The following is a 114498-nucleotide window of genomic DNA, read 5'->3' as shown; positions in this document are numbered from 1 at the left end:
CCTCCGCACTGCCGACGACGCGACTGAGGCCGGTGCCATCGTGCTCGGCACGGTGCCTCACGGCAGCCGGTCGTTGATGGATGCCGGGCTCCAGGATGACGCGGTCACGATCGCCTACCAGTCGCTGAGGACCACTGTGCTCTCGCTGCTGCCAGAATCCGGCGGCAGCGTCATGCTCGCGCCGCTCACGGGCGGTCGCCATGACGGCGGCGTCGTGGCGAGCCTTGCCGTGTCGCTGGCGCGCGGCGGGAAGCGCACGCTCCTGATCGATCTGGACGTTGACGCCGACCTGGCGGGACGCCTCTGGGGCATGCACCCGCAGGCAGGCGCGCTCGAGGTGCTCGCAGGTGCGATCAAGGGCCCTCGCGCAGTCGCCGAGACTCCGGTCGCGGCGCTGTGGGTGATGGCGGCCGGCCACAGCGACGAGAGCGCCGGCGACCTGCTCGCGCGGCCCGCGCTCGGTGCGTTGCTGCGCTGGGCGGTGGGACGCTACGACGCCGTCGTGGTGAACGCGCCCGCACTCGCCACCCGGCCCGACGCCGTCACCGTGTCGTCGTCCATGGACTGCGTCCTCGTGACCGCGACGCTCGGACACGACACCTCGCCCGACCTCGCAGCACGTCTGCGCGGGCTGGCGGCCGTCAACGCGAAGGTGGACGGGGTGCTGGCGGTGCACGCCCGCCCAGGCATGCTGGCGCGCACCGTCGCCGCGACCAGGCGACGACGGGTCGAGCCACCGCCTCTCGTCGTCGACGACCCGGTGGACACGACGCCCCTCTTCGAGCACGAGCCCGCCGACGAGCTGCCTGCCTCGACAAGCCAGGAGGTCGGCGAACGCGCCTGACCTCCGCATCGGCACCGCCGCGGCTCTTGCCACGCGCAAGCCCCGTCTGTACGTTGGTGACCAATCATCCAGACGGGGCGCAGGTGCCTCTCCGGTAGTACGGACGCGCCTGCGTCCGTCGAGCTCGAGCCACCTGCACCCGCTTGCGAGGGGTGGGTGACATGCGTGGCGTACTGGTGCATGAATGGCTGGCTCGCGCAGGGGGCAGCGAGAACGTCTTCGAGGCGATGTCCAGGATCTACCCGGACGAGGACATGCTGTGCCTCTGGGACGACTCCGACGGGCGCTTCGAGGCGTCCCGCCTCCGAGAGACCTGGCTGGCCCGCACCCCGCTCCGCAGGAGCAAGGCGCTCGCACTGCCGCTGATGCCGCTCGCGTGGCGCACGCAGCGGGGACCGGACTACGACTGGGCGCTCATCAGCTCCCACGCCTTCGCGCACCACGTCGACTTCGGCCGGCCCGACATGCCCCGATTCGTCTACGTCCACACCCCCGCGCGGTACGTCTGGACCCCCGAGCTCGACGGCCGTGGATCGAACCTCGCCGTGCGCGCCGTCGCGGCCACGCTCAAGGGCACCGACCGGCGCAGGGCGCTCGCGGGAGCGCGGCTCGCCGCGAACAGCGCGTTCGTCCAGGAGCGGATCGCGCGCACATGGGGCGTTCCCGCACGCGTGATCCATCCACCCGTCGACGTCGAGCGCATCCAATCGCGCGACTGGGCGCCGACGCTCGATGACGACGAGGCCAGGATCCTCGACGGCCTCCCCGACCAGTTCATGCTCGGCGCGTCGCGCTTCATCCCGTACAAGGAGCTCGACACCGTCATCCGCGCGGGAGAGGCGTGCGACATGCCGGTCGTGCTCGCCGGGCGCGGGCCTGAGCTGCCACGCCTGCAGGCGCTCGCCGACCAGGCGACGGTCCCTGTGACGTTCGTGATCTCACCTTCGAACGCCCTGCTCTGGGCCCTGTTCCGACGAGCAGCCGTGTACGTCTTCCCCGCGGTCGAGGACTTCGGCATCATGCCTGTCGAGGCGATGGCCGCCGGAGCGCCCGTCGTGGCGCGCGATGTCGGAGGCACCACCGAGTCCGTCGTGGACGGCGTCACGGGAGCCCTGTGCGGGTTCGAGTCCCCCGCCTCCGTCAAGGCCGCGGTCGAGCGCGCGACGGCGACCTCGCTCGAGGACAGGCTGGCGCATGCGCAGCGGTTCTCCCAGGCGCGCTTCGCGACCGAGATCCGAGAGTGGGTGGGAGCATGACGCCGAGGACCATCGTGGTCAACGGAGCGTTCCGACCGCAGCGCATCACAGGTCAGCAGAGGTACGCCACCGAGATCGCCGACCGGCTGGGCACGCTCGACGGGTTCGGGGAGCACGCGCCTGCAGGGCGCTGGGCCGGGTCCGCCGCACGCGAGTGGGCGTGGACGCTGCTCCGACTCCCCCGCTCTGCCCGGGGAAGCGTGCTGCTGTCGCTCACCGCGCGCGCGCCGTTCGCACGTCGGCAGGTGCTGGTGGTGCACGACCTCTTCGTGCTCACGAACCCCGAGTGGTACTCGCGTCGCTACATCCTGACGCACGCCCCTGCGCTCCGGGCCCAGCTGCGCGCCGCGCGCGCCGTCATCGCCGTCAGCGAGCCCACCGCGCAGGCCGTCCGTGAGAGGTTCAGCGGCACGATCGTCATCGCGCCGAACGCTCCCAGCACCGTCTTCGCGGACCGCACGCACGGGTCTGCGGCGCCCGCCTCGCACGGGCTCGCCCACGGCGAGTACCTGCTCGCCGTGGGCAGCATGGACCCGCGCAAGAACCTGCCCACTCTCGCCGACGCCTACAGTTCCCTGCCCGAGGCCGCCCGCCGCCGATGCCCGCTCGTCGTCGTCGGGGGCAGCGCGTCGATCTACAGGGATCAGCAGATCGACTGGCCGCAGGAGACGGTGTTCACCGGCTACGTCTCCGACGACGATCTCCGTGCGCTGTACGCCGGGGCGAGGGCCGTGGTCTTCCCGTCGCTCGCGGAGGGCTTCGGCCTTCCGCTCGTGGAGGCGGCCGCTGCTGGCGCACCCGCGCTCGTGGTCTCCGACATCCCTGTCTTCCGATGGATCTGCGGCGACGGCGCCGTGTACGTCGATCCCACCGTGCCGGAGTCCGTGGCCGACGGGCTGCGCGCCGCAATCAGGGGTGACATCCCGCCGTTGACCATCGACCTCACGCGCTTCGACTGGGACGCCTCCGCGCGCACGGTCGCCGAGGTGTGCAGCGAAGTGGCGGGCCGATGAACGCCACGACGTCGACGCGGCTCCATGCCGGCATCGTGCTCGCGTCCGCGGGTCGGCCCGCGCTGCTCTCGGACCTCACCTCGCGTCTCGCGCACCAGACCGTGAGCCCGGTCGCACGGGTCGTGTCGGTGCCGGACGAGGCGAGCCTGCCGCCCGACCTCGACAGCGGGTGGACGGTCGTGACCGGGACCCGTGGCCTGGCCGCCCAACGCAATGCCGGCCTCGCGGCGCTCGGGCCCGACGCGGACGTCGTCTTCTTCTTCGACGACGACGCGATCGTGCGGCGCGACTATCTGGAGCAGGGGCTCGCTTTCTTCGCTGCGCATCCGGAGCATGTAGGCCTCACAGGGCGCGTCCTGCTGGACGGCGCCGCCAGCCGCACCTACGGCGAGGTGGACCTCGCCGAGGCCGATCGCCTGGTCGCCGAGTCCGAGCACGAGCCGCTGACCGGCGCCTTCCGCGCAGGACGCACCCTCTTCGGCGCGAACTTCGCCTTCCGTCGCTCCGCTGTGCCGGACATCGAGTTCGATCCGCGCCTGCCGCTGTACTCGTGGCTCGAGGACCACGACTTCGCACGGCGCCTCATGCGCCACGGCCCGCTCGCCCACGTCGACGACTGCGTGATCGTTCACAGAGGTGCGGCCTCAGGAGGGCGCACCAACCACGTCCGCCTGGGCTACTCGCAGCTCATGAACCCCGTCTACCTGCAGCGCGCGGGGAGCTTCCCCCGGTGGCTCGCGACGTGGGAGTTGTTCCGCCCCATCGCGAAGAACGTGGCCGCCTCCGTGGGGGGACCGCAGGCGGACTGGCGCCGCGAGCGCCTGCGGGGCAACGGCCTCGCGCTCGGCGACGTGCTGCGCGGGCGGATCACCCCTGAGAGGATCACCTCCCTATGAGCCTGGCAGCGCGCTCGCGCGACCCGCGTCCAGTGGAAGGCGGTCGCCGATGCGCCGAGTGACCCGCCTGCCCGCCGTGATCGTCGCGGTCGTGGTCGCCGCGATCGTCGGCGTCTGGCTCGCCACGCACGTCCAGGTGGATCCGCCCGCCACCGTCACGGCCTCGTCGTCCACGCCGGGCACGTCCGCTGCCGAGCTGCTCAGCGTGGCGGACTCGGTCGCGGAGCCGCCTGCGACCGATGTCTCCCCGATCGAGGCGGGTGCGTCGCCCGACGCGTCGGCCTGGCATGTGGGCGATGAGACGTGGCGTTCCGACGGCCCCGCGAAGGGCTCCTGGGTGACCGTCGCCTGGAGCAAAGCGCGCCAGATCGACCACATCCGCATCGACGGGGCCGGCGGACCTGCGCACGCCTACACCGCCGCGGTCGTGTACTTCGACACGGGAGGGTCGTACTGGGTGACCCCTGACGCGCAGGGCAACGTGTCCGTCGACATCCCCGCCGTGACCGCGACCACCGCCACGGTCAGGTTCGTCGACAGCGCCACTCCCGATGCCTCCGTGTCGCTGCGCGCGATCGCGTTCGACGACGCCGGGAGCACGCTCGCGGCAGGCCACGCCGCTCCGATCGCGTCCAGCACCGCGGCGGGCTCGTCGGCCACGGCGCTCACCGACGGCGACGTCGCCTCAGGAGCGGTCGGCGACTCATGGACGCCCGCTGCGGACGACGCGACACCCTGGGCAGGGATCACATGGACCTCGGCGACGTCGATCGCGGCCGTGCAGATCGTCGGTGCCGACGGAGCCGAGGGTTCGGTGCATGGAACGCTGGTCTTCAGCGACGGCAGCACGCTCGCGGTCAGCGGCGTCACCTCGGGCGCAGACCCGCTCACGACCATCGCGTTCCCACCGCGCACCGTCACCTGGATGCGACTCGAGCTCGACGGAGGCGGATCGCTGGGCGAGCTCGCCGCGGTCGACTCGGCCACGACACCGCCGCAGTGGCCGACGCAGAGCGGTCTCGAGTCGCATCCGACCTCCCCGAGCGAGTGCGACCCGTCCACCCCGCCGGTGGGCACGTCCACCGGCTCCGAGCTCGCGCTCGTGTGCCCCGCGACCGGCACCACGATCAGCGGCCAGGCGACGGTCGTCGTCACGGCGCAGGCCGCCTCGACGGTCACCGCCACCGCGTACGTGCCCGGATCGGGCGACGTCGAGATCATCGCATCGCAGGCTGCCGACGCCGACGGCGTCGCGGTGCTCACCTTCGACGCGTCGCCCCTGCTGCACGGACCGATGGCTGTCAAGCTCACGACCGCCTCGGCACGCAACCCTCTCTACGTCCAGCTGTACAACGAGTCGGGCGCGGACGGGACGGCGGCGAGCGCTGTGCCCCCGGGCATGACCTTGCGCTACGAGGACGATTTCTCAGAGCCGCTCTCGATCACCGAGGACGGCGTGGACGCCCGCTATGCGGCCACGAAGCCGGCGGGAGACTCCGGCTCTGAGTTCTCCGACGCGGTGCTCGCAGATCCCGCTTGGGGCACCGACTCCCTGACGAGCCTCGACGGCGGATACCTGCGCATCATCCTGCAGGACCTGGGCGCGCGCACCGACCCGTACGGATGGGACCGGACGTACCTGGGAGGCCTGATGTCGTCCGCGCGCATCGGCTCGTCGGGGTTCTCCGCCCAGTACGGGTACTTCGAGGCGCGGATCCTCGCGCCTGCAGGCGCCGGCACGTGGCCCGCGTTCTGGATGCTCGATACGGAGAGCGCGCGCCTGCCCGGACAAGGCTCCGGCGAGGTCGACGCCGTCGAGCTGTACGGCCACGACCCGACCGGCACGTGCCACACGATCCACAACTGGGACTCGCAGATCCCGTCGCCTGACACCGTCTGCCGCGACGGCGGGGACACGCAGGACTGGGCGCTCACGTGGCACACCTACGGCGTGCTGATCCGACCGAACGGCGCCGACATGTACATCGACGGGCAGCTGGTGGCGTCGCATGACGGCCTCGATCGAGACTCGCTGCCGTACTTCTTCCTGATCAACCTCGCAGCGGGCGGCGGCTGGCCGGTCAACCTGCAGGCGACGGGCGACGACGTCGAGATGTACGTCGACTGGGTACGGGCCTACACGTGACCGGTCAGCCCGCGACCGGCTGACGGAAGCGGCGGTCGATCAACCGGCGGGCGACGGGCCCGGGCGCGGTCAGCGTCGCGAGCGACCATGTCGACACGAGCACGCGGTGCGCCACCCCGTCGGGGCCGGGGGCGAAGGGCGACGTGAGCGCATCCCTGAGCATCCGCGCCGCCGAGTCGCCCGGCAGCGGGCGATCATCGGGACGCAGGCGTCGACCGGCCACGCGCAGCTGCAGCAGATGACGTCCTCGGAACAGCGGCGCCAGCCCGTCTGCCTCGTTGCCGGAGACCTCGAGCGCGAACTGGTGGCGCTGCACGGCCCGTTCCACCCGCAGCGAGAAGCGGGCGGGATCGGTCAGCACGTAGCTTCTGTTGTCGCCGTGAAGGCGATACCTGGCCTGCGGCTCGGTCAGCGTGATCACGTCGCCAAGGTAGGGCGCCGCCGCGAGGCACGACGAGTCGCTCGAGCCTCCGCACCGATCGCCCAGCGGGAAGAGCCGCTCCAGGAAGGACCTGGCGTAGACGTTCCCTGAACCCGGCGGCGTCGGGTACTCCCCCGTCGCACGCATCCATCCGCGGATCTGGTCGGGCGTGGGCGCCGTGCCGAAGCGAGGGAAGCTGGTGCCGACGGGCACGCCTTCGCCGTCGATCCGCAGCATCGGGAACTGCACCTTGCTCACGGCGTGACCCCACACGCGAGCGCTCTCCCGCGCGATGGTCGGCTCAAGGAGATCGTCAGAGTCGAGGAAGACGACCGCGTCGCCTGTGGACGACGCGAAGCCCGTGTTGCATGCGACGCGCGGTCCGGCGTTGTCCTGGTGGATCACGGTGATGTGGTCGGCATATGCGGCGATCTGCTCACGCGAGTCGTCCGTCGATCCGTCGTCGACCACGATCACCTCGACGTCGGGCCAGTCGACGGCGAGCGCGCTCTCGATCGCCTGCGCCACGAACCTGCCGTAGTTGTAGTTCGGGATGATGATGCTCAGCCGCCGCATGCCGCCTCCTCAACGTTCCTGGAAGAACGCCCCGGCCGACCGGAGGCCGTACCCGAGCTGGATCGTGGCGAGCAGCGGCAGACGCAGGGCTCCCGTGGCCTCGGCCACCTCGCCCTCGCGCCACAGCCCGGGCCGCAGCAGCGCGGAGAGCGGCGTGGGTGCGCGCCATTGCGCGATCTGGTCGTTCTTGCCGAAGTCCTCGTACCGCACGCCGATGTCGAGCATCCGCGCCGCCGCCCTGTCCGGCCACACGATGGCACGCTCGAGTGCGCGCCACGCGTCCGGGATGTCGTCGAGGACCCGGCGTGCGGTGGACCCGACGAGGCCGTCCAGGTAGGCCAGCACGCCCGCGAACATCTCGTCGTCGCGCGGGAGCGCACGCTCCTGCCAGCCTTCCACCTGCTCGAGGTTGGACACGATCACGCCATCCCGCTCGTCGAACCGGGAGACGCTGGGCAGGTCGGGTTCGAAGAGCCACTCGAAGAACTGCCAGTAGCGCAGCACCGCCGCCCGGCGGCGCCACGGCGCATAACCGCGAGAGTGCTCGATCAGGCCATGCGCGGGGATGTCCCCTGACGACGCCGTGGTCCAGACATGCCGCGCGAACTGCGCTTGAGAGACGCGCAGCTGCGGGAAGCCCTCGGGCACGATCCTGACGATCGTGCCGTTGAGCCCCGTGTCCACGAACATCGCATGCTCGGCGCCCGCGAGCACGCCGTCAAGATGCCTGGCGAAACGGTCGGACTGGAACAGCAGCTCGGCCCGCGCCGCCGCGCCGCCGCGCGCCGCGAGCGCCGCGAGGATGCCGTCAGGGGTGGCCGGCGCGTCGGCGCCGGGCGTGCGAGGGTCGAGCGGGACGCCCGCGAGCGCCCCGACCGCCCGATCGGTGGTGAATCCGCCGAACTCCCGCGCCAGGGTCCCGGCCGTCTCGGGACCGAGCGGCCGCTCGCCGCGCACCGCCGGCGCGATCGCGGGCCGGATCGTCGCGAGCCTGGTGGCCATCACGGGAACCGCCCTGACCGGCGCCTCGAGCCCCAGGGCGGAGGTCAGCCGCTCGTACGCGGTCAGCATGCGTAGGCCGCCCCTCGCGCAGAACAGCATGGCGGTGGACCCTGGGCGGTCGATCAGGCTGGCGAGGTTCCACAGCCTCAGCGAGAACTCGGCGACGACGGGACCGACGATCGATCGTCCGAACTGCTCGGGTGTCAGCTCGGCCACCGGCGTCGTCCCCTCGCGTAGGTGGGCGCCGCGAGCGCCTTGCCGACGAGCCGCGTGAGCGCGTGCCGTCGCGATCGCGGCAGGTGGACGGCCTGCCACGCCGCAGCCACCGCGTTGTCGTGGTCCGCGTCCCGGGAGTCCCCCACGTGCAGCATCTCGCCCGGTGGGCAGCCCTCGACGCTGGCGACCGCGACGAAGGCCGACCCTGACCTCTTCGTGGCCTGGAGGTCGGCGCTGGTGTACACGTGGTCGAACGGCTGCGCGCCTGCGACGCGTGTGAGCAGCTCGGCCACGTGCTCCGCCGAGTACCAGGTGTCGGTGACCGCGATCACCCGTCTGCCTGCGGCTCGCGCGTCCGCGACCATCGCGAGGATGCCGGGCCGGGGGCTCAGGTGCTCCGCGTCCACGTCCAGCTCGGTGGAGAGCAGCACCTCCGCGGCCTCGGGCCCCAGTCCGAGCGGGGCGGTGGCCGCGCGGCAGATCGCCGCGATCCTGGCCTCGCCGTCGGGCCGTTCCATGTCGACCGCGCGATACGCGTTCGCCTGGGACCACCGCCGGAGCGTGAGCAGGCTTCGCGGCTCGACGCCGAGCGTGGCCGCCGCGCGCACCGCCGCCTGTGCGAGCCGCGCCGTCTGGCTGGATCCGTCCCGGAGCAGCACCGTGTCGAAGATGTCGTACGACACCACCTTCACGGACGCCGCATGCGACGACCCCCTCAGCACCTCGACGCTCACGGCCACCTCCGTGGGATGTGTCGAACCCCTCTTGCGGGTCATGCTAGCCGCGAACAGGGCGAAAACACTATGACGAATCAACGAGGCCCCCTACTGTGGAGGCGTGACAGCCGTCTCGCAGCGGGAACCGAGCTTTCGCCGCGCCGCAGTCCTCATGACCGCGACGAGCTTCCTGGTGCCGGCCGCGGGCCTGGTCACCGCCCCGATCCTCGCGCACGGCCTGGGCGCCGAGGGCCGCGGAATCCTCGCGGCGGCCCTCGCGCCGTCCGCGCTGATGCTCAACCTCGCCACCATCGGCCTGCCGCAGTCGCTGACGTTCCACCTGGCACGTCGCCCGAGCATCACCCGACCCACGGTCGCGTGGGCCGCGGCGGCGACCGTCTTGCTCGGGATCGTCGTGACCGTGGCGACAGGCGCGCTGCTGCCCTTCCTCTCCGGGGGCGACTCCGAGCTCGCACGGCTCATCATGATCGCGAGCGTGTCGACGATCCCCGCGCTCGTCATCGGGGTGCTGCGCGGAGCGGCGACGGGTCGCCAGATGTGGCGCTACATCGCGCTCGAGCGGCTCATCATCACGGCGGGCCGCGTGATCGCCTTCGGCGCGCTCTTCGCCACAGGCACGCTGACGGTGTTCACCGCCGTCGTCGTCAACGTCGGCCTGCCGGTGCTCGCGGGGGTCGTGTACATCGTGGTCGCCGCACCACCGCCCACCGACATGGACAAGGACGTCGAGGAGACGGGCACCGTCGGCCCTCTGTTCGGGTACGGGGTCCGCGCCTGGTGGGGCTCGGTCGCATCGATGACCCTGTCGCGGCTCGCGCCGTTGCTCATGGTGCCGCTGTCCACCGCCCACGACCTGGGCCTGTACTCGGTCGCGTCGACCATCTCCGACCTTCCGCTCGTCGTGGTCGTCGCGATCCAGGGAGCGCTGTTCTCCGTGGGCAGCCGGGATCGGGTCGCGAGCAGGATCACCGACACCGCGCGACTGACGACGCTTCTGGCGATCGTCGGATCCGCCGCGTTCGCGGTCACGCTGCCGTGGTGGATCGCCCCGATGTTCGGCGACGAGTTCACCGATGCGCTCGGTCCGACGATCGTGCTGCTGCTCGCCGCCTGCATCCTCGTCCCCGGCCTGATGTCGTCGACGGGGCTCAGCTCATGGGGGCGGCCCGCGCTGAAGAGCCTCGGTCTCGTGGTGACGCTCGTCGCCAACCTCACCGCCTTCGTGCTGCTCGTGCCGCACTTCGGCGCATGGGGCGCCGCGTGGACCAGCGTCATCAGCAACACCGTGCAGACGATCTACATGACGAATGTCTCAGGACGCGTCATCGGCGTCTCACCGTGGAGGTTCGTCCTGATCGGGCGTTCCGACGTCGCGCGAGCATGGGACCTGGCGGCCACCTCCGCGCGCCGCGGCGTCGCGATCGTGCGCCGCTGACCCGCGCGGAGGTCAGCCGCCCGAGACGGAGAGCTCGGCCTCCCTGAGCCTGAGCTCCATGTCGGGCGTGATGTCCTGGGTGTCGAGCCATCCCTCGGGGCAGGCGGGCTGGCGTGCGCTCCCCTGGCGTCCTCGCGCGCCCTCGGCGTCCGGACCGGGGTAGGCGGTGTCGAGGTCCATGGAGTCGAGGTGCGCGCGCAGCTCGGCGAGCGTGTCGACGAGGCCGAGCGCACGTCGCACCTCTCCCCCGACCGGATATCCCTTGAGATACCAGGCCATGTGCTTGCGGATCTCACGCATCGCCTTGCGCTCGTCGCCGCCGAAGGTGTCGACCATCAGCTCGCCATGACGGTAGATCGTGTCCGCCACATGACGCAGGCCGGGCCGCACCCGCTCCTCGCGACCCTCGAAGGCGGCCTGCAGGTCTGCGAACAGCCACGGCCTCCCCATGCAGCCGCGCCCCACGACGACGCCGTCGCACCCGGTCTCCTCGACCATCCGCACCGCGTCCTCCGCGGCCCAGATGTCCCCGTTGCCGAGCACGGGGATCGTCGTGATCGCGTCCTTGAGCCGGGAGATCGCGGACCAGTCGGCGGTGCCCGAGTAGTAGTCGGCGGCGGTGCGCGCGTGCAGGCCGACCGCCGCGACCCCCTCCTTCTCCGCGGTGCGCGCCGCATCGAGGTACGTGAGGTGGTCGTCGTCGATCCCCTTGCGCATCTTCACCGTCACCGGGATGTTCTTGCGCGACGCCTCCTGCACCGCCGCCCGGACGATGTCGCGGAACAGGTCGCGCTTCCACGGCAGCACCGCACCGCCGCCCTTACGCGTCACCTTGGGCACCGGGCAGCCGAAGTTCATGTCGATGTGGTCGGCGCGGTCCTCGTCGACGATCATCTTCACCGCGGCACGGATCGTCGCGGGGTCGACGCCGTAGACCTGCACCGAGCGCGGCTTCTCGTCGGGCTCGTGGTGGATGATCCGCAGGCTCTCGGGGGTCCGTTCCACGAGGGCTCGCGATGTCACCATCTCAGCGACGTAGAGACCGCCGCCGTTCTCCCTGCACAGGCGCCGGAACGCGGCGTTGGTCACCCCCGCCATCGGCGCCAGCACGACGGGCGTGTCCACCTCGAGAGGTCCCAGGCGCAGCGGCGGCAGCAGGCGCTGCCCTGTGGTGGTGCTCGTGCTCATGCACCCATTGTCGCCGATCGGGGAGCGGACCCGGCCCGCCCGGGCAGCTGAGGGATTGCCCAGGCGAGCCGGCGTGCGGCGGCGATGCGCCGCAGGCCGGGGCCTTCACGACCTCGCGCCCTCGCGCGACCGTTCAGTCGTCGCCGACCGGGCTGCCGGCTCGATCTGCGTGGTCGACATCCGCGTCCTCACCCGAAGCCTCCCGCAACGCGTGCGTACCGACCACCGCCGCCCCGATGGCCGTGGTGAGCGGCACGGCGAGCACCAGCCCGATCGACCCCACGAGCGTGCGGACGACCTCCTCGGCGATGTCAGCGCTGGTGAGGGTGGTGCCGATGCTCTGGTCGTAGAGCGACACGAACAGGATGGTGGGCAGCGCCGCACCCACATACGCGAAGGCGATGGTGTAGACGGTCGACGCGATGTGGTCGCGGCCGATCCGCATGGCCCGCCGGAACAGCTCCCGGCGCCCCATGTCCGGACGCGCCGCGCGCAGCTCCCACACTGCGGACGCCTGCGTGATCGTCACGTCGTTCAGCACACCGAGCCCCGCGATGATGATCCCGCAGAGCACCAACCCTTGGAGGGAGACCCCTCGGTACCAGAACTCGAGGTGCACCCCTTCCTCGCTCCAGATCCCGTTGAGCTTGGAGGCGCTCACCGCCCACCACGCGAGGAGCGTGGTCACCGACAGCCCCGCCAGGGTGCCGAGGTAGGCGGTGGTGGTGCGCGCGTTGACGCCGTGGGCGAGGTACAGCAGCACGAACAGCGCACCGGACCCTGTCACCAGCCCCACGACCAGGGGGTTCCCACCGCCGAGCAGCGCGGGCGCCGTGAAGAAGATGATGATGCCGAAGGCGACCACGAGCCCCAGCAGCGCCCCGAGGCCCCTCCACCGCGCGATGATCAGCACCAGCGCCACATAGACGATCAGCATGAGCAGCATGGGTGTGCCGCGTTCGTAGTCGGAGAAGACCAGGTCGCCATCGGGAAGCTCGAGCGCGCGGATCGAGTCGCCGACGTGGACCTCGATCGTCGGATCTCCAGGGTCCAGGACGGTGGCCTCGCCAGCACTCTCGTCCCCCTTGACGACCGCGCCGAACGTGCCGTCGCCGTGGTCGGTCGTCACCTCCGCCTGGACCCAGCGAGAGCCCTCGTCGGCCGTCTGGGTGGAGCCCAGCATGGCCCAGCTCGCGGGCCACACGACCATGGCGCCCACGATCGTCAGGAAGACGACAGCGGCGACACACGATCCCAGAACGATGGACGCGCGGTCGCTCGCGCGAGGCGGAGCGCTCTCGATCGACCCGTGCGAGTGGCCGCCACCCATCTGATCAGGCGCCGAGAAGCCTGGGGGCCAGGTACTCGGAGACCTTGCTGAGCGCGACACGCTCCTGCTGCATGGTGTCGCGGTCGCGGATGGTCACCGCCTGGTCGTCCTTCGTGTCGAAGTCGATCGTGATGCAGAACGGCGTGCCGACCTCGTCCTGGCGGCGGTAGCGCTTGCCGATCGACTGCGTGACGTCGAGCTCGATGTTCCAGTGCTGGCGCAGCTCCGTCGCGAGCGCGTTGGCGGTAGGCACGAGCTCCTCGGACTTGGACAGCGGCAGCACGGCCGCCTTGACCGGAGCGAGGCGCCGGTCGAGGCGCAGCACGGTACGGGTCTCGGTGCCGCCCTTCGCGGTCGGCACCTGCTCCTCCTCGTAGGCCTCGACAAGGAACGCCATGAGCGAGCGGCTCAGGCCGGCCGCGGGCTCGATGACGTACGGGATGAAGCGCTCGTTGGTGGCAGGGTCCAGGTAGCTGAGGTCCTTGCCGGAGTGCTCCGAGTGCGTCTTGAGGTCGAAGTCGGTGCGGTTCGCGATGCCCTCGAGCTCGCCCCACTCGGAGCCCTGGAAGCCGAAGCGGTACTCGATGTCCACCGTGCGCTTGGAGTAGTGCGACAGCTTCTCCTGCGGGTGCTCGAACAGTCGCAGGTTGTCGGCGGCGATGCCCAGGTCGGTGTACCAGGCGTGACGCGTGTCGATCCAGGTCTGGTGCCATTCCTCGTCGGTGCCGGGGACGACGAAGAACTCCATCTCCATCTGCTCGAACTCGCGGGTGCGGAAGATGAAGTTGCCGGGTGTGATCTCGTTGCGGAAGGACTTGCCGACCTGCGCGATGCCGAACGGCGGCTTCTGGCGGGACGCGCGCATCACGTTCTCGAAGTTCACGAAGATGCCCTGCGCGGTCTCGGGACGCAGATAGTGCAGCCCGGACTCGTCGGAGGCGGCTCCGAGGTAGGTGCGCAGCAGGCCGTTGAACATCTTGGGCTCGGTGAACTGGCCGCGCGTGCCGCAGTTGGCGCAGGCGATCTCGGCCAGGCCGCCCTCGGGGGCGCGCCCCTTCCTCTCCTCGAACTCCTCGAGCAGGTGGTCCTCGCGGTAGCGCTTGTGGCAGCTGAGGCACTCGACGAGCGGGTCGACGAAGGCCTTGATGTGCCCGGAGGCCTCCCACACCTGGGGCGCCAGGATCACGGACGAGTCGAGGCCGACGATGTCGTCGCGGCTGGTCACCATGGAGCGCCACCACTGGCGCTTGATGTTCTCCTTGAGCTCGACGCCCAGGGGCCCGTAGTCCCACGCCGACCTGGTACCGCCGTAGATCTCGCTGCACGGGAAGACGAACCCGCGACGCTTCGCGAGCGAGATGACGTTGTCGAGACGGCTGGGTGCGGCCACGGTGAGGCTCCTTAGGGCAAGGCGTCGAATGCTCGGCACAGTCTATCGGGCACGGGAGGTCGCCATGCGTCCGCTCCCGATGCTTATTGACAATGATTCTCATTCTGACTACGGTACTGGTCATGCGAACAAGAACCCTGACGCTCGCCGCGCTCACCGCCGCGGGAACCCTCGGCCTCGCGGCATGCGCGGCCGACGCCGGCACCGGGACGGACCCCTCGACGGATCCAGCCTCGCTCACCGTCGCCGCCGCCTTCTACCCGCTCGAGTTCGTCGCCTCCCAGGTGGGCGGCGACCTCGTCTCGCTCATCTCGCTCACCCCCAAGGGCGTCGAGGCGCATGACGTGGAGCTGTCCCCTGCAACCGTCCGCCAGCTCGGCAATGCGGACCTGGCCCTGTACCTCGCAGGCTTCCAGCCGGCCGTGGACGACGCGATCAGCACCACGGGCGTCGCCGCGCTCGACGCGGCAGGAGTCGTCGCGCTGCGGCCCGCGGATGCCAATGCGGACGGCGAGGCGACCAGCGACGCCGCCGCCGGCAGCACCACGCTCGACCCGCACTTCTGGCTCGACCCCGAGCTGCTCGCCGAGTACGGGGACGCCGTAGGTCAGGCGTTCGCGCAGGCCGACCCTGCGAACGCGGACACGTACACCGCGAACGCCGCCACGCTGCACGCCGCGCTCGACGACCTGAACTCGCAGTTCGCGACCGGGCTGTCCCAGTGCCAGCGCGACACCATCGTCACGAGCCACGAGGCATTCGGCTACCTCGCGGCCGCGTACAGCCTGGACCAGCAGAGCATCGCCGGGATCGACCCCGAGACCGAGCCCTCCCCCGCACGCATCCTCGAGATCCAGCAGATCATCGCGGACACGGGCGCCACGACCATCTTCACGGAGTCCCAGGTGAGCACCACCGTCGCCGACGCGATCGCGGGCGACACCGGCGTCACCACCGCCGTGCTGGACCCGGTCGAGAACGTGGTGGACGGCGACGACTACATTTCTGTCATGACCCGAAACCTGACCGCGCTTCAGGCAGCGCTCGGCTGTGCCTGACGTGACGACCCCTACGGACGTCCCGCCCTCGCTCGTCGAGGCGCGGGACGTCCGCGTGTCGCTGCAGGGCACCGAGATCCTCCACGGAGTGTCCCTCACCGCCGCGCACGGCGAGGTGGTCGCGCTGATGGGCGGCAACGGCTCCGGCAAGTCGACGTTCGTGAGGACCATGGTGGGAGCCATCCCCGCCGCGAGCGGCACAGTGCGACTGTTCGGAGCCGCGGCCACGCCGCAGTCGCGAGCGCGGCTCGGCTACGTGCCCCAGCGCATCACGGCCTCCGGCGGCGTCGCCGCCACCGCCCTCGAGGTCGTGATGTCCGGCCTGCTCGGCAGCAGGGACGAGCGCACCGGCCTCGGCGCGAGGCTCCGGGGCCTGGTTCCTCCCCGCGATGCGAGGGAGCGCGCTCACGCGGCGCTCAGGTCCGTCGGCATCGAGGACCTCGCCGCGCGCGACTGCGCGAGGCTCTCCGGGGGCCAGCAGCAGCGGGTGCTGATCGCGCGCGCGCTCGTGCGCGACCCCGATCTGCTGTTCCTCGACGAGCCCATGGCAGGCGTCGACCTGGAGTCGCAGGTGCAGTTCGCCCACACGATCGGACACCTGAAGGAGCATGGCGTCGGCGTCGTGATCGTGCTGCACGAGATCGGCCCGCTCGCGCGGCTGATCGACCGCGCCGTGATCCTCGAGCAGGGATGCGTCACGTTCGACGGACCGCCGCCCAAGGATCTCGGCGTCCATGCGCTCCCCGGTCACGATCACGAGCACCCGCACGAGGATCCGCCGGCGCCTGACGGCGGCACGCTCGGATTGGAGCTGCCATGATCAACATCCTGTCGGAGCCGCTCGTCCAGCGCATGCTGCTGGTCGGCCTCCTCGTCGGCCTGGCGGCACCTGTCATGGGCACCTACCTCGTGCAGCGTCGCATGGCGCTGCTCGGGGACGGCATCGGCCACGTCGCCCTGGCCGGAGTCGCGGCAGGCTGGCTCGCCGGTTCGGCCGCGGGGCTAGCGAAGCAGGACGCGCTCGCGATCCCCGGCGCCGTCGTCTTCGCGATCGCCGGCGCGGTCGTGATCGAGAGGATGCGCTCCCGCGGCACCGCCGCCGACGTGGTGATGGCGATCCTCTTCTACGGCGGCATCGCGTCCGGCGTGCTGCTCATCGGGCTCGCGGGCGGATCCAACGCGAACCTGCTCGGCTACCTCTTCGGCTCCATCTCGACCGTGACCTGGGCGGACGTGTGGCTCAGCGTGGCGCTGGCGGCGCTGATCCTCATCGTCGGGCTCGGACTGCGGTCGGCGCTGTTCGCCGTGACGCACGACCAGGAGTTCGCGCGCTCCACCGGGCTCCCGGTCGAGGTGCTGAACATGGTGGTCGCAGTCCTCGCCGCCATCACGATCACCGTCGCCATGCGGGTGGTGGGGGTGCTGCTGGTGAGCGCGCTCATGATCGTGCCGGTGGCGATCGCCCAGCTGCTCACCAGGAGCTTCTCGCGCACGATGCATCTGGCGATGGGGATCGGCGCGGTGCTGACGCTCACGGGGATCTGGATCACGATCTTCCAGAACCTTCAGCCCGGCGCGCTCATCGTCGTGCTGGGCGTGGTGCTGTACGTCATCGTCGCCGCCGCGACCGCCGTCACGAGGAGGGCCCGCGCATGAGCGACTCCACCGCTCCTCGACCTCGGATGACCCGCCAGCGCACCGCCGTGCTCGAGGCGCTCGGACACGGCGACTTCCGCTCGGCTCAGTCGTGGCACGACCTCCTGCGGCACGACGGCTCGAACATCGGCCTGGCGACCGTCTACCGGACCCTGCAGTCTCTGGCCGAGGCAGGCGACGTCGACACGGTCGTGACCGACGCGGGCGAGACCCTCTACCGCCGGTGCGAGACCCCGGAGGTCCACCACCACCACCTGCGATGCCGCGTCTGCGGAGCCGCAGAGGACATCGACATCCCCGACCTCGAGGAGTTCGCCGCGCGGATCGGTGCCGAGCACGGCTTCTCCGACATCGCGCACATGCTCGAGCTGACCGGCGTCTGCTCCTCGTGCCAGAGAGCCGGGCGCTGATGGCAGGTGTGCCCTCGTTCGTCTCCGACGGACCCTGGCTCGGGCTGTTCGCGTTCCTGTTCTGCGTGGTGCTGGTGCGCGCACAGGCCACGTACTGGGCGGGACGTTGGGTGCGTCTGGGCGCCGAGGCGGCCGCGCGCGGCGAGGCGGACGGGCGTCGCGCCAGGTTCGCGCGTCGCCTCTCGGGGCCCACGTGGGACAACGCGCAGAGGTTCCTGGATCGGTGGGGCTTCGTGGGGGTTCCGCTGTCGTTCCTCACGATCGGCTTCCAGACGATGGTGAACGCCGCAGCCGGGTACACGCGGATGCGGTGGGACCTCTACACGGTCGCGATGCTTCCCGGCTGCATCGCGTGGGCGGCGCTGTACTCGTTCCTGGGACTCGGCCTCATCGGGGCGTTCTCACGCTCCCCGTGGCTCGGGTCGGCCGTGGTCGCCGCGATCGTGGTGGCGGCCTGGGCGCTGACTACGCTGCGCCGAAGCGCCGGTTCCGCCGTGCGTACTCCTCGATAGCCGCCCAGAGGTGCGTGCGGTCCACATCGGGCCACAGCACATCGGAGAACACGTACTCCGCATAGGCGGCCTGCCACGGCAGGAAGTTGCTGGAGCGCTGCTCGCCGCTGGAGCGCCAGAACAGGTCGACGTCGGGCATGTCGGGCTCATCGAGGTGCGCCGCGAGCGTAGCCTCGGTGATCTTGTCCGGGTTCAGCTCCCCGGCGGCGACCTTGCGCGCGATCGCCTTCGCCGCGTCGGCGATCTCCGCGCGGCCTCCGTAGTTGACGCACATGGTCAGCGTGAGGACCGTGTTGTCCTTCGTGAGCTCCTCGGCCTTCTGCAGCTCGCTGATGACGGACTTCCACAGCCTTGGCGTGCGGCCCGCCCAGCGGACCCTGACCCCCCACGAGTGCATCTCATCGCGCCTGCGACGGATCACGTCGCGGTTGAAGCCCATGAGGAAGCGCACCTCGTCGGGGCTGCGCTTCCAGTTCTCCGTGCTGAACGCGTAGGCGCTGATGTGCTCCACACCGATCTCGATGGCGCCTGCGACGACGTCGAGCAGCGATGCCTCTCCCCTGGTATGCCCCTCGGTGCGCGGCAGGCCGCGCTCCTTGGCCCAGCGACCGTTGCCATCCATGACCACTGCGACGTGCTTGGGCACCGCGTCCTTCGGCAGATCCGGCGGGGTTGCCCCCAAGGCGTGCGGGTACGGCTTCGTCGGGCTCACGAGGGTCAGCCTACTTCGCGACGCATCGCGGAGACGCTCACTCCCGAAGGCTGTCGGAGATGGCGGCGAGCATCGCGTCGCGCGCGTCGTGCGCGCGAGGTCCGCGATGTGCGGCCAGCGCCTCGACCAGCGCCTCGATGACGAGCGCCATGCCCGCGCGGGACGTCTGCAGCAGCTCGTTCTGGAAGGACTGCACGGGTGACGGCACCACCAAGGCGACGGTGGCGCGGCTCACCAGCGGGGACCGTGAGAACGCGGTGAGCGCGAGCGCTGTGGCGCCGCCCTGCAGCGCGGCCTCGACGGCCGCGATGGTCGCGCCGCTGGAACCTGAGCCCGAGATGGCGAGCAGCACGTCGCCGGCACGCAGCTGGCCGGCCGCGATGCGCTGCGCGAGCGCGTCCGGCATGTACTCCACGGGGCGACCGGCGCTCGCCAGGCGCAGCGCGACGTCGTATCCGAGCGGGGCGGAGAGCCCGTTCGCGGACACGATCACGCGGCGACCCTCGTCGAGCGCACGCACGAACGCATCGACGGACGCCTCGGTGAGCCCGGCTGACGCGTGCGGGAGCGCGCGCGAGAAGCGGTCGATCGCCGCCTGGACCACGCCGAGGCTTCCCTCCAGTCCCTCGGCGGGGGCCGCCGTCGCGACGCCTTCGCGGGCGAGCGCCACCCGCAGCTGCGGGTAGCCCTCGTAGCCGAGCGACTGCGCCGTGCGGACCACCGAGGCGCGGCCCACGCCGGCGACGGCTGCGAGCTCCTGCGCTGTCATGTCGATCGCGCGCGCGACGTCTGCGGCGATCGTCTCGGCGACCCGCTGCTCGCTGGGCTGCAGCGAGGGCGCGAGCGCGGCGATCCGCGCGGTCGGCAGCGCCTCAGGAGCTCCTGTCCACGTCACGGGCCCTGACCCCTTCCATGATGCGGCGGCGGATCCGCCCGGACACGGCGTCGATCGTCATCGTCACCACGATGACGACGATGATGAGCACGCCCACGGTATCCCACTTGCGATACTGCGTGTAGCCGGTGAGCATGTCGCCGATCCCACCCACGCCGATGAGGCCGAGGATGGCGGAGGTGCGCACGTTGATCTCGAAGCGGTACAGCGCGAGCGACATCAGCTCGGGTGACGCGGCGGGCCACAGTCCCCAGCGCGCCACCTCCATCACGTTGCCGCCGGCGGCTCGCACGGCCTCCGCAGTCCCGTGCGGCACGGACTCGATCGTCTCGTAGGTCCATTTCGCGTGTGTGCCGATGCCGCCGATCGCGAGCGCGAGCGCGCCGGTGAACGGGGTGAGGCCGGTGACGGTGAGGATGATGATCGCGATCACCACCTCGGGCACGGCACGGATCACGGCGAAGAACGCCCGGAGAGGCAGCCGCACCCACAGCGGTCCCACGCCCTGCGCTGCGGGGATGCCCAGCAGGGTGGACAGGACCACTCCGAGCAGCGCGCCCGTCCAGGCCATCGCGACGGACCGCCAGGTCTGGTAGAGCGCTTCGGGCAGCTTGGACCAGTCGGGATGGGCGAACATGAGGGAGAGGTAGTGGGCCATGTCCGACGGCATCGACGCGAGCTTGCTCCACTCGATGCCCAGGTCCCAGAACGCGACGACGATGACCACGGCGAGCGCGGTCCAGGCGAGCCGTACCGGGAGCGTTCGGGGGCGCGTCGGCACCGCGAGCGCGGTTCTGATCGTGAGGGCGGTGTCGGTCATCGCAGCCTCTTGCGCAGATGGTTGGACGCGACCTCGATGAGGATGATGACCACGAGCAGCAGCAGGATGATCGTGGACAGGGCGTCATAGCGGTAAAAGCCGCGGACCTCGTCGATGAGGCGGCCGATGCCCCCGGCGCCCACGAGGCCGAGGATCGCGGAGATGCGGACGTTGAGCTCGAGCGAGTACAGCACCTGGCTGGCGTACGAGGGCCACATCTGCGGGAGCGCCGTCACCCGGTTGATCTGGGTCTGGGTGCCGCCGGCGGCGCGCCCCGCCTCCATGTAGGACGAGTCGGAGGAGTCGATCGCCTCCGACACGAGCTTCACGACGATGCCGATGTCGAACAGGACGAGCGTGATGACACCAGGGAGCGCGCCGACGCCGACCATCGCCACCAGGATCGTGGCGTACACCAGGTCCGGCACGGCCCGCACGACGTTGAGGACGAATCGCACCGCGATCCGTGCGGGGGTACGGGGGTTCGTGGGGCGCGCGGCCCAGAGCGACAGCGGGATGGCGAGCGCCGCGGAGATCGCGGTGCCGACGAGCGCCATCTCAAGGGTCTCGAGCAGCGGCTGCCATGTGCGCGGCAGGATCGACCAGTCGGGCTGCATGAGCATCGCGATGCGCGAGGCCCCGTTGCCCCAGTTGCGTGCGATCGCGTTCAGGTCGATCTCGACGCCGCCGAGCGCGGGGGTCACGGTGAGGACGGTGACCATGGCGATGACCGCGAGCACTGCGACGCGGCGCGGCCAGGTGGGCGGTCGGGTCGGGATCTCGAGCCCGTCGAGGGTGGTCATCGTGAGAGCCGGTCCCTGTTCTGGATCGGGCGCCCGTAGATCTCCTCGAAGTCCTTGTCGGTCGCGTCGGCGGCGGAGCCGTCGTAGACCAGGCGACCCTCGCGCAGCCCGATCATGCGGGTGGTGTACTCGCGGGCGAGGTCCATGAGATGCAGGTTGACCAGCACCGTGAGGCCCCGCTGCTCGTTGATGCGACGCAGGTCGCCCATGACGGCGTGCGCCGTGGGAGGGTCGAGGCTGGCGACGGGCTCGTCCGCGAGCATCACGGCGGGTTCCTGGCTCAGCGCGCGGGCAATGGCGACGCGCTGCTTCTGACCGCCCGACAATGCACCGGCACGCTGCCAGACCTTGTCGAGCATCCCCACGGAGTCGAGCGCCCGCATCGCGATCTCCTTGTCGCGCGAGTCGGCGACGCCGAGCATGGTCCGCCAGGTGCGGCTATGGGAGAACCGTCCTACCAGGACGTTCTGGTAGACGCTGGCGCGGTCCGCCAGGTTGAAGTGCTGGAAGATCATGCCGACGCGACCACGGACCTGGCGCAGCGACCTCCCGGACAGCCCGGTCACGGTGTGCGGACCAACTCTGACCGCGCCTGAGGTGACGGGCACCAGTCCGTTGATCGTGCGGATCATCGTCGACTTGCCGGAGCCGGAGAGACCGACGACGGCGATCATCTGGCCCGGCTCGACGCGCAGCGAGACGTCCTTCAGCGCCACGACGCCGTTCGGGTACCGGACGGACACGTCGGCGAGCTCGATGGGCCACGGCACGGAGGCCGAGGGCATGCCGCCCCCGGCCTCCGGCTGCATCACAGGGAGATGCATGTGAGGAACGCCCGCCTACTCGCTGAAGCGGGCGTTGACCTGGCGGGCCAGGTCGATCGCGGCAGGGTCGGCAGGAACCCAGTCGGTCTGGTTGAAGATGTTGCTGAGCGTCTCGGGGTCGACGTCCGAGTAGTTGTCCATGAGATCCGTGATCTGGTCCCGGAGGTCCTGGGGAAGGTCGTCGGAGAGCACGACGCCGCCGTTGGGGTACATCTCGGACAGTCCGAAGACCACCACCTTGTCGCCGAGGTCGGGGACCTCGGAGGCGTCGATGGACGAGCGTGCGTCCCAGTAGGCGAAGCCGACCTCGGCGTCGCCGTTGTAGACGGCCATGATCAGGTTGTCGTTGCCGGTGACGGGCACCTGCTCCAGGTCGTCGATGTTGACGCCCTGCTCCTCGAGCGCGAGGACGGGCAGCTGGTAGCCGGCGGGTGATGTGGTGTTGCCGAACGCGACCTTCGTGCCGGGCGCGATCTTCGCGAGCTCGTCGACGGCCACGGGGCCGACGCCGGTGTTCGTGTCGCCCTCCGCGACGCCGTTGCAGTAGAGGAAGGTCTGGCCGGTGGCGGCGTACGTGGCCTCGACCGGGTCGTCCTCGCAGTACTTGGACGCGTTGTCGATGCTGGTGAAGAACTCGGAGGCGTAGGACGATGCGCCGTAGCGGACGTCCTGCAGCACGGCGTGAGCGCCGTACATGTCCTCGGCGGCCGCGAGCGAGCCTGCGTCCGCGATCGCGATCTGCGCCTGGCCGGAGCCGATGGCCTCGACCGCGGCCTGGTAGTCCTTGGTGACCACGCCGGTGACGGTGATGCCCAGCTGCTCCGACAGGTAGTCGGTGAGCGGAGCCGCGGACGTGACCAGGTCGTTGACCTGCTCGTTCGGGATCAGCGCGAGCGTGATCTCGGAGGGCCAGTCGGAGTGAGCGTCGGCCGCGCCGGCGCTGTCGGAGGACGCGGTGGCGTCGCTGGCGGTGGAGCTGCAGCCGACCAGGGCGAACAGCGCGACGCCGACGATGCCGGTCGTCATGAGGGTCTTGCGCATCATTGCTACTGGTGCCTTTCCTGAGGGGTTCCGGTGCCGGATGGCATCTGTGAGGCGGCCGCAGCGGTGGCCGCCCACGCTTCGAGGGAGGGGTAGAGCTCGGGCAGGGTGGCGGCTGCCAGGGTGACCCGGTCGGCCCACGCCTCCCACGTGGAGCCGACGAGAGCTGTCGCGGCGCCTCGCGCGCTCGCAGGTTCGAGGTCGTTCGCGTAGACATCGCCGACGCTCATGACCGGACCATGCGCGAGCGCGTCGTCGATCACCGCGACCAGACCGCCGGGCTTGCGCGCGGAGCACACCCTGCGCGCGATGGCTGAGGCTCCGAGCACCTCGAGCGCCTCGGCGATGCGGATGTCAGGCGAGTTGGTGACGAGCACCAGGTCGGCGTGCTCGGCAAGCGCGGTCAGGAAGTCGTGGAGCCCGTCGGGCGCCTGGATCGGGGCGCGCCGTGTGGCCAGGTGCTCGCGGCTGGCCATGTAGCCCGCGGACAGCGCGGCCTCATCGGCACCGAGCGCGAGCGCCGCCGTCCGGACCGCGTCGTAGCCGTCGATAGCCTCGCCCTCGCCCGCGCCGAAGGCCGCGAGCGCGTCCTGCGCGGCCTCCGCGATCGCGGGGATCCCGGCGAACTCTGCCACGCCGCGGGCGTACGCCTCGATGGGTCCGTCGCCGAGCGCGAGCGTGCCGTCGAAGTCGAAGATCACGGTGGGGCGCATCTGGTCCTTTCCCGCCGCCCCGTTCGGACGACGCGTCCAGACTATGCGCGCTTCATGGACGCATGGGCCACAAGCGTGTGAACATCATGTGAAATCTTGGGGTTCGGCGGCGATCAGCCGCGCCGCCTCGCGCGGCCTCGCGCAGCCCTCCGCGACGGTACGAACCAATTCCGCCGGCGACACCCGAGCGTGTCGGCCGCGCTCGCGGAGCGTCGCGGGCATGTCTCTGCCCGAATTGGTTCGCAGCGTCAGTCGGGCGAGTCTCGACACAGCCGAGGCCGGCCGGGCCAGGTCAGTCGGGCGAGTCTCGACACAGCCAAGGCCGGCCGGGCCAGATCAGCCGAGGCGAGTCGCGACTGGCGATCAGCCGCGGTCGACAAGCCCGAGCGAGCGGACCTTGCGCTCCAGGTGGTACTGCGCGTACGCAGCGATCAGCCCCGCAGCCTCGCGCCGCGCCCGCTCCTCCGACGCGTCGGCCACGTCCCACTCCCCTGACAGCAGGGACGACAGCAATGCGAACGCTTGCGGGGACGGGGCCGCCGCCCCGGACGGACGGCAGTCCTCGCACACCGCGCCGCCCTCGGCGATCGCGAAGGCGCGATGCGGCCCCGGAGCCCCGCACGACGCGCAGTCGTCGAAGCTGGGCGCGTAGCCGGCGATCGCGAGCGACCTCAGCAGGAACGAGTCGAGCATGAGCCCTGCGTCGTGCTCGCGGCGGCTCAACGCTCCAAGCGCGCCGTGCAGCAGCCGGTACTGCGGGTACGCGGGCTCCTTCTCATGGTCGACAAGCTTGTCCGTCGTCTCCACCATCGCCGTGGCGGCGGTGAACAGCGAGTAGTCCTCCGCGATCCTTCGTGCGTACGGCTCGCGGGTCTCCACCTGGCTGATGATGTCCAGGTTGCGGCCCTCGTAGAACTGGATGTCGGCGAGCATGAACGGCTCGACGCGGGCTCCCAGCCGGGACGAGGTTCGGCGCACGCCCTTCGCGACCGCCCTCACCTTGCCGTGGTGCTTCGTCAACAGCGTGACGATGCGGTCCGCCTCACCCAGCTTGTGGGTGCGGAGGACGATCGCGTCGTCACGGTAGAGGGGCACCTGACCATTGTCCCCCGTTGCCCCGACAGCCCCCGCAGGCACGGCTCACGCGCGCCGGACGCGACCGTCAGGAGCCCAGGATCACCAGCTCGCTCGTGCTGCGGGTCATCGCGACGTAACGGTCGACGGCTCCGGTCACGTCGTCACCGAACCGGCTCGGCTCCACCAGCACCACCAGGTCGAACTCCAGGCCCTTCGCCAGCACCGGGCTCAGCGAGCTCACCCGGTCGGTCGGCACGAAGGCCGGGTCCCCGATCACGCAGGCGACGCCGCTGGCGTGATCCGCCAGCCACCCGGCGAGAACCTGGTCCAGCTCTGCGCGGTCTCCGCGGCGCACCGGGATCCCGCTCGAGCGGATCGACGCGGGCACGTTGGCATCCGGCAGCGCCGCGCGGATCGTCGGCTCCGCCTCCTCCATCACCTCGGCGGGCGTGCGGTAGTTGATGCTGAGCCCGGCGGTGCGTGCGTCGACCAGGCCGACGCGGGCCAACCTCTCCTCCCACGTCCACTCGAAGCCGCCGCGCGCCTGAGCCCTGTCGCCTACCACAGTGAAGCTGCCCGACGGGCACCGACGCATGAGGCTGCGCCATTGCGCATCCGTGAGCTCCTGCGCCTCGTCGACGATCACGTGGGCGAAGGGCCCGGCCAATGCGTCGCCGTCCTGGTCGTCGTCCTCCGAGTCGAGCACGGTGCGCAGATCTTGACCGCGCAGCATGGACATGACCTTCATGTCGGAGTCGTCGTTCGCGATAAGGTCGCTCACCACCTCGGTCATACGCGCCCGCTCCGCCCGGAGCGCGGCCCGCCGGCGTTCGCGCCGTGCAGCGTCGTCCCGTTCCCCGATGCGCGCCCGCGCAGCGTCGAGCAGCGGCAGGTCGGCGTCGGTCCACGCGGTGGGGTCGGCTCGCTGAAGAGAGCGCGCCTGGTCCCTGGTGAGCCAAGGCGCGCACATCAGCAGGTAGGCCGGCACGCACCATAGGTCCCCGACGACGTCGCGTGGGTCGAGCAGCGGCCACGACCTTCCGACTGCATCGCGAAGACCCTGGTCGCGGGCCGCTGCACGACGGATCGCGTCGGCGCGGCTCTCGGACTCGATCCCGTAGGCGTCGAACTCGTCTGCGGTCTCGAAGCTCTCGAGGTCGTCCCCGAGCACGTGACGCGCGACGATGTCGAGCAGCGCCTGCCATACCTGCGCGCGGGCCAGGTTGTGCGGGGTGCCTGGAACGGGTGCCTCGAACGCCTCTGCCCAGTCCGAGGCCGTGATCCGCACCTCGGTCTCGCCCGCGTCGACTACCAGGGAGTTCTCCGGCGGCGACTCGTAGAGGCGGACCGCCGGCTCGATCGCCGCGTCGAGACCCGCCTTCAGGAGTGACAGCGCCGGATCCTCCTCTGCCGCAGCGGCACCCCCCCGCACCAGGTCCCGGAAGGTGCACGTCTGCACCGACTCCTCGCCCAGGCTGGGAAGCACATCAGCGATGTAGTCCAGGTAGGGACGATGCGGGCCGACGACCAGCACGTTGCCGCCCTGGGCCCGCAGCCGAGCGTCGGCATAGTTGAGGTAGGCGGCCCTGTGAAGCGCGACGACCGTCTTGCCGGTGCCAGGCCCGCCGTCCACCACGAGCACGCCGCGCGAGTCGGCGCGCACGATCGCGTCCTGCTCCGCCTGGATCGTCGCGAGGACGTCCCGCATGCGCGCGGATCGGCTCTCGGCGAGGGAGGTCAGCAGGGCAGTGTCCTCGTCGAGCGCCGCCGAGCCGGACGCCTCGGACGCACCCACCGGCTCGTCCCAGTAGTCGACGATGCGCCCGCCGCGCCAGCGGTAGCGCCGTCTGGAGGCGACGCCCATCGGGTGCGCGGCGGTGGCGCCGAAGAACGGCTCCGCGGCTCCTGAACGCCAGTCGCGGAGAAGGCGCTCCCCCTGGCTGTCGACCAGCCCTAGACGCCCGACGTAGACCACGTGGCCGACGCCCGTCCTGAAGTGCCCCAGGCAGATCTCGGACCCGTATCGCTCCAGGGCACGCAGACGTCCACGCAGGTAGACCACCTGCTGCTCGCGCTCGACCGCGTCCTGCCACGCACCGCCACCCTGCTCGAGCTCGGTCGCAAGCCGTGCACGCAGATCCGCGAGCTGCCATTCCAGTGCTTCGCCGACCCGCCGCAGGTGAGCCTCGTCGGCGGCGATCAGAGGCGCCCCGGACTTCGCACGCAGACGATCAGGAAGCGCGAAGATCGGTTCAGCCACAGGCCCTCCTTCGTCGGCATCACCCTCCCCGTCGCGCGACGGGCAGGCACGTGATTGTGCCTCGGCAGGGGGGCCTTGCGGCAAGGCCCCCTGCGCGGGTTAACCTGAAGATGCGGCGAGCGACGCGGTGAGGCCGTCGAGGATCATGTCGAGCCCCACGTCGAAGGACGCGCCGAAGGAATAGCCGGGCTGAGCCACGTGCTCCATGGCGAGTCTTGTCATCTGGGGGTATTCGCCCGACTCGAGGACATGGGCGATCTCCTCGGCGACCTCTGCCAGTCCTTCTTGCTGCCCCTGCCCCGGCAGGTTCGCCTCCTCGATCGCGAATCCGTAGACGAAGCTGTCCAGGATCGCGTAGCCGTGCGCCATGAGCTCCAGCGGAAGCCCGCCGCGCTCGAGGGTGGCGAGCATCGCCTCGTGGTGCCGGAGCAGCTCGGGCCCCGGCGACCTCCTCGACTCGAGCAGCGGCACGGACCAGGGGTGACGCACGAGCACCTCCCGGGCTGAGCGGCAGCGGGCGCGGAGGGCCTCGCGCCATTCGAGCTCCTCGGGCGGCAGCTCCATCTCGGAGAACACGCGGTCCACCATGAGGTCGAGCAGCGCCTCCTTGCCGTCGACGTGGTGGTAGAGCGTCATGGGCTTCGTGTCGAGCGCGGTGGCGAGCGCGCGCATCGTGAGCGACTCGACGCCGTCCCTGTCTGCGAGCTCCATGGCGGCGTCGATGATGCGCTCCCGGGAGAGCTTCGCGCGCGGCGCGGAGGCGGCGGTCATGGTTGCTCCTTCGGTAGGGCGCGAGAGCGCGGGGCGGGTCAAGTCTCACAGATGGATCGGGCTTCGAGCGCCGTCGTACTCGCGCGTGTCGGTGGGCCTTCCCTGACCATAGGCGTACTAAGTACGGCAGTCAAACCCACTGGAAGACAAGCCATTCGAGCAGATTCGCTTGACTGTCGTACTAAGTACACCTAGCGTTCTTCCCGGCATACGTACTAAGTACGAAACACGGATCCCGGGGAGGGAATCATGCACACCAGCCGCACCATCAGCGCCGGCGCCGATTCGACGCCGTCCACCGCCGCCGGCATCGACCGAGGGGTATGGCACCTCGCCACAGGTCGCCCGCTCGCGATGCGCGCTTCGGCTTCGGCCTGAGGCGTCCCAGGCAGCGGGTCATGGGGACAGACGTCGCGGGAGTCGTCGTCGCCTTGGGCGCCGGAGCGACCCGGTTCGCGGTCGGAGACGAGGTCTTCGGTACCGCCGACGGCTCCTTTGCGCAGCTGGCCATCGCCAAGGAGGAGCACCTCGACCGCCTGCGCCGACTGGCAGAGTCCGGTGCGCTGCGCGCCGCCGTGGGCAGCCGGTACCCGCTCGAGCGCGTCTCCGACGCGGTCTCCGACCTGGCAGCCGGACGCATCGCAGGCAAGGCCGTCGTCACCGTCCGCGGCGCCCGCTGAACTCCCCCCTTCACATCGTCAAGAACCCTCAGGAGAGCCCCTCATGTCCATCCGTTCCGACCTCGCCCCCGCCACCGCCGCGCGCGCAGCAGGACTCAGCTACCTGGCGATGTTCGCACTCGCCATGGTCGCCAACTTCACCGTCGTCGAGCGCCTCGTCGTCCCGGACGACGCGGCCCTCACCTTGGCGAACATCCAGTCCGACGAGTCGGCGTTCCGGCTCGGACTCGCAGGATTCGTGCTCATCGCGGCGCTCGACCTTGTCATCGCCTGGGCGCTGCACGTGCTGTTGCGCTCCACCGGCGAGGCGAGGTCCCTGCTCGCCGCCTGGCTCCGACTCGGCTACAGCGCGGTGCTCGTAGGAGCCACCGCCTTCATGGCCATCGCCGTCGAGGTCGCGACGGGGCCTGTGGCGGCAGGCGTGGACGATGCGACCCGAGCCTCGCTCACGAGCGTCGCGATGGTCGGATTCGACGCCGCCTGGATGATCGGCCTCGTCGTCTTCGGCCTGCATCTCATCGTGGTGGGGCGCATCCTCGTCGGCGCGAGCCTCTCCCGCGCGCTCGGCGTCGTCCTCAGTGCCGCCGGCGTCATGTATGTCGCCGACACGTTCGCCCACCTGGTCCTCACCGACTACGCGTCGATCGCCGACGTCATGCTTGTCGCGGTCGCGGTGCCGTCGATGGTCGGCGAGATGTGGCTCGCGATCTGGCTCCTGGCCCGCGCCCCGCGGGCACTGGCCGCCCTCCCCGCCAGGGAGCCGGAGCTCGTCCCGGCGTGAGCGCCTCGACGAGGGGTCCCCGTCGCTCCCAAGCCGGGCGACGGGGACCATCGGTCCGCGCGTAGCTGCTCGCTGCCGGGTCAGGCGCTCGCGCGCATGCCCGCCTCGACTCGAGCACGACGGCGGTCCTCGATCGCACGCCTGCGGAGCTCGATCTCGGCCTCCGGGAACGCGTCCGGGGATCCCGCGTCGAAGGGCGGTTCCGGGTCGTACTCGATCGCGAGCTGGATCTCTCGCGCGACCTGCTCCCCGAAAGCGTCGGCTGCGAGCGCGAGCGCCATGTCGATGCCTGAGGTGACGCCACCCCCTGTGACGACTCGACCGTCCCTCACCACTCGAGAAGGTGTCGGCGCCGCACCCACCAGAGGGAGCAGCCTCATCGATCCCCAGTGGGTCGTGGCGCGCACGCCGTCGAGCAGCCCCGCGACGCCTAGCAGGAACGCTCCGGTGCACACCGACCCGACCACCCGAGCGCCACGCGCCTGTACTCGCACGAAGTCCACCGTTCGGCGATCGCTCAAGACGTCGAAGATGCCCTCCCCACCGGGCACGATCAGGTAGTCCGCCTGCGGCGCAGTGTCGAATGTCGCGGTCGGCACGATCGCGAATCCGCAGTCCGTCATCACCGGCTCTGCGCGCGCGGCGGCGATCACGAGATGTGCCCCTGGCCATCGTGCGAACACCTGGGCGGGCCCCGTCAGGTCGAGCTGGGTGACCTGCGGCACCAGCACCATCACGATCGTCGTCGCGCCGTCGGACATCTTCCGCCCCCCTTTCGCGACCATCGTGCGCCGCGCTGCCCGGGGTGCATGTGACGACATGCCGCACGCCGCAGCCTGCGCATGTGAGGACGCGCCGGGGTCCGCCATGGTCGATGGCTTCCCCCGGCGCGTCCGGTCCCGGCCCCGCGTCCCCCGTGATCGACGGGCTGGCGTGGCTCGGCCGGGACGCCGCAGTGTCAGCGCGCCTGGCGGTTCACTGCGGAGATGATGGCCTTCAAGGTGGCCGTGGTGATCGAGGGGTCGATGCCGACCCCCCAGAAGATCTCGTCGCCGATGTGGCATTCGACGTAGGAGGCGGCGCTCGCATCGCCGCCGGCGGTGAGCGCGTGCTCGGCGTAGTCCAGCACCTCCACCTTGACGCCGCGCGTGCCTAGCGCGGCGACGAACGCGTCGAGCGGGCCGTTGCCGGAGCCTTCGATCGTCACCTGGGACCCACCGTCGACGATGTCCGCCGCGAGCGTGTCGGGCCCCGTCTCGGACGACGTCGCGCGGGTCCCGTGAAGCGCGAAACGACCCCACTGCTTGTCCGCGTCGGGCGACGGCAGGTACTCGTCCTCGAAGATCTGCCACAGCGCGTCGGCCGTCATCTCGACGCCGAGCTCGTCAGCATGCCGCTGGACCACGCGGGAGAACTCGATCTGCAGCCGACGCGGGAGGTCGAGATGACGCTCCGACTTGAGCAGGTACGCGACGCCACCCTTGCCGGACTGCGAGTTGACGCGGATCACGGCCTCGTAGGAGCGGCCCACGTCCTTGGGATCGATCGGCAGGTACGGCACGGCCCAGACCAGGTCGTCGACCGTGGCACCCATGCGCGCGGCCTTGTCCTCCATGGCCTCCAAGCCCTTCTTGATGGCGTCCTGGTGGGAGCCGGAGAAGGCCGTGAAGACCAGGTCGCCGCCCCAGGGGTGGCGCGGGTGCACGTCGATCTGGTTGCAGTACTCGACGGTGCGGCGCACCTCGTCGATGTCCGAGAAGTCGATCTCGGGGTCGATGCCCTGGCTGAACAGGTTCATGCCCAGCGTCACCAGGTCCACGTTCCCGGTGCGCTCGCCGTTGCCGAACAGGCAGCCCTCGATGCGGTCGGCGCCGGCCATGTAGCCCAGCTCAGCCGCCGCGATGGCGGTGCCGCGGTCGTTGTGGGGGTGCAGGCTCAGCACCACGGAGTCGCGGTAGTCCAGGTGGCGGTTCATCCACTCGATCGAGTCGGCATACACGTTCGGCGTCGCCATCTCGACCGTGGCGGGCAGGTTGATGATGACCTTGCGGTCGGGCGTGGGCTTCCACACGTCCAGCACGGCGTTGCTCACGCGGACCGCGTACTCGAGCTCGGTGCCGGTGTAGGACTCGGGGCTGTACTCATAGAAGACCCTGGTATCCGGGATGGTCTCCTCGTACTTCTGGCAGAGCATCGCTCCATGCGTCGCGATGTCGAGTATCTCGTCCTCGTTGGCACGGAAGACGACCTCGCGCTGCAGGATGGACGTGGAGTTGTACAGATGGACGATCGCCTGCTTGGCGCCCTTGATCGACTCGTACGTGCGCTCGATCAGGTGTTCGCGCGCCTGGGTCAGCACCTGGATGGTCACGTCGTCGGGGATGCGGTCCTCATCGATCAGCTTGCGCACGAAGTCGAAGTCGGTCTGGCTCGCCGACGGGAACCCGACCTCGATCTCCTTGTAGCCCATGCGTACCAGCAGCTCGAACATGCGCATCTTGCGCTCCGCGTTCATCGGCTCGATGAGCGCCTGGTTGCCGTCACGCAGGTCGACGGCGCACCAGCGGGGTGCCTTGGCGATCACCGTGGACGGCCAGGTGCGGTCCGGCAGGTCGACTTTGATCTGCTCGTGAAAAGGCCTGTACTTGTGGATCGGCATGTGCGACCTGGTCTGGACGCCGCCGGTGTAGTAGGTGGGCTCGGTGTGCGCGGTGGTGGTCTGCTCGCTCGTCATGATGCTTCCTTCAGGGGTTCGACTCGTCGGTCGGCCGGCACACGAACCACCGCGACGAGGAGCCAGCCTGTTCTAGGCCTCGTCGCGGCAGCTAAGGAGCAGCGAGCGTGCACGCATACGAGCCACCATAGCGCACCGCACGGGCGGCGCCACCATGCAGCCTCTTCCCGATGGTGCCACCGGCCACGGCTCCGACGCCGACTGCTGGCCTATCAAACGGGCCCCCAGCATTCATGCCGCCATACGTCTACGCCGTGAACTCATGGCCATCGTCGATCACGGCATCGCGCCGCCCCCTTCATTTGTAGAGGCGCGTTGGGATGACGTCCCGCGCATCCCTCACCTCAACCGCCGGATTCGCCCGCCGGATCGCCTCGATCAGCTCATCGCCATTGCGCTGCGAGACCAACAACATGGCCCACACGCCTCCGGCCCGTGCCTTGACCACCAAGACCGACCTTCGGTGCTTCACGCGTACGGGTCTGCCCCAACATCGATTGACCGGGACGGTCCGTGCCGGCCAGCGTGCCGCTGGCTGTCTGCGTGACACCACCGGGCATGGCCCACACGATCATGTTCCCCGCCGCGTCGCAGGCCGCGCTGAACGTGTAGGCCGGATACGTGCCCGACGCGGTGTCGAGCTTCTTCGCGGTCGAGGTCACAGTGCCGTCAGTGTCGGTGCACGTGACGGAGCGACCCCACCGGCCATCGCCGGTAGACACGCTCGACAAGGTCGCTCCGACCATCCGCCAGATATGCGGTCGTGGTGGTGGTGTTACATCACCGACACCACGACCTGTCACCGCTCACGCGTTGCACTGAAAAGCTCACCTGGAGCCAGCTCGCGGGCGCTGGGACAGTGGCGGCGAAGCAGCTCCAGCTTGGCCTCAGCTTGCCGCTCAGTCGTCATGAACAACGACCACTTCCCGCCCTGGCGCATGCGAACAACCACCGCATCACGCCTCGGCCACACCCGAACAAAGGCGCGACCGCCGCTCACAATTGACGTCGCCCTCGCGTCAGCACGCACAACGCTCGCGTAAGACCCCACGAGAACGCTCCAGTGTGGTCGCACAAGCCTGAAGACGTCGGCATCGGACGCATCTGGAACCACCCCGAAGGCCACCACATCCGCCGTGGCGGTACGCGGACTCGAACTCAAATAGGGCAGGCCCAGACGCCACCACAACCCAACCCGCAAGGACACCGAACTCTCAGTGATCGCGAGCACTGCGTGTCACCTCCAATGAGAACTGGCGACAGCGGCCGCTGACGCTCCAACCGTGTACCAACCGATGCGCTTTCCACTCCGAACGACCGCAGCTCCAGGTCACATCGTTAGTTGGTCGACCTTCACGTTCCACGCCCGCCTCACGAACCCCTTGGCGACGGCGCCGCTGATCCGAACCTCGCCGCTCTCCAGGAGTCTCGCGCCCGTGCGACGGTCTTCATGCCTGCGGCACCGGTGAGGAGAGTCGCCACGCCGACCGCACAGTCGGCCGTCTTCCCCTTGCCGCTCGCATAAGCGGTGCTGACGGCGCCGATCCTCATGGCAGCCGTACCACACATAGCACGTCCCAACATCCTCGCGATTGAAAGCCCGGCCGTCATTGCTGTCACGTGGTGGCGAACCATTGCACGACCATCGCCAGGTAGATCGCGATCAGCACCCACGCGTGGATCGGCAACCCCGACCACGACCTCGCCACCTCGAACGGTTCACTCGACACCACCCGACGCTCACCACCGAGCGCTTCGAGGATCTCGTCAGCGACCTTGTCCACCCTCGTGCGACGACGCAGCATCAACATCAGATTCGTCGCCTGGATCGCCCAACACCGCCGACTCGACCCGTCCGTGAAATCGACCCGAAGGAACGACAACCCGTCCGACGCCACCCCCGCAATCGCCGTCCGCGGATACCGAAACGTCACCCACGTATTCACCACCACCAACGACTCCCCGTCGACCACGACCCGCGCACGAAACGCCGCCGCAGACGCCCACGCCGTCATCAACACCGCCACAGTCCCAAACACCAGCACACCAGAGACATCGCGTGCCGCACGATCGACACTCACCGCCACCAGTGCAATAACGAGCGCACTGGGATAGTCAGCCATCAGAACGATCATGCGAAGGCCGACCGATGTACACCAGATACGTCGCACCCCAAGCACCTCTGTGTTCATCACAGTCCTAGCATCTCCTCGACGTCGAACAGATCAGGCCAGGCGCTCCCGTGTGGGCATTCACGGTGATCGTCGCGGCGCGCCCCACCGCTCCGCCAGCGGGTGCAGCGGCCTCAAGCCCCTTGCCGACACCGAACCCGAACCCGAACCCGACGAACAGAACACTGACCGCCGCACCCCGCGCGACCTTGGGTCTGCCCCGAGATCCATTGACCGGGACGGTCCGTGCCGGCCAGCGCGCCCCTGGCTGTCTGCGCGACACCACCGGGCATGGCCCACACGATCATGTTCCCCGCCGCGTCGCAGGCCGCACTGAACTTGTAGGCCGGATACGTGCCCGACGCGGTATCGAGTTTCTTCGCGGTCGAGATCACTGTGCCGTCAGTGTCGGTGTAGGTGACGGTGCGACCCCACCGGTCATACCCGATAGACACGCTCGAGATGGTAACTCCAGCCGCATCGACGGACTTTGTGGCGGTCTGCAGACCCGTCACCGGGTCATACACGTAGTCGGTGGTCGGCAGCGCCTGGGACGACGCCAGCCCGGCCGTCGCGGTCGACGACGACGCGGTCCGACCATCCGCCAGATACGCGGTCGTGGTGGTGCGCGTGACCGTCCCGAGGGACTCGACGGTGGTGGTGGGTGCCAGCAGCATCGAGTACCCGGTGGTGCGTACCGCAGGCACTGTGGGCGTCGCCTCTCCCGTCTTGGTCACACACGTCAGGCCCGCCCATTGAGGCTCTAGGCCGATCGGGTGCGCGTTCACCATGCGTCACTTGTGAAGGCGATATGGGAGCACTGATTGCACATCTCTGACTTGCACACGTGGGTTCGCGGCGCAGATCTCTTGCAGCAGCGCCGCACCCTGCGAGCTCGAGAACAAGAGCAAAGTCCACGAACCGCCGGACTGAGCTTTGACAACATACGCTGGCTTGCGGTAGCGAACTCGGACGTACGCTCTGCCACGGTCGTAGTTCGAGCGACCATGCAGGTCGATATAGCCCCACGTCGCGGACAGATTCACCGACCCCAACTGGCTGAAGCGAACGAACTGTGTCGCATCGTCGACATGTAGCCGTCCGACCGCGGCAACCCACTCAACATCAGTCATGTGAAGCGAGGGCGCGGAGCCGAAGAAGAATCCGCCGATGCGTTCGAGCAAGTTCATGCGAACCGAGACATCAGCGCCGACGCGCCTAACCGACATGGCTAGCCTCGCCTCGAATGCCACGCAGAACCCGCTGACATTGCGTTCGAGCTCCAGCCGAGAGCGTTGCCACCATGGCGCGCTGCACGACCGACCTGTACGGTCGCTCGACCCACAACCGAGTGATAGATGTGAGGTACGACGCTCCGACCCCCATTCGCGGCGATCCGCGCTCGACCGGCACTCATGAGCCCCCTCCCAATCTTTCCGAACAGCATCCCGGAGCCGCCCGCCACAGTAGACGCGACACCGAGGCCACAGTCAATGGACCGGAGGTTGCCCGCGCAAGTCCGAGCTGCCGAGTAGGCCCCCACGATGAGTCCAGCAAGAGCGATACCTGCACAAATGCTGCAAGTGAACATTCCTACGACTGATAGCACCAGTCCGATAGTCCCTGCGTTGCGATCGAGCCACGCCCCCGTAGCTCTTAGGCCCTTCTTGATCTTTGACCACCAGTTCTTGCCTGAGGTGTCGTATTTGTTGATGGGGTCTTGGGGGTAGGTGTAGGCGGTGGCGTTGCCTCCGGGGACGGGATCCACGCTGGTGAACGACCCTGTGACGGGGTTGTAGAGGCGGACTCCCATGAGTAGCAGCCCGGTGGTGTCGGTGGCGCGTTCCTTCGCTCCGAGCCACCCGTAGGCGATGACTCCGGTGTCAGGGTCGGTGGTGATGGTGACGGGGTTGCCGTATTCGTCGAAGTCGCTATACCCGCCGACATCGGTGACGGTGCCGTCGGCGCTCACGGTGACCGGCAGTGCGACATCACCATGGATATCGGACAACTGGACCTGCGCGACCCCATCAGTGAGGGTGATTCCCAAGTCACCACCCAGCGACGACCCATACCAAGACGTCGACACGTTGCCGGTGGTGTCGGTCGCGACCGCCCACGAAGGACTGTCCGACTGATCCGCGTAGTGACGCACGAGGGTGGTCGTGCCCGAGCTCGACGTCGTCGACGCGGTCGCACGCCGTTGCAGGGCATCCAGGCTGTAGGTCGTGGTGACACCGTGTTGGGTCACCGACGCGGCGAGGTCGTTGTCGTAGTAGCCGACCGTCACATCCCCCGCGGACACTCCTGCAGGGGTGTCTGCTGCGGGGATCAGGGTCTGCCGCCCCAGGCCGTCATACACGTATGCGGCTCCACCGTTCGCGGCGGTCTGAACCCGACCAGCGGTGTCATACGTCCACGACTGTGCCGTACCCGTCCCGGCCGCCACACACCCCCCGTCCGTGCCTGAGAGTCCGGCGGTGCGGGACAGACGGTTCCCACGCACGTCGAACCGGTAAGTGCGTGTCACACAGGTCGTGACATCTCCGGCAGCCGGATCCGTGTTGACCGTCTCACCTGTGACGGCGGTGCGGTCCGTGACGACTGTCAACCGTCCCGCCATGTCATACGCATACGACCGGTCATATGGGGAAACACTGTCAGAGTCGACCAGCCCGGCAGGCGTCGACTCCGCAACCACACGACCGAACAGGTCAGACACCTCACTCCAACCGACCAGGGCCCGCAGGCAAGCCGAGCTGCTCGCGCAAGTCCTTCACCCGACGCTTCGTCGTACCAAACCCTGCCACCGTCAGCCGACACGCCCGCGCACGCCCCCGGCCGTCCGTGAACGTGAGCGTCGCCCACATTCGAGACTCCCCCGCGTTATAGCTGACGAACCCGTCATATGGCACATAGCCGATGACAAGGTCGTGGTCGACACGATATGTCCTCGTACGAAGCCAGTCGCGCACCACCAGACACCCATGCCGGTCCACCCAGACGCCGCCCACGAAGACCCTGACGACCACGAGTACCGACATTCCCAGCCCGAATGCTCCGAACAGACCACCTTGACCGGTATCCACCGCACCCATGAACGTCGCGAGGCCAAGCACCACGAGCATCGCCGCGAATCCCCACGCAACCAGGCCCGAGCGAACGACGTGCCGTGATTCCATCAACTGGCGCACAGACGACCTACGACTTGACTCGCGCTGCGACGCCATGCCCGACCACATGCTCCGCGACGAAGCCGACCCTGCTCACTGTGAGGTCGTACCTCGTCATCTATCTCCTGCTTCCAAGTCCGTTCCTCACGATAGCCCGCGAGAACGAAGCCCTCGCGGCACAAGCCGCGCGTCCCACGGCAACCTCCGTGAGCCTGCCAGCGCCACCGCCACTGCCGACGACGGTTGCGGCTGTGGCATTTGCAGCCTCCTTCATCCGGCCTAGTCGCACGTACGCGGCCGCGTGGACGCCATTGCAGACTGCGCCGACTGCACCACGCGTGGCCGTCATTGCTGTCACGTGGTGGCGAACCATTGCACGACCATCGCCACGTAGATCGCGATCAGCACCCACGCGTGAATCGGCAACCCCGACCACGACCTCGCCACCTCGAACGGCTCACTCGACACCACCCGACCCTCACCACCCAACGCTTCGAGGATCTCGTCAGCAACCTTGTCCACCCTCGTGCGACGACGCAACATCAACATCAGATTCGTCGCCTGGATCGCCCAACACCGCCGACTCGACCCATCCGTGAAATCGACCCGCAAGAACGACAACCCGTCCGACGCCACCCCCGCAACCGCCGTCCGCGGATACCGAAACGTCACCCACGTATTCACCACCGTGAACGACTCCCCGTCGACCACCACACGCGCACGAAACGCCGCCGCAGACGCCCACGCCGTCATCAACACGGCGGCGATGCCGAAGACGACCACACCCGACGTGTCGCGACTCCCGTTGGAATCGGCCGACGCCACCAGCAGGATCATCAGGAACGAGGCCGGATACGAGAGGAGGTTTACGAGGATCCTCGCTTGCACCGAGCTGCGCCACACCATCCCGGCGCCAACTCTTGACCGACCCATCATCTTCCTAGCATCTCCTCGACGTCGAACAGATCAGGCCAGGCGCTCCCGTGTGGGCGTTGACGGTGATCGTGGCTCCGCGCCCCACGGCTCCGCCTGCGCGTGCAGCGGCCTCAAGCCCCTTGCCGACACCGAACCCGAACCCGACGAACAGAAGACTGACCGCCGCGCCCTTCGCGACCTTGCCCCACGACTGCTTCTTGATTCCACGATTCGTGGCAGCCTCTACCCCGACGAGGACCGTACCGGCGATCGCGCACGCACCTGCCGAAAGTACCAGGCAGGCGCTGAAGAGCGCGATGCCTGCGACAGCGAGGATCGCATCAGAGTGCTTCTTGTAGAAGTCCCAGCCCTTGCGCACCGCGGAGGCCGCCGCCGCCCTAGCCTTCTTCGCAAGCTTGGACCACCAGTTCTTGCCTGTGGTGTCGTATTTGTTGATGGGGTCTTGGGGGTAGGTGTAGGCGGTGGTGTCGCCTCCGGGGACGGGATCCACGCTCGTGAAGAATCCGGTGACGGGGCTGTAGAGGCGTGCTCAACATCGGCGCTCAGATCGCGCCGGGAAGTCGCCGGTTACGGACAGATCTCAGCAGGTCGGCGACGATCTCCGAGTCCTCTCTCGCGACGGCGAGTAGGTACTCGCTAGATCCAGTGTGGACTCGAACTCCGACGAAAAGCGGCTCGCCGTTTGGCGACTCGTCTTCGATTGCGACGCCGTCAAATGGCCCGGCGCCGAATAGCTCGACAAGCGGCGCCGCGAGCGCAGACGGGCGACGAAAGGCGACCTGCTCCCGACGCCACCGTCCTCCGTCAGTCGGCACGAACACCGTGACACGCAACTCGCAACCATCCGAGTATGCCTTCCGGTCTGGCGCCGTCGCCCTGTTGAGCCGCAGCCAGATTCTCAGAACATCGCCGAATGTTCGCGACCCGGCGCTCCGCCGCGCGCTCGCACTTCTTGCACTCATCAGGGCCTCCAATACGTGCGACTTGAGCAGGTCACTCCGGCGGGTACAGGCGCGAGGATCTGGGTGATGCGCCCCAAGGCGTCGTGGGTGAACGTGGTAGTGCCGGACGAGGCGGGCTCCACAGAGAGCAGATACGTGCCGTCGGTCTGCTCGCAATCGATCACCCCGTCGTCGCCCGTAGAGTCGTACACGGTCAAGCCGACTTGGCCCATGCCGAACCCTTCGAACGAGGCAGTCCACCCCGGCCCCAATACATGTCGGAGCGCCACTGACCGTCAGGAAGCGCGAACGTCTGCGACGTCTCCGTGCGCTGCGACAGATCCTCGACCGCCTCGTCGTTGAGGACCGCAAGCATCTCCGCCGACACCGCATCCGGAGCTGTCAACCCCTCCCAGGCACCCTGCTGCGTCCAATCCACCGCCGCGGCAGGCGTCGGCTCGGCAGCGACCGCACCACCCTCACCAACGATCACGATCGTGAACGCCGCAATCACCGCGATCGACACCCCACGCACACCACGGGACCAACGACCAGCCACACAGGCAGAACCCACGGAAATCGCCACAGCGACCCCGCCCCCAACGACCCCCAGCGGACGCACACGCGTCCGTAACAGCGGACCTAGCACCCCGCCGACCGCCGCCCCGTAGCTGCCTCCCCAGGCAACACCCCTGCTCGTGGGCTGAAAGACATATAGCACCAGCCCGATGCCGAAAGCCACCGAAATGCGCGACGCGCCGCAACCGCGGCCCGGCGCGGGTCAGACCGTCAGAACCCCAGGCGCCCCAGCTGCTTCGGGTCCCGCTGCCACTCCTTGGCCACCTTGACGTGGATGTCCAGGTAGACCTTGCGCCCGAGCAGCCGCTCGATGCCCTCGCGTGCCGTAGCGCCGACCTCCTTGAGACGCGAACCCGCGCGTCCGATGACGATGCCCTTCTGAGAGTCGCGCTCCACGTAGACGTTCGCGCGGATCTCGAGCACCTCGCGCGAGGAAGTCTCCTCCCCCGGCTCGATCATCTCCTCGATGACCACCGCGAGAGAATGCGGCAGCTCGTCGCGCACGCCTTCGAGCGCCGCCTCACGGATCAGCTCGGCCACCATGATGTCCTCGGGCTCATCGGTGACCTCACCCGAGGGGTAGAGGGCTGGCCCCTGGGGAAGACGCCCCACCAACACGTCCGTCAGGACGTCCACCTGGATGTCCTTGACCGACGACACGGGCACCACATCCGCCCAGTCTCCCAGCTGCGACACCTCGAGCAGGTGCTCGGCCACGCGTTCGCGTGACACCTTGTCCACCTTGGTGACGATCGCGACGACAGGGGCGCGTGCCTCGGACAGCTCGCGCGCGATCCACTTGTCGCCTGGGCCGACCTTCTCGTCGGCGGGCAGGCAGAAGCCGATCACGTCGACCTCGGCGAACGTCTCGCGGACAAGGTCGTTCAGCCTCTCCCCGAGCAGCGTGCGAGGGCGGTGCAGACCGGGCGTGTCGACCACCACCAGCTGGGCGTCGTCCCGGGTGACGATGCCACGAATGGCGCGTCGCGTGGTCTGGGGACGGGAGGACATGATCGCCACCTTCTCCCCTACCAGGGCATTCATCAGCGTGGACTTGCCCGCGTTCGGGCGCCCGACGAAGCAGGCGAAGCCCGAGCGGAAGCCCTCCGGTTCCTCAGTCATCGTCATGCTCCTTCCTGCGGGACCTGCCCGCACGCACCGTGCGGCGCTCTCCAGTGTCGGTGGGCTCGGGCTCGTCGTCACGTCGGACCACCACGGAAGTGAGCCGACGCCGTCGGCCCTCCGCGCGGTCCGCGAGCAGCTCAAGCCCATGAGCCTTGGCGTGGGCACCCGGGATAGGCACCTTGCCGAGCGCTTTGGTCAGGAGACCTGCGACGGTCTCCACGTCCTCGTCATCGATCTCGACGTCGAACAGTTCCGCGAGCTCATCCAGCGGCATGCGCGCCGGCACGCGATAGGCGCCGCCTGGCAACGCCTCTGCTTCGGGCGCCACGCGGTCGTGCTCGTCCACCACCTCGCCGACGATCTCCTCGAGCGCATCCTCGATGGTGACGAGGCCCGCCACGCCGCCGAACTCGTCCACCACCACGCCCAGGTGGAAGACCTCGTCCTGCATCCTGCGCAGAAGCTCGTCGACCGCCAGCGACTCAGGGACGAACTCGGGATCGCGCATGAGCGCGTCCACAGGCTCCTCGAGCCGCTCAGAGCTGTCCCAGGTGTCCCGCACGCAGTCCTTGAGGTAGATCACGCCGCGCACATCGTCCGTGCCATCGCCTATCACCGGCACCCGGGAGAACCCCGACCGCAGGAACAGCAGCATCGCCTTCCGAACCGGTGTGCCTGCCTGGATCGTGATCATGTCGGTGCGAGGCACCATGACCTCGCGCACCAGGGTCTCCCCCAGGCCGACGATCGAGCGCAGCAGCTCCGCCTCGTCCGCCTCCAGCGCACCTTCCGCCTGCTCCACCAGGTCCTCGGCCTCAGTGAGCTCCGGGTAGCTGAGCGCGGGCACGACAGCGCGGATCGGCGTCGTGATCCACACGAAGAACCATGCGACAGGCGCGAGCGCCCGCAACGTGCTCTCGGGGTACGCCTTCGCCAGACCGCGCGGGACGGCCCGGATGACCAGCAGCGAGAGCACCGCTCCCACTCCCGCAGCCGCCGCGAGCACCCATCCCCAGCTCCAGTCGAGCCCGTCGGCGATCTGCCAGGCTATGAACGCCCAGCTGACGAGTGCAAGCGCCTCCAGCACGGAGTACACGACGGAGGAGGCGGAATCGGCGTGATCCGGAAGCGCCGCGAGCTTCGCCACGGACGTGCGGCGCCCGTCGGGCCTGCGCGAGGACTCAAGCTCGCGCTCGCGCGCATACGGCACCTGCTCGAAGGAGGCGACGACCGCATGCATGACACCCGCGCCCAGCGTGGCGACCACGACCAGGATGATCAGCGTCGTCCAGGGGAAGGCATCCATCGGCCTAGGCCAGTCGCGGGGTCACGCGGCGCGGCCGGCGAGGAACGTGAGCAGGAGCTGACGCTGAAGCGCGAACATCTCCTTCTCCTCCTCCGGCTCGACGTGGTCGTAGCCGAGCAGGTGAAGGATCCCGTGCGTCGTGAGGAGCAGCATCTCCTCCTCGGCCGTGTGGCCGGCCTTGACCGCCTGCGCCGCCGCCACGGAGGGGCACACCACGATGTCCCCCAGCAGACCTGCCGGCGTGGGCTCGTCAGCGGTCCCGGGCCGGAGCTCATCCATGGGGAAGCTCAACACGTCGGTGGGGCCCGGTTCGTCCATCCACTGGATGTGCAGCTGCTCCATCGCGGGCTCGTCGACGAAGAGGATCGCCAGCTCAGCCTCCTCCGCGACGTGCATCTCCCGCAGCACGAAGCGCGCGAGTTCGGCGAACTCGATCTCGTCGACCTCGGCCTCGGTCTCGTTGTTGACCTCGATCACTCGTCGTCCTCCTGGGTGCGTGCCGGTCGGTCGCGGTGCTCGCGGCCGTGCCGGTCATGGCTGTCGCGTCGTTCGAACCTGCGCTGCTGGCCGAGCGGCCGGTCGCCGGCACGCTGCTCGCTGGCCTCGTAGGCCGTGATGATGTCGCTCACCAGCCGGTGGCGGACCACGTCCTCGGCACCGAGCCGGCAGAACGCGATGTCCTCCACGCCCTCGAGGATCTCACTCGCGGCGCGCAGCCCGGACGTCGTACCGCCGGGCAGATCCACCTGAGTGATGTCGCCGGTGACGACCATCGTGGAGCCGAACCCGAGACGGGTGAGGAACATCTTCATCTGCTCGCGCGTCGTGTTCTGCGCCTCATCGAGGATCACGAACGCATCGTTGAGCGTGCGACCGCGCATGTACGCCAGGGGCGCCACCTCGATGGTCCCAGCCTCCATCAGCCGCGGGATCGACTCCGGATCCACCATGTCGTGCAGCGCGTCGTACAAAGGTCGCAGGTATGGGTCGATCTTGTCGTTCAGGCTGCCAGGAAGGAATCCGAGCCGCTCACCGGCCTCCACTGCCGGACGCGTGAGGACGATGCGGTTGACCTTCTTCGCCTGCAGCGCCGCGACAGCCTGAGCCATCGCCAGGTAGGTCTTGCCTGTGCCCGCGGGCCCGATGCCGAAGGTGATGGTGTGGTTCTCGATCGCCGTCACGTAGCTCGCCTGCCCGGCGGTGCGCGGGCGAATGGTGCGTCCCCTGGTGGAAAGGATCGACCGTGCGAGCACCTCCGTCGGCCGGCTCTCGCGCCGTCCGGCACCCGCCGCGGCAGCTGCCGCGGACGCGACGCCCTGCACGCTGCGAAGCATCCGCACCGACTCACGCGCGATGTCCGCCGTGAGCGGCACCCCGGCGGCGAGCACCGACCGGAGCTCGTCCACCGCGGTGGCGGCGGCGGCGACCTGCGCCTCCTCCCCGCTGAGCATGATCCGGTTGCCCCGCACGTGGAAGTCGACGTCAGGGTACGCGCGCTCCACCTCGCGGAGCACCGCGTCGCCGCTGCCAAGCAGCTCTGGCATGGTGGCGGCATCCTCGACGAGGATCTCGCGGCTGGACGTCACGCAGGCTCCCATCCGAGCGGAGCGCCGCCAAGCACGTGACCGTGCGCGTGGAAGACGCTCTGCCCTGCCTCGGCGCCGGTGTTGAAGATGAGACGGAACTGCCCGCCGCACTCCGCGTCGGCGATGCCCTGCGCGAGCGCGGTCATGTCCGCGAGCAGGCCGGGGTCGGCGTTCGCGACCTCCGCCACGTTCGCGAGGTGGCTGCGCGGCACCACCAGCACGTGCACCGGCGCCTTGGGCGCGATGTCGCGGAACGCGATCACAGAGTCGGTCTCGGCAACGACATCCGCAGGGATCTCACCGGCGACGATCCGGCAGAACAGGCAGTCGGTCATAGGTCCAGGGTAGGGCGTCGGGGTGACATGCGCGTCACCGGGTCACCAGGTGCGACGCAGCGCAGCGAGCGCGGCGATCGCTGCCGGACCCGCTGTCGCCGCGCGCAGCACGTGAGGTCCCAGAAGCACGGCCTCGGCGCCTGCGTCGACCATCCGCGCAAGCTCGTCGTCCGAGATCCCGCCCTCGGGTCCGACCACCAGCGTGACCGCCTGGCGGGGATCCTCCCAGCTCAGCCCGGCGAGCGGGACGGCCGCGACCTCGTGCAGCACGAGCACCCTCCCACCGGCGGCAACCTCGTCCCGGATGAGCGCGGCGAGCTCGCGACTCGTCACCACGGCAGCAACCTCGGCGAGCAGCGCCCTTCGGCTCTGCTTGGTCGCCGCGAGCACGAGCGACTCCCATCTGCCACGCGCCTTGTCCGCCTTGGGTCCGCGCCATTGCACGATGGATCGGTCTGCCTGCCAAGGCACCACCGCGGTCACGCCGAGCTCCACCGCGGCCTCCACCGCCTGCTCGTCCCGACCACCCTTGGCGAGCGCCTGCACCAGCGTCACGGACGGGTCGTCGTCGGCTGCCACGTGCGCGACGCGCACCCGGAGCCAGCCGTCGCCGATCTCGGCGATCGGTCCGCCCGCGCGCCGGCCCGCGCCGTCGACCAGGTCGACGACCTCCCCCAGCACGCGGCGCTGGACCGTGACGGCGTGGCGTGCCTCAGGCCCGTCGAGCGTCAGCAGGTCGCCCACCGCGGCGTCACGCGCCGCCGCGCACACGAAGACGGGAGCCGTCACCGTCGGCTCAGCTCCGGCCCTTGAACGCGTCCTTGAGACGCGAGAACACGCCCCCGCCGATCGGCGCGAGGCGCGCCTGCGGCATCTCCTCGCCGCGGAGCGCCGCCAGACGCTCGAGCAGCTCCTGCTGCTCGTCGGTGAGCTCGGTAGGGGTCTGCACGTCCAGGTGCACGTACAGGTCCCCACGGCCGGCGCGCTGGAGCCGTCCCACGCCCAAGCCCTTGAGCCGCACCGTGTGGCCCGCATGGGTGCCCCGAGTGACGTCCACCTCCTGCTCACCGTCGAACGTCTCGACGTTCAGGACCGTGCCCAGCGCCGCCGCGGTCATCGGCACCTCCAGCGTGCAGTGCAGGTCGTCGCCGCGACGCTCGAAGGTCTTGTGCGCGCGCTCGCGGATCTCCACGTAGAGGTCGCCCTTGGGCCCGCCGCCCACGCCGGCGTCGCCCATGTGCGACAGCCGGATGCGGGTGCCCGTCTCGACACCCGCGGGGATGTCCACCTTGATCGTGTGGCGGGAATGGGTCCGTCCGCGACCCGCGCAGTCGGGGCACGGGGAGGCGATGATCGTGCCGTACCCGCCGCAGTCCGGGCACGGCGACGAGGTCATCACGTTGCCGAGCAGCGACCGCGCGACCCGCTGCACGTGTCCCGCGCCGCGGCAGGTGGTGCACGTGGTCGGCTGGGTGCCGGGCGCGCAGCACGAGCCGGAGCACGTGGAGCACACGTCGGCCAGGTCGACGACCACCTCGCGGGTCACGCCGAACACGGCCTCCTCGAGCGTCACCTCGGTGACGACGAGCTGGTCGCCTCCGCGCTGGGTGCGTGACGCCGGCCCCCGCTGCTGACCGCCGAACGGGCTGCCGCCCCCGAAGAACGACTCGAAGATGTCCTCGAACCCGAAGCCTTGGGCGCCACCCTGGGATCCCGCTGACGAACGCGGGTCCACGCCGCGGTCGTACATCGCCTTCTTCTCGGGGTTCGACAGCACCTCGTAGGCCGCGCCGACCTCCTTGAAGCGCTCCTCGCCCTCGGGACCCGCGACGTCGGGATGATGCTCGCGGGCGAGCTTGCGATACGCCTTCTTGATCTCGGCGTCCGTTGCGTTCCGGGACAGGCCCAGCACTGCGTAGTAATCCGTCACTTAAGCGTCAACCACCTTCGACAGGTATCGGGCGACCGCGCGTACCGCGGCCATCGTGGAGGGATAGTCCATACGGGTGGGCCCCAGGGCCCCGAGCAGCGAGACGGAAGGACCGCTTCCGTAGCCGGCAGCGACGATAGAGGTGCGGGCGAGGGCGTCGTTGCGGGTCTCGTGGCCGATCCGCACCGCCACGTCGGAGTCTCCGCTGGTCATCTCGTGCAGGAGCCTGAGGAGCACCACCTGCTCCTCGAGCGCGTCGAGCACGGGACCGATCGCGTCAGCCTCGAGGTCGCTGCCGCGTGCAAGATTCGAGGCGCCGGCGAAGATGACACGCTGCACCGTGCCGCCCCGCGCCGCCTGGATCACGGCCGAGGTCACACCCGCGACCCACGCAGGCTGCCCCGGCCGGTCCGCCCAGGCCGACAGGGGCGGCTCAAGCGCCGTCGGCGTCCTGCCCATCGCGATCTCATTGATCTCGCGCACCGCACGGTCGAGCTCGTCCTGGATCACGGCCGTCGTCACGAGCACGGTGGACTGCTCCACCCGAGCGTCGGCGCTGATGACGACCACCAGGATGCGGTCGAGCCCCAGCGCGACCAGCTCCACGCGCTGCACCGCCGACTCGCGCAGCGACGGGTACTGGACCACCGCGACCTGACGCGTCAACTGGCTCAGCATGCGCACGGACCGCTCGATCACGTCGTTGAGGTCCAAGGCATCGGACAGGAACGTGGTGATGGCGCGCTTGTGGCTGTCCGGCAGCGAGGTCAGCGCGAGGTAGTCGACGAACGATCGATAGCCCTTGTCGGTGGGGATCCGCCCGGCCGACGTATGGGGCTGCGTGATCAGCCCCTCCTCCTCGAGGATGGCCATGTCGTTGCGTATGGTCGCCGGGGACACCCCCAGCCCGGTCCTCGCCGCGAGCGCCTTGGAGCCGATCGGCTCCGACGTCTCCACGTAGCCCTCGACGATCGCGCGCAGCACGGCACGCCTGCGCTCCTCGGTCATGCCGCTCCACCTCCCGATCGACATTGGCACTCGGCACCTGTGAGTGCCAATCCTAACCTTGACGCCCGCCCGGTCCCTCGAGGCGGCCCCAGGAGGCGCCCGGACCGCTGTCCACGGATCCCGCGTGCATCCGCACAATTCGGGCACCACTCGCTAGATTGGTCCTGTCGAGGCGCACCGCAACGGGGGTAACGGCTCTCCCTCGTTCGTCCAGGGCACCACGACCGCACCATATGTCCCAACAAATGAAGTGGTGAGAACGATGTCCGAGACCCCTCCTCCCCCTCCGCCGCCCGCCGCGCCGCAGCCGGCCGCGCCCATGTCGCAGAGCGACGAGCGACTCTATGCCACGCTCGCTCACGCCGGAATCATCCTGTTCGGATTCCTTCCGCCGCTGATCATCTGGCTGATCGGCAAGGACCGCTCCGCCTACGTGGACCGCCAGGCCAAGGAGGCGTTGAACTTCTCCATCCTCGTCACGATCGCCTATATCGTGTCGTCGATCCTGGTCGCCGTGCTCATCGGCATCGTCCTGTGGCTCGCGACGATCGTCGTGACGCTGATCTTCTGCATCCAGGCCGCCATCGCCGCGAACAAGGGCGTCGACTACCGGTACCCGTTCAACTGGCGGATCATCAAGTAGCGCTCAGGGTCTACCCCGAGCGCACAATCAGGGCCCCGCTCCTTCCGTGGAGGGATGCGGGGCCCTGCCACGTCGTGGCACGGTTTCCCTATGAACGACACCGACCGCACCGAGGGCGCCGACACGACGCCCGAAGCCGCACCACAGGACGGCTCCAGCGCGCAGCCAGGGGCCGCGGAGCCGCCGGCGATCGAGCAGGCGCCATCACCGCAGCCCAGCGACGCCCCGCCCGCCGGGGGCCCGTTCCCTCCGCCCGGTGGACCCACCGCGCAGCCGATGCCCGCTCGCATGCTCGAGTCCGAGGCCCGCAACTGGGCCATGCTGATCCACATCATCGCCGCGGCGGCGGCCCTGCTGTCGCTCGGCACGGTGTCCTGGGTGGTACCGCTGGTCCTCTGGCTCATCTACAGGGAGCGCTCGGCGCTGATCGAGCATCACGGCAAGCAGAACCTCAACCTCCAGCTCACGCTGCTCGTCGTCATGGTCGGCGGCGTGATCATCGGGTTCGCCACGCTCTTCATCGGCTTCTTCGTGACCATCCCGGCGATGATCCTCTACGGCCTCTACTCGATCGTCATCTCCTTCGTCGCCGGCGTGAAGGCCAACCACGGCGAGTACTACAGGATCCCGCTGATCATCCCGTTCCTGCGCTGACCTCACCACGGCAGCATCTCGATAGCATCGCGCTCGTGCTGCGCTTCGACGACCCCCTCCCGCGAGCTCCCAGAAGGATCCTCATCGCCGGGGTCTCCGGGGCAGGAAAGTCCACGCTCGCACAGTCGATCGCCGTCACGCTCAAGGTGCCGTACACCGAGCTCGACTCGCTGTTCCACGGTCCCGACTGGACGCCTCGTGCCCGATTCCTCGACGACGTGCGGGCGCTGGTCGGGGCCGACGCCTGGGTCACCGAATGGCAGTACCCCTCCGCACGACAGCTGCTCGCGGAGCGCGCCGACCTGCTGATCTGGCTCGATCAGCCGTTCCTCACCGTGACTCTGCCACGCGTCCTGCGGCGCACGTTCATCAGACGGATGCGCCGTGAGCAGCTGTGGAACGGCAACACAGAGCCTCCGTTCCACACCTTCTTCACCGACCCGGAGCACATCGTGCGGTGGGCATGGACCACCAGGAACGACTATGGCGAACGCGTGGCCTCCGCCTGCGCCGACCATCCTGACCTTCCCGTGGTGCGGCTGAGGTCGCCGCGTCAGGTCGACCGTTGGCTGGCGGGCCCGCTCGCGGACAGCGTGCGCTGAAGCCCGCGCGCCGCGGCACGCGGCGGAGATCAGGTCAGGGCGCGGACCGCGGCATCCGCCAGGAGGCGCCCCTTCAGCGTGAGAAGCAGGCGTCCGGCCAGCGCGGCGCGGCCGTCGAGCACCCCCTCGGCCACCAGGCGGGCCACCTCCGTGGGCCGACGCTCGGGCAGGTCGGCGATGGCCATGCCCTCAGCGAGCCTCAAGCGCAGCATCACCGACTCCAGCGCGAGGTCGTCCGCGGTGAGCGGCTCGCGCTCGGCGGCTGGATCCTCGCCCGCGGCCAGCCTGTCCGCGTACGCGCGCGGATGCTTGACGTTCCACCAGCGCTCGGCGCCGCGTTCGCCGCCGTCCGGATCCACACGCGGACCGAGGTACGAGTGGGCGCCGGGCCCGATGCCCCACCAGTCCTGGCTCCGCCAGTACGCGATGTTGTGACGGCACGCATGCTCGGCGCCGCGCGCCCAGTTCGAGACCTCGTACCAGGCGTACCCCGCTGCGGCGAACCTCGCGTCGGCGAGCTCGTACATGTCCGCCTGCGTGTCTGGATCCACGGGCTCGATAAGCCCGCGCTTGAGCTGCGCACCCATGCGCGTACCAGGCTCGATCACGAGCGCGTAGGCACTGAGGTGATCCGGCTCGAGCGCGATGGCCGCGTCCACGCTCCGCTCCCAATCCGCCAGCGACTCGCCTGGAGTGCCGTAGATGAGGTCCACCGAGACCGCAAGCCCGGCCTCGCGCGCCCAGCCGACCGCGCGTGCGACGTTGTCAGGGTCGTGCGTCCGCTCGAGGACTGCCAGGACGTGAGGCACCGCGGACTGCATGCCGAAGGACACCCGGGTGTACCCGGCGTCCGCGAGCGCGCGGAGCGACTCCCGTGACACGGAGTCCGGGTTCGCCTCCGTGGTGACCTCCGCATCGGAGGCCAGGCCCCATGTCGCGCGCACGCCGTCGAGCAATGCGGCCAGGGCTGAGGCATCGAGCATCGTGGGCGTGCCTCCCCCGAGGAAGACGGTGGACGCCGCGCGTGCGTCGCCCTCCATCACGCGCGCCGCCAGCGCCATCTCGCGCAAGGCGGACTCGACGTACCCCTCCCGGGTGGCGCCCCCCACCTCGGACGGCGCGTAGGTGTTGAAGTCGCAGTAGCCGCATCGCACGCGGCAGAACGGCACGTGAATGTAGACGCCCAGGTCGCGCTGGTGCGTGGCGGACGCCGTCGCGGTCGCGGCAGGCGCGCGTTCGGGCACGGCTACTTCTTCTTGCCCTTGTCCGAGCCGTCGTCCGATGTCGACAGCGCGGCGATGAAGGCCTCGGGCGGCACCTCCACCGACCCGATGTTCTTCATGCGCTTCTTTCCCGCCTTCTGCTTCTCGAGCAGCTTGCGCTTACGGGAGATGTCACCGCCGTAGCACTTCGCGAGAACGTCCTTGCGGATCGCGCGGATCGTCTCGCGCGCGATGATTCGGGCGCCGATCGCTGCCTGCACGGGGATCTCGAACTGCTGCCGGTCGATCAGGTTCTTGAGCTTGCCGACCATCATGACGCCGTACGAGTAGGCCTTGTCCTTGTGGACGACGGCGGAGAACGCGTCGACCTGCTCGCCCTGAAGCAGGATGTCGACCTTCACCAGATCAGCCGCCTGGTCGCCTGCAGGCTCGTAGTCGAGCGAGCCGTAGCCGCGCGTGCGGGACTTGAGCTGATCGAAGAAGTCGAACACGACCTCGGCGAGCGGCAGCGTGTAGTGCATCTCCACGCGGGTGTCGCTGAGGTAGTTCATGGTGCCGATGATGCCGCGACGCTCCTGGCACAGCTCCATGACGGTGCCGATGAACTCGCTCGGCACGAGGATGGACGCGTTGACGATCGGCTCGCGGACCTCGTTGATCTTGCCGCTGGAGAACTCCGACGGGTTCGTCACGGTGACGACCTTGCCGTCCTCCATGTGGACCTCGTAGACCACGTTGGGGGCGGTCGAGATCAGGTCGAGCCCGAACTCGCGCTCGAGGCGGTCGCGCACGATCTCGAGGTGGAGAAGCCCCAGGTACCCGCATCGGAAGCCGAAGCCGAGCGCCACGGAGCTCTCGGGCTCGTAGACGAGCGAAGCGTCGTTGAGCTGGAGCTTGTCGAGCGCGTCGCGCAGGATCGGGAAATCGGAGCCGTCGACCGGGAACAGGCCCGAGTACACCATCGGCTTCGGGTCGCGATAGCCGCCGAGCGACGTCGTGGCGCGACGCGACGCGAGCGTCACGGTGTCGCCGACCTTCGACTGGCGCACGTCCTTCACACCGGTGATCAGGTACCCGACCTCGCCGACGCCCAGACCCTTGGTGGGCACGGGCTCCGGGCTGATGACGCCGATCTCGAGCAGGTCATGGGTGGCGAGCGTCGACATCATCGCGATCTTCTCGCGCGACTTGAGCGCCCCGTCGACCACGCGGACGTAGGTGACCACGCCGCGGTAGGTGTCGTACACGGAGTCGAAGATCATCGCCCGGGTGGGTGCGTCCGCATCGCCCACGGGGGCGGGGATGTCACGGACGACGCGGTCCAGGAGCGCGTCGACGCCCTCGCCTGTCTTTCCGCTCACGCGGAGCACGTCGTCGGGATCGCAGCCGATCAGCTGGGCCAGCTCCGCGGCGTACCGCTCGGGCTCCGCCGACGGGAGGTCGATCTTGTTGAGCACCGGGATGATGGTGAGGTCGTTCTCCATCGCCAGGTAGAGGTTGGCGAGCGTCTGCGCCTCGATGCCCTGCGCCGCGTCGACCAGCAGGATGGCCCCCTCGCAGGCGGCGAGCGAACGCGACACCTCGTAGGTGAAGTCCACGTGACCGGGGGTGTCGATCATGTTGAGCGCGTACGGCTGGCCGGCGACCTGCCACGGCATGCGCACAGCCTGCGACTTGATCGTGATGCCGCGCTCGCGCTCGATGTCCATGCGGTCCAGGTACTGGGCGCGCGCGGCTCGCTCCGATACGACGCCCGTGATGCCGAGCATGCGGTCGGCGAGGGTCGACTTGCCGTGGTCGATGTGCGCGATGATGCAGAAGTTGCGGATCAGCTCAGGCGCAGTGGCGGCAGGCTCGATTCGGGTGTCGGTCACAGGGGGGTCGATCCTCGTCAGGAAGAGTCCAGGGGCAGGGCATCCATGGTCCCACGTTTTCCTGCCCTCATGCGTTGGCGAATGATGCCGATATCCAGTGTGGCGTATCTCACACCCCCCGAGGTATCGCCACCAGGAGGGAAACGTGACTCGCACCGAGGACCTGTTCCGGCAAGCCTTCCGGGAATCGCCGATCGGCATGGCGGTCCTGGACGACGCCGGGCGCTACGAAGAGGTGAACGCCACCTTCGCGAGCGTGCTGGGGCTCAGCCCCGCCGCCGTGATCGGCCGGTCGTTCGCCGATTTCACGCACCCCGACGACATGGTCGCGTCCCGTGACACCCTGCGCCGCATCCGCACCGGGCAGACCTCCTCCGCCCAGTTCCTCAAGCGGTACCTCAGCGCCAAGGGCGAGGTTGTGTGGGCCCGCGTCACCGTGTCCGATGCGCCTGGCTCGCACCTCGACCCGCGGCACCGCCTCGTCGTCCAGGTGGAGGACGTCACCGAGGAGCGGCGCACGAAGGACCTCCTCACGCAGCGGACCCTGTACGACCACCTCACGGGGCTCGCCAACCGCACCCTGCTGCTCGACCGTCTCGCGCTCGCGCTCGACGCGCACCGGGACAGGATCACCACCGTCGCCTGCGCGTTCCTGGACGTCGACCACTTCAAGGTGGTCAACGACTCCCTGGGGCACGAGGCCGGCGACTCGCTGCTCGTCGAGATCGCGCGAAGGATCCAGGACGCAGTCCGCCCGGGCGACACGGTGGCCCGGCTGGGCGGCGACGAGTTCGTGGTGATCCTCGAGAACGTCCGCAGCCGCGCCATCGCCGAAGGCGTCATCGGCGCGGTCACCCAGGCCGTGCAGTCCGCTGTGATCGTCGAGTCGCACGAGATCGTGCCGACGGTGTCCGTGGGCCTCGCGCTCGCGGAGCTGGACTCCACCGCAGAGGGCCTCGTACGTGCCGCCGACACCGCGATGTCCGCTGCGAAGGAGTCAGGACGCGCCCGGCTCGCCGCGTATCACCCAGGGATGCGCCGCGACGCGATGTCCAAGCTGTCCGTGGAGGCGGAGCTGCGCACCGCGATCCGCGACGGTCAGCTCGTCGTGTTCTACCAGCCGGTCGTGGACCTCGCCTCGCGGCGGATCATCGCCTTCGAGGCCCTCGTGCGCTGGCACCACCCGTCGAGGGGCCTGCTGGGGCCCGACGAGTTCATCGGGATCGCCGAGGAGGCGAACCTGATCGTCCCCCTCGGATCCCACGTGATCCACGAGGCGTGCCGATTCATCTCGACGCACCCCGACTTCAACGGCCGAGTGCTCGTCAACGTCTCGACGAAGCAGATCGGGTCCGCGGACCTGACGCGTGTCGTGCGGTCGGCGCTGACGGAGTCCGGCGTAAACCCGTCCCGCCTGGGCCTGGAGATCACCGAGACCGGCATGCTGATGGCCTCCCACGCAGCGAAGTCGGACCTGGAGGCCCTCACCGCCCTCGGCGTGGACCTCGTGATCGACGACTTCGGCACCGGCTACTCGGCGCTGTCGTCCGTGCTGCTCAACCCGGTGTCCGGCCTGAAGCTGGCACGCGAGTTCACCCTGCGGCTCGGGGACCGCTCCACCGGCGACCGCATCTCGATCGCGATGGCCACCCTCACGATGTCCCTGGACATGTACGGCGTCATCGAGGGGATCGAGACCGAGGCGCAGTACGCCTTGGCCCGGCGTCATGGCTGGACCTACGGCCAGGGATTCCTCTTCGGTCATCCGACGCCTGAGGAGCTCATCACGATCGACACGGACGGGACCGTGCACGTGCCGACGGGCGACCGCGGCGCAGGGCTCGCGGTGGGTCTGCCACCGACCGTCCGACCCGAGACCGCACCGCGGCTCCCGATCGATGACAGGGAGAGCCGCCTCGGGCTCGTCGATCCGCTCGAGCAGGCGACGCGCGACTCCCTCGCGAGCCTCCAGGGCGCGGCGCCGGCTCCCGGGTCGAGCAGCCCCGCCAGCCACCGCAACGGCGGCTCGGCGGCAGCGGGCCAGACCTCCCACGACCGTGATCCGTTCGCGTGGACGCACCGCTCCGGGCTCGACACCGGCGTGTTCGGCGTCCACCGCTGACCCGTCGGCCGGTTCACGCTGCGCCCTGACGACGTTGTGGCAGGCTCGCAGCCATGACCCGCGCGCGCCCCAGCCTGCCGGCCCGCCTGCTCCGCCGTCTGGCGCGGGCACTCTCCCCCGCCCGTCGCCGCTCCGCTCGACGCCCCTCGCCACCGCGACACGGCCGCCGGTATCCCGGCGACTACACCGGGAAGGTCGACGTCAGATACGCGCCACGGATCGACGGAGCGCCCGACCCTGGCGAGATCGTGTGGACCTGGGTTCCGTTCGAGGAGGACCACTCTCAAGGCAAGGACCGTCCCGTGCTGCTGATCGGCCACGACGGCCGATGGCTGCTCGGCCTCCAGCTCAGCTCGCAGGATCACGGTCAGGACGCCGTGCGTGACGCGCGATGGGGCCGCAGGTGGGTAGGAATCGGCGCCGGGAGCTGGGATCGTCAGCGTCGCGCGAGCTACGTAAGGCTCGATAGAATCGTCCGTGTCGATCCGGGCGGAGTGCGCCGCGAAGGCGCCTCTCTGGATCGCGCACGATTCGAAGCCGTCTCGAGGTCGCTTTCCGAGCACCACAGGTGGTAAAGTAGGAGGCCGTGCGCGCGCGAGTCGTTCGCGCCGCCCCAGAACTTCAAGTCCAACAACCCGAGGATTCCCGTGGCTAACATCAAGTCGAAGATCAAGCGCATCGGCACGAACGAGAAGGCGCGCCTGCGCAACGTCGCCGTCAAGTCGGAGCTCAAGACCAACGTGCGCAAGGTCCGCGAGGCCATCGCCGCTGGCGACAAGGACAAGGCTCAGGCCGCCCTGTCGACCGCTTCGGTCAAGCTCGACAAGGCCGTCTCCAAGGGCGTCATCCACAAGAACCAGGCCGCGAACCGCAAGTCGGCTCTCGCGAAGCAGGTCGCCGCGCTCTGACGCACCTCATCTCTCGTCTCTCGAGCCCCGCGCCGTTCATCGGTGCGGGGCTCGATTGCGTCTCACGGCGGGACTGCTTCTGGCGGCGCGGCTGCGGCCGTGGGATCCGTGCCGATACGCAGTGACCTGGGTCAGGCGCGCGCGAGATCCGCGACGATCCGCACGGCGCGCTCCAACGCGAAATGCGGTGAGCGCGACGCGCCTTTGATCTCGGCATCCGCAGTGGCCACCGCCTCGATCGCGGACGCGAGCCTGTCCGCGTCCCACATCCGCAGATCCTTCTTCGCACGGTCCACCTGCCACGGAGCCATCCCGAGATCCTTCACCGGGTCCAGGCGGCGTCCCCGTGCGGCGCCGACCTTCGCGAGGGTGCGGAGCTTCGACGCGAGAGCGGCGACGAGCGGCACCGGGTCGGTCCCGGTCGCCACCGCGTGGCGCACGAGCGCGAGCGCCTCGCCAGTCCTGCCTGCGATGGCGGCGTCCGCGACCGCGAAGCCGGTCGCATTCACGCGAGTCCCGTAGTAGCGCGACACGTGCTCCTCGGTGAGCGAACCGTCGACGTCGTCCATGAGCTGCCGGCACGCGGCCGCCACCTCAGCGACATCGCTGCCGACGGCATCGACGAGCGCTCTCACTGCGCGCGCCGCGATGGGCCGTGAGGCCCTCGCGAACTCCCCCATCGCGAACTCCACGACCTCGGAGTCCTTCTTGATCGCGGGGCACGCGTACACCGGGACGTCGGCCTTCTTGAGCGTGTCGAGCAGCTTCTTGCCTCGCACGCCGCCGCCGTGCCGGATGACGACGGTGACCGCGGGATCCGGCGCCTGCGCGTACGCGAGCCCGTCAGCAAGGAACTCGTCGTTCATCCGCTCGGCGCCTTCGACGATCACCAGGCCAGGGTCGTCGAACAGCGAAGGGCTGGCAGCGGCGACCAATGCTCCCCTGGTGTACGTGCCTGCGTCGAGCGTGGTGGTCGCCACTGTGGCTCCGCCGCGGCGCAACGCCTGCGCGATGCGCTCGACCGACCTCGAGGCGAGCAGCTGCTCCGGCCCGGAGATGAGCACCAGGGGCGCCGGCGCGGCCGCGTGCCACGGTCGATCCTGTGACGGACGTGCGGGAGCCATGTGCCTAGCCTGCCATGGGGGTGGGACACCCGGAGGACACCGCGATGCCGCCCTGCGATGTCAGCGCGATGGTCCCGCACAGGTCGGTCCGCACCACCGTCGCACCGGTGGCGCCATAGAGGTCGACGGCGCTCGCCGACGGATGTCCGTAGGAGTTGTCCGCACCCACCGACACCGCGGCGACGGTCGCATCGACCCGCGCTGCGAGCGCCTCCGACTGGCTCGCCGACCCGTGGTGCGCCACCTTGACGAGGTCCACGGTCCAGGGGCCCCCGGCGCGGGCGAGGTCGTCTTGCGACCCCCGCTCGAGGTCGCCCAGGAGCAGCGCGGTCACCCCGCCGGACTGCGCCACGAGAGCAAGGCTCTGATCGTTGACGGCGGACTCGTCATCAGGGTCGGCGGGCGCGTGCCCGGCGGTGCCGTCGGTCGGAAGCACTGTGAGGCCGGCCTGACCGACGCTCACCGACGTGCCGGCCTCGGGCACCGCGGCGGTCACGTCGAGCGCGTCGAGCGCCGCGGCCGCCCTTCGTCCCGCCGTGCCCGTGGCTGCGGCCGACCACCAGGCCGCGCGGATGTCAGCGACCTGGGCGATCTCGCCGATCGCGCCATCGTGATCGGCATGGGGATGGGTCAACACGAGCAGCGACACATGCCGCACGCCGAGCGCCCGCAGGCACTCCGCAGCGCCGCCGCCCGGTCCGGTGTCGATGACGACGGCGGAGTCCTGACCAGCACGCACCACGGTCATGTCACCCTGGCCGACATCGCACACCACGATCGCCCAGTCGGCAGGCACGGAGGTGGTGCCTGCGACCCACCCGCCGCGGAACCCCCACAGCGCGACGGCCACCACGAGCACCGCCCCGGCGATCCTGGCGAAGCGCGGCTTGGCGGCCACCGCAACACTGACCCCCAGAAGCAGCGCCGCCGAGCCCACCAGACCCGCAGCGCCCGGAGGCCACGGCAGCGAGGCGCCCGGCCACGATGCGAGCAGATGGGCCAGCCGTGCGATCGGGATCGTGAGCATCCCCAGCACGCGCACCATCAGCGCCGTGCCAGGACAGCCGACCGCGGCGGCGACCACGCTGACGGCGCCCAGGGCGATCACGGGTGCCGCGAGAGGTGCCGCGGCGATGTTCGCCGGCACAGTCCACAGCGAGAACGTCGGTCGCAGGAGCACCAGCACAGGCGCGCAGGCGAGCTGCGCCGCGAGAGGGACGCTGAGCGCCGCGGCGGCGCCTGACCCCAAGGGACGGGAGAGGCTGCGCCTCAAGGCGGGTGCCAGCAGCACGATGCCGCAGACCGCGCTCACTGAGAGGAGCATCCCAGGCTCGGTAGCGAGATGCGGATCCCACGCGAGCAGGCACAGGACCGCCGCGGCGAGAGCAGGCATCGCCTGCGCCGGACGGCCCCACAGCGCCGCCGCCGCGCCCACCGTCGCCATCGCCAGGGCGCGCATCACCGACGGCTGAGGCAGCACGAGCATCGAGAAGGCGAGCATCCCGAGCATGAGGCCGGCCGCCCGGCCCACGCGACGCAGGCGAAGCCGCCGCAACGCGACGCCGAGCAGCCCCGACACGACAGCGAAGTGGGTGCCGGAGACCGCGGTGAGATGGGTGAGGCCCACCGCGCGCATGTCATCGGCCTGGGCCGCAGGCATCTCGGTCGTGTCGCCGATCACGAGTCCACGCACCAGCCCCCTGACCTCGTCGTCGAGCACGGCGGTGACATCGCGGAACCTCTCACGTACCGCCGCGACCACCCGAGCGGCACCCGTCGGCGGCGCGGAGCTGATCAGTCGCGGGTCCCATGCGAGCGCGACCGTCCGACCCGGACCCGCGGGCTCGAGCGCTCCGGTGACCTGCAGCCGATCGCCCGCGTGCACGGCCGCCCAAGCGCCTCCCGCCACGACCACCACCCGCCCGGACGCCGACGGAAGCGCACCCGCAGCCCCGTCGGCGTGGCATACATCGGCGTCGCCGTCCTCGGGCAAGACGCTTGCGTGCCCGACCGCCGTCACATCGAGGTCCACCCGCACCCTGGCCTCGCCGGAGAACCGATCCGGCTCCGTCGGCTCCGGGTCGGAGGCCGCCACTGCGCACCACACCGCGTCCGAGCTGCCGGTGTGCGCCGCCAGCGGCTCCTCTGCGCCGATCCGAGCACCGCCGACCAGCAACACCGCACCGGCCGCGACGGTCGGCAGCAGGAGAGCGGCGGCGACCGTACGCCGGTAGACGGTCGCAGCGAGGGTGGCGGCAGCGAGCGCCCCGGCGGCGAGCGCCGCCACACGCGCCTCTCCGTACGACACCGCCGCGGCACAGGCCCACGCGACCAGCGCGGACGGGACCAGCCGCAGGTCGTGCCGAGGTGTCACGGCACGACGAGGCCGTCGAGCTGTCCCACCAGCGACTCCCCGATGCCGGACACCCGCGTGAGATCCTCCACGGACACGAAAGGGCCGTTCTCCTCCCGGTCCTGCACGATCCGTGCTGCGAGCACCGGCCCGATCCCAGGCAGCTGCTCCAGGTCATCCGCCGTCGCCGTGGCGAGCCTCACTGGACCGCCGCCGGAGTCGGCCTGCTCACCGACAGCCGGCACCAAGATCTGCTCGCCGTCCTGCGCGACCCTCGCGAGGTTGACGGCCGAGAGGTCGGCGTCGTCGAGCGGTCCACCGGCCGCGTCGATCGCGTCGGCCACACGGTCACCCGCCGCGAGCGACACGAGTCCTGGGCTCACGACGTGGCCCGCGACATGCACGATCACCTGCGCAGGCTGTGCCGTCTGCACCGTGGGGGCTGACGAGACGGATGGCACGGCAGTCGCCGCGGGCGCGGCAGCCCCAGGCGCGCCCGCCACCACCGCCCAGCCGACCACTGCGACGACCGCTGCCAGGAGCGCCACGGAGACGGCGCTGCGCGCGTCGAGCCGCCAGCGAACCCGTCGCGCCTCCGTCGGCATCTCGTCGGCACTGGCACGGCGATAGGCGGAGGCAGCGGCGTGCGCCAGGCTGTCACGCCACCGCTCACGCACGTCCTCGGCATCGTGGTTCCGGTCGGTCGGGAGGTCCATGCCGCGACGCTAAGCGCTCGCACCGCCAGCTCCGTGAGCGCATCAACGCCATGGGGATGGGCGATCGGACGTGTGAGCCTGGGGACCACGGCGCCCGAGCCGGAGGGAGGTGCCCTCAGCGGGCTTCGAGGCCTCGCGCCAAGGAAGCCGGCACCCGAGCGACGACGGCCGCGATCGCGCCCGCGCCCGCATGCGCGGTCAGGACGGCGGGCACGGGGCCGGTGACGAGCAGGCTGCCTGGGGCATCATGGGCGACCGGACCCGTCACCTGCGCCACCGCCTCGTCATGGAGACCCAGCACCGCGGCGACTGCGACCGTGTCCGCGTCGTCATCCTGAAGAGTCAGCGCCTGCACCGCACGCGCAGCGATGGCGACCCGGGCGCGACGTGTGGTGCGCTCGCGCGAATCGATGACCACTCGACCGTCGGCGATCGACAGCAGCGGCCGAAGAGCGAGCGCCGTGCCGAGCGCCGCCGCCGCGACGGACAGCCGCCCCCCGCGGCGCAGAGGCTCGAGCGAATCGACGGTGAAGACGCACATCGAGCCGTCCGCGACCCGCCGGGCGGCCGCAGCGCACTCGTCGAGCGTTCCGCCGTGCCTCGCACGATCCGCCGCGGCGAGCGCCGCGAAGCCCTGGGCCATCGCCACCGTGCCGGAGTCGACGATCTGGACCGGCACGGACGCGTCCTGCGCTGCCGCCCGCGCCGACTCGTACGTGCCTGACAGCTGCCGAGACAGGGTCACGACGAGCACCGAATCCGCCCCCTGGGCGACTGCCTGAGCGAGCGCCGCGCGGAACGTCTCCTGGCCTGGCTGCGAGGTGGTGACCCGCGCATGAGTCGCGAGCGCATCGGCGACCTCGAGGGGTGAGATCCCTTGCCCTTCGTCGAAGCTGAGGTCGCCCACCGAGACACGCAGGGGCACCACCGTGACGTCGTGGGCGGAGGCGAGCTCCGGCGGCAGCGATGCCGCAGAGTCCGTGAGCACCGCCACCCGACCCGTCATGCGGTCAAGGCTAGCGACCCTTCGGCGTTGGCGAGAGCATCGTCGAGCTGCGCGTGAAGCGTGAAGAACTCGGCTGGCATCTCGGCGACGGCGGCGTTGAAGACGTCGGGCCCCGTGTTGATGAGGAGCGAGGGCGGCGGCGAGGCGACCAGCAACGGTGCGTCGACTCTTGGCAGGAGGCCCTCGGACGAAGGGCCTCCCGCGCCGAGACCGACGGCGACCACGGGCCTCTCCATCCGATGCGCGGCGCGCTCGACGATCTCGATCACCGCTCTGCGCGCCACGGTCATGTCACGCGCGCGTTCGACGTCCACCTGCGAGTTGCGGGTCGCGCGCACCACGGGCTTGGCGTTCTTGGGACGACCGAATGCCTCGACGAGCTGGGGCATGCGTCGCGATCGTCTGATATGCCTGAGCGAGCTCACCGTGAAGGCGAGCACTGCGCTGTCGGCGGCCGCGCGTGCCGCCCTCACCACACCCATCGGGTCCCCACCCTCGAGCGACACCGCACCCGCGGCGAGCGCGGCAAGCCCGAGCGAGATCGAGGAGGAGCCGGAGTCGACCACGGAGACCGGCACGGGCGACGCACCGGCCGCGGACTCGGCGGCCACGACCCCTTCGGACAACGAGGTCCCCGCCATGACCGCCACCACGTGGGAGGCACCGTATGCCTCGCAGTCCTTGAACGCGGTGAGCAGAGCGAGCACCTGCGGCTCGAGGGTGCGGATCTCCTCTCCTGCCTTGAGCTGCCGGACGACGTCGTCCACGCTGATGGTGCCATCAGCCGAGGTACCTGCCTCGGTGATGACCCGCACCGGGACCACGCAGACCCCGAAGTGCGCCGCGATGCGGGGATCGAGTCCGCTCGACGAGTCGGTGATGACCGCGACGGTCCTGTCAGTCATGGATTCCTCTCGGTGCGCCAGGCCATGTCCGTCCCTGGGAGGGCGTCCATGCGCGTCGTCCCGCGCGCGGAGCGAACCTGGGCGCACAGGACAGACTCGACCGCACGAAGATACGTTCGCCTCCTGCTGCGGCGCTACCGCGCCTGTGGATAACGTCGCGCATGCACCGCACGTTCCAGATAATGCGAACGCCGGGCTCCGAAGAGCCCGGCGTCGCAGCACCCCGCGGCCGGAGCCGAGAGGCGGAACCTCATGCGGTGACGATGTTCACCAGCCTCGGCGCACGCACGATGACAGTGCGGATGGCCGCATCGCCGATGGCGCGCTGGGCACCGTCCGACGCGAGCGCGAGCTCCTTGAGCTCGTCCTCGCCGATGCTGGGCGGCACCTCGAGGCGATCGCGGACCTTGCCCTTGACCTGCACGATGCAGGTGACAGTCTCCTCGACCAGCAGCGACTCGTCGACGGCCGGGTAGGTGGCCAGCGCGACATCCTCGTGACCGAGCATCGACCACATGTCCTCCGCCGCGTACGGCGCGAACAGGCTGAGCAGGATCGAGACCACCTCGGCGGCCTCGCGCACCGCCGGATCCGCCGGACCCGCGCCCGTGTCGATCGCCTTGCGCGTGACGTTGACGAGCTCCATCACCTTGGCCACGACCACGTTGAAGCGGAAGCCCTCGACGAGCTCCTGCGATTCCTTCAGGGTGCGGTGCGTGTGGGCGCGCAGCTCCGCGTCACCGGTGGCCGGGTCGACGCCGGGCTCGCTGGTCACGTCACGCGCCAACCGCCATGCGCGGGCGAGGAACTTGGCGGAGCCGCCGGGCGACACGTCGGCCCAGTCGATGTCATCCTCCGGCGGTCCGGCGAACGCCATGGTGAGGCGCACGGCGTCCACGCCGAACTCGTCGAGCTGCTCCGACAGGCGCACGAGGTTGCCGCGCGACTTGGACATCGCGGAGCCGTCCATCTGCACCATGCCCTGGTTGAGCAGCGCCGAGAAGGGCTCGCTGAAGTCCACGAGGCCCATGTCACGCAGCGCCTTGGTGAAGAAGCGCGAGTACAGCAGGTGCAGGATCGCATGGGTGACGCCACCGACGTACTGGTCGACGGGTGCCCACCTGGCGACGTCGGCCGGATCGAACGGACCGTCGGTCTTGCCGACGGACAGGTAGCGCAGGTAGTACCAGGACGAGTCGACGAACGTGTCCATCGTGTCGGTGTCGCGCAGCGCAGCGCCGCCGCACCTGGGGCAGGTGGTGCTGACCCAGTCTGTGGCGGCCGCGAGCGGCGACTGACCCTTCGGCTTGAGGTCCAGGCCCTCGGCGGCGGGCAGCGTGACCGGCAACTGGTCGTCGGGGACAGGGACCTCGCCGCAGGCGTCGCAGTGGACGATCGGGATGGGCGTGCCCCAGTAGCGCTGGCGCGAGATCAGCCAGTCGCGCAGGCGGTAGTTGACGGACTTCTCGCCCGCGCCGTCCGTGGCGAGCTCGGCGATGACCTTGTCGATGGCCTCGGCCTTGCCCAGGCCGTCGAGGGAGCCGGAGTTGATCATGACGCCCTCGCCGGCGGTCGCGATGCCGGACTCAGCGGGGTCGGGAAGCGCGGCACCGTCCTCGTCACGGACGTCCACGACCACGCGCACCGGAAGGTCCATCGCCCGCGCGAAGTCCAGGTCGCGCTGGTCGTGCGCGGGCACGGCCATGATCGCGCCGTGTCCGTAGTCGGCCAGCACGTAGTCGGAGGCCCAGATGGGCAGGCGCTCGCCGTTGACGGGGTTGATGCCGTACCGCTTGAGGAACACGCCGGTCTTGGGGCGTTCCGTCGACAGGCGGTCGATCTCGGAGGCGTTCTTCACGGACTCGACGTAGCGGTCGAACTCCTCGCGCACCTCGCCGTCGGCTCCGTTGGCAAGCTCGGCGGCCAGGTCGGAATCCGCGGCGACCACCATGAACGTCGCGCCGTACAGCGTGTCGGGACGGGTGGTGTAGATGTCGATCGGCTCGTCACGACCCTCGATCCTGAAGCGCACGTCGGCACCGTAGGAGCGGCCGATCCAGTTGCGCTGCATCGCGATCACCTTGGACGGCCACGTGTCGCGCAGCGTCTCGAGGTCGTCCAGCAGCTCGTCCGCGTAGTCGGTGACCTTGAAGTACCACTGGGTGAGCTTCTTCTTGGTGACCGGGGTGTCGCAGCGCTCGCACAGACCGCCGACGACCTGCTCGTTGGCGAGCACCGTCTGGTCCTTGGGGCACCAGTTGACCAGGCTGGGCTTGCGATAGGCGAGACCACGCTCGAACAGGCGCGTGAACAGCCACTGGTTCCAGCGGTAGTAGTCGGGGCGATGCGTCATCAGCACGCGGTCCCAGTCGAACGAGCACGCGTACCGCTTCATCGACGCCTTCTGCTGCGCGATGTTGTCCTCGGTCCACCCGTACGGGTCGATGCCGCGCTTGATCGCCGCGTTCTCGGCGGGCAGCCCGAACGAGTCCCAGCCGATCGGGTGCAGGACGTTGAAGCCCTTCTGCACCCAGTGGCGGGCGATCACATCGCCGAGCGCGTACGCCTCGGCGTGACCCATGTGCAGGTCTCCCGAGGGGTACGGGAACATGTCGAGCACGTACTTGGTGGGACGCTCGTCACCCTCACGGCCTGAGCGGAAGGGCTGACGCTCCTCCCACACCGGCTGCCAGCGCTCCTCGAGCGCGCGGAAGTCGTAGCGGTTCTCGTCGTTCTCAACAGGCGTGGTCACCCGGCGATTCTAGCGACGTGAGCACGTGTCACGTTGCGAGGTGCCGGTCGCGGCCCCGACGCGGCCCGAGTGCGGGCCCGTCAGGCGGTCTGCGTGACCGTGACCCTGACGTCGAGCGACGACGTCTCCCCCGCCACGACGCCCATCAGCGGCGGCACGTCCCGGTACTCGCGTCCGCGACCCACGATCACGTGATGGTCGCCCACCTCGCGGTCGTTGGTGGGGTCGAAGCCGTGCCAGTCGCCCGTCCACCACTCGACCCAGGCGTGCGACTCGCCCGCGACGGACTCGCCGATCTCCGCGTCCCGCTTGGGGTGGAGGTATCCGGAGACGTACCGGGCGGGGATGTCGACGTGGCGCAACGCGCCGATCGCGAGGTGAGCGAAGTCCTGGCAGACGCCTGAGCTCGCCTCCCACGCGTGGGTCGCGGGCGTGTGCACCGACGTGGAGCCGGGCACGTAGCCGATGCGGTCGTGGAGCACGTCGCAGATGGCACGCGCCGTGAGCTCGGGACTGAGGCGGCCCGCGGCGTCCTCCGCGATCTGCTTGAGCTCCTCGGACGGCTCCGTCGTCGGGGTGTTCCCCAGGTATTCACACAGCAGGTCCTGGAAACGAGGACCCTGCAGCTCGGTCCATCCCACCCGCTCGTCACGCTGCCGCACCGGCGACACCTCGACGATCGAGGAGCCGACCACGGTGAGCGCGGAATGGGGCTGGAGAACCTCGAACGCGACCACGTCGGTCTCCCAGTAGTCGCGGTAGGTCGTGCGCCATGTCGACGGATCGATCTCGACCCGGGAGTCCAGGACACGCTGCCGCGGCAGCCACGCGGGCGTGAGGCGTGCCTCGTTGTACGAGCTCACGATCTCGCTCGCGTAGGTGAACCGCGTCCGGTGCTCGATGCGCAGCGTGCTCACAGCGACCCCCTCACTACAGCGCCTCCTGGCTCCACAGCGTCGTGGACGCCGGGAGGAAGTAGCGGTCTCGGATCAGGTTCGATGCGGTGGCGCAGGCCCGCTGCACCTCATGCATCTGACCCGTCAGGTCGGTGAGGATCTCCCGCACGTCGCGGTACTCGAGGTTGGTGCGCGCGCGGCCGAGCGCGAGGCGGGCGCGGTTCGACAGCGCCCTTCCCTGCTCGCTTCCCTCGATCTGCTGGAGGATCGTCTCGGCACGTTCCAGGTTGTAGGCGATGGAGCGCGGGAACAGCCGATCCACCAGCAGGAACTCAGCGGCACGCTCCTCGGTCACGAGCGCACGCACGGTGCGCAGATACGCCTCGTGCGCGGAGCACGAGCGCAGCAGGGTCGTCCAGTTGGGACCCGTCGTGCCCTCGAGGTTCCTGGTCATCAGCAGGCGCGCGATCATGTCCGCACGTTCGAGCGAACGCCCCAGCTCCATGAAGTACCAGGCATCATCCCGCGTCGTCGTCGCGGACATGAGCCCCCACACGACGGCGGCCCGCTCGCGCACCCACACGAAGTAGTCGTGGGGGCGAGGCGCACGCTGCCACCGCGACAGCTGCATATGGGTCGTGTTCAGCGACTCCCACACCTCGGTCGAGATCACCTCGCGGGCGCGGCGCGCGTTCTCACGGGCCGCCGCCAGCGTGCCGGCGATCGACGAGGGCGAGTCGGGCTCGTACGCGAGGGCACGGATCACATCGTCGCGGGTGACGGGCGCCTCCCACTGGACGCTCATGACGCTGAGAAGCGACGCGTTGGCGCTCGGCTCGTCCACCCACTGGTCCTCGAGCAGCACGTTGAGGTGCACGTCCAGCAGCCGGGCGGTGTTGTCGGCCCGCTCGACGTAGCGACCGATCCAGAACAGCGACTCTGCGATCCGGCTGAGCATCATGATCCGCTCACCTCCCGCGCCTGCTGCTGCTGTTGCTGCTGCTGACCGTGCGCCCAGTCCTCAGGGTGCGCGTCCTGAGGCACCGAGTCGACGCCTTCGAGCTCCACCTTCGCCTCGGGCGGCGGCACGACGGTGCTGCCGCGGTGGCGGACGCCGCCGAGCACCCACGTGTCCTTGGAGCCACCGCCCTGCGACGAGTTGACGATCAGCTGACCGCGCTGAAGCGCCACGCGGGTGAGGCCGCCGGGCAGGACCCAGACGTCGTCACCGTCGTTGATGGCGAAGGGCCGCAGGTCCACGTGGCGCGGCTCGAGCCCGTCGTCCGTGAGGGTGGGCACGGTGGAGAGCTGGATCACAGGCTGAGCGATCCAGCCGCGCGGGTCCGCGAGGATCAGCCTGCGGGTCGCGTCCAGCTCCTCCTGAGAGGCCTTGGTGCCGATCACGACGCCCTTGCCTCCGGAGCCGTCGACCGGCTTCACGACGAGCTCGTCGAGGCGGTCCATCACCTCCTCGCGTGCGGCCTTCTCCTCGAGCCTCCACGTGTCGACGATCGGCAGGATCGGCTCCTCGCCCAGGTAGTAGCGCGTGAGGTCAGGCATGTACGTGTAGATGAGCTTGTCGTCGGCCACGCCGTTGCCCACGGCGTTGGCGATGGTGACGTTGCCCAGCCGCGCGGCGGTGACGATGCCAGGGGCGCCGAGCGCGCTGTCGGGCCGGAACTGCACAGGGTCCAGGTAGTCGTCGTCGACACGTCGGTAGATCACGTCCACGCGACGGCGGCCGGCGGTGGTGCGCATGTAGACGCGGCCGTTCAGAGTCTCCAGGTCGCGACCCTCGACCAGCTGGACGCCCATGGTGCGGGCCAGCAGGGAGTGCTCGTAGTAGGCCGAGTTGAAGACACCCGGGGTGAGCACCACGATCGTCGGATCGTCGACGCCGTCGGGAGCGGCCTTCGCGAGCGCCGCGCGCAGCCGCTGCGAGTACTCGAGCACGGGGCGCACGCCCATCGCGCCGAACATGTCGGGATACATCTGGCTCATCGCTCGACGGTTCGACAGCACGTAGCTGACGCCCGACGGGACGCGGACGTTGTCCTCGAGCACGCGCCAGATGTTGTTCTGGTCGCGCACCAGGTCGATGCCGGACACGTGGACGCGCACCCCGTTCGCAGGCTCGATCCCTGCGACGGCACGGTAGAAGTACTTGGACGACGCGAGCAGGCGGCGCGGCACCACGCCGTCGGTCACGCAATGCTGGGAGCCGTAGACATCCGCCAGGAAGGCCTCGAGCGTCCTCACGCGCTGCGCGATGCCGGGCGCGATCACGTCCCACTCGTCTGCGCCCACCACGCGCGGCACGATGTCGAGCGGGAAGGGCCGCTCCTCACCTGCGTGGTCGAAGGTGACGCCCTGCGCCAGATAGCTGGAGGCCAGCGCCTCGGCCCTGGCGTAGAGATCCTCGCCGGACATCCGGTCGATCTCGGCGTACACGCGTGCGTACGGCTCGCGCACCTCGCCGTGCACGTCCATCGCCTCATCCCAGGCCTGCGCCGGTGCGTATCCGGCCCACGGGGTCGACCTGCCCTCGCTCATGTGCCCCAATCTAGCCATGACGTGTTTCGCATGCGTGTCAGGCATATCGCCACGGCGGGTCCTCGAGAACGACTTCGACAGGGGATGACCTATCGCTGACGATCGCGCACCGATACGCTCTGGCCATGGCATACCCGAGGGATCTGCTGGCGCCCGATGAGGAGATCATCATCGACGAGCGCCCCCACTGGAAGGCGCTCATCGGAGCCGTGCTCAGCAGCGTGCTCGTGCTGGTGCTCGGCGGCCTCGCATGGTGGTGGATGGCGTCGGTCGACTGGGGCTCCGGCGTCGAGTCGGGGATCGGCATCGCGGTCGCGGTCGTGCTCGTCGGCCTCGTGATCTGGTTGGCCGTCACCCCGTACGTGAGGTGGGCGACGACGCACTTCGTCGTCACCGACCGCCGCGTCATCTTCCGCACCGGAGTGCTGACCAAGAGCGGCATCGACATCCCCTTGGCGCGCATCAACTCGGTGCAGTTCCGGCACGGGTTGGTCGACCGCATGTTCAGGACGGGCACCCTGATCATCGAGTCGGCGTCGGACGATCCGCTGGAGTTCGACGACATCCCGAACGTTGAGCGTGTGCACGCCCGCCTCTACGAGGAGCTCAACGAGGCGCTCGAAGGCGACGACGAGAAGTAGCGGCGTCGCCGCACCTCCTTGTCGCGCCGCACCTGCGGCAGTAACGTGTGCGGCATGCCGCATCTGAGGATCGCCGAGGCCGCCGCGCTCCTGGGCGTGAGCGATGACACCGTGCGCCGCTGGATCTCCGCCGAGTCCGTGCCCACGGTGTCCGACTCCGCCGGTCGAACCCTGGTGGACGGCGCCGACGTGGCCCGCCACGCCGCCCGAGCCTCCTCCCCCGGCGATCGCACGGACGTGCTGCGCTCCGCCCGCAACCGCCTGGCCGGCATCGTCACCAAGGTTCAGGTGGACGGCGTCATGGCGCAGGTGGACATGCAGTGCGGGCCGCACCGGATCGTGTCCCTGATGAGCGCCGAGGCCGTGCGCGAGCTCAGGCTCGAGGAGGGGTCGCTCGCGACCGCTGTGGTCAAGGCCACCACCGTCATCGTCGAGGCGTCCCCCAGAGACGCACGGTGATGACCGGGCCCCGACGCCCACGGGCGGCCGCATCCGCGAGCCTCATGCTCCTTGCCGCGCTCAGCCTCTCCGCGTGCACGGCCGCCGACGCAGGCACGGAGCCGACCTCCGGCGCCGCTGTCGCGCCGCAGACCGTGACGGTGCTCGCGGCGGCATCCCTCACGGACGTGTTCACCGAGATCGCCGACGACTTCGAGGCGGCGCATCCCGGCGTGAAGGTGTCTCTGTCGTTCGCGGGCTCGTCGACCCTCGCGGAGCAGGTGCTGGAGGGAGCGCCGGCCGACGTGCTGGCCACCGCGAACGGGGCGACGATGGCGCAGGTGGCCGACCAGATCGGCACCGACCCGCAGATCTTCGCCACGAACACCCTGACGATCGCGGTGCCCTCGGGCGATCCGGCGGGCATCGGCGGTCTCGCGGACCTCACGCGTGACGACGTCCGCCTGGTCGTGTGCGCACCACAGGTCCCGTGCGGCGCGGCGACACAGAAGGTCGCCGATGCTGAGGGCGTCACCCTGTCCCCGGTCTCCGAGGAGTCCAACGTGACCGACGTGCTCGGCAAGGTCGCCTCAGGCGAGGCGGACGCAGGCATCGTCTACGTCACCGACCTGGCGCGCGCGGACGGCGTGGAGCAGGTGGCGCTCGACGGGGCCGACGCCGCGGTGAACCTCTACCCGATCACCTCGCTGCCCGGAGGCGACGGTCGTCCGACCTCGCTGGCGGACGCCTTCGTCCAGGCGGTGCTCTCGGACGCCGGCCAGGCCGTGCTCGCGCGCGCCGGGTTCGGCGCGCCGTGATCCTTCCCAGGCGACTCGTCCCCCTCGCCGCGATCGGTGCACTCCTGGTGCTGATACCGCTGATCGCGCTCGCCTCGCGGGTGGACTGGGCCAGCTTCTGGCCGCTCGTGACGTCGGAGGCCTCGCTCGCCTCGCTCCTGCTGTCGCTGCGCACCGCGACGATCGCTGCCGCCCTCTGCCTGCTGCTGGGCGTGCCGCTCGGGGTGGCGCTGCATCGTGCGAGGTTCCGCGGAGCCTCGTTCGCGCGCGCCGTGGTGCTCGCGCCTCTGGTCCTCCCGCCCGTCGTGGGCGGCCTGGCGCTCCTGTACGCCTTCGGCAGGCGAGGCCTCCTGGGCGGGACGCTCGAGGCCTTCGGAGTCGAGATCGCGTTCACCACTGCCGCCGTCGTCATGGCGCAGACCTTCGTGGCGCTGCCGTTCATGGTGCTCGCCGTGGAGTCCGCCCTCAGCTCTCGGACGGGCCGCCACGAGGCGATCGCCGCGACGCTCGGTGCGCGCCCATGGACCGTCTTCCGACGGGTGACGCTTCCCGCGCTCGGCCCGGCGCTCGCCACGGGCACCGTGCTCGCGTTCGCGCGCGCCGTGGGCGAGTTCGGCGCGACCCTCACGTTCGCGGGCAGCCTCCAAGGCGTCACGCGCACCGCACCGCTCGAGATCTACCTGGCACGCGAGGCCGACCCCGGAGCGGCCGTCGCGCTCGGCGTGGTGCTCGTGGTCGTCGCGATCGTGGTCGTGGGAGCGACCTTCCGACGGGCGGCGGCAGGATGAGGCTGGACGCCGCCCTCCGCGTCGCGGCGCGCGGGATCGACGTCGCGCTGCACGTACGCTCAGGGTCCACTCTCGCCCTGCTGGGGCCGAACGGCGCCGGCAAGTCCACGGTGCTCGAGGCGATCGCCGGCATGGTCCCTGTCGAGGGCACCATGAGCCTGGGCGAGCGAAGGCTCCTCGAGGGCCGGCATGGCGAGCCCGCACATCGACGCCGCATCGCGATCGTCACCCAGGATCCGGCGCTGCTCCCGTCGCTCTCGGTGCGCGACAACGTCGGCTTCGGGCCCAGATCGCGAGGCATGTCGCGCGCCGACTCCCGCGCCGAGGCGGACCGCTGGCTCGCCGCGGTCGACGCCGCGCCGCTCGCCTCGAGGCGCGTCCAGGCGCTCTCGGGCGGCCAGGCCCGGCGCGTGGAGATCGCACGCGCGCTCGCCACCGGCCCGGAGCTGCTGCTGCTCGACGAGCCCTTCTCTGCCCTCGACATGGACGTCGCGACCGCCATGCGCGCTCTGGTCCGCGAGGTGCTGACGGAGCGGACCGCGGTGCTCGCCACGCATGAGGTGCTGGACGCCCATGCGCTCGCGGACGACGTCGCGGTGCTCGACTCCGGACGGGTGATCGAGCACGGGCCGACCGCCCGCGTGCTCACCCGCCCGCGCACCGCGTATGCCGCCCGCATGGCCGGACGTTCGCTGCTGATCGGCACGTGGCGCGGCGACGTCCTCGAGCTTCCCGACGGTGCACGCGTCGCCGCGACGCCGCACCCCGAGGCCGCTCCGGTCGACGGCGCGCCCGCCGCGATCGCCGCGCGCCCTCGTGACGTGGTGCTCGCCGGCACCGCCTCTCCGGGCGCCGTGCCGGACGTGGTGCGGGCGATCGAACCGCACGGCGACGGCGTCCGCGTCAGGGGCGATCGCCTGGCCACCGACGTGGATCCCGAGCAGGCCGCCTCCCTCACCACGGGCTCGCGGATCGCGTTCGACCTGATGTCCCGTCCCCTGCAGGCCTATGCGCTCACCTGAACGCACGGCACCGCGCAGCCGCACCTGAGATCCCCGCAACGCGTCGGCAACGTCCCGTGCCTACACTGGCCCGCATGTCCCTGCACGGCTCTCGCGTCACCGTCATCACGGTCTCGGACCGGTGCGCGGCGGGCGAGGCGCAGGACCGGTCCGGCCCAATCCTGGTCGAGGCCCTCGTCGCGCTCGGCGCGGACGTCAGGTCCGTCCTGGTGCCCGATGGCATCGTCCCCGTGCGAGAGGCGCTGCTGGCGGCCGCCGCGGAGTCCGACGCGGTCGTCACCACCGGGGGCACTGGCATCAGCTCGCGCGACGTCACGCCTGAGGCGACCGCGCCGCTGATCGAGACGCCGTTGCCGGGCATCCCCGAGACCATCCGCGCCGCCGATGCACATGTGCCGGGCGCGGCGCTCTCCCGGGGCCTCGCGGGGCTCACCGCGGAGCGGGTGCTGATCGTCAACCTTCCCGGTTCCGCCAGCGCCGCACGCACCGGGGCGCGCGTGCTGGCCCGCGTGCTGCCCCATGCGCTGGGCCAGCTGCGCGGCGCCGACCATCCGCCGCAGGAGGAAACCCCGTGAGCGTCGCGCTCGTCGGGCTCTCCGCGACTGCCCTGGACGTGTCGGCGCACATCGCTGCGGTGAGCGGACCCACACAGGGCGCGATCGCGACGTTCCTCGGCACGGTCCGCGACCATGATCCCTCGGTGGTCGGCGAGGTGACGCACCTGGACTACTCGGCGCATCCCGACGCGGGTGCCGTGCTCGCCCGCATCGCCGGCACGGTTGCCGATGCCCACCCCGGCACGACGCTCGCGGTGACCCACCGGGTCGGCCTCCTGGCGGTGGGCGAGGCGGCGATCGTCGCCGCGGCGTCGTCGGCGCATCGTGCCGAGGCCTTCGACGCATGTCGCGACCTCGTGGAACGGGTCAAGGCCGAGCTGCCGGTGTGGAAGCGCGAGATCCTGGCCGACGGCTCGCACACCTGGGTGGGCCTGTGACCGCCCCGCTCGCCGACACCTTCGGGCGGGTGCATCGCGACCTGCGGATCTCGTTGACGGACCGCTGCTCGCTTCGGTGCACCTACTGCATGCCAGCCGACGGAGTGCCGTGGCTGCGCAGGGACAGCCTGCTGACCACAGACGAGCTGGTGCGAGTGGCGCGAGTGGCCGTCGAGGCGGGCATCACCACGCTGCGTCTCACGGGAGGCGAGCCTCTGCTGCGCCCCGACGTGGTGGACGTGGTCGCGCGCATGGCGGCTCTCGAGGGTCCGGACGGGACCCCCGAAATCTCGCTCACCACGAACGCACTGAAGCTCCCCGAGCTCGCAGAACCCCTGGTCGAGGCAGGACTCGACCGCGTCAACATCTCGCTCGACACGCTGCGGGCGGACCGGTTCCTGGCGCTGACCAGGCGGGACCGGCTCGACGACACCTTGGCGGGGATCGACGCCGCGGTACGGGCAGGGCTGGCGCCGGTCAAGCTGAACACCGTCGTGATGCGCGGCGTCAACGACGACGAGATCGTCGACCTTGCGGAATTCGCCACGACGCGCGGACTGCACCTGCGGTTCATCGAGCAGATGCCGCTCGACGCAGGGCACACCTGGGATCGCGGCACGATGGTCGAGGCCGACGAGATCCTCGACGCGCTGACCGCGCGGTGGTCGCTCGCCGAACGACCCGGACGTGGGGCGGACCCCGCCCAGACGTGGGTGCTGGACGGCGGACCCACCACGATCGGCGTGATCGCCTCCGTGACCAGGCCGTTCTGCGGCTCGTGCGACAGGATTCGCCTCACCGCCGACGGACAGGTGCGCGCATGCCTGTTCGCCCGCACGGAGACCGACGTGCGCGCCGTGCTGCGGTCGGGCGGCTCCGACTCGGACGTCGACGCGGCGATCCGACGCTGCCTGCTGGGCAAGAAGGCGGGCCACGACATCGACGATCCCGGCTTCCTGCAGCCGACGCGCCCGATGAGCGCGATCGGCGGCTGACGCTCCCCCGCCGATCCCCGCCGGTCCCCGCCGGTCCCCGCCGGCCCCCACCGGTCCCCACCGATACGCGTGCGGGTGACTGAGTGTCGATCCTGCGCGGTCGTTGCATCCAGCGGGTACGTGGATGTCGCCAAGGCGCGGCTCTCGCTGGGAAGCCGCCGCAGCGTCGCGCGCGCCCAGGAGCGCGCCGCCACCCACGCGCACCGCGACGATGCCGTCACCCCTGGAAGAGGTCACGATTGTGCGGCGAAGCACGCGGTCGCCTCCCAGAGGTCACGCCATTCGACGTACCGTGCCGGTAGAGGTGGATGCTCGGGCGACGGACGGCGACGACGCCGACCCCGGTCTCGAGCCCGCCCTCGGGGGATCATGGCTCGACACCCGTGGTTGAGGGGCCTCGCGGTCGTGCTTGCCTGCGCGGCGGCTGCGGCGATCGCTGGACCGGCTGGCGCGGCACCGGCTGCCCCCGGACCGCCGACCGGCGGGACGGAACCGATCCCTGCTCCGTCGGTTCCCGTCGACGTGGCGGAGCTCGCGGCAGGCACGCTCGCCGCGCAGGTCCAGGCATCGCTCGCCGACACGGTCGTCGTGGGCGACGGCGTCGGCGATATGTCCGCCGTGCCCGACTGGAGCGGAGACCTCGCTGTCGGCGCGGTCCACCAGCTCTACCGATTCGCCACCGAGTGGATCTGGGGCGATGCGATCACCGCTCCCGTGGTCGCGAACCAGGAGTGGCTCGCGCCGTTGATCCTCGACGGCACACCCGTCGGCGCCGTGCGCGTCTGGCTGCCCGACGGCACCGCCGAGATGGCCGGCTTCGACGACAACGCGGTCCTCGGCGCCTCTCTCGAGGAGCTCGACCCTTCGGTGATCCTCATCGAGGACGCCGTGGCAGCGCGGTGGTACTCGCTCGTCGGCGACATGCTGACCCCGGTCCGCGCCTCGTCGGCGCCCCAACAGATCACCGCGCCGATCACGCTGGGAACGGCACGGAGCATGCTGTACCCGGGCGAGTACTCGGAGGACGGTCAGACGTGGCCGGCCGCCGCGATCCAGATCACGCTCGTGGTCGTCCTCGCGGCCGCCGTGCCCGCGGCGATGACGGTCTCCGCGCTGCGCCGACGCCGACAAGCACGCGTGCGCTAACGCCAGAGCCCGTCGATCGGCAGGTCTCGACCGATGACGCGGCACGCCGCGCGGTGCCCCGACAGCATCGCACCGGCGACAGTCGCGGGGTCGTCGGTCCAGGTCGCCTCGCCCGCCAGGTGGAGCACTCCCCCGATCGGCGTCGCGAGTGCGTCGTGGTCTGCGGGGGTCGACCCGCGGGTCATGTATGCATACGATCCGCGGGCGAAGGGGTCGGCCCGCCACGCGGTGCGCCGAACGCTCATCGGCGCGGGGACGTCCTCGCCGTAGAGGCGACGCAGCTGCGCCATCACGGACTCGGCGACCTGCGCATCGGTCCAGTCGGCGGTCTCGCGAGCGGCGGGACCCGCCGCGAACGTGAGCAGCGTCGGCGTGCCGTCGAGCTCGGTGAGGTCGTACCAGGAGTGCCACCAGCGGCCCTCGGGCTCGAGCTGACGGATCGCATACACGCCGTCGTCCCAGAACCGGGCAGGGAATCGCAGGAAGACCTTCTCGAAGTCGTTCATCTCGAGCCTGCGCAGCGGCTCCGTCACCGCAGCCGGAAGGACGGGTGAGAACGCCAGGTCGCCTCCACGGAGCACGCCGACGGGCACCGTCACGATTCCTGCGACGCCCTGCACGACCCCGCCCGACGACCAGGCTCGCACCCCCTGGCCGCTCCACTCGACGCGCGTGACCACCTCGCCGAGCCGCACGTCGAGGCCCACCGCGAGCCGAGCGGGCAGCACGTCGTATCCGTCGGGGAGGACGACCTCGTCGCCATCGATCCGATCGTCGTCGAGCCCGTGCGCCGCGAGGTCCTCGATCCACGCGCCGTACTGCTCCTCGCTGCGGTGCTCCAGGTACTCGCGCACGCGCTGCGCGCGCTCGGGCTCCCCACTGATCGATCCCAGCGCTTGGTCGGTCACGTCCCGGTACGACGCGTCGGGCGTGCAGTCCGCGATGCTCGCCGCCAGCTCGTCGTCGACGGCGTGCACATCCGCCGCGAACGCCTCGGCAGCAGCGCAGGGGAGCCGGGACCCATCGGGACCGTAGTACGCGATGGGCCTGCTATCGACCTGATACCCACCCACCGTGAACTCGTGCGTCCTCATCCCGAAGGCGCTCACCGCCTCAGCGACCGGGCTCCCGTCGATCCCATGGATCCACGAGGCTCCCAGATCCGTGGCGTGCCCATCGGACCGGTCGGTGAGGATGCGGCCTCCCACCCGGTCCCGCGCCTCCAGCACCACCACCCGACTGCCTTGCGCGGCGAGGAGCCGCGCGGCCGTCAATCCCGCCACGCCCGCACCGACCACCACGACGTCGCAGTCGTGCACGTCACCCACCCGCGAAGGGCGGCAGCACGTCGACCGTCGCGCCCGAGGAGATCGCGTCCCCTGGCTCGAGGTACTCGCCGTCGGACAGCAGCGAGCACCGAGGAAGCACCGCGGCCAGGTCTCCGCCATGGGCGCGCACGAGCGCCTCGCGGAGCTCGGCCGCGCTCGCCGCCTCGATCACGGTCTCGTCCACGCCTGCCGCCTCGGCCGCGCCGGCGAACAGCCGGACCACCACGCTCACGGCGACTCCCAGCCGTTCACGAGCTCCTCCACGGCGAGGATCCCGTCGTGAGGATCGGTCCGGGCCGCGCCTGCCGCGTATCCCACCAGGTACGCGGCGATGGGGCCTGCGGGGCGCATGACTCCATGCGCGACCTCACGGACCAGGTCGAGCACCGCGTCGGTGTCGACCGTGCCCGGCGCGAGTCCGAGCGCCGCCTCCACGGCGGCCGTCCAGTCGTCGAGGGTGGCAGGCTCGGTCATGGCTGCTCCTTGCGGTGATGATCCAGGTCGTCCCACGTGTCCACGTCGCGGCTCGCCGCACCGTCGTCGGGCACATCGGCCATGACGAGGTCGGAGATGAGCTGCCACATCGAGGCTCCGTCCGGGTGAAGGTCGGCGAGCGCGCCTCGCAGCGAGGCGATGCGGTAGACGGCCGCGAGAGGCTGCTCACGCCCCTCGCCGTCCACCAACCAGGCGCCGTCCGGCGCAGAGGCCGCAGCTTCCACCAGCTCCGGGACAGCGCGGCCGATGCGCGGCATGTCGCACGCGAGCACCAGGACGTCTCCGGAGCGCTCACCCACCACGTCGAGCCCGGCCGCGATCCCTGCGACCGGACCTCCGCCCGGCGGGTCCTCGCGGGTCACCATCACACCTGGAGGCACGTCGACGGGACCGACGACCACGATCGTCGAAGCCGCGGCGGCCGCTTCCAGCGTCAGGTCGAGCAACGTCCTGCCGTCGACCTCCAGATCGGGCTTGGACGCTCCGCCGAGCCGCCGAGCACGACCACCTGCGAGGATGATCGCCGCGAGCGTCACGCGCGCTCCCAGGTGCCGGAACGGCCCCCGGTCTTGCTGGTGACGCGCACGGAGCGGATCTCCGCTCCGCGGTCCACACCCTTGATCATGTCCACGACTGCGAGCGCCGCGACGGAGGCCGCCGTGAGCGCCTCCATCTCGACACCGGTGCGGTCGGCGGTGGAGACCGCGGTGGTGATGGCCACCCCGTCGTCGTGGATCTCGAGATCGACCGTGCACCCGTGGATCCCGATGACGTGCGCCAGCGGCAGCAGGTCGGGCACCCGCTTCGCGGCCGAGATGCCGGCGACCCGCGCGACCGCGAGGACGTCGCCCTTGGGCACGTCGCCTGATCGGAGCGCCTCGATCACGTGCGGTGCGCACGCCACGAAGCCTTCGGCGGTCGCACGCCTCGCGGTCGGCTCCTTCGCCGTGACGTCGACCATGCGCGCGTGGCCTGCGCCGTCCAGATGTGTGAAGCCCGTCATGGCACCAGTCCCATGACGTCCACCGTAGCGCCCGGCTCCACCTGAACGACGTCCGCGGCTACATACGCGAAGCCGTCCGCCCTGGCGAGCGCACCCGCCAGGTTCGAGCCCGAGCCTCCCGAGGTGGCGGGACGCACCGTGTCGCCCTCGATGCTCACGGGCATGAGCTGCGCACGCCCGTCCGGGGTGCGCCACCCTTGCGCTACGCGCAGCGGACGCGTCGTCGGCGCCGGCACGCCGAGCATCGCGCACAGCATGGGCACCACGAACAGGCGGAACGTGACTGCGACGGAGACGGGATTGCCCGGAGCGCACACGATGGGGACTCCGTCGATGCGTCCCCACCCCTGGGGCTTGCCAGGCTGCATGGCGACCGGCGCGAACTGCACGCCGCGCGGAACCAACGCCTCCTTCACGACGTCGTAGGCGCCCGCGCTCACCCCGGCTGCGGTGAGCACGAGGTCGGCGTCAAGCCCCGCCAACGCTTCGAGGAGTGCCTGGGGCCCGTCTCCGACCACCTCGACCGACGTCACCGCGCCGCCCCATTCCTGGACACCGGCGCGCAGCAGCGCGGAGTTGGAGTCGTAGATGGCCGCGGGACCGAGCGGTTCCCCGGGCGCGACCAGCTCGTCCCCTGTCACGAGCACCGCGACGCGCGGCCTGCGCGCGACGGCCACCTCGGCACGCCCCGCCGCAGCCGCCGCCGCGACGTCCACAGCCCGCAGCCGGCGGGGCGCCGCCAGCACGACACCTCCTTCGCGCATGTCCGCCCCGGCCGGACGGACGTGGGCGCCGACAACGGGCCAGTCCCGGATCCGGACGCGCTCCGTCCCGGCGTCGGTCCGCTCCACAGGGACGACGGCGTCGGCGCCCTGCGGCATCGGCGCGCCGGTCATGATGCGCGCGACGGTGCCGGGCTCGAGCGGCAGCGGCACGTGGCCCGCAGGGATGTCCTGGCTGACGCGCCACGAACCCGCGGAGCCATCGGCGCTCGCGACGGCGTACCCGTCCATCGCGGAGTTGTCCCATGGGGGCGCGTCTGCGACCGCGACCACGTCGCCGCGCAGCACGCGCCCGACCGCCCCGGCCAGCGCCACCGCCTCCACCTCGGTGGGCGAGACGAGCGTCAGCAGGTGCTCGAGGTGCTCGGAGACGCTACGCATGAGTCCTGGCGCGGGACCGGACGCGGATCTCGCGCCACCGGCCGGTGCGGCCGTCGAGGTGATCGAGCCGGCCCTCCCCCGCGTCGTGTCCCAGCAGGACGGCGAGCGCACGCGACGCCATCGCGGTGCCGATCTGGCCGCATACCGCGCCCACGACCCCCTGGCCCTCGCAGCGGTCGAGCTCGCCCACCTCGTCGTGGGGATACACATCGTGCAACGCGACCGCACCGCCGAACACCGTGACCTGGCCGTACCAGCCGTGGACCGCACCCCAGACGACGGGCACGCTGCGCTCACGGGCCGCAGCCGCGACCGCGCGTCGACTCGTCCACGTGTCGGTGCCGTCGACCACCAGGTCCGCCGCATCGAGCAGGGCTCCTGAATCCTGCGTGAGCCGCTCGCACGCGATCGTCGTGGCGCACCACGGCGCGACGCGACGCAGCGCGTCCGCAGCCGCCTCCGCCTTGCGACGACCGACGTCCTCGGGCCCGAACAGGATCTGGCGATGCAGGTTGGACGTCGCGACGCGATCGGAGTCGATGAGGGTCAGCGAGCCCACGCCCGCGGTGGCGAGGTACTGGGCGGCCGGGCACCCCAGCCCTCCCATGCCGACGATCGCCACGTGGGCGCCTCGAAGCGCCTCCTGACCTTCGTCGCCGAACCCTGGGAGCACACGCTGACGCAGGAACGGGTCAGCCATCGCAGCCCGCCATGTAGCGTTCCACGACGATGTCGACAAGGCTTCGATGAGGCGCCAGCGGCGCCGTCACGAGAGTCGCACCGGAGTCCGCGAGACGCTCCTGGAAGACGCCGGGCGCAAGCAGGAAGGAGGCCACCACGACCTCCTCGTCCTCGCCGAACGCACGCGCATCGAGCACGGCGTCGGGCACGCTCGGGTGCATCCCCGCAGCGTAGCCGACCCGCACGGGACCGCCCCAGGCGGTGCGCAGCATGTCAGCCGTCCGCTCGGTGTCCGCCGTGGAGCGCGGGTCCGACGAGCCCGCAGGTGCGAGAACCACCGTCGCCGCGGGCGACGCCCCCGCGTCCCTGAGCCGCTCCACCACGATCCGCACCAGGCGCGAGTCCGGTCCCAGAGCAGGGACCGCGACCACGTCGTCCCGGCCTTCGACCGCCTTCGCGATGTCGTGATGGACGTGGTAGCCGCCGGCGAGCAGCAACGGGACGACGACCGCCGTCGTCCCCCCGCCCGCCGGCTCGATCGAGGCGACGACATCGTCCAGCGAGGGACCGTGGACGTCCACATACGCCTCCCTCACGTCGACGTCAGGCAACGCGCGCCGCACCTCGTCGAGCAGGGCACGCACCGTCGCCTGCCCCGTCGGCGACCTGGTGCCGTGCGCGCACCCGATCAGCGTAGGACGCCCGCTCATGCGATGCTCACCGCCAACGCGTACCCCCTCTTCACCACCGTGCGCACCAGGTCCCTCGATCCCGCGTTCTCACGCAGCCGGTTGATCGCCGCATCGACCGCGTGGCTCGAGCCCTGGGCGCCGGGAAGCATGTCCGAGAGCTGCTCGCGAGTCACGACGCTGCCGCCGGCGCGGGCGAGCGCCCTCAGCAGCTCGAGCCCGCTGGGGGTGAGGGGAAGCACATGACCGTCGAGCACCGCGGACGTCGCACGCATCACGAGCATCCCGTCAGGGGTCGACACCCCCGCCACCGTCTCCGCGTAATGCTTGACGAGCTCGCGCACCAGCGCGCCGAGGCGCCACCGGCTGGGGAACCCGACCTGCATGCCCGCCTCGATCAGCGGAGCCGCCGTGACCGGACCGACGGCGACGAGCAGCAGCTGGCCCGCGACGGACCGTGCACGCATCGCATCCATGAGCCCGTGCTCCTCCACGCAGGCGAGCCACGACTGCGCCGCAGGAGCCGACGTGAACGCCACCGCGTCCGCCCTTCCAGCCGCCGCGTTGTCCACCCACTCCGCGTGAGGTCGGGGATCCAACGGAGGGCCCCATCCGTACACGAGGAGGCTCTGCACCTCCGCTCCCGCCGCCTCGAACGCCTCGTCCAGACCGTCCGCACCGTTGCCGTGATGCTGCACGGCCACGCGCAGACCCGCCACGCCTTCGGCGAGCAGGTAGTCGCGCAGCTCGGACGACGTCTCGGACTCGGCGACCCAATCCGCCTCGAGGCCCGCAGCCTGGATCGCGCCGCGCGCCTTAGGGCCGCGCGCGACGAGCCGAGCACCCGCCATCGCCTCGAGCAGATCGTCGACGAGGCCGGCGGCGTCCGCCGCCTCGATCCACCCGCGGAACCCGATGCCTGTGGTCGCCACGACGATGTCGGGCGGCGAGTCGATCAGGCGCTTCGTGTCCTCGATGAGGCGTGCGTCGTCCAGGTGCGGGATGGTCGAGAGCGCTGGCGCGTGAACGACCGTGGCCCCTCTGCGCTCCAGCGCGGAGGCGAGCTCACGTTTGCGTCGATCGGCCGTGATCACGATGACACAGCCTGCGAGCGGCTCACCTGGCGTCGACATGCGGCTCCCCTACGAGTGCGGGGTGGCTGCCGCCGCCGAGGCGAGGAGCTCGGGGTGCGCCACCTGTCCGATCACGATAATCGCGGGAGGTTTCACCCCGGTTTCCCCTGCGCTACGGACAGCATCAGAGAGCACGGTGCGCGTGATGCGCTCCTGCGGCGTGGAGCCGCGTTCGATGATGGCGACCGGCATGCCAGGTGCCGCACCCGCATCCAGCCCAGCCTGGACGATGCCAGGAAGCGCGTTGACGCCCATCAGGACCACCAGCGTCGCACCTTCGACCATGGCAGCGACGGCCGTGGGATCCGCGCCCGCGTGGCCGGAGGTGATGACGACGGTCCCGGCCACCTGGCGCTGAGTCACAGGGATGCCAGCGAGCGCGGGTACGGAGAGCGCCGAGGTCACGCCGGGCACGACCTCCACGGGCACCCCTGCCTCCAGGCACGCGTGCACCTCCTCGCCACCGCGCCCGAAGACGAACGGGTCGCCGCCCTTGAGCCTGACCACGACGAGCCCTTGCTTGGCTCGATCCACCAGCAGCGCGTTGATCTCGTGCTGCGGCACCGGGTGGTTGTCGGGCGACTTGCCCACGTTGACGACCTCGACGTCGTACGGCACGGTGACGAGCAGCTCGGTGGCGCCCAGCCGGTCGGTGACCACCACGTCGGCCTCCGAGAGCGCCTGACGCCCGCGGACCGTGATGAGCGACGGGTCCCCAGGGCCGGAGCCGACGAGGATCACCCTTCCCTCATGCGCCCGGCGCCGGCGAAGGTCCACACCGCCCGCGTCGATGTGCGCTGCGACGGCGTCGCGCACCGCGCGGATACGCGCAGGGTCCGGCCCCTCCGTCGACACGACGCCGACGGCCAGATCGCCGTGCTGCGACGATGCGGCCTGGCGGGCCGAGCCTCGCGAGCCGTCCGATACGTCGATGCTGAAGATGCGACGCGCGTCGGCCCAGGAGACGACGGTGGCGTTCACGGCGGGGTCATCGGTGGCCGCGAGCACGAACCACGCGTCATCGAGGTCCGCGGCCGCCGCCTCGCGGTCCCGCCACTCCAGGTCGCCATGCTGCGCATGGCGCCTGATGTCATCCGAAGCCGCGGGCGCGACGACGCACACATGCGCGCCCTCGGCGAGGAAGCGTCGCACGCGTCGGGACGCGACCTTGCCCGCGCCCACGACCACCACCCGCCGACCTGTCAGCGCCAGCCCGAAAAGTGCGGTCACTCCTGGTCCTTCGACTCCACCATCACGTCGCCATTGTCGACCACCACCCGGTAGACCTCCAAGCCGGCCTGCTCGCCGACCACCGGCTCCTTGTCCATCGTGGCAAGGCACTCCCCGGTGAGCAGCGAGAAGACCTGCTTGTACAACGGGCTCGCGATCGTCGGCTCCTCACCACGCGAGCCGGTGATGCCCCGGCTCATCACATGCGCGCCGGAGAAGGGGCACAGGTTCTGCACCGCATGCACGGACCCGTCCGCCAGCAGGAACACGGCGACCTGGCGGCCCGCGACGAGCGCTGCCGTGCCGAGCTCGGGAACCAGGTCCGCAAGCGCGCATACGCGGACCAGCCGCCGCGTGCCGATGGTCGTGGTCATGAGCGGACCTCCAGGGTGGTCGAAGCGATCAGCACGGGTCCGGAGGAACGCTCCTCCGTGGTCGCGGGCCGGCGCTGGCCGCGCGTCTCGACGTAGGCGAGCGACGGGTCAGGGGTCTCCGGCGCGTTCACGAAGCTCGCGAACTGGCGCAGCCGCTCCGGGTCCCGCAGCACGGCCGCCCACTCGTCCTCGTACGAGTCGATGTGGCGCGCCATGTGTGCGTCGAGCTCGGCGCAGATGCCCAGAGCGTCATCGAGGATGATCTCCTTCAGCCGATCGAGGCCGCCCTCGAAGTCCTCCTGCCAGGGCGCGGTGCGCTGCAGCCGGTCCGCTGTCCGGATGTAGAGCATCAGGTACCGGTCGATCACCCGGAGCAGGCCGTCGTCGTCCAGGTCCTCGGCCAGCAGCTCCGCGTGACGCGGCGTGAAACCGCCGTTGCCACCCACGTAGACGTTCCAGCCCTTCTCGGTGGCGATCACGCCCACGTCCTTGCCTCGCGCCTCCGCGCACTCGCGGGCGCAGCCGGACACCCCCAGCTTGATCTTGTGAGGGCTGCGCAGGCCCCGGTACCGGAGCTCGAGCGCGATGGCCATGCCCACCGAGTCCTGCACGCCGTACCGGCACCAGGTGGAGCCGACGCACGACTTCACGGTACGCAGCGACTTGCCGTACGCATGCCCCGACTCGAACCCCGCCGCCACCAGCCGGCTCCAGATCGCGGGGAGCTGCTCCAGGCGGGCACCGAACATGTCGATCCGCTGCCCGCCCGTGATCTTCGTGTACAGCTGGAACTCCTTCGCGACCTCGCCGATCACGATCAGCCTGTCGGGCGTGATCTCGCCGCCCGGCACCCGCGGCACGACGGAGTACGTGCCGTCCTTCTGCATGTTCGCCATCACGCGGTCGTTCGTGTCCTGCAGCGCCGCGCGGCCCTCGGCGAGCACGTGACGGTTGTACAGGCTCGCGAGGATCGAGGCGACGGTGGGCTTGCAGATGTCGCACCCGCGGCCGGTTCCGAAGCGTTCGACGATCGCCGTGAACGAGTCGAGCTCCGCGACCTGCACCGCCTGGAACAGCTCGGCACGGCTCATGGCGAAGTGCTCGCACATGGCGGTGGACGCCACCAGGCCCTGCTTCGCCATCTCCTCACCCATGACCTTCTTCACGAGCGGGATGCACGACCCGCACGAGGTGCCGGCCCTGGTGCACGCCTTCACGGCGGAGAGATCGTGACAGTCATGGTCGGTCACCGCGCTGCGGATCGTGCCCGCGGACACGTTGTTGCATGAGCACACCGCCGCGGAGTCGGGAAGCTCCAGCTGCGGCCTCTCCCCTCCACCCTCAGGAAGCAGCCACACCGCCGGGTCGCCCGGCAGCTCCGCACCCACCATCGGTCGCAGGCTCGCATACGCGGACGCGTCCCCCACCAGGATCCCGCCGAGCAACGTCCTCGCGTCGTCGGTCATCACGAGCTTCTTGTACACGCCCGCCACCGGGTCCGAGTAGACCAGCTCGAGCGCGCCAGGGGTACGCGCGAAGGCGTCGCCGAAGCTCGCGACGTCCACCCCCAGCAGCTTGAGCTTGGTGGAGACGTCCGCTCCGGGGAACGACGAGGCGCCGCCGAGCAAGGCATCCACCGCGACCTCGGCCATCGTGTTGCCAGGGGCGACCAGGCCCCAGCAGGCGCCCTGGATGCATGCGACCTCGCCGATCGCCCACACATGGGGATCCGCGGTGCGGCACGAGTCGTCGACGACCACGCCGCCGCGCTCGCCGATCTCCAGGCCGGCGTCTCGAGCCAGCTCGTCGCGCGGGCGCACCCCGGCGGACACCACGACGATGTCCGCGGGGATCTCGTCGCCATCGGTGAACCGCAGCCCGGCGACCGCACCCGAGTCGTCTCCGACGAACGAGTCCGAGAAGGCGTTCAGCCTCACGTCGACGCCGAGCCGCTCGATGAGCCTGGTCAACGCGTGACCGCCACCCTCGTCCACCTGGACGTTCATGAGACGATCCGCCGCCTGCACGACCGTGGTCGCGATCCCCATCGACGAGAGCGCGCCCGCAGCCTCCAGCCCGAGCAGCCCGCCGCCCAGGGCGACGCCGCGGGGCGACCGCCCAGAGCCAGTCACCTTGTGCGCCCACGACTGGATCCGGGCCACGTCGTCGATGGTGCGGTACAGGAACACGCCATCGAGGGTGGAGCCGTGGATGGGCGGCATCCATGCGTAGCTCCCGGTCGCGATCACCAGCTGGTCGTACGGAAGCGTCGAGCCGTCGTCCAGGTGGACCTCGCGCACCGCCCGGTCGATGCGCGTGGCCCGCGCTCCCCGGCGGAGCCGCACCGCACCGCGAGCCCACAGCAGCGACTCGCCGAGCGTGAGCGACGCAGGCTCCTCGCCGGTGAACAGCCGTGACAGACCGATGCGGTCGTAGGGCAGATACGGCTCCTCACCGACCACGGTCACGTGGAACGCCGAGTCGACGTCGCGGTCCATCAAGGCCTCGACGAAGCGGTGGGCGACCATGCCGGCCCCGATGACCACGATGTGCTGGGACATGTCAGGCTCCTTGCGTGACAGCGACCGGAGCCGCGGGGTTGGTGGGGTTCGCGCCGACAGCGCGGTGGCACGCGATCAGTCCTTCGACGAGCGAGGTGCAGTCGCCGCAGCCGGTGGTGGCGCGCGTGCGGCCGGCGACGTCCTTGACCGTCTCGCAGCCGTCCGCCAGCGCCTCGCGGATCCGGCCGGCGGTGACGGTGTTGCAGTTGCACACCTTGTCGTCGTCCTTCAGGTCTGCAGGATCGCGTGTCGCCGCGGCTGCTCCCCCGCCGGCGAGCGCGCGGATCATCAGCTGGGCGGGGTCCGGCGGCACCGGAAGCCTGCGGGTGTACAGGGCGCTGAGGGTGGCGGCCACGTCGCCGTCGCCGATGCACGTGGCACCCACCAGCTGCCCGCCCGACACCACCACCTCGATGTAGCGTCCACCCTCGGGGTCCTTGAGGCTGAGCACCCGGTAGCGCGGGTCCGACCGATCGAAGTCTCCGCAGACGCCCATGGCCACCATCGCCATGCCATCAGCCTTCACCCGCACCACGTCGGACGTGGGCACGGCGTCGGACGCACCGGGAGCGCTTCCAGTGAGAACGCCGACAACGGTGGACGCCTGCTGCCAGCCTTGCGCGACGAGCCCCCGCGCGCCGCCTGGCGGCTGCGCGCAGTCGCCGATCGCCCAGATGTGCGGGTCAGTCGTCGCGAGCGAGTCGTCGACGATCACTCCGCGTTCGCACGCGAGGCCGGCCGCCCGCGCCAGCGTCGTCTCGGGGATGGTCCCTGCACACATGACCACCATGTCGGTGAGCAGCTCGGAGCCGTCCTCGAGCCGCACCGACGTCACACGACCCCTGGTGGTGTGCACCCGCGCGAGCGAGGCACCCGTGTGCGACTCGATGCCGAGCCGCCGCAGGCTCGACTCGGCGACCGCGGATGCCTCCCAGCCCAGCTGCCGCTCCATGAGCCGGTCGGCGATGTGCACCAGACGCACGGCGATGCCGCGACGGGCGAGGCCCGTCGCGACCTCGAGGCCGAGCACTCCGGCCCCGAGCACGACCGCTCGCCGGGCGCGCCCTGCAGCCGTGACGATGCCGTCCGCGTCGGCCATGTCCTTGAGCACGAACACCCCGTCGACGAGGCCGTGCGCGTCGGCGACGCCCTGGACGGCAGGCACTCGCGCGGCGGATCCCGTCGCGAGCACCAGAGCCGCGTACGGGTGGGTGCGACCGGTCGAGTCCACCACCGTCATGAGGTCACGATCCACCGTGACCGCGCTGACCCCCGTGCGGCGCATGATCCGCGGATGCTCCTTGGCGATCCGCAGCAGGTCGGCGCTCTTGGCGCCGGCGACGACGCTGGACAGCAGCACCCTGTTGTACGCGGGGACCGGCTCCTTGCCCAGCAGCGTCACGTGCGCACCGAGGTCCGCCTCCACGAGCAGCTCGGCGAATCGGGAACCGACCATCCCGTCGCCGATGACGACGATCCTCCTCATGACCGGCTCCCTTCGTTCGCTCGCGCAGGGCGAAGCGCCACGGCGCACACCTTGAACTCGGGCATGCCCGAGGTGGGGTCGGTCGCGTCGTTCGTGAGCACGTTGGCGCTGCCCAGCCAGTGGAACGGCACGAACACGGTGTCGGGGCGCACCGCGTCGGTGACGCGCGCAGGGAGCTCGACCGCCCCGCGGGCGGTGCGCAGCTCCACCAGGTCACCCTCCTCGAGACGGTGCGACTCGGCGAGCGACGGGTGGAGCTCCACGAAGGCCTCCGGCTCGCTCCGGACGAGCTCGCCCACGCGGCGCGTCTGGGCACCGGACTGGTACTGCGTCAGGACCCGACCGGTCACCAGGTAGACAGGCGCGTCGCCTCGCACGTCATCCCGAGGACCCTGGTAGTCGACGCACACCATGCGCGCGCGGCCGTCCGGGGTCGGGAACGAGTCGAGGAAGACGCGCGGCGTGCCGGGGTGCGACCCGTCGCCGGCGGGGCAGGGCCAGTGGATCTGCTCTCCTGCGTCGAGCCGTGCGTACGAGACGCCCGAGTAGTCCGCCGCACCGCCGGCAGAGGCGCGGCAGAGCTCGGCGAAGACCTCCGCCGGCTCCTCGGAGAAGCCGCGCGCGCCGAGGCGCCGCGCAAGCTCGGCGAGGATCCACAGCTCCGACCTCGCCTCGCCCGGAGGGTCGACGGCCTTGCGGCGCCGCAGGATCCTGCCCTCCAGGTTCGTCATGGTGCCGTCCTCCTCGGCCCACTGGGTGACGGGCAGCACCACGTCGGCGTACGAGGCGGTCTCCGAGGGCACCACATCCGCGACCACGAGCAGGTCCAGCCGTCGGAGCGTCTCGGCGACGGCACCCGCGTTCGGCGCCGACACGACGATGTTCGAGCCATGGACCAGCAGCGCTCGCGGTCCGCCGTCGGTGCCGAGCCGGCGCAGGAGCTCGACGGCGGGCACGCCCGGGCCGGGCAGGTCCTCGGGGTCGACGCCCCAGACGGACGCCACGTGGGCACGCCGCGCCGGGTCGGCGATCGACGTGTACCCGGGCAGCTGATCGGCCTTGAGCCCATGCTCCCGCCCCCCTTGGCCGTTGCCCTGCCCCGTGATCGGCGCGTAGCCGGAGCCTTCGCGACCGGGCAGCCCCAGAGCCAGGGCCAGGTTGATGGCGGCACTCACCGCGGCGGTGCCTGACGCCATCTGCTCCATGCCGCGCCCGGTGAGGATGTACGCTCCTGCACCGCCCTTGGCCGGGCTCGCGGAGGCCAGCAGCCGCGCGGTGCGGCGCAGGGCCCCGGCGGCGATTCCCGTCACCTGCTCCGCACGTTCCGGCCACCACGCGCTCACGGAGACGCGGACGTCGGAGAAGCCGCCGACCCGCGCCGCGAGGTACTCGTGATCCACCAGGTCCTCGTCGATGAGGACGTGGAGCAGGCTGAGCAGCACCGCCATGTCGGTGCCAGGCACGATCTGCAGGTGCACGCCGGAGCCGTTGTCGGTCAGCGCCGCGGTGGCCGAGCGCCGTGGGTCCACGTACACGAGGCCACCCCGGGAGCGCACGCCCGCGAGGTGCTGCACCAGCGGCGGCATGGTCACCGCGACGTTCGAGCCCATGATCAGCACCGCGTCGGCGCCTCCGATGTCCGCGAGCGGGAACCCGAGCCCTCGATCCATCCCGAACGCTCGGTTCGACGCCGCGGCCGCCGACGACATGCAGAAGCGGCCGTTGTAGTCGATGTACGGCGTGCGCAGAGCGACACGCGCGAACTTGCCCAAGGCGTACGCCTTCTCGTTGGTGAGGCCGCCGCCTCCGAAGATCGCGACCGCGTCGCGCCCGTGCGTCCGCTGGATGGCCGTGATCCTGGACGCGACCATGTCGAGCGCCTCGTCCCAGGTGGCGGGCCGCAGGTCGGCGCCTCGCGCGTCCCGCACGAGCGGCGTCGTGAGCCTGTCGGCGGCTGCCAGCACCTCCGCGGAGCTCCAGCCCTTCTGGCACATGCCTCCCCTGTTGGTGGGGAAGTCGCGTGCGGAGACTGTGACAGGCAGACGGTCACCCGGCGTGGGGGTGAGCGTCTGCGCGCACTGGAGCGCGCAGTAGGGGCAGTGGGTGGCGACCGCGCCGGCGGAGGCATCGGCCTCCGCCGGGCGCGTTGCCGACAGGTCGATGCTCATCAGACGTTGCGCATCCGGGCGCCGGGACGCAGGTAGAACACGACGGTGAGGGCCGCCATCGCGAGGAACACCGCCACGTAGATCTGGAGAGCCGGCACGATCGTGCCGTAGGTCTCGTTCGCCCACTTGTAGACGAACGGGATCGCGAATCCTCCGAACGCGCCCACGGCGGAGATGATGCCGACGGCACCGGCCGCGCGCCGCTTGAAGTCCAGCCGGGACTCATCGCTGTCCTCACCCTGGTCGGCATGGATCCGGGTGAAGATCGACGGGATCATCCGGTAGGTGGAGCCGTTGCCGATGCCGGTGAAGGCGAACAGCGCCATGAACGAGACGAAGAAGACCAGCAACGAGTGGTGCTGAACTCCGAGCACCGCCGTGTACCCGGCGACCGCCATCGCGACGAAGCTCAGAACCGTGACGACGGAGCCGCCGATGCGGTCCGCGAGCCTGCCGCCGTACGGACGGGAGAGCGAGCCGATGAACGCCCCGAGGAAGCCCCAGCTGAGCGCGATGTCGGGGCGCTCGAACACCACCTTGAGGAGCGTGGGGAAGGCCGCGGAGTAGCCGATGAAGGATCCGAACGTGCCGATGTAGAGGAACGCCATGAGGTAGGTGTGGCCGTGCTTCAGGGAGGCCGCGGTCGGCTTCGGGTCGGCCTTCGCCTCGCGCAGGTTGTCCATGAACAGGAAGGCGAGCACCGCGGCGGCGACGGCGAGCGGGACGTACACGAGGCCCGCGTTGGCGAGGCCCAGGCCGCCGAGGCCGATCGCGAGGGGCACGAGCTTCTGAGCGACCGCGACCCCGATGTTGCCGCCCGCGGCGTTCAGGCCGAGCGCCCATCCCTTGCGCCTCTCCGGGTAGAAGAACGAGATGTTCGCCATGGACGACGCGAAGTTGCCTCCGCCGAACCCTGCGGTGGCGGCCACGAGCACCAGCGTCGTGAAGGGCAGCTCCGGATGGCTGACGGCCCACGCGAGCCCCAGGGTCGGCACCAGGAGCAGCATGGCCGAGATGACCGTCCAGTTCCGGCCTCCGAACACCGGGACTGCGAAGGTGTACGGGATCCGCAGGAACGCGCCTACGCCGGAGGCGACCGCCAGGAGCGTGAACCCCTGTCCGGCGGTCAGCGCCCAGCCGTTGGCGCCTGCGGCGACCAGGGCACCCGAGCTGTCGAACGTGCCGTACATCTTGACGACGACGATCGACCACAGCAGCCACACGGAGAACCCGATGTGCTCCGCCACGATGGAGAACGCGAGGTTGCGGAAGGCGATCTGCTTGCCGCGCGCCTCCCAGAAGAGCTCGTTCTCCGGGATCCAGCGCTCGATCCAGCGCCCCTTGCCGATGACGCCTGGCTCGATGTCGAGAGCCTCTGCCTTGTCTGAGATCGTCATTGCCCCTCCCAGGACCTTGCCCGCGGCCTCCGCCATGGAGGACCGTGCGAATCGGACAATGACGACGGTAGGCAGGTGACGTTTCACCGGAGGGCACCAGGAGGTGAAACCTGCGCGACATCGGTCTCACCCGCCGCGCGACCACGCTGTGAGACGGCGTAGCGGCGCCCAGGCGCGCATGCGAGAAGAGGCGAATATCAGGCGCGACGCTCACGGCTGGCAGAGTGATCCGCTGTTGTCGAAGCGTCGGCGCCGGTGTCCGGAACCTCACCCGAGCCGGCACGACGCGGTGAGAACCGTGACGACGACGCTGACGCGAGCATGACGGACGCCTGGAGCGGCGCGCGATCCCTAGGGCTGCTTGGCCTCGCGACCGCCCCAGGCGATGATCGCGTCGACGACCTTGCCCACGTGCTCGTCGGTGTGGGCGAGCGATACGAACCAGGCCTCGTAGGCGCTGGGCGGAAGGGCGATCCCGGAGCCGCGGAGCGAGTGGAACATGTCGGAGTACGCGAGTGCATCCTGCCGCGACACGTCGTCGAACGTGACGGGAGCCTCCTCGAGGCCAAGGAAGACGGAGAACAGCGTGCCCGCGTGACCGACGGCGTGGGTGATCCCGTGAGACGCGAGCTCGGCGCTCACGCCCCGCCGCATCATGGTGGAGACGCGCGTCAGGTGTGCGTACGCGTCGTCGTCCAGCAGCCGCATGGTCGCGAGGCCCGCCGCGACCGCGACCGGGTTGCCCGACAGCGTTCCTGCCTGGTAGACCGCGCCCAGAGGCGCCAGCAGGTCCATGAGATCCGCTCGCCCGGCGACCGCGGCGACGGGGAGGCCTCCACCGATCACCTTGCCGAAGGTGACGAGGTCGGGGGCCCACGGCTCGCGGCCTGCGGCGATGTCCGCGTCCCGCTCGAGGCCCCAGCCGCCGGCGGGTCCCGCGCGGAAACCGGACAGCACCTCGTCGACGATGAAGACGGCGCCCTCGTTGCGGCACAGGTCGGAGATGAGGCGATGGAAGCCCGCAGGCGGGGCGATGACGCCCATGTTCGCCGGAACCGCCTCGGTGATGACGGCGGCGATGCGGGAGCCGTGCTCGGCGAACGCGTCGGTGAGCGCATCGACGTCTCCGTACGGCAGGACCATCGTGTCCGCGGCGACGGCCTTGGTCACGCCTGCGGAGTCCGGCACGCCTGAGGTCGCGAGGCCGGATCCGGCGGCGACGAGCAGCGCGTCCGAGTGGCCGTGGTACAGACCGGCGAACTTCACGATCACGTCGCGGCCCGTCGCCGCGCGTGCGATCCGGAGCGCGGTCATGGTCGCCTCGGTGCCGGTGGACACGAGTCGCACCTTCTGGGCGGGCTCGTAGCGGTCCCTGATCTCCTCGGCGAGCTCCACCTCGGCCTCGGTGGTCGCGCCGAAGCTGAGGCCGTTCGACGCGGCCGCCCGTACTGCCGAGACCACGGCCGGATGCGCATGGCCGACGATGCCTGCGCCCCACGAGTCGACCAGGTCCAGGTAGTCGCGCCCTGCGCCGTCGGTGATCACGGCCCCGGCGGCTGAGGCGATCGGCAGCGGGTGCCCACCCACGCCGTTCCATGCGCGCACCGGGCTGTTCACGCCGCCCGGGAGGATGTCGGCGGCACGTTCCGCCCACGCCTGCTCGCCGCGCAGCGTGCGCAGCCCCAGGCGCTGCATCTTGGTTCTCAACGTCGACGACACGGGCCTCATGCGTCCTCCCTCAGCCAGTCCGCGAGCTCCACCGCGGCGTAGGTGACGACGATGTCCGCTCCAGCGCGGACCATCGACGTGAGCGCCTCCAGATGGGCGGCGCGACGGTCGATCCAGCCGTTCGCCGCCGCGGCCTCGATCTGGGCGTACTCGCCCGACACATGGTAGGCCGCCACGGGAACCGAGGACTGCGCGGCCACGTCCGCCAGCACGTCGAGGTACGGCAGCGCGGGCTTCACCATGAGGATGTCCGCACCCTCCGCCTCGTCGATCGCAGCCTCGAGCGCACCTTCACGCCGGTTGGCAGGGTCCATCTGGTAGGTCCGGCGATCGCCCTGCAGCTGGGAGTCCACGGCCTCGCGGAACGGCCCGTAGAAGGCCGATGCGTACTTGGCGGCGTACGCGAGGATCGACACGTTCTGGAACCCGTCGTCGTCCAGCGCATCGCGGACCGCGGCCACCTGGCCGTCCATCATGCCGCTCAGGCCCAGCACGTGCGCACCAGCGCGCGCCTGGGCGAGCGCCATGCGCTGATACACGAGCACGGTCGCGTCGTTGTGCACGTTGCCTTCCGCGTCCAGCACCCCGCAGTGGCCGTGGTCGGTGAACTCGTCCAGGCACAGGTCCGCCATGACGACGAGCCGGTCCCCCGCCGCGCCTGCGGCCTCCGCGATCGCCAGGTTGAGGATGCCGTCGACGTCGCATGCCGCCGAGCCGTCCGCGTCACGCACCGACGGGATCGCGAACAGCATGACACCGCCGATCCCCGCATCCGCGGCGGCCTCCACAGCGGCGCGCACGCCGCCGAGCGGCAGCTGGTCCACGCCGGGCAGCGAGAGGATCGGGCGCGGCGCGTCCAGGTCCTCGTGCACGAACAGCGGCAGCACCAGCTGCGCCGCCTGCGGTCGCACCTCGCGCACCAGACGACGCATCGCGGGCGTGGTCCGCAGCCTGCGGGGCCTCCTGTTGAGGCTCATCGGTCTCCCTTCGCGGCGATCGCCGACGCGAGCGCGTCCGCGATGCCGTCATAGCTCGGCACCGAGGAGACGGCGTCGACGCGCAGTCCCGCCGCGCGGGCGGCTGCCGCCGTCGTCTCCCCGATCGCCACCATCATGGTCGACTCAGGCACGGGCGCGCATTGCGAGGCGAACCGCTCCGCGACCGATCCTGAGGTGAGGAGCACGGCGTCGACGCGTCCTTCGCGCACCGCGGTCACCGTCTCGGGCGACGCGCCGGGTCCGTCGACGGTCCGGTAGGCCTCGACCGCGTCCACGAGCCAGCCCCTGCGCGCGATCCCCCGCTCCAGCGTCGGCGCGGCAAGGTTGCCCACCGGGGCGAGCGCGCGACCTGCGCCCTCCGGCATGTCCTTCGCGATGCCTGACGCGGTCTGCCGACCCTCTGGGACGAGCGACACCGTCAGGCCCACCTGCGCGCAGACGTCCTGTGTCGCCTCACCGACGGTCGCGACCTGCGCGCGGGGCTGCGGCTCCGCGAGAGTGCGTCCGTGGCGCCGGGCGATCGCGTCCATCGCCAGCACGGCATTGCGGCTGGTCACCGCCAGCCAGTCGTAGGCCCCGTCGCACCACGCGAGGACGGCCGCCTCCAGCGCCTGGGGGTCGGAGGGCCCTTCGATCGCGATGAACTGCGCCTCGTCGACGGTCGCGCCCGCCTCGGCCAGCCGCTCTGCGAGGGCTCGGCGACGTTCCGTGACGGGGACCAGGACGCGCACACCCTCGAAGGGCAGCACCGTCACCCCGCTCCCATCAACCGGGACGCTCCCCGTCCGAGCAGGGCGTGCGCGGCGGCGCGGCCCACGGCCGCGGCCTCCCGCACCGGACCGCGCGCGACCTCGTTCAGCTGAAGGCTTCCTGAGGCGTTCATGACTCGCAGATCCAGTCGCAGCTGTCCGCCCGTCACGGTCGCATGCGCTCCGATGGGCGCCGAGCAGCCGGCCTCGAGCACCTGGAGGGCCGCGCGCTCGGCGGTCACGGCGGCGCGGGTGGGGGCGTCATCCAACGCGGACACCAGCTCGCGCAGGGCCGGCTCGGCATCCTGCCGGATCTCGATCGCGAGCGCACCCTGCCCGGGCGCAGGCACCATGACGTCCACGGAGATCAGCTCGGTCGCGGACTCGAGCCGTCCGAGCCTGCTGAGGCCCGCGGCGGCGAGCACCACGCCTGCGAGGTCGTCACCGACACGCCCCAGCCGGGTGTCCACGTTGCCACGGATGTCCACGACCTCGAGGTCCGGGCGCACCCGCCTCAACTGTGCGGCACGTCGAGGCGATCCCGTGCCCACCCGCGCGCCGGCGGGAAGCTCCTCCAGCCTGGGCCCGGTGGTGCACAGGGCGTCGCGCACGTCCTCCCTCACGGGGATCGCCGCCAGGTCGAGCCGCGGATGGGGCTCGACGGGCATGTCCTTGAGCGAGTGCACGATCAGGTCGCACCCGCCGTCCAGCAGGTGGTCGCGCAGCGCGTTGACGAACACGCCCGTGGTCGACAGCCCGACCAACGAGGCCTTCGAGGTGTCACCGTGCGTGGTGACGATCTCGAGCCCGACCTCGAGGTCCACGCCTCGCGCTGCGGCGGCCTCGACGACCGCGTCGGCCACGTGCTGAGACTGGGTGGTGGCGAGCGCGCTTCCGCGGGTGCCGAGTCTCAGATGCATCCCACCATCGTCCCACGTCCTGGAGCGTCCGCTCCCCGGGGCGGCACCTGAAGCGGACTCATTCCACGTCGCGGAACCCTGAACCCACGAACAGGAGCACGATGGCGGCGAGCGCACCGACGAGCGCGACCCAGGCGGGAGCGAGGTAGCCCATGCCCCACGCGATCAGCACCGCGCCCAGGCCGGAGCCCATCACGGTGGAGGCGTTGAGCGCCGAATGCGACAGCGCCGCTCCGAGCGAAGGCGACGCATGCACCACATCCATGAGCCGCGTCTGGGCAGCCTGGCTGAACACCTGGATGAACGCGCCGAGCGCCACGAGGAAGGCGACCGTGGGCCAGCCCGAGTCCCCCCAGAGCCCGAGCGCCAGCAGGGAGGCCGCCACGCCGATGAGGCCCACGCGCGACGCGAGCAGCGGGCTTGCGTCGGTGAGCCGCCCTCCCGCCATCGCGCCGATCGTCATCCCGACTCCGAACAGCGCGAGTATCACGGTGACCTGGGAGGAGCCGAACCCGTTGAGGTCCTCGAGCAGCGGCACCATGTAGGACTGGACGGCGCCCAGGCCTGCGAACCCCAGGAAGATCGTGAGTATCACCATCCACAGCACTCGGCCGCGCAGACGTGACACCTCCCCCCTGAACGATGTGCCGGGCGTGCCCGCGACCTGCGGGGTGAAGGCCCACATGAGCACCAGTCCCACGACGCCGACGAGCGCGACGACCGCGTACGCCGCACGCCATCCGACCGCCACGGACACCCACTGCATGCCAGGCACCCCGATGATCGTGGCGACCGTGAGGCCGTACATGATCATCGCGATCGCGGCGCCGCGCCGCTCGGGACCGACGGCGAGCATCGCGACGTAGGCAGCGGTGCCGAGGATCGCTCCATGCGGAAGGCCCGCGAGGAAGCGGATGACCAGCAGCGACTCGACTGTGGGAGCGAGGAAGGTCGCGATGGAGGTGACGACGAAGAGCGCACCCATGGCGAGCAGGAGCCTGCGTCGGCCCCAGCTCGCGAGCCCGACCATGATGACGGGGGCGCCGACGACGACGCCGAGGGCGTACGCGGTGATCGTGTACCCGACCATGTCCACCGTCGTGTGCAGCGACGCGAGCTGATCCTGGATGACGGCCGAGGCGCCGCCCTGGGTCAAGGCGATGCCGAATCCCGCGACGATGAAGCCCGACAGCACCGCGGCGGGATGCGGAGCCTGGGCCGAGCGTGGAAGACGCCAGCGCGGCACCCCTGAGGGCGCCGCGGGAGGCAGTGCTGTCATGACCTACCGACTCTCGACGAGCCACAGCGCGTGCGCGCATGCGGCCGGGATGGACGACGCGTCAGCGCCGCCGATGCGGCACCGGACGGCCCCGTCGGGGTCGGGGTCGAGGATCACGATACGCGCGCCTGGCACGAGTCCATGCGCGGCGCACTCGCGGAGCGTCCCGGGGTCCGCATCCGAGACGCGAGCGACGGCCCAGTCCCCTGGGGAGGCGTCGACGGCGCACACCGCCGACAGTCCACGGGGCTGTCCGTCCCTGCTCGGGATCGGATCGCCGTGGGGGTCGGCGTCCGGGTGCCCGAGCAGCACGTCGAGCGCGTCGATCATTCGATCGGAGCATGCGTGCTCCAGCACCTCGGCCTCGTCATGCACCTCGTCCCAGCCGTAGCCGAGGCGCTGCACCAGGAACGTCTCGATGATGCGGTGCCGACGCACCATCTGCAGCGCGACGGCAGCGCCCGCGTCCGTCAGCGCGATCGCGCCGTAGCTCTCATGGGTCACCAGGCCGACGGCTGCGAGCCTGCGGACACGCTGCGACACGGACGAGGCGCTGATCCCCAGCCGTTCCGCGATCGCCTTGGTGGTCGCGGGCTCACCGGTCCACTCCCCTGCGGTCCAGATGACCTTGAGGTAGTCCTCGACGGATCGCGATCGCGGCTCCTCAGGCACGGCGCTCAGTCCTGGGACGCCGGGCCGTGGGGGCCGTCACCGCCACGCCTGCGCAACCACAGGATGGCGACGGTCGCGGCGGCGAGGAGCACGGCCACCCCTCCGAGGCGTGCCCATCCACCCCCTGCAGGCGCCTCGGACGCCTCGGACGTGACGCTCGACGACGGCGACGGCGACGCGGCGTCCGACGTCGGCTCCGAGGCGCTCGCGGATGCCGTGGGCGACGCCGTCGGCGATGTGGAGGGGGACGCGGATGCGGAGGCCGACGGCGCGGCACCCTCGACGGTGAAGTCCACCTGGCCCTCGAGGGGATGCCCGTCCTGGGCGACCACGCGGTACATGAGCGACCAGTCGCCGTTCGCGAGCGCGGGCACCTCGGCCATGACGGTCGTGGCGGAGGGGAAGGTCGGATCCAGCTCGATGCGCTGGTCACCCTGCACGAGGGCGAGCGTGGTGCCCAGGTCGAGCACCTCGCCGGTGAACTCGAGCGACACCTGGGTCAGGTCGCTCACCGTGGATCCATCCGCGGGGTCGGTGCCCACGAGCGACGTGTGCGCCGACGCGGCGGAGGCCGGCAGCATCGCGGCCAGGGCGAGCAGGAGGATCAGGACTGGGCGGAGGACTCGCGAGCGCATGCCCCCATTGTCCACGTCCGGCGTGGTCACCCTCCCGTCACCGATCGTTCACGCACCACCGGCCGATCCCTCACCCGCCGGTCACCCGCGCGGGCGACAATGGTTGCCATGAAGGTCGCGCTGGTCGCCGAATCGTTCCTGCCGCACCACAACGGGGTGACGAACTCGCTGCTGCGCGTGCTCGAGCACCTGGCCCGGCGAGGCGACGAGGCGCTCGTGATCGCGCCGGAGTCGCGCGGCTCGCGGGGCCCCGTGCGGTACGGGATCGCATCCATCACCCGCCTGCCCGCGATGGGCTGGCCGGGCTATCAGGATGTGCGGGTGGCGCTGTCCGGCACGGGCCGGCTGTCGCGGATCCTCGAGGACTTCGCCCCCGACGTCGTCCATCTGGCAAGTCCGTTCGTCCTGGGCTGGACGGCGGTGAAGGCGTGTCACGAGCTGGGGCTTCCCACGGTCGCCGTCTACCAGACCGAGGTGCCGTCCTACGCGGACCGGTACCGCATGGGCTGGGGCGAAGGCATCCTGTGGAACCGGGTGCGCAACATCCACCAGCGCGCCGACCTCAACCTGGTGCCGTCCACGTATGCGATGCTCCAGCTGGAGCAGCTGGGGGTCGACCACCTCAGGCTGTGGCCGCGCGGCGTCGACGCCACCCGCTTCAACCCCGCGAAGCGGTCCGCGGAGCTGCGCGCGCGGTGGGCTCCGACCGGCGAGGTGGTCGTCGGGTATGTCGGGCGGCTCGCTGCCGAGAAGCGGGTCGAGGACCTCGGAAGGCTTGCGGCGATCCCCGGCGTCAAGGTCGTCATCGTCGGCGAGGGCCCGTCGCATGCCAAGCTCGCCGCGCTGCTCCCGGATGCCGAGTTCATGGGCTTCCTGAACGGCGAGGAGCTGGCGCAGGCGGTCGCGTCATTCGACGTGTTCGTGCACTGCGGCGAGCTGGAGACGTTCTGCCAGACCATCCAGGAGGCGCTTGCGTCGGGCGTGCCCGTCGTCGCGCCGCGACGCGGCGGACCCATCGACCTCGTCGACCACGGCGAGACGGGGTTCCTGTACACGCCGGGCCGGCTCGACGAGATGGTGGCCTACGTGCGCGAGCTCGCGGAGCAGCACGAGCAGCGCGCCAGGTTCGGCAACCACGCTCGCGTCTCGGTCGAGGGACGGACATGGGAGCGCGTATGCGACGGTCTGATGGATCTGTACGCCGAGGCGATCCAGCGCCACGACGCCCTCCCGGCGCGCCCGTGGGACTGGGAGGACGAGGAGGTGCTGCGCTGATGCGCATCGCGCACATCGCCAACTTCTACGGCCCCACCTCCGGCGGCCTCCGCACTGCGATGCATGCGCTCGGCAAGGGGTACGTCGAGCGCGGCCACAAGGTCCTGCTGATCGTGCCTGGCGCCGAGGACACCGACGAGCTGACCGAGTTCGGGCGCCGGATCACCCTGCGCAGCCCGGTGCTCCCGCTCAGCGGCGGCTATCGGATGATCTCGAGGCTCCACGAGCTGCGAGGCATCCTGCGCGGGTTCAGGCCGGACGTGCTCGAGGTGTCGGACAGGACCACGCTGCGCTCCCTCGGCGGCTGGGCGAGCGGTCAGGGCATCCCGTCGGTCTTCTTCTCCCACGAGCGCGCCGACGGGATCCTCGCGGCGAACCTGCCGGACGCGCTCGGCGGCCGCCTGCCGCTCGAGTCCATCGCCGACTGGCACAACCGCGGCACAGCGCGACGCTTCACGACCATCGTGTCGACCACCGCCTTCGCCGCTCAGGAGTTCGATCGCATCGGCGTGCCCGTCGAGCGGGTGCCGTTGGGCGTGGACCTCGAGACCTTCCACCCCGACCGGCGCGACGACACGGTGCGGGCCGAGCTCGTCGGCCCCGACCAGTCGCTCCTGCTCATGGCCTCCCGGCTCTCCTCCGAGAAGCGACCCGACCTCGCCATCGACGCAGCGCGGATGCTCGCCTCGCGCGGAGCGCGCGTGCGCCTGGTGTGCGCGGGTGGCGGTGCGCTCGCTGATCAGATGCGCCAGCGCGCGCGCGGCGCCCCCGTGGACTTCCTGGGATTCGTCAGCGGCCGCGAGCGCTTCGCCCACCTCCTCGCAAGCGCCGACGCGGTCGTCGCACCGGGGCCGATCGAGACCTTCGGGCTGGCCGCGCTGGAGGCTCTCGCGTCGGGCACACCGGTGGTCGTGAATGCGGAGTCGGCGCTCCCCGAGGTTGTTGCGCAAGCGGGGATCGCGGCGCCCGCGACCTCGGAGGGCTTCGCTCAGGCCATCGAGGAGCTGCTTGCGCGGCCCGAGCGGGAGCGGCGCGAAGCGGCGCGGGCCCGCGCGGAGCAGCTGCCATGGTCGGTCACGATCGACCGGATGCTGGACATCCATCACGCCGCGAGGGAACGCGTCGCCGGCTGACCGGCGCGTGCGGACCGGCGAGGGGGGCATGACTGTGCGGGGTCCGGTGGTCGTGGCGCTGGGGGATTCGATCACGTTCGGCGTCGGCGACGGCACGCAGCGTCCCGAGGCGGTCACCGGCGTCCCCGTGGGGTGGGCGGCTCACGTCGCTCATGCGGTGGGAGCCTCGTCGTTCACGAATCTTGCGGCGAACGGTGCTCGTGCCCGTCACCTGGGGCTCACGCAGGTGCCGTCGGCCCTCATGGCCATGCCCGACCTCGTGCTTGTCACGATCGGGGGCAACGACGTGCTCCGGGGGGACTTCGACCCTGCCGAGGTCCAGGATCGCGTGGCGGATGCGCTCACGCGGCTGGAGCGTGAGGGCCGGAGGGTCGTGCTGGTGACGCTCGCCAGGATCGGCCTGTTCGACCTGGTAGGTGGCTCCATCGCCGACGTGATGGCGCGGCGGGTGGCGGCGGCGAACATCGCCCTGCGCCTCGCTGCGGCAGGCACCGCCACCGTCGTGGTCGACGGCGCGGCGGCGCTCGCGACGGCGGGAGGACGCGGCTGGCATGTCGATCGGGTACATCCGTCTGCGGCGGGCCACCGTGCGATCGCCGTCGAGGTGCTCGGGGCGCTGGGTGACGCGGCTCCGCAGATGGCGCCCCTCGTGCCCGCGCCCGCGTCTCCCCGGTGGCATGAGCGCGCGTGGTGGCTCGCGCGGCACGGCACCCCCTGGGTGGCGAAGCGCTCCCGCGACCTGATCCCGCAGGTCGCGGCGGTGGTGACGCACGAGCTGCTCGAGGAGCGCCGACGCACCCGTCGGGCGCACGCATGAGCCCCGGAGCACGGCGAAGCGCCCGGACCGCCTAGGGGGCGAGGGGTCCGGACGCTTCGTGCGCTGGTGCGGACGCTGCTAGACGAGCCAGCTGTTGCTCTGGACGATCGGGAGCTTGCGCCACCAGGTGCCCAGACCGATCGACTGCCGGTCGAGCTCGACCCACACGATGCCGAACGTGGCGACGATGTACACGATGTGCTCGTCGAGGATCGGGTTGGTGGAGGGCCACATCTGGGTCATGTACATGAACAGCAGCATGAGGAAGCCCGAGTAGGCGGCGACCCTGGTGCCGATGCCCAGCATGAGGGCAAGGCCGATGCCGAGCAGGCCGAGCATGAAGATCCAGTCGGTCCACCGCTGGTCGCCGAGGTTGACGAAGAACGTGTGGAACGGGCTGTTGACGTTGCCGCCGTAGACCAGGTAGCCCTCGGTGACATGGCCACCGTTGACCCATGCCTTGTCGCAGAAGGCGTCGATGCTGAAGGTGCCATCGTCGTTCGTGGTGCGGCACGTGGAGAAGCCGAGACCGAGCAGCTTGTCCAGGAACGCCCACAGGAACACGAATCCGATGGCGATGCGGGTGACGCTGAGCATCGCCCAGCCGAACTTCGAACCAGTTGTGGTGGAGGTGCTGGCCACCTCGTTCTTGACTGCCATGGTGCTTTCTCCTCGAATTCCGGTTTTCGAGCTTCTAGGTGATTCGTCATTGATCACCTGACTCCGACGGTAGACCTGTCAACGAGAACGCGCACGGGACACAGGTCCCGGTCATTCTCAAGCTCGATACCCCGGCGGGTACCAGGCACTACGCCTCGAGCGGGGTGACGACCTGCTGATCGAGATGTACGGCGAGCGCACGTCCCATGTCGATGCGATCGTCCAGCAGCCATTGGACCTGAAGCCCATCCATCATCGCGATCACCTGGATCGCCGCCAGAGCCGGCTCGACACCGGGGCGCAGCGCACCGTCCTCCGCCAGCGCCGTGAACGCTCCGGCAACCTGGTCCCGGAGGGACTCGTAGCGTTGAGTGAAGAACTCGTGCGCGGGGTGGTCGGCGCTGGTCGCCTCGGCAGACAGGGTGGCGAAGAGCTCCACGAGCCCCCGGCGCCCCGCGTTGAGCCGCGCCGTGCCCACCAGGGACCGCAGCACCTCCCGGGCGGTCGTCCCCTCAGTCGGATAGTCCTCGCCGGTGACCTCGTCACGCCGCTCGAGCACCGCCATGAGCAGCGCCTCCTTCGTGGGGAAGTGGTACAGCACGCCCGGGTGGGTGAGGCCGCTGCGCCCGGCGATGTCCCGCAGCGACGTCCCGTGGAAGCCCGACTCGGCGAACATCTCCATCGCCGCGGCAAGGATCATCTCGCGAGTCCGGCCAGGACGCCCCGCCTTCGCATCGCCGCTCATGAGCATCCCTTCGTCGTGCATGTGACCGTACCCGGTGCTAGCGTACTTACCAAGCGGTAAGACGGCGCGCCGAGCGCTGATCGACCCGCACCATCCGACGACGCATGACAAGGAACCGACCGTGGCCGCACCCGCCTACCTGGACCCCACCCTCCCTACCGCCACGAGGGTCGCCGACCTCGTCGGCCGCATGACCCTGCCGGAGAAGGTGGGGCAGATGATGCAGATGCACACCTATGAGGGCGTCGACCACCTCGTCGAGCAGTGGCACGTCGGATCGATCCTCCACGCCTCCCCCGACAACCTCGCACGCGCGCACGCCCTGGCCGACCGCTCCCGCCTTGGCATCCCCCTGCTCATCGGCGAGGACTGCATCCACGGCCACTCGTTCTTCAAGGGTGCGACGATCTTCCCCACCCAGCTGGGCCTCGCCGCGAGCTTCGACCCGGAGCTGCTGCGACGCGTCGGCCGCGCCACCGCGCGTGAGGTGTCCACCACCGGCATCCACTGGACCTTCTCCCCCGTCCTGTGCATCTCGCGCGACCTGCGCTGGGGCCGCGTCAGCGAGACGTTCGGAGAGGACCCGTGGCTGATCGGCGAGCTCGCCTCCGGGCTCTTCCGGGGCTACCAGGGCGAAGGCGCCTCCGACCGCGAAGGCATCCTCGCGACCGCCAAGCACTTCGCCGCATACTCGGAGACCCAGGGCGGTCGCGACGCGTCGGAGGCGGACGTGTCCCGCCGCAAGCTCCGCTCCTGGTACCTGCCCCCCTTCGAGCGCGTCGCCCGCGAGGGCTGCCGCACGTTCATGCTCGGCTACCAGGCGATCGACGGCACCCCGATCACCATCAACGACTGGCTGCTGAACGACGTGCTGCGCGGCGAGTGGGGCTACGACGGCATGCTCATCACCGACTGGGACAACGTCGGCAACCTGGTGCGCGAGCAGCGGCTCTTCCCCGGCTACGCCGAGGCCGCCGCCGCGGCCGTCAAGGCCGGCAACGACATGATCATGACCACGCCCGACTTCTTCACGGGCGCGCAGGAGGCCGTCGCGCGCGGCCTCCTCAGCGAGTCGCTCATCGACGCCGCGGTCTCGCGGGTCCTTGCCGTGAAGTTCGACATGGGCCTCTTCGAGGACCAGCGCCGCCCGGATCCCGCACGCCAGGCAGAGGTGATCGCCTGCGACGAGCACACCGCCCTCAACCTGGAGGCGGCGCGCCGCTCGATCGTCCTCCTGCACAACGACGCGGTGCTGCCGCTGGACCGCTCGCAGGTGGCCCATATCGCCGTGGTTGGCCCGAACGCCGACGACCCCGACGTGACCCTCGGCGACTGGGCGGGAGCCTCAGGCCAGGCGGACTGGCTGATGGAGGGCCACCCGCGCGAGCAGATCGTCACCGCGCTCGACGGCCTGCGCGCACTCGCAGGCGACGGCATCGCGGTGACGCACGCGCGCGGAGCGGACATCCTCACGACCGAGGTGGACCCCGCCGGCGGCTTCTTCCCCGACGGGCAGCCCCGGGCGCAGATCGTCGTCCCCTGCGCACCTGACGAGGCGCTCATCGCCCAGGCCGTCGAAGCGGCGCGGACGGCCGACGTGGTGGTCGCGGTCGTCGGCGACAGGGGCGAGCTCGTCGGCGAGGCCAAGTCGACCGCCACGCTCGAGCTCATCGGCGCGCAGATCGCCATGCTGGACGCGGTGCTCGCGACAGGGACCCCCACCGTCGTGGTCCTCATGGCGTCCAAGCCGCATGTGCTGCCGCCGTCGGTGCATGCCAAGGCTGCGGCGATCGTGTGGGCGGCGAACCCCGGCATGCAGGGCGGCACCGCCCTCGCGGAGATCCTGTTCGGGGACGTCGAGCCGACGGGCCGCCTGCCGATCTCGTTCGCCCGCCACGTGGGCCAGCAGCCCACGTTCTACAACCAGATCGATGCGCAGCATGGCATCCGCTACGCCGATCTGACGCAGGAGCCGGCGTGGGTGTTCGGTGAGGGGCTGTCGTACACGACCGTCGAGTACACGGACCTCACCGTGCTCACGCCTGAGGTCGCTGCCGATGGCACCGTGCGCGCGGAGGTGACGGTCGCCAACACCGGCACGCGTCCCACGCTCGAGACCGTCCAGGTCTACGTGCGCGACGTCACCACGTCGTCCACCTGGGCAGACCGCGAGCTCAAGGCCGTGCGGCAGGTGCGGCTCGCGCCCGGCGAGTCGGCGAGGGTGGAGCTCGAGGTCGAGGCGGCGGACTGCACCATCGTCGACGCACGGGAGCGACGGGTGGTCGAGCCCGGCGAGTTCGCCCTGCTGGTGGGCCCGTCCTCGCGTCGCGCCGACCTCCTCGTGAGCGCGTTCCACGTCTCGTAGAGTCCCCCCATGACAGCACCGTCCCCGGCGCCGACGCCGACCCGCTCCCTGCAGCGTGCGCGCGTCGGCGTCGCGCTGCTGTTCCTGATGAACGGGGTGGGCTTCGCCAACCTGGTGCCGCGCCTTCCCGAGATCCGCGTCTCCTTGGGCCTCAGCTACACCGGGTACGGCGTCACGATCGCCATGCAGGCGACCGGTGCGCTGCTGATCGGCCTCGTCGCCGGCCATCTGATCCGTCGTCTCGGCTCGGCGCTCGTCGCGACCCTGTCGATGACGGCTCTCGGCGTCGGCGTGGCGCTCGCGGGAGTGGCGCCCACCGCAGTGCTGTTCGGCGCCGCACTGTTCCTGACCGGCGGGCTGGACGCCATCGCGGACGTCGCGCAGAACGCGCACGGCATCCGGGTGCAGCGCGCGTACGGCCGCTCGATCCTCAACTCGTTCCACGCCACATGGAGCATCGGCGCGGTGGCGGGCGGGCTCATGGGCGGCGCGGCCGCCGGCCTGAAGGTGCCGCTGTCCGCGCACCTCGCGGTCGTGGCGCTCCTGATGGCCGTGGTGAACCTTGCAGGGCACCGGCTGCTGCTGCGCGGACCCGAGCGCGACACGGAGCTCGACGAGGCCGAGCTCGACTTCGCCGAGCAGGAGGCTGCCGTCCCGCACCACCCCTCCACCGGCGCGGTGACCCGCGGCGTGTGGCTCATGCTGCTTGCGCTGGGCGTGATCGCGATGTCCGGCACGTGGGTGGAGGATGCTGGGGCCACCTGGTCCGCCAGCTACCTCACCGACCGGTTCGGCGCGGGCGCGACCGTCGCGGCGCTCGGCTTCGTGGCGCTCCAGGGCATGCAGTTCGTCGGCCGTACCCTGGGCGATCGCATGGTCGACAGGTGGGGGCAGCGGGCCGTCGCGCGGGTCGGCGCCCTGATCGGACTGGTCGGCATGGGCTCCGCGCTCGCCTTCCCCACGCTGTGGGGCACGATCCTCGGGTTCGGCCTGGCCGGCTTCGGTGTCGCGACCTTGATCCCCAGTGCGATGCACGCCGCGGACGAGCTCCCAGGCTTCAGGCCAGGCAGCGCCCTCACGATCCTGGGCGGCCTGCTGCGCGCGAGCTTCCTGCTCTCGCCACCGGTGGTCGGCGCCATCGCGGACTCGTACGGCCTGCGCGCGGGCCTGCTGATGATGCCCGTGTCCGCGGTGCTGGTCCTGGCCCTCGCGGGCGTGCTCGCCACCCGGCACGAGCCGTCGGCTCACGGCGGACCGACGGTCCGCTGACCGTGGTGGGCCGGTCAGGACGACGCAGTGCTGGGCTTATAGCCTCGTATCGGGCACGATGGAGGACGTGGAGACCGTGGTGAAGCAGCGAGGCGCACCTCTGCCTGGGTTCTTCGAGGTGGAGGCCGCAGGCCTGCGTTGGCTCGCGGACGCCGGCGGCGCCCGTTGCGCGCGCGTGCTCGACGTCACGTCGCGCCGCATCGAGCTGGAGCGGGTGACCCCCGTGACCGCCACGCCAGACGCGGCCTACGCCTTCGGGCGGGGCCTGGCGCGCACGCACCTGGCGGGTGCCGACGCGTTCGGCTCGGCGCCCGCCGGGTGGAGCGGACCGCTCTATATCGGCGAACGTCCGATGCCTCGTTCGACTGCGGCCACATGGGGCGACTTCTACGCCCATGCGCGAGTGCTCCCGTTCGTCGAGGACGCCCTCGCCGCCGGCAATCTCGAGGTGCGCGAGGCTCGCACCGTCCGCCAGGCGTGCGAGGTCATCGCCTCGGGAGTGTTCGACGATGACGATCCCCCTGCGAGGATCCATGGCGACCTGTGGTCCGGCAACGTGCTGTTCGGCGCCAAGGGCGCGGTGCTGATCGACCCGGCGGCGCATGGCGGGCACGCGGAGACAGACCTCGCGATGCTGGCGCTGTTCGGCGCCCCTCACCTGGACGACATCGTGGCGGGCTACGAGGAGGTGTCGCCGTTGCGGCCGGGGTGGCGCACTCGGGTGCTGCTCCACCAGATGCACCCCCTCGCGGTGCACGCCGTGGGCCACGGCAGGATGTACGGCGCCGCGCTCGCCCGTGCGGCGCGCGCGGTGGTGAACGCCCGCTAGATCTCCACCGACTCGCCGACGGACATCAGCTCCACCGGCACGGTGGTGTGGCCACCGGGACCCATGTGGCCCGCCACCATGCGGAGCCCGATCTCGCTGAAGGCCGCGTCATGGATGGCGAGCGCACGTCGAGGCGCGACCGCAGCGACGAAGGCGACGGTGTCGGCGAACCTGGTCCACGGGCCGCTCACGGGCACAAGGAGCGTGGCGACCGCCACCTGCGGGATCTCGTACGAGTCACCCGGGTGGTATACCCGTCCACCGATGAGGTACCCGACGCTCGGGTCCCGAGGCACGTGCGGGTAGATCTCTGCATGGAGCCCGCCGTGCACGCTGACGTCGATCCCAGCCGCATCGACCGTGTCCCCCGGGGAGACGAACGTGACTGCGCTGCCGATCTCGGAGAGCGGCCCGACCACCGCCTCGAGCCCGTAGACCGGGAGCGAGGGGCGCCGGGCGAGCTCGGCCTCCATGGCGGCGCGGTCCAGGTGATCGCCGTGCGCGTGCGTGATCAGCACCGCGTCCGCCTGGATGAGCAGCTCAGGGGTGCGCGGATCGAACGCTCCGGGATCGACAAGGAGCGTGCGCCCTGCCTCCTCGATCACGACGCAGGCGTGCACGTGCTTCGTCAGACGCATCGTTGTCCTTCCTGTAGCTGGGCGGCCATCGCCACCCTACGCCCGACCTCGGCCGTGATGGCGGACAGGTCAGACGTCGACCATGCCGTCCGAGACGATGGCCCTCGCGCGCTCCAGCGCAGTGTCGAGGTCATCGACCAGGTGATCGTCGTCGGCCAGCGCGGCGAGCGTGCCCGCATGCTCGAGCAGCGCCAGGTGCCGGTCCTGCACCCCCTTGATGAGGACGGTGACGCCGCGGCGCTCGAGCGCGGACACGACCTCGCCCAGCACCTGAGCGCCCGTCGCATCGAGCAATCGGATCTGTGACATCCGCAGGATCACGACCTCGACGTCGTTGACACGTGCGACGCGTTCGAGAACCCTGTCCGCAGCGCCGAAGAAGAGCGCCCCGTCGATCCGCAGCAGGGCGATGCGCTCATCGCCGGGGAACGAAGGCCCAGGGAGCTCCTCGCGGTGCACGCCCGCGGCGTTCGCCACCGAGCGCAGCGCGAAGAGCGCCGCAACCGCCATGCCGATGACGATCGCGTAGATGAGGTCGACGCTGACCGTGATGAGCGCCGTCATCACGAACAGGAGGGCGTCCGGGCGCGAGGCGCGCGTCACCGAGCGCACCACGGCGGGCCGCACCATGGACACGGCGGTGGCCATGAGCACGCCGGCGAGCGCGGCGAGCGGGACCCTGGCCACGAGCCCCGACATCGCGACGACGATCAGCAGCAGCACCAGGGAGTGCGTCACCGCCGAGACACGGGTCCTGGCGCCGGAGCGCACGTTGACCGCGGTGCGCGCGATCGCGCCGGTCGCGGGCATGCCGCCGAACATCCCAGAGGCGATGGACGCGAGCCCCTGTCCCACGAGCTCACGGTCGGCGTCGGCACCCTCGACGTCCGTGTACGTGTGGGCGACCCTGGCTGACAGGAGGGACTCGATGGCGGCGAGCGCCGCGACGGCGGCCGCCGGCGCGGCGAGCTGACGCAGGGTGTCCAGATCCCATGCGGGCAGCGCCGGCGCGGGAAGCCCTGCCGGCAGCTCGCCGATCGTGGGGACGGAGGAGCCGAGCAACGTCACGCCGACGGTGGCGAGCACGATGGCGACGATGGCGCCAGGCACCGCCGTGGTGAGGCGTGGCCAGGCACGCATGAGCGCGCCGACGGCGACGACGATCGCGAGCGAGTGCCACGCGACACCCCAGTCGGCGCCGATCACCGCGTCGATGGCAGCCTTCCATGCCTTGACGCCGCTCTCCGCGTGCGCGAATCCGACTGCGGCAGGCACCTGCTGCAGGAAGATGATGATGGCGATCCCGAGGGTGAAGCCCTCGATGACGGGCCATGGGATGAGACCGACGAGGCGTCCGAGCCGTGCGATTCCTGCGGCGACGACGAGGATCCCCGCCATCACCGTGACGAGCGCGAGCGCCGACACGCCGTGCTGGGCGAGCACGGGCGCGAGCACGACGACCATCGCCCCGGTGGGTCCTGAGACCTGGATATGCGATCCGCCGAAGACCGCGGCGACGACGCCCGCGACGATCGCGGTGATGAGGCCAGCCTCGGCGCCGGCGCCGGAGGACACACCGAAGGCGAGCGCCAGGGGCAGAGCGACGACGCCCACGGACAGTCCCGCGAGCAGGTCACCGCGCCACGTGCGCGGCAGGTCCTTGTAGTCGCGCCGTCCTGGAAGAAGCGCGCGCCAGGAGTCGGCGTTCATGACTGAGCCTCGGCGAGCTGCGCCGCCTGGGCGCCGAGCACCTGGTGGGAGAGCAGCACATCGTGGAGCAGAGTCCTCGCCGCCGTCAGGAGCCCTGCGACCGAGGGGTGCGCCAGCCGATAGGCGACGGTGCTCGCCCGCCGCTCCGACACGACGAGCCCGTACGTGCGCAGCACCCGCAGGTGCTGGGAGAGGTGGGATGCCTCGAGGCCGGTGAGCTCGAGCAGCTCCGCGACCGTCCGCTCGTCCTCCTCGGCGAGCAGCTCGAGCACGCGGATGCGCACAGGATGCGCCAGTCCCTTGAACAGGTCCGCCTTCACCTCGTTGAGCGGTCTGCCGGTGAGCATGCAAGGTTCCTTCCCCAGCGATGACTTGACGGATTCATCATGCCACCTATCCATGACCGCACGATGCCCGCTTCCTCGCGTCTCCTCGAGCGGGGCGGGAATGTTCCGCAGGTTCTGGCGTTGGTTGCATGCGTATGCATATAATTGGTCGCGTACAGCGCCCCGGAGCGAGGAGTCATCATGCAGTTCGGTCTCATGTCCGTCTCGGACATCACACGCGACCCCGTCAGCGGCTACACGCCGTCCGAGGCGGAGCGCATCAAGGCGATCATCACGATCGCGAAGCACGCCGAGGACGTCGGCCTCGACGTCTTCGCCATCGGCGAGCACCACAACCCGCCGTTCTTCTCCTCGTCCCCGACCACGCTGCTCGCGCACATCGCCGCGATCACCGAGCGCCTCATCGTCACGACCTCGACCACGCTCATCACCACCAACGACCCCGTGCGCATCGCCGAGGAGTACGGGATGCTCCAGCACGTCAGCGGCGGCCGCATGGACCTGATGCTCGGCCGCGGGAACACCGCGCCGGTCTACCCGTGGTTCGGTCAGGACATCCGCCAGGGGCTTCACCTCGCCCTTGAGAACTACAACCTGCTGCACCGCCTGTGGCGCGAGGACGTCGTCGACTGGGAGGGGAAGTTCCGCACCGCCCTGCAGGGATTCACCTCCACCCCTCGCCCGCTGGACGACGTGCCTCCGTTCGTCTGGCACGGCTCGATCCGCACGCCTGAGATCGCCGAGCAGGCGGCCTACTACGGCAACGGCTACTTCGCGAACAACATCTTCTGGCCCAAGGAGCACTACAAGCGCCTGATCGAGTACTACCGCAAGCGCTTCGAGCACTACGGCCACGGCACCGGCAAGCAGGCGATCGTCGGACTGGGCGGGCAGGCGTTCCTGGCCAAGAGCTCGCAGGAGGCCCACACGCAGTTCCGCCCCTACTTCGATGAGGCCCCGGTCTACGGCAACGGCCCGTCGATGGAGGACTTCGAGGAGATGACGCCGCTCAGCGTCGGCTCACCGCAGGAGGTCATCGACAAGACCCTGACCTTCCAGGAGGCCTTCGGCGACTACCAGCGCCAGCTGTTCCTCATGGATCATGCAGGACTCCCCCTCAAGACCGTGCTCGAGCAGCTCGACCTGCTCGGAGGCGAGGTCGTGCCCGTGCTGCGCAAGGAGCTCGAGTCGCGTCGCGACCCCGAGGCCCCGGCGAACCCGCCGTCGCACGCCGAGCTCGTCCAGGCGAAGTACGGAGACGAGGAGCCCCGCCAGCCCCGCCCGAACGCGAACCGCGGCGACAACGTCACCGGCGGATCGCCCTACCAGGACTCCGAGGCGGAGGTCAGCGCCTACCCGACGCTGTGACCGCCGCGGACACGCGCGGCTCGGCCGGAGCGGCCCCCACCGTTCCGGCCGGGGCACCGCGCACCCGCCTTGCGAACGACGCGTGGGAGAGCGTCCTCACCGCGTACTCGCAGCTCATGCGGCAGTTCGCGGACGAGGACATCTGGGCAGATGCATCCATGCGGGAGTACGACGTGCTCTACACCCTCAGCAAGTGCGACACGCCCCAGCGGCTGTCGGACCTGGGCCGCCACGTGCTGCTCAGCCAGCCGGGACTGTCCCGCCTGGTCGACCGCCTGGTCGACCGCGGGCTCGTCTCCCGGTGCGCCGACCCAGCCGACGCTCGCGCCTCCCACCTCACCCTCACGCAGACCGGTCGCGACGTGCAGCGCCGCATTGGCCGCGCTCACGGCCGCTCCGTCGCCGAGGCGATGTCGGCCTCCCTCACCGACGACGAGCTCGCGCAGCTGCGCGATCTCGCCTCGAAGCTCTCCCCCGTCGCCCCCCTCGAAGGATCCTCATGACCACCGCAGCACCCCTCCGCCTCGTCGTCGTGAGCGCCGGCGTGTCCGACCCGTCGTCCACCCGGATGCTCGCGGACCGCCTCACGCAGAGCGTCGTGACCGCGGCTCAGGAGCAGGACCGCGCCACCACCGTCACGGTGGTCGACCTGCGGGAGCTCCTTCCCGAGCTTCCTGCCGCGCTGTCCACCCAGCTGCTCGGCCCGCGTTTCCAGCGCGCGGTCGACGCGCTCGCGCAGGCCGACGGCGTCATCGCCGCCGCGCCCGTCTACAAGGCAGCCGCCTCAGGCCTGTTCACCTCCTTCTTCCAGGTGCTGGACAACGACCTGCTGATCGGTCGCCCCGTCGCGCTCGCCGCCACCGCGGGCACCTCACGCCACGCGCTCGTCGTCGACGAGGAGATGCGCGCCCTGTTCGCCTACCTGCGCGCCCTGCCCGTGCCGACAAGCCTCTTCGCCTCCACCGAGGACTGGGCGGACGACGCGCTCGGGACCCGCATCGACCGCGCGGCCCACGAGCTGGTGCTGTTGATGGCGTCCGGTTTCGCGCAGGCCGTGAGGACGCAGTCATGGAACCGCTACCAGCACGCCTACGGCTCCGACGCCGGCCGAGAGCTCGAGATCGACACGGACACGGACCTGATGCGCCTGGCCACCGGAGGCTCACTCGTCAGCGCGCAGGACCCTTTCGATCCGCGCACCGCGCGAGGGGACGCTCGGGAAGCGCTCTGACGCCCCCGGTGTTGTCCTCGCCATGGCAAACTCCCCCGCCGACCGGTCCGTCACCGTGACCCGCGCCGACGAGCGCAGCCGCTACGAGATCCATGTGGACGGCGCGCTCGCCGGCTTCACGGAGTACCGCGACGAAGCCTCGCGCATCGTGTTCACCCACACCGAGGTGGACGACGCGTACCAGGGCCAGGGGCTGGCGTCCGCCCTGGTCGAGGCTGCGGTCTCGGACGCGGCGTCCCGCGACCTCGTGATCGTGCCGCTGTGCCCGTACACGGCGCGCTGGCTCGATCGTCATGAGGTGTCCGGCGCCCGCATCGAAAGGCGCTGACGTCAGTCCATCCAGGTATCCTCGATTGTCGCATCCGCGACGACCACCCGCTGCCATCCCCCTCCGAAAGCAGGCGTTGCCGCATGACCGAGCCGAGCCCACAGACCGCGGTCGACGCCCCCCGGGCGCCCCTGGCGGGCGAGCAGGCGCATGCGTCAAGCCCTGACGGCTCCGCGGCGGCCGAGGACACCGCACGTCGGAACACCACCGTCATCTGGATGCTGATCGTCGCCGCCTTCACGGTGATCCTCAACGAGACGATCATGGGCGTCGCTATCCCGCATCTCATGACCGACCTCGGGATCTCCGCCAGCGCCGCCCAGTGGCTCACGACCGCGTTCCTGCTCACCATGGCGGTGGTCATCCCCATCACGGGATTCCTCCTGCAGCGCATGTCCACGCGCACGCTGTACCTGATCGCGATGAGCCTGTTCACCGCCGGCACCGCGATCGCCGCCGTCGCCCCCGGCTTCGAGGTGCTGCTGATCGCGCGCGTCATCCAGGCCTCGGGAACCGCGATCATGTTCCCGCTCCTGATGACCACGGTCATGGAGCTCGAGCCGCCCGCGACGCGCGGCCGCCGCATGGGCAGCATCTCGGTCGTCATCTCCGTCGCACCCGCGATCGGCCCCACCGTCTCAGGCCTGATCCTGTCGTTCGCCGGGTGGCGCTTCCTGTTCGTGGCGGTGCTGCCCGTCGCCGTCACCGTGCTCGTGCTCGGGTTCCTGCGCATGCGCACCGTCAACGAGCCGACGCACACCCGCATCGACCTGCTGTCGGTGCCGCTGTCCGCAGCGGCGTTCGGCGGCATCGTGTTCGGCCTCAGCCGCCTCGGCGAAGGCGTCGGCGAGGATCCCACGCTTGCGCTGACCTCGTTCGGCGTCGGCGTGCTCGCGCTCGTGCTGTTCGTCTGGCGGCAGCTCCTGCTGCAACGCGAGGACCGGGCGCTCCTCGATCTGCGCACCTTCCGCACGCCCACGTTCTCGCTCTCCGTGGTCATGTTCGCCGCCGCCATGATGGGCCTGTTCGGCGCGATCATCCTGCTGCCGCTGTTCACCCAGGGAGTGCTCGGCATGACGGTGCTCGCCTCCGGGCTCATGCTGCTCCCCGGCGGCCTGATCAGCGGGCTGCTCGCCCCCAGCGTCGGCCGCCTCTACGACCGCATCGGGCCCAGGCCGCTGCTGATCCCCGGCACGGCGCTCGTCGCGATCGCGATGCTGCTCATGGCAGCGTCAGCGAACGTCGGAGGTGCGTGGTGGCCCATGCTCGTGTCACACGTGGTGATGAGCACCGGGCTCGCGCTGACCTTCACGCCTCTGTTCTCTGCGAGCCTCGGCTCGCTTCCGGAGCGTCTGTACTCGCACGGCTCCGCCACCGTGTCCACCTTGCAGCAGGTGGCCGCCGCAGCAGGCACGGCGCTGTTCGTCTCCGTGATGACCGCGCTGACGGTGTCGGGCGTCGCGGAGGGAACGTCGACGGAGGCCGCCCAGGCATCCGGGATCCGCGCGGCGTTCCTGATCGCCGGTGGGATCGCGGCGATCGCGTTCGTGCTCGCCTTCTTCATCAAGCGGCCCGAGACCTCGGGCGACGGCCCCGCGCCTATCGGTCACTGAGTCGTCTGCAGCATCGCGCGCACCGCAGGGCGGGTGGTGCCCGCCTCCGGATGTCACGGACGCTGCCGCATCATCCCTCGCCGACGCCTCGGGCTCTGCCGACGACCCTGCCCCGCTGCGACTGCCAGAACCGGTCGAGCATCGCGCGCACCTCGCCTGCATCGTCGTCGGCGCCGAACACCTCGGTGCCAGGCTCGAACCTCACGCCGTCGGCGAGGCTCCCAGCGACCACCGGATCGAAGCCCAGCGCATCGACCAGGGTCGCCACCGCCTGCACATCCTCGGCGACGTCTCCCGCGATGGCCGCGCCGCGCCGCTCGGGGTGGCCCGGCGGGAACGCCAGGTTCTCGAGCTCGTAGAGGCTCATGTGGTTCAGTGCCTTGACCACTCGCGCCCCCGCCAGATGCGTCTGCACCGTCTCGGAGGTCGACGTGGTCGGATCGTCGAGGTCAGGACGCGCGCCGTCGAGCTCCCACCAGTAGTTCATCGCGTCGACCACGAGGGAGCGCCTGAAAGCCTCGGGATCCAGCTCCCGGAACCGCCCGAGCGGGATCGCGAGGATCACGACGTCGGCCGCCGCCACCTCGGCGAGCGTGCCCGCCACGGCGCCAGGAGCCCGAGCGTCCAACTGCGCCTGAGCCCTGTCCAGCGGCCCTGAGCCCGACCCCACCACAGCGAGTCCGGCGTCCAGCGCAAGCCTCGCGAGCGCGCAACCCACCCGCCCGGTCCCGACGATGCCGACGGTCGTGATGCCACGGCCCTGGGCCACGCCACCTCCCGCGGCGGGCACGACGCCGCGTCCGTCGTTCCCGGTCACGCCTCGAACGCCGCCACGTCCGAGCCGGACGTCGCGGCGGCGACGCGGGCCAGCATCTCCTCCGACATCGTCGGCATCGCGTCGAGCGCGAACCACCGAGCCTCGGTGTTCTCTCCGTCAGCCGGGTAAGGCTCGCCGCTGACGTACCGGAAACGGTACGTCAGGTCGAGGTACTGGGACCGATCGCCGTTGCCATAGGTCATGGGCGGCAGCGTCTTCACACGG

General features: G+C 70.4%; 115 protein-coding genes (2 of these 115 cut by a window edge). 40 read left to right on the top strand and 75 right to left on the bottom strand.

The annotated features are described in order from the left end of the window. The 5 genes from RN607_RS05220 to RN607_RS05200 all read left to right on the top strand — a co-directional run. A protein-coding gene (locus RN607_RS05220) for a Wzz/FepE/Etk N-terminal domain-containing protein (protein WP_313544824.1) crosses the window boundary here: on the top strand, positions 1-844 show its 3' portion. Its footprint begins 605 nt before the window's first position; 844 of the gene's 1449 nt are visible here — the last part of the coding sequence; its start codon lies off the left edge, out of view; the stop codon is at positions 842-844. 161 nt (positions 845-1005) lie between these two features. Beyond that, positions 1006-2100, top strand: a complete 1095-nt coding sequence (locus tag RN607_RS05215; protein WP_313500566.1) for a glycosyltransferase — start codon at positions 1006-1008, stop codon at positions 2098-2100. Then, positions 2097-3113, top strand: a complete 1017-nt coding sequence (locus RN607_RS05210; protein ID WP_313500563.1) for a glycosyltransferase family 4 protein — start codon at positions 2097-2099, stop codon at positions 3111-3113. Before RN607_RS05215 ends, RN607_RS05210 begins: the two co-directional genes overlap by 4 nt. Next, positions 3110-4009: a glycosyltransferase family 2 protein gene (locus tag RN607_RS05205; protein ID WP_313544823.1), complete on the top strand. Its 900-nt coding sequence runs from the start codon at positions 3110-3112 to the stop codon at positions 4007-4009. Before RN607_RS05210 ends, RN607_RS05205 begins: the two co-directional genes overlap by 4 nt. A gap of 49 nt (positions 4010-4058) precedes the next feature. Next, positions 4059-6155 (top strand): glycoside hydrolase family 16 protein, encoded by a 2097-nt coding sequence (locus tag RN607_RS05200; protein ID WP_313544821.1) that lies wholly within the window; start codon positions 4059-4061, stop codon positions 6153-6155. A gap of 4 nt (positions 6156-6159) precedes the next feature. On the opposite strand, the gene RN607_RS05195 is transcribed toward RN607_RS05200, so the two are convergent. The 3 genes from RN607_RS05195 to RN607_RS05185 are packed head-to-tail and all read right to left on the bottom strand — an operon-like array spanning position 6160 to position 9104. Continuing rightward, the gene (locus tag RN607_RS05195; protein ID WP_313544820.1) at positions 6160-7152 is read right to left on the bottom strand and encodes a glycosyltransferase family 2 protein; all 993 of its coding nucleotides are present in this window, start codon (positions 7150-7152) and stop codon (positions 6160-6162) included. A 9-nt stretch (positions 7153-7161) separates the two neighbouring features. After that, the gene (locus tag RN607_RS05190; protein WP_313544818.1) at positions 7162-8370 is read right to left on the bottom strand and encodes a hypothetical protein; all 1209 of its coding nucleotides are present in this window, start codon (positions 8368-8370) and stop codon (positions 7162-7164) included. After that, positions 8358-9104, bottom strand: coding sequence for an HAD family hydrolase (locus tag RN607_RS05185; protein ID WP_313544815.1), 747 nt, complete (start codon positions 9102-9104; stop codon positions 8358-8360). Before RN607_RS05185 ends, RN607_RS05190 begins: the two co-directional genes overlap by 13 nt. 103 nt (positions 9105-9207) lie before the next feature. On the opposite strand from RN607_RS05185, the gene RN607_RS05180 reads away from it, so the two are divergent. Continuing rightward, complete coding sequence (locus RN607_RS05180; RefSeq protein ID WP_313500542.1) at positions 9208-10542, top strand: lipopolysaccharide biosynthesis protein; 1335 nt, start codon at positions 9208-9210, stop codon at positions 10540-10542. 12 nt (positions 10543-10554) lie between these two features. On the opposite strand, the gene dusB is transcribed toward RN607_RS05180, so the two are convergent. The 3 genes from dusB to RN607_RS05165 all read right to left on the bottom strand — a co-directional run bounded on the left by dusB (position 10555) and on the right by RN607_RS05165 (position 14450). Then, positions 10555-11730: a tRNA dihydrouridine synthase DusB gene (gene dusB, locus RN607_RS05175; RefSeq protein WP_313500539.1), complete on the bottom strand. Its 1176-nt coding sequence runs from the start codon at positions 11728-11730 to the stop codon at positions 10555-10557. A gap of 133 nt (positions 11731-11863) precedes the next feature. Then, positions 11864-12940, bottom strand: coding sequence for a YibE/F family protein (locus tag RN607_RS05170; protein WP_313544813.1), 1077 nt, complete (start codon positions 12938-12940; stop codon positions 11864-11866). A 124-nt stretch (positions 12941-13064) separates the two neighbouring features. Beyond that, positions 13065-14450, bottom strand: a complete 1386-nt coding sequence (locus tag RN607_RS05165; protein WP_313500533.1) for a glycine--tRNA ligase — start codon at positions 14448-14450, stop codon at positions 13065-13067. Between the two features lie 122 nt (positions 14451-14572). On the opposite strand from RN607_RS05165, the gene RN607_RS05160 reads away from it, so the two are divergent. From RN607_RS05160 to RN607_RS05140, 5 genes are read left to right on the top strand one after another with little or no spacing between them, the layout of a single operon-like run. Then, positions 14573-15508: a metal ABC transporter substrate-binding protein gene (locus RN607_RS05160; protein WP_313500530.1), complete on the top strand. Its 936-nt coding sequence runs from the start codon at positions 14573-14575 to the stop codon at positions 15506-15508. A 1-nt stretch (position 15509) separates the two neighbouring features. Next, positions 15510-16328: a metal ABC transporter ATP-binding protein gene (locus tag RN607_RS05155; protein WP_313500527.1), complete on the top strand. Its 819-nt coding sequence runs from the start codon at positions 15510-15512 to the stop codon at positions 16326-16328. Next, positions 16325-17164 carry a metal ABC transporter permease gene (locus RN607_RS05150; RefSeq protein WP_313544811.1) on the top strand — a complete coding sequence of 280 codons (840 nt, stop codon included), beginning with the start codon at positions 16325-16327 and terminating at the stop codon, positions 17162-17164. Before RN607_RS05155 ends, RN607_RS05150 begins: the two co-directional genes overlap by 4 nt. After that, positions 17161-17574: a Fur family transcriptional regulator gene (locus RN607_RS05145; protein ID WP_313500521.1), complete on the top strand. Its 414-nt coding sequence runs from the start codon at positions 17161-17163 to the stop codon at positions 17572-17574. Before RN607_RS05150 ends, RN607_RS05145 begins: the two co-directional genes overlap by 4 nt. Continuing rightward, entirely contained in the window at positions 17574-18086 is a 513-nt protein-coding gene (locus tag RN607_RS05140) for a DedA family protein (RefSeq protein ID WP_313544809.1), read from the top strand. The genes RN607_RS05145 and RN607_RS05140 overlap by 1 nt, the downstream gene beginning before the upstream one ends. Here RN607_RS05140 and RN607_RS05135 read toward each other — a convergent pair. From RN607_RS05135 to RN607_RS05090, 10 genes are all read right to left on the bottom strand, one after another. Next, positions 18040-18798 carry an isoprenyl transferase gene (locus RN607_RS05135; RefSeq protein ID WP_313500517.1) on the bottom strand — a complete coding sequence of 253 codons (759 nt, stop codon included), beginning with the start codon at positions 18796-18798 and terminating at the stop codon, positions 18040-18042. The genes RN607_RS05140 and RN607_RS05135 overlap by 47 nt on opposite strands. A 37-nt stretch (positions 18799-18835) precedes the next feature. Further along, the gene (locus tag RN607_RS05130) at positions 18836-19693 is read right to left on the bottom strand and encodes a MurR/RpiR family transcriptional regulator (RefSeq protein WP_313544807.1); all 858 of its coding nucleotides are present in this window, start codon (positions 19691-19693) and stop codon (positions 18836-18838) included. After that, complete coding sequence (gene phnE, locus RN607_RS05125; protein ID WP_313544805.1) at positions 19671-20513, bottom strand: phosphonate ABC transporter, permease protein PhnE; 843 nt, start codon at positions 20511-20513, stop codon at positions 19671-19673. The genes RN607_RS05130 and phnE (RN607_RS05125) overlap by 23 nt, the downstream gene beginning before the upstream one ends. Further along, complete coding sequence (gene phnE, locus RN607_RS05120; protein WP_313544803.1) at positions 20510-21316, bottom strand: phosphonate ABC transporter, permease protein PhnE; 807 nt, start codon at positions 21314-21316, stop codon at positions 20510-20512. Before phnE (RN607_RS05120) ends, phnE (RN607_RS05125) begins: the two co-directional genes overlap by 4 nt. Continuing rightward, entirely contained in the window at positions 21313-22140 is an 828-nt protein-coding gene (phnC, locus tag RN607_RS05115; RefSeq protein WP_313544800.1) for a phosphonate ABC transporter ATP-binding protein, read from the bottom strand. The genes phnE (RN607_RS05120) and phnC overlap by 4 nt, the downstream gene beginning before the upstream one ends. 15 nt (positions 22141-22155) lie before the next feature. Continuing rightward, a complete protein-coding gene (locus RN607_RS05110; RefSeq protein ID WP_313500502.1) occupies positions 22156-23184 on the bottom strand; it encodes a phosphate/phosphite/phosphonate ABC transporter substrate-binding protein in 1029 nt (342 codons plus the stop codon). 2 nt (positions 23185-23186) lie between these two features. Continuing rightward, positions 23187-23894: an HAD family hydrolase gene (locus RN607_RS05105; RefSeq protein ID WP_313544798.1), complete on the bottom strand. Its 708-nt coding sequence runs from the start codon at positions 23892-23894 to the stop codon at positions 23187-23189. Between the two features lie 363 nt (positions 23895-24257). Further along, positions 24258-24989: a DNA repair protein RecO gene (gene recO / locus RN607_RS05100; protein ID WP_313500496.1), complete on the bottom strand. Its 732-nt coding sequence runs from the start codon at positions 24987-24989 to the stop codon at positions 24258-24260. A 67-nt stretch (positions 24990-25056) separates the two neighbouring features. Then, positions 25057-27231, bottom strand: a complete 2175-nt coding sequence (gene helR / locus RN607_RS05095; protein WP_313544796.1) for an RNA polymerase recycling motor ATPase HelR — start codon at positions 27229-27231, stop codon at positions 25057-25059. 99 nt (positions 27232-27330) lie between these two features. Continuing rightward, complete coding sequence (locus RN607_RS05090; RefSeq protein ID WP_313544794.1) at positions 27331-28002, bottom strand: TetR/AcrR family transcriptional regulator; 672 nt, start codon at positions 28000-28002, stop codon at positions 27331-27333. A 249-nt stretch (positions 28003-28251) separates the two neighbouring features. Between RN607_RS05090 and RN607_RS05085 the strand changes: the two genes are divergently transcribed. From RN607_RS05085 to RN607_RS05075, 3 genes are read left to right on the top strand one after another with little or no spacing between them, the layout of a single operon-like run. Continuing rightward, the gene (locus tag RN607_RS05085) at positions 28252-28380 is read left to right on the top strand and encodes a hypothetical protein (protein ID WP_313544792.1); all 129 of its coding nucleotides are present in this window, start codon (positions 28252-28254) and stop codon (positions 28378-28380) included. A gap of 20 nt (positions 28381-28400) precedes the next feature. Beyond that, the gene (locus RN607_RS05080) at positions 28401-28682 is read left to right on the top strand and encodes a zinc-binding dehydrogenase (protein ID WP_313544790.1); all 282 of its coding nucleotides are present in this window, start codon (positions 28401-28403) and stop codon (positions 28680-28682) included. 43 nt (positions 28683-28725) lie between these two features. After that, complete coding sequence (locus RN607_RS05075; RefSeq protein WP_313544789.1) at positions 28726-29463, top strand: DUF4386 domain-containing protein; 738 nt, start codon at positions 28726-28728, stop codon at positions 29461-29463. An 80-nt stretch (positions 29464-29543) separates the two neighbouring features. Here the strand turns inward: RN607_RS05075 and RN607_RS05070 are convergent, their stop codons facing one another. From RN607_RS05070 to hrcA, 19 genes are all read right to left on the bottom strand, one after another. Continuing rightward, positions 29544-30224: a DJ-1/PfpI family protein gene (locus RN607_RS05070; protein WP_313544787.1), complete on the bottom strand. Its 681-nt coding sequence runs from the start codon at positions 30222-30224 to the stop codon at positions 29544-29546. Between the two features lie 197 nt (positions 30225-30421). Next, complete coding sequence (gene leuA, locus RN607_RS05065; RefSeq protein WP_376784237.1) at positions 30422-32197, bottom strand: 2-isopropylmalate synthase; 1776 nt, start codon at positions 32195-32197, stop codon at positions 30422-30424. 383 nt (positions 32198-32580) lie between these two features. Continuing rightward, a complete protein-coding gene (locus tag RN607_RS05060) occupies positions 32581-32859 on the bottom strand; it encodes a hypothetical protein (RefSeq protein WP_313544785.1) in 279 nt (92 codons plus the stop codon). A gap of 954 nt (positions 32860-33813) precedes the next feature. Next, positions 33814-34320 (bottom strand): PH domain-containing protein, encoded by a 507-nt coding sequence (locus tag RN607_RS05055; protein WP_313544783.1) that lies wholly within the window; start codon positions 34318-34320, stop codon positions 33814-33816. A gap of 182 nt (positions 34321-34502) precedes the next feature. Beyond that, on the bottom strand, positions 34503-35105 hold the full coding sequence (locus tag RN607_RS05050) for a hypothetical protein (RefSeq protein WP_313544781.1): 603 nt from the start codon (positions 35103-35105) through the stop codon (positions 34503-34505). Between the two features lie 57 nt (positions 35106-35162). Then, complete coding sequence (locus RN607_RS05045; protein WP_313544779.1) at positions 35163-35621, bottom strand: hypothetical protein; 459 nt, start codon at positions 35619-35621, stop codon at positions 35163-35165. After that, positions 35600-36658, bottom strand: a complete 1059-nt coding sequence (locus RN607_RS05040; RefSeq protein ID WP_313544778.1) for an RHS repeat-associated core domain-containing protein — start codon at positions 36656-36658, stop codon at positions 35600-35602. The genes RN607_RS05045 and RN607_RS05040 overlap by 22 nt, the downstream gene beginning before the upstream one ends. A gap of 433 nt (positions 36659-37091) precedes the next feature. Then, entirely contained in the window at positions 37092-37562 is a 471-nt protein-coding gene (locus RN607_RS05035; RefSeq protein WP_313544776.1) for a hypothetical protein, read from the bottom strand. Positions 37563-37895: 333 nt separating this feature from the next. Then, a complete protein-coding gene (locus RN607_RS05030; RefSeq protein ID WP_313544774.1) occupies positions 37896-38447 on the bottom strand; it encodes a PH domain-containing protein in 552 nt (183 codons plus the stop codon). Positions 38448-38481: 34 nt separating this feature from the next. Continuing rightward, on the bottom strand, positions 38482-38967 hold the full coding sequence (locus RN607_RS05025) for a hypothetical protein (protein ID WP_313544771.1): 486 nt from the start codon (positions 38965-38967) through the stop codon (positions 38482-38484). Between the two features lie 665 nt (positions 38968-39632). Then, entirely contained in the window at positions 39633-39944 is a 312-nt protein-coding gene (locus RN607_RS05020; protein ID WP_313544769.1) for a hypothetical protein, read from the bottom strand. A 263-nt stretch (positions 39945-40207) separates the two neighbouring features. Next, the gene (era, locus tag RN607_RS05015) at positions 40208-41125 is read right to left on the bottom strand and encodes a GTPase Era (RefSeq protein ID WP_313544767.1); all 918 of its coding nucleotides are present in this window, start codon (positions 41123-41125) and stop codon (positions 40208-40210) included. Next, positions 41112-42428, bottom strand: a complete 1317-nt coding sequence (locus RN607_RS05010) for a hemolysin family protein (RefSeq protein ID WP_313500477.1) — start codon at positions 42426-42428, stop codon at positions 41112-41114. The genes era and RN607_RS05010 overlap by 14 nt, the downstream gene beginning before the upstream one ends. A 21-nt stretch (positions 42429-42449) precedes the next feature. After that, on the bottom strand, positions 42450-42905 hold the full coding sequence (ybeY, locus tag RN607_RS05005; protein WP_313500474.1) for an rRNA maturation RNase YbeY: 456 nt from the start codon (positions 42903-42905) through the stop codon (positions 42450-42452). Further along, a complete protein-coding gene (locus RN607_RS05000) occupies positions 42902-44026 on the bottom strand; it encodes a PhoH family protein (protein WP_376784236.1) in 1125 nt (374 codons plus the stop codon). The genes ybeY and RN607_RS05000 overlap by 4 nt, the downstream gene beginning before the upstream one ends. Next, complete coding sequence (locus RN607_RS04995) at positions 44011-44349, bottom strand: histidine triad nucleotide-binding protein (RefSeq protein ID WP_313500471.1); 339 nt, start codon at positions 44347-44349, stop codon at positions 44011-44013. The genes RN607_RS05000 and RN607_RS04995 overlap by 16 nt, the downstream gene beginning before the upstream one ends. Positions 44350-44391: 42 nt before the next feature. Beyond that, complete coding sequence (locus RN607_RS04990; RefSeq protein ID WP_313544765.1) at positions 44392-45138, bottom strand: 16S rRNA (uracil(1498)-N(3))-methyltransferase; 747 nt, start codon at positions 45136-45138, stop codon at positions 44392-44394. A gap of 7 nt (positions 45139-45145) precedes the next feature. Beyond that, on the bottom strand, positions 45146-46279 hold the full coding sequence (dnaJ, locus tag RN607_RS04985) for a molecular chaperone DnaJ (protein ID WP_313500466.1): 1134 nt from the start codon (positions 46277-46279) through the stop codon (positions 45146-45148). Further along, positions 46280-47287, bottom strand: coding sequence for a heat-inducible transcriptional repressor HrcA (gene hrcA, locus RN607_RS04980; protein WP_313544764.1), 1008 nt, complete (start codon positions 47285-47287; stop codon positions 46280-46282). A 262-nt stretch (positions 47288-47549) separates the two neighbouring features. Between hrcA and RN607_RS04975 the strand changes: the two genes are divergently transcribed. The 3 genes from RN607_RS04975 (at position 47550) to RN607_RS04965 (ending at position 49186) form a co-directional block, all read left to right on the top strand. Then, positions 47550-47930 (top strand): DUF4870 domain-containing protein, encoded by a 381-nt coding sequence (locus RN607_RS04975; RefSeq protein WP_313500462.1) that lies wholly within the window; start codon positions 47550-47552, stop codon positions 47928-47930. Between the two features lie 90 nt (positions 47931-48020). Next, positions 48021-48584, top strand: coding sequence for a DUF4870 domain-containing protein (locus RN607_RS04970; RefSeq protein ID WP_313544762.1), 564 nt, complete (start codon positions 48021-48023; stop codon positions 48582-48584). Between the two features lie 35 nt (positions 48585-48619). Beyond that, entirely contained in the window at positions 48620-49186 is a 567-nt protein-coding gene (locus RN607_RS04965) for a P-loop NTPase family protein (protein WP_313544761.1), read from the top strand. Positions 49187-49215: 29 nt separating this feature from the next. Here RN607_RS04965 and hemW read toward each other — a convergent pair whose 3' ends face one another. Together hemW and lepA are read right to left on the bottom strand one after the other, a co-directional pair. Then, entirely contained in the window at positions 49216-50430 is a 1215-nt protein-coding gene (hemW, locus tag RN607_RS04960; RefSeq protein ID WP_313500456.1) for a radical SAM family heme chaperone HemW, read from the bottom strand. Between the two features lie 2 nt (positions 50431-50432). Next, positions 50433-52283, bottom strand: coding sequence for a translation elongation factor 4 (gene lepA / locus RN607_RS04955; RefSeq protein WP_313544760.1), 1851 nt, complete (start codon positions 52281-52283; stop codon positions 50433-50435). 145 nt (positions 52284-52428) lie between these two features. Here lepA and RN607_RS04950 point away from each other — a divergent pair, with 145 nt between their 5' ends. The 3 genes from RN607_RS04950 (at position 52429) to rpsT (ending at position 55313) form a co-directional block, all read left to right on the top strand. Then, entirely contained in the window at positions 52429-54405 is a 1977-nt protein-coding gene (locus RN607_RS04950; protein WP_313544758.1) for a putative bifunctional diguanylate cyclase/phosphodiesterase, read from the top strand. 53 nt (positions 54406-54458) lie between these two features. Continuing rightward, positions 54459-54980 (top strand): type II toxin-antitoxin system PemK/MazF family toxin, encoded by a 522-nt coding sequence (locus tag RN607_RS04945; protein ID WP_313544757.1) that lies wholly within the window; start codon positions 54459-54461, stop codon positions 54978-54980. A 72-nt stretch (positions 54981-55052) separates the two neighbouring features. Beyond that, on the top strand, positions 55053-55313 hold the full coding sequence (gene rpsT, locus RN607_RS04940) for a 30S ribosomal protein S20 (RefSeq protein WP_313500449.1): 261 nt from the start codon (positions 55053-55055) through the stop codon (positions 55311-55313). A 131-nt stretch (positions 55314-55444) separates the two neighbouring features. Here rpsT and holA read toward each other — a convergent pair whose 3' ends face one another. The 9 genes from holA to RN607_RS04895 form a co-directional block, all read right to left on the bottom strand. Then, a complete protein-coding gene (gene holA, locus RN607_RS04935; RefSeq protein WP_313500447.1) occupies positions 55445-56437 on the bottom strand; it encodes a DNA polymerase III subunit delta in 993 nt (330 codons plus the stop codon). A 4-nt stretch (positions 56438-56441) separates the two neighbouring features. Then, complete coding sequence (locus tag RN607_RS04930) at positions 56442-58811, bottom strand: ComEC/Rec2 family competence protein (RefSeq protein ID WP_313544756.1); 2370 nt, start codon at positions 58809-58811, stop codon at positions 56442-56444. Next, complete coding sequence (locus RN607_RS04925) at positions 58808-59506, bottom strand: helix-hairpin-helix domain-containing protein (protein WP_313544755.1); 699 nt, start codon at positions 59504-59506, stop codon at positions 58808-58810. Before RN607_RS04925 ends, RN607_RS04930 begins: the two co-directional genes overlap by 4 nt. A 115-nt stretch (positions 59507-59621) precedes the next feature. Next, positions 59622-60512 carry a DegV family protein gene (locus RN607_RS04920; protein WP_313544753.1) on the bottom strand — a complete coding sequence of 297 codons (891 nt, stop codon included), beginning with the start codon at positions 60510-60512 and terminating at the stop codon, positions 59622-59624. Next, a complete protein-coding gene (locus RN607_RS04915) occupies positions 60509-61417 on the bottom strand; it encodes a DegV family protein (protein ID WP_313544751.1) in 909 nt (302 codons plus the stop codon). Before RN607_RS04915 ends, RN607_RS04920 begins: the two co-directional genes overlap by 4 nt. Positions 61418-61667: 250 nt before the next feature. Next, a complete protein-coding gene (gene leuS / locus RN607_RS04910; protein WP_313544749.1) occupies positions 61668-64169 on the bottom strand; it encodes a leucine--tRNA ligase in 2502 nt (833 codons plus the stop codon). A gap of 80 nt (positions 64170-64249) precedes the next feature. Continuing rightward, on the bottom strand, positions 64250-65086 hold the full coding sequence (locus RN607_RS04905; protein WP_313500437.1) for a transglutaminase family protein: 837 nt from the start codon (positions 65084-65086) through the stop codon (positions 64250-64252). A gap of 13 nt (positions 65087-65099) precedes the next feature. Further along, positions 65100-66023, bottom strand: coding sequence for an alpha-E domain-containing protein (locus RN607_RS04900; RefSeq protein ID WP_376784255.1), 924 nt, complete (start codon positions 66021-66023; stop codon positions 65100-65102). After that, positions 66023-67618 (bottom strand): circularly permuted type 2 ATP-grasp protein, encoded by a 1596-nt coding sequence (locus RN607_RS04895; RefSeq protein WP_376784235.1) that lies wholly within the window; start codon positions 67616-67618, stop codon positions 66023-66025. The genes RN607_RS04900 and RN607_RS04895 overlap by 1 nt, the downstream gene beginning before the upstream one ends. A gap of 125 nt (positions 67619-67743) precedes the next feature. Between RN607_RS04895 and RN607_RS04890 the strand changes: the two genes are divergently transcribed. The 9 genes from RN607_RS04890 to RN607_RS04850 all read left to right on the top strand — a co-directional run bounded on the left by RN607_RS04890 (position 67744) and on the right by RN607_RS04850 (position 74439). Beyond that, the gene (locus RN607_RS04890; RefSeq protein ID WP_313544746.1) at positions 67744-68259 is read left to right on the top strand and encodes a PH domain-containing protein; all 516 of its coding nucleotides are present in this window, start codon (positions 67744-67746) and stop codon (positions 68257-68259) included. Between the two features lie 54 nt (positions 68260-68313). Continuing rightward, complete coding sequence (locus RN607_RS04885) at positions 68314-68718, top strand: TOBE domain-containing protein (RefSeq protein WP_313544745.1); 405 nt, start codon at positions 68314-68316, stop codon at positions 68716-68718. Continuing rightward, positions 68718-69515: a molybdate ABC transporter substrate-binding protein gene (modA, locus tag RN607_RS04880; RefSeq protein WP_313544743.1), complete on the top strand. Its 798-nt coding sequence runs from the start codon at positions 68718-68720 to the stop codon at positions 69513-69515. The genes RN607_RS04885 and modA overlap by 1 nt, the downstream gene beginning before the upstream one ends. Continuing rightward, the gene (locus tag RN607_RS04875) at positions 69515-70282 is read left to right on the top strand and encodes an ABC transporter permease (protein ID WP_313545394.1); all 768 of its coding nucleotides are present in this window, start codon (positions 69515-69517) and stop codon (positions 70280-70282) included. Before modA ends, RN607_RS04875 begins: the two co-directional genes overlap by 1 nt. Continuing rightward, a complete protein-coding gene (locus RN607_RS04870) occupies positions 70279-71304 on the top strand; it encodes an ABC transporter ATP-binding protein (RefSeq protein ID WP_313544741.1) in 1026 nt (341 codons plus the stop codon). Before RN607_RS04875 ends, RN607_RS04870 begins: the two co-directional genes overlap by 4 nt. A 74-nt stretch (positions 71305-71378) precedes the next feature. Then, the gene (locus RN607_RS04865; protein ID WP_313544739.1) at positions 71379-71879 is read left to right on the top strand and encodes a MogA/MoaB family molybdenum cofactor biosynthesis protein; all 501 of its coding nucleotides are present in this window, start codon (positions 71379-71381) and stop codon (positions 71877-71879) included. Beyond that, the gene (locus tag RN607_RS04860; protein ID WP_313544737.1) at positions 71876-72298 is read left to right on the top strand and encodes a molybdenum cofactor biosynthesis protein MoaE; all 423 of its coding nucleotides are present in this window, start codon (positions 71876-71878) and stop codon (positions 72296-72298) included. The genes RN607_RS04865 and RN607_RS04860 overlap by 4 nt, the downstream gene beginning before the upstream one ends. Continuing rightward, complete coding sequence (gene moaA / locus RN607_RS04855) at positions 72295-73293, top strand: GTP 3',8-cyclase MoaA (RefSeq protein WP_313544735.1); 999 nt, start codon at positions 72295-72297, stop codon at positions 73291-73293. The genes RN607_RS04860 and moaA overlap by 4 nt, the downstream gene beginning before the upstream one ends. A 369-nt stretch (positions 73294-73662) precedes the next feature. Then, positions 73663-74439, top strand: coding sequence for a hypothetical protein (locus RN607_RS04850; protein WP_313544733.1), 777 nt, complete (start codon positions 73663-73665; stop codon positions 74437-74439). On the opposite strand, the gene RN607_RS04845 is transcribed toward RN607_RS04850, so the two are convergent. The 22 genes from RN607_RS04845 to RN607_RS04740 form a co-directional block, all read right to left on the bottom strand. Continuing rightward, positions 74436-75767 (bottom strand): flavin monoamine oxidase family protein, encoded by a 1332-nt coding sequence (locus tag RN607_RS04845; protein ID WP_313544731.1) that lies wholly within the window; start codon positions 75765-75767, stop codon positions 74436-74438. The two genes, RN607_RS04850 and RN607_RS04845, sit on opposite strands and share 4 nt — an antisense overlap. Continuing rightward, positions 75760-75999, bottom strand: coding sequence for a MoaD/ThiS family protein (locus RN607_RS04840; protein ID WP_313500420.1), 240 nt, complete (start codon positions 75997-75999; stop codon positions 75760-75762). Before RN607_RS04840 ends, RN607_RS04845 begins: the two co-directional genes overlap by 8 nt. Further along, positions 75996-76241, bottom strand: coding sequence for a DUF6457 domain-containing protein (locus tag RN607_RS04835; protein WP_313500418.1), 246 nt, complete (start codon positions 76239-76241; stop codon positions 75996-75998). Before RN607_RS04835 ends, RN607_RS04840 begins: the two co-directional genes overlap by 4 nt. Then, positions 76238-76798, bottom strand: a complete 561-nt coding sequence (gene mobA / locus RN607_RS04830; protein ID WP_313544729.1) for a molybdenum cofactor guanylyltransferase — start codon at positions 76796-76798, stop codon at positions 76238-76240. Before mobA ends, RN607_RS04835 begins: the two co-directional genes overlap by 4 nt. Further along, entirely contained in the window at positions 76795-77265 is a 471-nt protein-coding gene (gene moaC, locus RN607_RS04825; protein ID WP_313544728.1) for a cyclic pyranopterin monophosphate synthase MoaC, read from the bottom strand. Before moaC ends, mobA begins: the two co-directional genes overlap by 4 nt. After that, positions 77262-78428 carry a molybdopterin molybdotransferase MoeA gene (locus RN607_RS04820; protein ID WP_313544726.1) on the bottom strand — a complete coding sequence of 389 codons (1167 nt, stop codon included), beginning with the start codon at positions 78426-78428 and terminating at the stop codon, positions 77262-77264. Before RN607_RS04820 ends, moaC begins: the two co-directional genes overlap by 4 nt. Beyond that, a complete protein-coding gene (locus RN607_RS04815; RefSeq protein ID WP_313544724.1) occupies positions 78421-79128 on the bottom strand; it encodes a HesA/MoeB/ThiF family protein in 708 nt (235 codons plus the stop codon). Before RN607_RS04815 ends, RN607_RS04820 begins: the two co-directional genes overlap by 8 nt. Continuing rightward, complete coding sequence (locus RN607_RS04810; RefSeq protein WP_313500408.1) at positions 79121-79819, bottom strand: sirohydrochlorin chelatase; 699 nt, start codon at positions 79817-79819, stop codon at positions 79121-79123. The genes RN607_RS04815 and RN607_RS04810 overlap by 8 nt, the downstream gene beginning before the upstream one ends. After that, positions 79816-80931: a uroporphyrinogen-III synthase gene (locus tag RN607_RS04805; protein WP_313544722.1), complete on the bottom strand. Its 1116-nt coding sequence runs from the start codon at positions 80929-80931 to the stop codon at positions 79816-79818. The genes RN607_RS04810 and RN607_RS04805 overlap by 4 nt, the downstream gene beginning before the upstream one ends. A gap of 9 nt (positions 80932-80940) precedes the next feature. After that, positions 80941-82161 carry a uroporphyrinogen-III C-methyltransferase gene (gene cobA / locus RN607_RS04800; protein WP_313544720.1) on the bottom strand — a complete coding sequence of 407 codons (1221 nt, stop codon included), beginning with the start codon at positions 82159-82161 and terminating at the stop codon, positions 80941-80943. Further along, on the bottom strand, positions 82158-82535 hold the full coding sequence (nirD, locus tag RN607_RS04795; RefSeq protein ID WP_313500403.1) for a nitrite reductase small subunit NirD: 378 nt from the start codon (positions 82533-82535) through the stop codon (positions 82158-82160). The genes cobA and nirD overlap by 4 nt, the downstream gene beginning before the upstream one ends. Further along, a complete protein-coding gene (gene nirB / locus RN607_RS04790) occupies positions 82532-85096 on the bottom strand; it encodes a nitrite reductase large subunit NirB (protein ID WP_313544718.1) in 2565 nt (854 codons plus the stop codon). The genes nirD and nirB overlap by 4 nt, the downstream gene beginning before the upstream one ends. A 1-nt stretch (position 85097) precedes the next feature. Next, positions 85098-86582, bottom strand: a complete 1485-nt coding sequence (locus RN607_RS04785; protein ID WP_313544716.1) for an FAD-dependent oxidoreductase — start codon at positions 86580-86582, stop codon at positions 85098-85100. Beyond that, positions 86579-88750, bottom strand: coding sequence for a molybdopterin oxidoreductase family protein (locus tag RN607_RS04780; protein WP_313544714.1), 2172 nt, complete (start codon positions 88748-88750; stop codon positions 86579-86581). Before RN607_RS04780 ends, RN607_RS04785 begins: the two co-directional genes overlap by 4 nt. Then, positions 88750-90147 (bottom strand): MFS transporter, encoded by a 1398-nt coding sequence (locus tag RN607_RS04775; protein WP_313544712.1) that lies wholly within the window; start codon positions 90145-90147, stop codon positions 88750-88752. Before RN607_RS04775 ends, RN607_RS04780 begins: the two co-directional genes overlap by 1 nt. Before the next feature lie 351 nt (positions 90148-90498). Then, on the bottom strand, positions 90499-91875 hold the full coding sequence (locus RN607_RS04770; protein WP_313500394.1) for a glutamate-1-semialdehyde 2,1-aminomutase: 1377 nt from the start codon (positions 91873-91875) through the stop codon (positions 90499-90501). Next, complete coding sequence (gene hemB / locus RN607_RS04765; RefSeq protein WP_313500392.1) at positions 91872-92852, bottom strand: porphobilinogen synthase; 981 nt, start codon at positions 92850-92852, stop codon at positions 91872-91874. The genes RN607_RS04770 and hemB overlap by 4 nt, the downstream gene beginning before the upstream one ends. Further along, positions 92849-93628 carry a uroporphyrinogen-III synthase gene (locus RN607_RS04760; RefSeq protein WP_313544710.1) on the bottom strand — a complete coding sequence of 260 codons (780 nt, stop codon included), beginning with the start codon at positions 93626-93628 and terminating at the stop codon, positions 92849-92851. Before RN607_RS04760 ends, hemB begins: the two co-directional genes overlap by 4 nt. Next, entirely contained in the window at positions 93625-94542 is a 918-nt protein-coding gene (gene hemC, locus RN607_RS04755; protein WP_313544707.1) for a hydroxymethylbilane synthase, read from the bottom strand. The genes RN607_RS04760 and hemC overlap by 4 nt, the downstream gene beginning before the upstream one ends. Before the next feature lie 58 nt (positions 94543-94600). Further along, positions 94601-95821, bottom strand: a complete 1221-nt coding sequence (locus tag RN607_RS04750) for an MFS transporter (protein ID WP_313544705.1) — start codon at positions 95819-95821, stop codon at positions 94601-94603. A 3-nt stretch (positions 95822-95824) separates the two neighbouring features. Next, on the bottom strand, positions 95825-96493 hold the full coding sequence (locus RN607_RS04745) for a metal-dependent transcriptional regulator (RefSeq protein ID WP_313544703.1): 669 nt from the start codon (positions 96491-96493) through the stop codon (positions 95825-95827). Between the two features lie 5 nt (positions 96494-96498). Then, positions 96499-97128 carry a copper resistance CopC family protein gene (locus RN607_RS04740; protein ID WP_313544701.1) on the bottom strand — a complete coding sequence of 210 codons (630 nt, stop codon included), beginning with the start codon at positions 97126-97128 and terminating at the stop codon, positions 96499-96501. Between the two features lie 108 nt (positions 97129-97236). Between RN607_RS04740 and RN607_RS04735 the strand changes: the two genes are divergently transcribed. From RN607_RS04735 to RN607_RS04725, 3 genes are read left to right on the top strand one after another with little or no spacing between them, the layout of a single operon-like run. Further along, complete coding sequence (locus tag RN607_RS04735) at positions 97237-98403, top strand: glycosyltransferase family 4 protein (protein WP_313500380.1); 1167 nt, start codon at positions 97237-97239, stop codon at positions 98401-98403. After that, positions 98403-99536, top strand: a complete 1134-nt coding sequence (locus RN607_RS04730; protein ID WP_313544699.1) for a glycosyltransferase — start codon at positions 98403-98405, stop codon at positions 99534-99536. The genes RN607_RS04735 and RN607_RS04730 overlap by 1 nt, the downstream gene beginning before the upstream one ends. Positions 99537-99564: 28 nt before the next feature. Next, entirely contained in the window at positions 99565-100353 is a 789-nt protein-coding gene (locus RN607_RS04725) for an SGNH/GDSL hydrolase family protein (RefSeq protein WP_313544697.1), read from the top strand. A gap of 78 nt (positions 100354-100431) precedes the next feature. On the opposite strand, the gene RN607_RS04720 is transcribed toward RN607_RS04725, so the two are convergent. Together RN607_RS04720 and RN607_RS04715 are read right to left on the bottom strand one after the other, a co-directional pair. After that, on the bottom strand, positions 100432-101013 hold the full coding sequence (locus tag RN607_RS04720; RefSeq protein ID WP_313500374.1) for a DoxX family protein: 582 nt from the start codon (positions 101011-101013) through the stop codon (positions 100432-100434). Positions 101014-101161: 148 nt separating this feature from the next. After that, positions 101162-101758 carry a TetR/AcrR family transcriptional regulator gene (locus RN607_RS04715; RefSeq protein WP_313500372.1) on the bottom strand — a complete coding sequence of 199 codons (597 nt, stop codon included), beginning with the start codon at positions 101756-101758 and terminating at the stop codon, positions 101162-101164. A 121-nt stretch (positions 101759-101879) separates the two neighbouring features. Between RN607_RS04715 and RN607_RS04710 the strand changes: the two genes are divergently transcribed. The 3 genes from RN607_RS04710 to RN607_RS04700 are packed head-to-tail and all read left to right on the top strand — an operon-like array spanning position 101880 to position 106221. Further along, positions 101880-104123, top strand: a complete 2244-nt coding sequence (locus RN607_RS04710; protein WP_313544695.1) for a glycoside hydrolase family 3 N-terminal domain-containing protein — start codon at positions 101880-101882, stop codon at positions 104121-104123. Between the two features lie 9 nt (positions 104124-104132). Continuing rightward, positions 104133-105392 carry an MFS transporter gene (locus RN607_RS04705; RefSeq protein ID WP_313544693.1) on the top strand — a complete coding sequence of 420 codons (1260 nt, stop codon included), beginning with the start codon at positions 104133-104135 and terminating at the stop codon, positions 105390-105392. Positions 105393-105450: 58 nt separating this feature from the next. Continuing rightward, the gene (locus RN607_RS04700) at positions 105451-106221 is read left to right on the top strand and encodes a fructosamine kinase family protein (protein ID WP_313544690.1); all 771 of its coding nucleotides are present in this window, start codon (positions 105451-105453) and stop codon (positions 106219-106221) included. Here RN607_RS04700 and RN607_RS04695 read toward each other — a convergent pair. The 3 genes from RN607_RS04695 to RN607_RS04685 all read right to left on the bottom strand — a co-directional run bounded on the left by RN607_RS04695 (position 106218) and on the right by RN607_RS04685 (position 108916). Next, on the bottom strand, positions 106218-106859 hold the full coding sequence (locus RN607_RS04695; RefSeq protein WP_313544688.1) for an MBL fold metallo-hydrolase: 642 nt from the start codon (positions 106857-106859) through the stop codon (positions 106218-106220). The genes RN607_RS04700 and RN607_RS04695 overlap by 4 nt on opposite strands. A 69-nt stretch (positions 106860-106928) precedes the next feature. After that, positions 106929-108569, bottom strand: coding sequence for a SulP family inorganic anion transporter (locus RN607_RS04690; protein ID WP_313544686.1), 1641 nt, complete (start codon positions 108567-108569; stop codon positions 106929-106931). Further along, positions 108566-108916 carry an ArsR/SmtB family transcription factor gene (locus RN607_RS04685; RefSeq protein WP_313544684.1) on the bottom strand — a complete coding sequence of 117 codons (351 nt, stop codon included), beginning with the start codon at positions 108914-108916 and terminating at the stop codon, positions 108566-108568. Before RN607_RS04685 ends, RN607_RS04690 begins: the two co-directional genes overlap by 4 nt. A gap of 180 nt (positions 108917-109096) precedes the next feature. On the opposite strand from RN607_RS04685, the gene RN607_RS04680 reads away from it, so the two are divergent. The 5 genes from RN607_RS04680 (at position 109097) to RN607_RS04660 (ending at position 113456) form a co-directional block, all read left to right on the top strand. Beyond that, positions 109097-110284, top strand: a complete 1188-nt coding sequence (locus RN607_RS04680) for an LLM class flavin-dependent oxidoreductase (protein WP_313544682.1) — start codon at positions 109097-109099, stop codon at positions 110282-110284. Continuing rightward, positions 110281-110787 carry a MarR family winged helix-turn-helix transcriptional regulator gene (locus RN607_RS04675; RefSeq protein ID WP_313544680.1) on the top strand — a complete coding sequence of 169 codons (507 nt, stop codon included), beginning with the start codon at positions 110281-110283 and terminating at the stop codon, positions 110785-110787. Before RN607_RS04680 ends, RN607_RS04675 begins: the two co-directional genes overlap by 4 nt. Continuing rightward, the gene (locus RN607_RS04670; protein ID WP_313544678.1) at positions 110784-111515 is read left to right on the top strand and encodes a CE1759 family FMN reductase; all 732 of its coding nucleotides are present in this window, start codon (positions 110784-110786) and stop codon (positions 111513-111515) included. The genes RN607_RS04675 and RN607_RS04670 overlap by 4 nt, the downstream gene beginning before the upstream one ends. Before the next feature lie 22 nt (positions 111516-111537). Next, entirely contained in the window at positions 111538-111843 is a 306-nt protein-coding gene (locus tag RN607_RS04665; RefSeq protein ID WP_313544675.1) for a GNAT family N-acetyltransferase, read from the top strand. 83 nt (positions 111844-111926) lie between these two features. Continuing rightward, entirely contained in the window at positions 111927-113456 is a 1530-nt protein-coding gene (locus tag RN607_RS04660; RefSeq protein WP_313544673.1) for an MDR family MFS transporter, read from the top strand. 70 nt (positions 113457-113526) lie between these two features. Here the strand turns inward: RN607_RS04660 and RN607_RS04655 are convergent, their stop codons facing one another. Then, entirely contained in the window at positions 113527-114273 is a 747-nt protein-coding gene (locus tag RN607_RS04655) for an NADPH-dependent F420 reductase (protein WP_313544671.1), read from the bottom strand. Further along, a protein-coding gene (locus RN607_RS04650; RefSeq protein WP_313544669.1) for an NUDIX hydrolase crosses the window boundary here: on the bottom strand, positions 114270-114498 show its end. 251 nt of this gene lie beyond the right edge of the window; 229 of the gene's 480 nt are visible here — the last part of the coding sequence; the start codon falls outside the window, past its right edge — the gene reads right to left on this strand; its stop codon occupies positions 114270-114272. Before RN607_RS04650 ends, RN607_RS04655 begins: the two co-directional genes overlap by 4 nt.

The sequence above is a fragment of the Demequina capsici genome, assembly GCF_032102965.1.
Classification (GTDB): domain Bacteria; phylum Actinomycetota; class Actinomycetes; order Actinomycetales; family Demequinaceae; genus Demequina; species Demequina capsici.
Note: the sequence above shows the minus strand (reverse complement) of the source record. Positions and strands in the feature narration are given on the sequence as shown.

Bases quoted from the DNA above. Each gene is read 5' to 3' on its own strand.
- RN607_RS05200 (WP_313544821.1), top strand. From the start codon at position 4,059: ATGCGCCGAGTGACCCGCCTGCCCGCCGTGATCGTCGCGGTCGTGGTC.
- RN607_RS04705 (WP_313544693.1), top strand. From the start codon at position 104,133: ATGACAGCACCGTCCCCGGCGCCGACGCCGACCCGCTCCCTGCAGCGT.
- hemB (WP_313500392.1), bottom strand. From the start codon at position 92,852: ATGAGCCTCAACAGGAGGCCCCGCAGGCTGCGGACCACGCCCGCGATG.
- RN607_RS04730 (WP_313544699.1), top strand. From the start codon at position 98,403: ATGCGCATCGCGCACATCGCCAACTTCTACGGCCCCACCTCCGGCGGC.
- RN607_RS04815 (WP_313544724.1), bottom strand. From the start codon at position 79,128: ATGGCTGACCCGTTCCTGCGTCAGCGTGTGCTCCCAGGGTTCGGCGAC.
- RN607_RS04670 (WP_313544678.1), top strand. From the start codon at position 110,784: ATGACCACCGCAGCACCCCTCCGCCTCGTCGTCGTGAGCGCCGGCGTG.
- RN607_RS05075 (WP_313544789.1), top strand. From the start codon at position 28,726: ATGTCCATCCGTTCCGACCTCGCCCCCGCCACCGCCGCGCGCGCAGCA.
- RN607_RS05085 (WP_313544792.1), top strand. From the start codon at position 28,252: ATGCACACCAGCCGCACCATCAGCGCCGGCGCCGATTCGACGCCGTCC.
- RN607_RS04690 (WP_313544686.1), bottom strand. From the start codon at position 108,569: ATGAACGCCGACTCCTGGCGCGCGCTTCTTCCAGGACGGCGCGACTAC.
- RN607_RS05090 (WP_313544794.1), bottom strand. From the start codon at position 28,002: ATGACCGCCGCCTCCGCGCCGCGCGCGAAGCTCTCCCGGGAGCGCATC.
- dusB (WP_313500539.1), bottom strand. From the start codon at position 11,730: ATGAGCACGAGCACCACCACAGGGCAGCGCCTGCTGCCGCCGCTGCGC.
- RN607_RS04835 (WP_313500418.1), bottom strand. From the start codon at position 76,241: ATGACCGAGCCTGCCACCCTCGACGACTGGACGGCCGCCGTGGAGGCG.
- RN607_RS04820 (WP_313544726.1), bottom strand. From the start codon at position 78,428: ATGCGTAGCGTCTCCGAGCACCTCGAGCACCTGCTGACGCTCGTCTCG.
- holA (WP_313500447.1), bottom strand. From the start codon at position 56,437: ATGGCTCCCGCACGTCCGTCACAGGATCGACCGTGGCACGCGGCCGCG.
- RN607_RS04685 (WP_313544684.1), bottom strand. From the start codon at position 108,916: ATGCTCACCGGCAGACCGCTCAACGAGGTGAAGGCGGACCTGTTCAAG.
- RN607_RS04720 (WP_313500374.1), bottom strand. From the start codon at position 101,013: ATGGCAGTCAAGAACGAGGTGGCCAGCACCTCCACCACAACTGGTTCG.
- era (WP_313544767.1), bottom strand. From the start codon at position 41,125: ATGACGATGACTGAGGAACCGGAGGGCTTCCGCTCGGGCTTCGCCTGC.
- RN607_RS04920 (WP_313544753.1), bottom strand. From the start codon at position 60,512: ATGACGGGTCGGGTGGCGGTGCTCACGGACTCTGCGGCATCGCTGCCG.
- RN607_RS04665 (WP_313544675.1), top strand. From the start codon at position 111,538: ATGGCAAACTCCCCCGCCGACCGGTCCGTCACCGTGACCCGCGCCGAC.
- RN607_RS04740 (WP_313544701.1), bottom strand. From the start codon at position 97,128: ATGCGCTCGCGAGTCCTCCGCCCAGTCCTGATCCTCCTGCTCGCCCTG.
- RN607_RS05140 (WP_313544809.1), top strand. From the start codon at position 17,574: ATGGCAGGTGTGCCCTCGTTCGTCTCCGACGGACCCTGGCTCGGGCTG.
- nirD (WP_313500403.1), bottom strand. From the start codon at position 82,535: ATGACCACGACCATCGGCACGCGGCGGCTGGTCCGCGTATGCGCGCTT.
- RN607_RS05150 (WP_313544811.1), top strand. From the start codon at position 16,325: ATGATCAACATCCTGTCGGAGCCGCTCGTCCAGCGCATGCTGCTGGTC.
- hemC (WP_313544707.1), bottom strand. From the start codon at position 94,542: ATGCATCTGAGACTCGGCACCCGCGGAAGCGCGCTCGCCACCACCCAG.
- RN607_RS04725 (WP_313544697.1), top strand. From the start codon at position 99,565: ATGACTGTGCGGGGTCCGGTGGTCGTGGCGCTGGGGGATTCGATCACG.
- phnC (WP_313544800.1), bottom strand. From the start codon at position 22,140: ATGCATCTCCCTGTGATGCAGCCGGAGGCCGGGGGCGGCATGCCCTCG.
- RN607_RS05160 (WP_313500530.1), top strand. From the start codon at position 14,573: ATGCGAACAAGAACCCTGACGCTCGCCGCGCTCACCGCCGCGGGAACC.
- moaC (WP_313544728.1), bottom strand. From the start codon at position 77,265: ATGACGGGCTTCACACATCTGGACGGCGCAGGCCACGCGCGCATGGTC.
- RN607_RS04775 (WP_313544712.1), bottom strand. From the start codon at position 90,147: ATGACGATCTCAGACAAGGCAGAGGCTCTCGACATCGAGCCAGGCGTC.
- phnE (WP_313544803.1), bottom strand. From the start codon at position 21,316: ATGACCACCCTCGACGGGCTCGAGATCCCGACCCGACCGCCCACCTGG.
- RN607_RS04865 (WP_313544739.1), top strand. From the start codon at position 71,379: ATGTCCCTGCACGGCTCTCGCGTCACCGTCATCACGGTCTCGGACCGG.
- RN607_RS05110 (WP_313500502.1), bottom strand. From the start codon at position 23,184: ATGATGCGCAAGACCCTCATGACGACCGGCATCGTCGGCGTCGCGCTG.
- RN607_RS05205 (WP_313544823.1), top strand. From the start codon at position 3,110: ATGAACGCCACGACGTCGACGCGGCTCCATGCCGGCATCGTGCTCGCG.
- RN607_RS04900 (WP_376784255.1), bottom strand. From the start codon at position 66,023: ATGCTCAGCCGGATCGCAGAGTCGCTGTTCTGGATCGGTCGCTACGTC.
- RN607_RS04785 (WP_313544716.1), bottom strand. From the start codon at position 86,582: ATGAGGAGGATCGTCGTCATCGGCGACGGGATGGTCGGTTCCCGATTC.
- RN607_RS04975 (WP_313500462.1), top strand. From the start codon at position 47,550: ATGTCCGAGACCCCTCCTCCCCCTCCGCCGCCCGCCGCGCCGCAGCCG.
- modA (WP_313544743.1), top strand. From the start codon at position 68,718: ATGACCGGGCCCCGACGCCCACGGGCGGCCGCATCCGCGAGCCTCATG.
- RN607_RS05145 (WP_313500521.1), top strand. From the start codon at position 17,161: ATGAGCGACTCCACCGCTCCTCGACCTCGGATGACCCGCCAGCGCACC.
- RN607_RS05105 (WP_313544798.1), bottom strand. From the start codon at position 23,894: ATGCGCCCCACCGTGATCTTCGACTTCGACGGCACGCTCGCGCTCGGC.
- RN607_RS04700 (WP_313544690.1), top strand. From the start codon at position 105,451: ATGGAGGACGTGGAGACCGTGGTGAAGCAGCGAGGCGCACCTCTGCCT.
- RN607_RS04770 (WP_313500394.1), bottom strand. From the start codon at position 91,875: ATGAGGCCCGTGTCGTCGACGTTGAGAACCAAGATGCAGCGCCTGGGG.
- RN607_RS04870 (WP_313544741.1), top strand. From the start codon at position 70,279: ATGAGGCTGGACGCCGCCCTCCGCGTCGCGGCGCGCGGGATCGACGTC.
- RN607_RS04945 (WP_313544757.1), top strand. From the start codon at position 54,459: ATGACCCGCGCGCGCCCCAGCCTGCCGGCCCGCCTGCTCCGCCGTCTG.
- RN607_RS05030 (WP_313544774.1), bottom strand. From the start codon at position 38,447: ATGGTGTGGCGCAGCTCGGTGCAAGCGAGGATCCTCGTAAACCTCCTC.
- RN607_RS04660 (WP_313544673.1), top strand. From the start codon at position 111,927: ATGACCGAGCCGAGCCCACAGACCGCGGTCGACGCCCCCCGGGCGCCC.
- RN607_RS04750 (WP_313544705.1), bottom strand. From the start codon at position 95,821: ATGACAGCACTGCCTCCCGCGGCGCCCTCAGGGGTGCCGCGCTGGCGT.
- RN607_RS04780 (WP_313544714.1), bottom strand. From the start codon at position 88,750: ATGAGCATCGACCTGTCGGCAACGCGCCCGGCGGAGGCCGATGCCTCC.
- RN607_RS05010 (WP_313500477.1), bottom strand. From the start codon at position 42,428: ATGGATGCCTTCCCCTGGACGACGCTGATCATCCTGGTCGTGGTCGCC.
- RN607_RS04850 (WP_313544733.1), top strand. From the start codon at position 73,663: ATGGCTCGACACCCGTGGTTGAGGGGCCTCGCGGTCGTGCTTGCCTGC.
- RN607_RS05210 (WP_313500563.1), top strand. From the start codon at position 2,097: ATGACGCCGAGGACCATCGTGGTCAACGGAGCGTTCCGACCGCAGCGC.
- RN607_RS04715 (WP_313500372.1), bottom strand. From the start codon at position 101,758: ATGAGCGGCGATGCGAAGGCGGGGCGTCCTGGCCGGACTCGCGAGATG.
- RN607_RS04895 (WP_376784235.1), bottom strand. From the start codon at position 67,618: ATGAGCGAGGGCAGGTCGACCCCGTGGGCCGGATACGCACCGGCGCAG.
- RN607_RS04810 (WP_313500408.1), bottom strand. From the start codon at position 79,819: ATGAGCGGGCGTCCTACGCTGATCGGGTGCGCGCACGGCACCAGGTCG.
- RN607_RS05080 (WP_313544790.1), top strand. From the start codon at position 28,401: ATGGGGACAGACGTCGCGGGAGTCGTCGTCGCCTTGGGCGCCGGAGCG.
- hrcA (WP_313544764.1), bottom strand. From the start codon at position 47,287: ATGACCGAGGAGCGCAGGCGTGCCGTGCTGCGCGCGATCGTCGAGGGC.
- RN607_RS05055 (WP_313544783.1), bottom strand. From the start codon at position 34,320: ATGGCTGACTATCCCAGTGCGCTCGTTATTGCACTGGTGGCGGTGAGT.
- RN607_RS05070 (WP_313544787.1), bottom strand. From the start codon at position 30,224: ATGTCCGACGGCGCGACGACGATCGTGATGGTGCTGGTGCCGCAGGTC.
- RN607_RS04680 (WP_313544682.1), top strand. From the start codon at position 109,097: ATGCAGTTCGGTCTCATGTCCGTCTCGGACATCACACGCGACCCCGTC.
- RN607_RS05195 (WP_313544820.1), bottom strand. From the start codon at position 7,152: ATGCGGCGGCTGAGCATCATCATCCCGAACTACAACTACGGCAGGTTC.
- RN607_RS05170 (WP_313544813.1), bottom strand. From the start codon at position 12,940: ATGGTCGTGTGGCCCGCGAGCTGGGCCATGCTGGGCTCCACCCAGACG.
- nirB (WP_313544718.1), bottom strand. From the start codon at position 85,096: ATGTCCCAGCACATCGTGGTCATCGGGGCCGGCATGGTCGCCCACCGC.
- RN607_RS04995 (WP_313500471.1), bottom strand. From the start codon at position 44,349: ATGACCGACTGCCTGTTCTGCCGGATCGTCGCCGGTGAGATCCCTGCG.
- phnE (WP_313544805.1), bottom strand. From the start codon at position 20,513: ATGACCGACACCGCCCTCACGATCAGAACCGCGCTCGCGGTGCCGACG.
- RN607_RS04885 (WP_313544745.1), top strand. From the start codon at position 68,314: ATGCCGCATCTGAGGATCGCCGAGGCCGCCGCGCTCCTGGGCGTGAGC.
- leuA (WP_376784237.1), bottom strand. From the start codon at position 32,197: ATGACGAGCGAGCAGACCACCACCGCGCACACCGAGCCCACCTACTAC.
- RN607_RS05000 (WP_376784236.1), bottom strand. From the start codon at position 44,026: ATGGGAGCCTGCGTGACGTCCAGCCGCGAGATCCTCGTCGAGGATGCC.
- RN607_RS04970 (WP_313544762.1), top strand. From the start codon at position 48,021: ATGAACGACACCGACCGCACCGAGGGCGCCGACACGACGCCCGAAGCC.
- RN607_RS04735 (WP_313500380.1), top strand. From the start codon at position 97,237: ATGAAGGTCGCGCTGGTCGCCGAATCGTTCCTGCCGCACCACAACGGG.
- RN607_RS05215 (WP_313500566.1), top strand. From the start codon at position 1,006: ATGCGTGGCGTACTGGTGCATGAATGGCTGGCTCGCGCAGGGGGCAGC.
- RN607_RS04890 (WP_313544746.1), top strand. From the start codon at position 67,744: ATGGCATACCCGAGGGATCTGCTGGCGCCCGATGAGGAGATCATCATC.
- RN607_RS04925 (WP_313544755.1), bottom strand. From the start codon at position 59,506: ATGGACCTCCCGACCGACCGGAACCACGATGCCGAGGACGTGCGTGAG.
- RN607_RS04805 (WP_313544722.1), bottom strand. From the start codon at position 80,931: ATGTCGACGCCAGGTGAGCCGCTCGCAGGCTGTGTCATCGTGATCACG.
- RN607_RS04915 (WP_313544751.1), bottom strand. From the start codon at position 61,417: ATGACTGACAGGACCGTCGCGGTCATCACCGACTCGTCGAGCGGACTC.
- RN607_RS04695 (WP_313544688.1), bottom strand. From the start codon at position 106,859: ATGCGTCTGACGAAGCACGTGCACGCCTGCGTCGTGATCGAGGAGGCA.